Annotated in this window: 97 protein-coding genes and 6 pseudogenes (2 of these 103 running past the window's edge); 53 read left to right on the top strand and 50 right to left on the bottom strand. The window is 65.2% G+C overall.

Annotation, left to right across the window (positions count from 1 at the left end; translation table 11 throughout):
• From QTI04_RS01690 to QTI04_RS01675, 4 genes are all read left to right on the top strand, one after another.
• On the top strand, positions 1–502 hold the 3' portion of the coding sequence (locus QTI04_RS01690; RefSeq protein WP_286613934.1) for a tripartite tricarboxylate transporter substrate binding protein. The gene continues 476 nt to the left of window position 1, outside the view; only the last 502 of its 978 coding nucleotides appear in the window; the start codon falls outside the window, past its left edge; it ends in the stop codon at positions 500–502.
• Between the two features lie 21 nt (positions 503–523).
• The gene (locus tag QTI04_RS01685) at positions 524–1,321 is read left to right on the top strand and encodes an enoyl-CoA hydratase/isomerase family protein (protein ID WP_286613933.1); all 798 of its coding nucleotides are present in this window, start codon (positions 524–526) and stop codon (positions 1,319–1,321) included.
• Between the two features lie 5 nt (positions 1,322–1,326).
• Entirely contained in the window at positions 1,327–3,411 is a 2,085-nt protein-coding gene (locus QTI04_RS01680) for an acetate--CoA ligase family protein (RefSeq protein WP_286613932.1), read from the top strand.
• Between the two features lie 161 nt (positions 3,412–3,572).
• A complete protein-coding gene (locus tag QTI04_RS01675) occupies positions 3,573–4,166 on the top strand; it encodes a CoA pyrophosphatase (protein ID WP_286613931.1) in 594 nt (197 codons plus the stop codon).
• 22 nt (positions 4,167–4,188) lie between these two features.
• Here QTI04_RS01675 and QTI04_RS01670 read toward each other — a convergent pair whose 3' ends face one another.
• Positions 4,189–5,526 (bottom strand): DUF1254 domain-containing protein, encoded by a 1,338-nt coding sequence (locus tag QTI04_RS01670; RefSeq protein WP_286613930.1) that lies wholly within the window; start codon positions 5,524–5,526, stop codon positions 4,189–4,191.
• Positions 5,527–5,611: 85 nt separating this feature from the next.
• On the opposite strand from QTI04_RS01670, the gene QTI04_RS01665 reads away from it, so the two are divergent.
• Positions 5,612–6,292, top strand: coding sequence for a GNAT family N-acetyltransferase (locus QTI04_RS01665; protein WP_336621864.1), 681 nt, complete (start codon positions 5,612–5,614; stop codon positions 6,290–6,292).
• A 78-nt stretch (positions 6,293–6,370) separates the two neighbouring features.
• Here the strand turns inward: QTI04_RS01665 and QTI04_RS01660 are convergent, their stop codons facing one another.
• Both QTI04_RS01660 and QTI04_RS01655 read right to left on the bottom strand, forming a co-directional pair.
• Complete coding sequence (locus tag QTI04_RS01660) at positions 6,371–6,862, bottom strand: GNAT family N-acetyltransferase (protein ID WP_286613929.1); 492 nt, start codon at positions 6,860–6,862, stop codon at positions 6,371–6,373.
• A gap of 87 nt (positions 6,863–6,949) precedes the next feature.
• Positions 6,950–8,137, bottom strand: coding sequence for an acyl-CoA dehydrogenase family protein (locus tag QTI04_RS01655; RefSeq protein ID WP_286613928.1), 1,188 nt, complete (start codon positions 8,135–8,137; stop codon positions 6,950–6,952).
• Between the two features lie 192 nt (positions 8,138–8,329).
• Between QTI04_RS01655 and QTI04_RS01650 the strand changes: the two genes are divergently transcribed.
• The 7 genes from QTI04_RS01650 to QTI04_RS01620 all read left to right on the top strand — a co-directional run bounded on the left by QTI04_RS01650 (position 8,330) and on the right by QTI04_RS01620 (position 15,103).
• Positions 8,330–9,949: an FAD-binding protein gene (locus QTI04_RS01650; protein ID WP_286613927.1), complete on the top strand. Its 1,620-nt coding sequence runs from the start codon at positions 8,330–8,332 to the stop codon at positions 9,947–9,949.
• Positions 9,946–10,275, top strand: a complete 330-nt coding sequence (locus QTI04_RS01645; RefSeq protein ID WP_286613926.1) for a ferredoxin family protein — start codon at positions 9,946–9,948, stop codon at positions 10,273–10,275. Before QTI04_RS01650 ends, QTI04_RS01645 begins: the two co-directional genes overlap by 4 nt.
• 31 nt (positions 10,276–10,306) lie before the next feature.
• The gene (locus QTI04_RS01640) at positions 10,307–11,290 is read left to right on the top strand and encodes an ABC transporter substrate-binding protein (protein WP_286613925.1); all 984 of its coding nucleotides are present in this window, start codon (positions 10,307–10,309) and stop codon (positions 11,288–11,290) included.
• Positions 11,291–11,408: 118 nt separating this feature from the next.
• Complete coding sequence (locus QTI04_RS01635) at positions 11,409–12,485, top strand: ABC transporter substrate-binding protein (RefSeq protein WP_286613924.1); 1,077 nt, start codon at positions 11,409–11,411, stop codon at positions 12,483–12,485.
• Between the two features lie 14 nt (positions 12,486–12,499).
• On the top strand, positions 12,500–13,342 hold the full coding sequence (locus tag QTI04_RS01630) for an ABC transporter ATP-binding protein (protein WP_286613922.1): 843 nt from the start codon (positions 12,500–12,502) through the stop codon (positions 13,340–13,342).
• A 77-nt stretch (positions 13,343–13,419) separates the two neighbouring features.
• On the top strand, positions 13,420–14,211 hold the full coding sequence (locus QTI04_RS01625; RefSeq protein WP_286614145.1) for an ABC transporter permease: 792 nt from the start codon (positions 13,420–13,422) through the stop codon (positions 14,209–14,211).
• A complete protein-coding gene (locus QTI04_RS01620; protein WP_286613921.1) occupies positions 14,204–15,103 on the top strand; it encodes a transporter substrate-binding domain-containing protein in 900 nt (299 codons plus the stop codon). Before QTI04_RS01625 ends, QTI04_RS01620 begins: the two co-directional genes overlap by 8 nt.
• Before the next feature lie 9 nt (positions 15,104–15,112).
• Here QTI04_RS01620 and QTI04_RS01615 read toward each other — a convergent pair whose 3' ends face one another.
• From QTI04_RS01615 to QTI04_RS01595, 5 genes are all read right to left on the bottom strand, one after another.
• A complete protein-coding gene (locus QTI04_RS01615) occupies positions 15,113–15,775 on the bottom strand; it encodes a hypothetical protein (protein WP_286613920.1) in 663 nt (220 codons plus the stop codon).
• 52 nt (positions 15,776–15,827) lie between these two features.
• A complete protein-coding gene (locus QTI04_RS01610) occupies positions 15,828–16,346 on the bottom strand; it encodes a CinA family protein (RefSeq protein WP_286613919.1) in 519 nt (172 codons plus the stop codon).
• A 20-nt stretch (positions 16,347–16,366) separates the two neighbouring features.
• Complete coding sequence (locus QTI04_RS01605; protein WP_286613918.1) at positions 16,367–16,657, bottom strand: YciI family protein; 291 nt, start codon at positions 16,655–16,657, stop codon at positions 16,367–16,369.
• Between the two features lie 485 nt (positions 16,658–17,142).
• Positions 17,143–18,015 carry a hypothetical protein gene (locus QTI04_RS01600; protein WP_286613917.1) on the bottom strand — a complete coding sequence of 291 codons (873 nt, stop codon included), beginning with the start codon at positions 18,013–18,015 and terminating at the stop codon, positions 17,143–17,145.
• Positions 18,016–18,147: 132 nt separating this feature from the next.
• Entirely contained in the window at positions 18,148–18,639 is a 492-nt protein-coding gene (locus QTI04_RS01595) for an Lrp/AsnC family transcriptional regulator (protein WP_286604090.1), read from the bottom strand.
• 139 nt (positions 18,640–18,778) lie between these two features.
• On the opposite strand from QTI04_RS01595, the gene QTI04_RS01590 reads away from it, so the two are divergent.
• A complete protein-coding gene (locus tag QTI04_RS01590; protein ID WP_286604091.1) occupies positions 18,779–19,795 on the top strand; it encodes a 1-aminocyclopropane-1-carboxylate deaminase in 1,017 nt (338 codons plus the stop codon).
• Between the two features lie 2 nt (positions 19,796–19,797).
• On the opposite strand, the gene QTI04_RS01585 is transcribed toward QTI04_RS01590, so the two are convergent.
• Entirely contained in the window at positions 19,798–20,568 is a 771-nt protein-coding gene (locus tag QTI04_RS01585) for a TOBE domain-containing protein (protein WP_286613916.1), read from the bottom strand.
• A 113-nt stretch (positions 20,569–20,681) separates the two neighbouring features.
• On the opposite strand from QTI04_RS01585, the gene modA reads away from it, so the two are divergent.
• From modA to QTI04_RS01570, 3 genes are read left to right on the top strand one after another with little or no spacing between them, the layout of a single operon-like run.
• A complete protein-coding gene (gene modA, locus QTI04_RS01580; RefSeq protein ID WP_286613915.1) occupies positions 20,682–21,437 on the top strand; it encodes a molybdate ABC transporter substrate-binding protein in 756 nt (251 codons plus the stop codon).
• Positions 21,438–21,453: 16 nt separating this feature from the next.
• Entirely contained in the window at positions 21,454–22,119 is a 666-nt protein-coding gene (modB, locus tag QTI04_RS01575) for a molybdate ABC transporter permease subunit (RefSeq protein ID WP_286604095.1), read from the top strand.
• Between the two features lies 1 nt (position 22,120).
• Positions 22,121–22,816 (top strand): ATP-binding cassette domain-containing protein, encoded by a 696-nt coding sequence (locus tag QTI04_RS01570; protein ID WP_286613914.1) that lies wholly within the window; start codon positions 22,121–22,123, stop codon positions 22,814–22,816.
• A gap of 38 nt (positions 22,817–22,854) precedes the next feature.
• On the opposite strand, the gene QTI04_RS01565 is transcribed toward QTI04_RS01570, so the two are convergent.
• From QTI04_RS01565 to QTI04_RS01550, 4 genes are all read right to left on the bottom strand, one after another.
• The gene (locus QTI04_RS01565; protein WP_286613913.1) at positions 22,855–24,210 is read right to left on the bottom strand and encodes an LLM class flavin-dependent oxidoreductase; all 1,356 of its coding nucleotides are present in this window, start codon (positions 24,208–24,210) and stop codon (positions 22,855–22,857) included.
• Between the two features lie 52 nt (positions 24,211–24,262).
• Positions 24,263–25,261, bottom strand: coding sequence for a sulfonate ABC transporter substrate-binding protein (locus tag QTI04_RS01560; protein ID WP_286613912.1), 999 nt, complete (start codon positions 25,259–25,261; stop codon positions 24,263–24,265).
• Positions 25,262–25,477: 216 nt separating this feature from the next.
• The gene (locus tag QTI04_RS01555) at positions 25,478–26,437 is read right to left on the bottom strand and encodes a TauD/TfdA family dioxygenase (RefSeq protein ID WP_286613911.1); all 960 of its coding nucleotides are present in this window, start codon (positions 26,435–26,437) and stop codon (positions 25,478–25,480) included.
• A 24-nt stretch (positions 26,438–26,461) separates the two neighbouring features.
• A complete protein-coding gene (locus QTI04_RS01550; protein ID WP_286613910.1) occupies positions 26,462–27,355 on the bottom strand; it encodes an ABC transporter substrate-binding protein in 894 nt (297 codons plus the stop codon).
• Between the two features lie 680 nt (positions 27,356–28,035).
• Here QTI04_RS01550 and QTI04_RS01545 point away from each other — a divergent pair.
• The 3 genes from QTI04_RS01545 to QTI04_RS01535 all read left to right on the top strand — a co-directional run bounded on the left by QTI04_RS01545 (position 28,036) and on the right by QTI04_RS01535 (position 37,198).
• On the top strand, positions 28,036–28,305 hold the full coding sequence (locus QTI04_RS01545) for a hypothetical protein (RefSeq protein ID WP_286604100.1): 270 nt from the start codon (positions 28,036–28,038) through the stop codon (positions 28,303–28,305).
• Between the two features lie 186 nt (positions 28,306–28,491).
• The gene (locus tag QTI04_RS01540) at positions 28,492–30,633 is read left to right on the top strand and encodes a non-ribosomal peptide synthetase (protein ID WP_286613909.1); all 2,142 of its coding nucleotides are present in this window, start codon (positions 28,492–28,494) and stop codon (positions 30,631–30,633) included.
• Between the two features lie 49 nt (positions 30,634–30,682).
• Complete coding sequence (locus QTI04_RS01535) at positions 30,683–37,198, top strand: non-ribosomal peptide synthetase (protein ID WP_286613908.1); 6,516 nt, start codon at positions 30,683–30,685, stop codon at positions 37,196–37,198.
• A gap of 308 nt (positions 37,199–37,506) precedes the next feature.
• On the opposite strand, the gene QTI04_RS01530 is transcribed toward QTI04_RS01535, so the two are convergent.
• The 4 genes from QTI04_RS01530 to QTI04_RS01515 are packed head-to-tail and all read right to left on the bottom strand — an operon-like array spanning position 37,507 to position 41,022.
• The gene (locus tag QTI04_RS01530) at positions 37,507–37,926 is read right to left on the bottom strand and encodes a hypothetical protein (protein ID WP_286604103.1); all 420 of its coding nucleotides are present in this window, start codon (positions 37,924–37,926) and stop codon (positions 37,507–37,509) included.
• Between the two features lie 25 nt (positions 37,927–37,951).
• On the bottom strand, positions 37,952–38,758 hold the full coding sequence (locus QTI04_RS01525) for a LytTR family DNA-binding domain-containing protein (RefSeq protein ID WP_286613907.1): 807 nt from the start codon (positions 38,756–38,758) through the stop codon (positions 37,952–37,954).
• Positions 38,745–39,830 carry a sensor histidine kinase gene (locus QTI04_RS01520; protein ID WP_286613906.1) on the bottom strand — a complete coding sequence of 362 codons (1,086 nt, stop codon included), beginning with the start codon at positions 39,828–39,830 and terminating at the stop codon, positions 38,745–38,747. The genes QTI04_RS01525 and QTI04_RS01520 overlap by 14 nt, the downstream gene beginning before the upstream one ends.
• Positions 39,831–39,840: 10 nt before the next feature.
• Positions 39,841–41,022 carry a sensor histidine kinase gene (locus QTI04_RS01515; protein ID WP_286613905.1) on the bottom strand — a complete coding sequence of 394 codons (1,182 nt, stop codon included), beginning with the start codon at positions 41,020–41,022 and terminating at the stop codon, positions 39,841–39,843.
• Positions 41,023–41,274: 252 nt separating this feature from the next.
• On the opposite strand from QTI04_RS01515, the gene QTI04_RS01510 reads away from it, so the two are divergent.
• The 3 genes from QTI04_RS01510 (at position 41,275) to QTI04_RS01500 (ending at position 45,245) form a co-directional block, all read left to right on the top strand.
• On the top strand, positions 41,275–41,805 hold the full coding sequence (locus QTI04_RS01510) for a hypothetical protein (RefSeq protein WP_286613904.1): 531 nt from the start codon (positions 41,275–41,277) through the stop codon (positions 41,803–41,805).
• A 228-nt stretch (positions 41,806–42,033) separates the two neighbouring features.
• On the top strand, positions 42,034–44,436 hold the full coding sequence (locus QTI04_RS01505) for an arylsulfatase (RefSeq protein ID WP_286604108.1): 2,403 nt from the start codon (positions 42,034–42,036) through the stop codon (positions 44,434–44,436).
• 242 nt (positions 44,437–44,678) lie between these two features.
• Entirely contained in the window at positions 44,679–45,245 is a 567-nt protein-coding gene (locus QTI04_RS01500; protein ID WP_286613903.1) for an isoprenylcysteine carboxylmethyltransferase family protein, read from the top strand.
• Between the two features lie 274 nt (positions 45,246–45,519).
• Here the strand turns inward: QTI04_RS01500 and QTI04_RS01495 are convergent, their stop codons facing one another.
• The gene (locus QTI04_RS01495) at positions 45,520–46,230 is read right to left on the bottom strand and encodes a YebC/PmpR family DNA-binding transcriptional regulator (RefSeq protein WP_286613902.1); all 711 of its coding nucleotides are present in this window, start codon (positions 46,228–46,230) and stop codon (positions 45,520–45,522) included.
• Between the two features lie 228 nt (positions 46,231–46,458).
• Here QTI04_RS01495 and QTI04_RS34245 point away from each other — a divergent pair, with 228 nt between their 5' ends.
• Both QTI04_RS34245 and QTI04_RS01485 read left to right on the top strand, forming a co-directional pair.
• Positions 46,459–46,791, top strand: a complete 333-nt coding sequence (locus tag QTI04_RS34245; RefSeq protein ID WP_369292792.1) for an ATP-binding protein — start codon at positions 46,459–46,461, stop codon at positions 46,789–46,791.
• A gap of 988 nt (positions 46,792–47,779) precedes the next feature.
• On the top strand, positions 47,780–50,245 hold the full coding sequence (locus tag QTI04_RS01485; RefSeq protein ID WP_286613901.1) for a DUF6351 family protein: 2,466 nt from the start codon (positions 47,780–47,782) through the stop codon (positions 50,243–50,245).
• Between the two features lie 232 nt (positions 50,246–50,477).
• On the opposite strand, the pseudogene QTI04_RS34240 reads toward QTI04_RS01485, so the two are convergent.
• A pseudogene (locus QTI04_RS34240) lies at positions 50,478–50,684 on the bottom strand (DUF4287 domain-containing protein); the annotation flags it as partial.
• A gap of 62 nt (positions 50,685–50,746) precedes the next feature.
• Entirely contained in the window at positions 50,747–51,196 is a 450-nt protein-coding gene (locus tag QTI04_RS01480) for a VOC family protein (RefSeq protein ID WP_286613900.1), read from the bottom strand.
• Positions 51,197–51,402: 206 nt separating this feature from the next.
• Here QTI04_RS01480 and QTI04_RS01475 point away from each other — a divergent pair, with 206 nt between their 5' ends.
• The gene (locus QTI04_RS01475) at positions 51,403–52,845 is read left to right on the top strand and encodes a PLP-dependent aminotransferase family protein (RefSeq protein WP_286604115.1); all 1,443 of its coding nucleotides are present in this window, start codon (positions 51,403–51,405) and stop codon (positions 52,843–52,845) included.
• 220 nt (positions 52,846–53,065) lie between these two features.
• Here the strand turns inward: QTI04_RS01475 and QTI04_RS01470 are convergent, their stop codons facing one another.
• The gene (locus QTI04_RS01470; RefSeq protein WP_286613898.1) at positions 53,066–53,341 is read right to left on the bottom strand and encodes a hypothetical protein; all 276 of its coding nucleotides are present in this window, start codon (positions 53,339–53,341) and stop codon (positions 53,066–53,068) included.
• A gap of 407 nt (positions 53,342–53,748) precedes the next feature.
• Entirely contained in the window at positions 53,749–54,621 is an 873-nt protein-coding gene (locus QTI04_RS01465; RefSeq protein WP_286604117.1) for a LysR substrate-binding domain-containing protein, read from the bottom strand.
• 127 nt (positions 54,622–54,748) lie between these two features.
• Here QTI04_RS01465 and QTI04_RS01460 point away from each other — a divergent pair, with 127 nt between their 5' ends.
• Both QTI04_RS01460 and QTI04_RS01455 read left to right on the top strand, forming a co-directional pair.
• The gene (locus tag QTI04_RS01460) at positions 54,749–56,710 is read left to right on the top strand and encodes an aconitase family protein (protein WP_286613897.1); all 1,962 of its coding nucleotides are present in this window, start codon (positions 54,749–54,751) and stop codon (positions 56,708–56,710) included.
• A gap of 8 nt (positions 56,711–56,718) precedes the next feature.
• Complete coding sequence (locus QTI04_RS01455) at positions 56,719–57,735, top strand: tripartite tricarboxylate transporter substrate binding protein (protein ID WP_286613896.1); 1,017 nt, start codon at positions 56,719–56,721, stop codon at positions 57,733–57,735.
• A gap of 34 nt (positions 57,736–57,769) precedes the next feature.
• Here QTI04_RS01455 and QTI04_RS01450 read toward each other — a convergent pair.
• Positions 57,770–57,896: pseudogene (locus tag QTI04_RS01450) on the bottom strand (2-hydroxy-6-oxo-6-phenylhexa-2,4-dienoate hydrolase); the annotation flags it as partial.
• A 374-nt stretch (positions 57,897–58,270) separates the two neighbouring features.
• Positions 58,271–58,540 (bottom strand): hypothetical protein, encoded by a 270-nt coding sequence (locus tag QTI04_RS01445; RefSeq protein ID WP_286604120.1) that lies wholly within the window; start codon positions 58,538–58,540, stop codon positions 58,271–58,273.
• A gap of 222 nt (positions 58,541–58,762) precedes the next feature.
• Here QTI04_RS01445 and QTI04_RS01440 point away from each other — a divergent pair, with 222 nt between their 5' ends.
• Positions 58,763–59,272, top strand: coding sequence for an isoprenylcysteine carboxylmethyltransferase family protein (locus tag QTI04_RS01440; protein ID WP_286604121.1), 510 nt, complete (start codon positions 58,763–58,765; stop codon positions 59,270–59,272).
• A 170-nt stretch (positions 59,273–59,442) separates the two neighbouring features.
• Here QTI04_RS01440 and QTI04_RS01435 read toward each other — a convergent pair whose 3' ends face one another.
• The 5 genes from QTI04_RS01435 to QTI04_RS01415 all read right to left on the bottom strand — a co-directional run bounded on the left by QTI04_RS01435 (position 59,443) and on the right by QTI04_RS01415 (position 64,775).
• The gene (locus QTI04_RS01435; RefSeq protein ID WP_286604122.1) at positions 59,443–59,838 is read right to left on the bottom strand and encodes a tautomerase; all 396 of its coding nucleotides are present in this window, start codon (positions 59,836–59,838) and stop codon (positions 59,443–59,445) included.
• Between the two features lie 173 nt (positions 59,839–60,011).
• The gene (locus QTI04_RS01430; protein ID WP_286604123.1) at positions 60,012–60,656 is read right to left on the bottom strand and encodes a DUF938 domain-containing protein; all 645 of its coding nucleotides are present in this window, start codon (positions 60,654–60,656) and stop codon (positions 60,012–60,014) included.
• 533 nt (positions 60,657–61,189) lie between these two features.
• Positions 61,190–61,957, bottom strand: a complete 768-nt coding sequence (locus QTI04_RS01425; RefSeq protein ID WP_286538381.1) for an SDR family NAD(P)-dependent oxidoreductase — start codon at positions 61,955–61,957, stop codon at positions 61,190–61,192.
• The gene (locus QTI04_RS01420) at positions 61,954–63,231 is read right to left on the bottom strand and encodes a sugar MFS transporter (RefSeq protein WP_286613895.1); all 1,278 of its coding nucleotides are present in this window, start codon (positions 63,229–63,231) and stop codon (positions 61,954–61,956) included. Before QTI04_RS01420 ends, QTI04_RS01425 begins: the two co-directional genes overlap by 4 nt.
• Positions 63,228–64,775 carry a GMC oxidoreductase gene (locus QTI04_RS01415; RefSeq protein ID WP_286613894.1) on the bottom strand — a complete coding sequence of 516 codons (1,548 nt, stop codon included), beginning with the start codon at positions 64,773–64,775 and terminating at the stop codon, positions 63,228–63,230. The genes QTI04_RS01420 and QTI04_RS01415 overlap by 4 nt, the downstream gene beginning before the upstream one ends.
• 238 nt (positions 64,776–65,013) lie before the next feature.
• Between QTI04_RS01415 and QTI04_RS01410 the strand changes: the two genes are divergently transcribed.
• Together QTI04_RS01410 and QTI04_RS01405 are read left to right on the top strand one after the other, a co-directional pair.
• Positions 65,014–66,810 (top strand): glycoside hydrolase family 15 protein, encoded by a 1,797-nt coding sequence (locus QTI04_RS01410; RefSeq protein WP_286613893.1) that lies wholly within the window; start codon positions 65,014–65,016, stop codon positions 66,808–66,810.
• The gene (locus QTI04_RS01405; RefSeq protein WP_286613892.1) at positions 66,807–67,763 is read left to right on the top strand and encodes an aldose 1-epimerase family protein; all 957 of its coding nucleotides are present in this window, start codon (positions 66,807–66,809) and stop codon (positions 67,761–67,763) included. The genes QTI04_RS01410 and QTI04_RS01405 overlap by 4 nt, the downstream gene beginning before the upstream one ends.
• Before the next feature lie 438 nt (positions 67,764–68,201).
• Here QTI04_RS01405 and QTI04_RS01400 read toward each other — a convergent pair whose 3' ends face one another.
• The 6 genes from QTI04_RS01400 to QTI04_RS01375 form a co-directional block, all read right to left on the bottom strand.
• Positions 68,202–69,227 (bottom strand): YeiH family protein, encoded by a 1,026-nt coding sequence (locus tag QTI04_RS01400; RefSeq protein ID WP_286604130.1) that lies wholly within the window; start codon positions 69,225–69,227, stop codon positions 68,202–68,204.
• 33 nt (positions 69,228–69,260) lie between these two features.
• Positions 69,261–70,487: a porin gene (locus QTI04_RS01395; RefSeq protein ID WP_286613891.1), complete on the bottom strand. Its 1,227-nt coding sequence runs from the start codon at positions 70,485–70,487 to the stop codon at positions 69,261–69,263.
• A gap of 54 nt (positions 70,488–70,541) precedes the next feature.
• Positions 70,542–71,288: an SDR family NAD(P)-dependent oxidoreductase gene (locus QTI04_RS01390; protein ID WP_286613890.1), complete on the bottom strand. Its 747-nt coding sequence runs from the start codon at positions 71,286–71,288 to the stop codon at positions 70,542–70,544.
• Positions 71,289–71,291: 3 nt separating this feature from the next.
• Positions 71,292–72,227 carry a 3-keto-5-aminohexanoate cleavage protein gene (locus tag QTI04_RS01385; RefSeq protein ID WP_286613889.1) on the bottom strand — a complete coding sequence of 312 codons (936 nt, stop codon included), beginning with the start codon at positions 72,225–72,227 and terminating at the stop codon, positions 71,292–71,294.
• Positions 72,228–72,416: 189 nt separating this feature from the next.
• Positions 72,417–73,400: an AraC family transcriptional regulator gene (locus tag QTI04_RS01380; protein ID WP_336621868.1), complete on the bottom strand. Its 984-nt coding sequence runs from the start codon at positions 73,398–73,400 to the stop codon at positions 72,417–72,419.
• Positions 73,401–73,508: 108 nt separating this feature from the next.
• Positions 73,509–74,480 carry a quinone oxidoreductase gene (locus tag QTI04_RS01375; RefSeq protein WP_286613888.1) on the bottom strand — a complete coding sequence of 324 codons (972 nt, stop codon included), beginning with the start codon at positions 74,478–74,480 and terminating at the stop codon, positions 73,509–73,511.
• A 195-nt stretch (positions 74,481–74,675) separates the two neighbouring features.
• Here QTI04_RS01375 and QTI04_RS01370 point away from each other — a divergent pair, with 195 nt between their 5' ends.
• From QTI04_RS01370 to QTI04_RS01345, 6 genes are all read left to right on the top strand, one after another.
• The gene (locus QTI04_RS01370; protein WP_286613887.1) at positions 74,676–75,647 is read left to right on the top strand and encodes a tripartite tricarboxylate transporter substrate binding protein; all 972 of its coding nucleotides are present in this window, start codon (positions 74,676–74,678) and stop codon (positions 75,645–75,647) included.
• A gap of 32 nt (positions 75,648–75,679) precedes the next feature.
• Positions 75,680–76,522 (top strand): TauD/TfdA family dioxygenase, encoded by an 843-nt coding sequence (locus tag QTI04_RS01365; RefSeq protein ID WP_286613886.1) that lies wholly within the window; start codon positions 75,680–75,682, stop codon positions 76,520–76,522.
• Positions 76,523–76,590: 68 nt separating this feature from the next.
• Entirely contained in the window at positions 76,591–77,664 is a 1,074-nt protein-coding gene (locus QTI04_RS01360; RefSeq protein WP_286604140.1) for a 3-keto-5-aminohexanoate cleavage protein, read from the top strand.
• 3 nt (positions 77,665–77,667) lie between these two features.
• Positions 77,668–78,636 (top strand): tripartite tricarboxylate transporter substrate binding protein, encoded by a 969-nt coding sequence (locus QTI04_RS01355; protein WP_286604141.1) that lies wholly within the window; start codon positions 77,668–77,670, stop codon positions 78,634–78,636.
• Between the two features lie 51 nt (positions 78,637–78,687).
• On the top strand, positions 78,688–79,746 hold the full coding sequence (locus QTI04_RS01350; protein WP_286613885.1) for a 3-keto-5-aminohexanoate cleavage protein: 1,059 nt from the start codon (positions 78,688–78,690) through the stop codon (positions 79,744–79,746).
• A gap of 238 nt (positions 79,747–79,984) precedes the next feature.
• Positions 79,985–81,052 (top strand): TetR/AcrR family transcriptional regulator, encoded by a 1,068-nt coding sequence (locus QTI04_RS01345; protein WP_286613884.1) that lies wholly within the window; start codon positions 79,985–79,987, stop codon positions 81,050–81,052.
• 30 nt (positions 81,053–81,082) lie between these two features.
• Here QTI04_RS01345 and QTI04_RS01340 read toward each other — a convergent pair whose 3' ends face one another.
• From QTI04_RS01340 to QTI04_RS01330, 3 genes are all read right to left on the bottom strand, one after another.
• Entirely contained in the window at positions 81,083–82,483 is a 1,401-nt protein-coding gene (locus QTI04_RS01340; protein WP_286613883.1) for a carotenoid oxygenase family protein, read from the bottom strand.
• A gap of 260 nt (positions 82,484–82,743) precedes the next feature.
• Positions 82,744–83,049: a DUF1330 domain-containing protein gene (locus QTI04_RS01335; protein WP_286613882.1), complete on the bottom strand. Its 306-nt coding sequence runs from the start codon at positions 83,047–83,049 to the stop codon at positions 82,744–82,746.
• A 782-nt stretch (positions 83,050–83,831) separates the two neighbouring features.
• Positions 83,832–84,773 carry a LysR family transcriptional regulator gene (locus tag QTI04_RS01330; protein WP_286604148.1) on the bottom strand — a complete coding sequence of 314 codons (942 nt, stop codon included), beginning with the start codon at positions 84,771–84,773 and terminating at the stop codon, positions 83,832–83,834.
• A 138-nt stretch (positions 84,774–84,911) separates the two neighbouring features.
• Here QTI04_RS01330 and QTI04_RS01325 point away from each other — a divergent pair, with 138 nt between their 5' ends.
• The 3 genes from QTI04_RS01325 to QTI04_RS01315 all read left to right on the top strand — a co-directional run bounded on the left by QTI04_RS01325 (position 84,912) and on the right by QTI04_RS01315 (position 88,294).
• A complete protein-coding gene (locus QTI04_RS01325) occupies positions 84,912–85,694 on the top strand; it encodes a gamma-glutamyl-gamma-aminobutyrate hydrolase family protein (protein ID WP_286613881.1) in 783 nt (260 codons plus the stop codon).
• A gap of 45 nt (positions 85,695–85,739) precedes the next feature.
• Positions 85,740–86,900, top strand: a complete 1,161-nt coding sequence (locus tag QTI04_RS01320; RefSeq protein ID WP_286613880.1) for a M14 family metallopeptidase — start codon at positions 85,740–85,742, stop codon at positions 86,898–86,900.
• A gap of 62 nt (positions 86,901–86,962) precedes the next feature.
• Positions 86,963–88,294, top strand: a complete 1,332-nt coding sequence (locus tag QTI04_RS01315; RefSeq protein WP_286613879.1) for an MFS transporter — start codon at positions 86,963–86,965, stop codon at positions 88,292–88,294.
• Positions 88,295–88,398: 104 nt separating this feature from the next.
• Here QTI04_RS01315 and QTI04_RS01310 read toward each other — a convergent pair.
• Positions 88,399–88,515 (bottom strand): annotated as a pseudogene (locus QTI04_RS01310) (DNA-3-methyladenine glycosylase I); the annotation flags it as partial.
• 228 nt (positions 88,516–88,743) lie between these two features.
• On the opposite strand from QTI04_RS01310, the gene QTI04_RS01305 reads away from it, so the two are divergent.
• Positions 88,744–89,076: a DUF1161 domain-containing protein gene (locus tag QTI04_RS01305; RefSeq protein WP_336621863.1), complete on the top strand. Its 333-nt coding sequence runs from the start codon at positions 88,744–88,746 to the stop codon at positions 89,074–89,076.
• A gap of 529 nt (positions 89,077–89,605) precedes the next feature.
• Here QTI04_RS01305 and QTI04_RS01300 read toward each other — a convergent pair.
• Positions 89,606–94,435, bottom strand: a complete 4,830-nt coding sequence (locus QTI04_RS01300; protein ID WP_286613878.1) for an NAD-glutamate dehydrogenase — start codon at positions 94,433–94,435, stop codon at positions 89,606–89,608.
• 610 nt (positions 94,436–95,045) lie between these two features.
• On the opposite strand from QTI04_RS01300, the gene QTI04_RS01295 reads away from it, so the two are divergent.
• The 3 genes from QTI04_RS01295 to QTI04_RS01285 all read left to right on the top strand — a co-directional run bounded on the left by QTI04_RS01295 (position 95,046) and on the right by QTI04_RS01285 (position 96,513).
• Positions 95,046–95,345, top strand: coding sequence for a hypothetical protein (locus QTI04_RS01295; protein WP_286613877.1), 300 nt, complete (start codon positions 95,046–95,048; stop codon positions 95,343–95,345).
• Positions 95,346–95,390: 45 nt separating this feature from the next.
• Positions 95,391–96,158, top strand: a complete 768-nt coding sequence (locus QTI04_RS01290) for a hypothetical protein (RefSeq protein WP_286613876.1) — start codon at positions 95,391–95,393, stop codon at positions 96,156–96,158.
• 109 nt (positions 96,159–96,267) lie between these two features.
• Positions 96,268–96,513: a hypothetical protein gene (locus QTI04_RS01285; RefSeq protein ID WP_286613875.1), complete on the top strand. Its 246-nt coding sequence runs from the start codon at positions 96,268–96,270 to the stop codon at positions 96,511–96,513.
• Positions 96,514–96,784: 271 nt separating this feature from the next.
• On the opposite strand, the gene QTI04_RS01280 is transcribed toward QTI04_RS01285, so the two are convergent.
• On the bottom strand, positions 96,785–97,432 hold the full coding sequence (locus QTI04_RS01280) for a LysR substrate-binding domain-containing protein (protein ID WP_286613874.1): 648 nt from the start codon (positions 97,430–97,432) through the stop codon (positions 96,785–96,787).
• A gap of 108 nt (positions 97,433–97,540) precedes the next feature.
• Positions 97,541–97,681 (bottom strand): annotated as a pseudogene (locus QTI04_RS34235) (LysR family transcriptional regulator); the annotation flags it as partial.
• A gap of 226 nt (positions 97,682–97,907) precedes the next feature.
• On the opposite strand from QTI04_RS34235, the gene QTI04_RS01270 reads away from it, so the two are divergent.
• From QTI04_RS01270 to QTI04_RS01260, 3 genes are all read left to right on the top strand, one after another.
• Positions 97,908–98,180 carry a DUF4242 domain-containing protein gene (locus QTI04_RS01270; RefSeq protein ID WP_286604161.1) on the top strand — a complete coding sequence of 91 codons (273 nt, stop codon included), beginning with the start codon at positions 97,908–97,910 and terminating at the stop codon, positions 98,178–98,180.
• A gap of 298 nt (positions 98,181–98,478) precedes the next feature.
• Positions 98,479–99,735 (top strand): MFS transporter, encoded by a 1,257-nt coding sequence (locus QTI04_RS01265; RefSeq protein WP_286613872.1) that lies wholly within the window; start codon positions 98,479–98,481, stop codon positions 99,733–99,735.
• Between the two features lie 774 nt (positions 99,736–100,509).
• Positions 100,510–101,046 (top strand): hypothetical protein, encoded by a 537-nt coding sequence (locus tag QTI04_RS01260; RefSeq protein WP_286613870.1) that lies wholly within the window; start codon positions 100,510–100,512, stop codon positions 101,044–101,046.
• Between the two features lie 944 nt (positions 101,047–101,990).
• Here the strand turns inward: QTI04_RS01260 and QTI04_RS01255 are convergent.
• Positions 101,991–102,890, bottom strand: a complete 900-nt coding sequence (locus tag QTI04_RS01255) for a sugar transferase (protein WP_286613869.1) — start codon at positions 102,888–102,890, stop codon at positions 101,991–101,993.
• 728 nt (positions 102,891–103,618) lie between these two features.
• Here QTI04_RS01255 and QTI04_RS01250 point away from each other — a divergent pair.
• Positions 103,619–104,134 (top strand): hypothetical protein, encoded by a 516-nt coding sequence (locus QTI04_RS01250; RefSeq protein WP_286604168.1) that lies wholly within the window; start codon positions 103,619–103,621, stop codon positions 104,132–104,134.
• On the opposite strand, the gene QTI04_RS01245 is transcribed toward QTI04_RS01250, so the two are convergent.
• A complete protein-coding gene (locus QTI04_RS01245) occupies positions 104,109–104,447 on the bottom strand; it encodes a hypothetical protein (RefSeq protein WP_286604169.1) in 339 nt (112 codons plus the stop codon). The genes QTI04_RS01250 and QTI04_RS01245 overlap by 26 nt on opposite strands.
• 575 nt (positions 104,448–105,022) lie before the next feature.
• Between QTI04_RS01245 and QTI04_RS01240 the strand changes: the two genes are divergently transcribed.
• Positions 105,023–105,949: a DUF6502 family protein gene (locus QTI04_RS01240; protein WP_286613868.1), complete on the top strand. Its 927-nt coding sequence runs from the start codon at positions 105,023–105,025 to the stop codon at positions 105,947–105,949.
• Positions 105,946–106,200: a DUF3606 domain-containing protein gene (locus QTI04_RS01235; protein ID WP_286613867.1), complete on the top strand. Its 255-nt coding sequence runs from the start codon at positions 105,946–105,948 to the stop codon at positions 106,198–106,200. The genes QTI04_RS01240 and QTI04_RS01235 overlap by 4 nt, the downstream gene beginning before the upstream one ends.
• 146 nt (positions 106,201–106,346) lie before the next feature.
• On the opposite strand, the gene QTI04_RS01230 is transcribed toward QTI04_RS01235, so the two are convergent.
• Complete coding sequence (locus QTI04_RS01230) at positions 106,347–107,756, bottom strand: DUF5666 domain-containing protein (RefSeq protein WP_286613866.1); 1,410 nt, start codon at positions 107,754–107,756, stop codon at positions 106,347–106,349.
• Positions 107,757–108,073: 317 nt separating this feature from the next.
• On the opposite strand from QTI04_RS01230, the gene QTI04_RS01225 reads away from it, so the two are divergent.
• A complete protein-coding gene (locus QTI04_RS01225) occupies positions 108,074–108,421 on the top strand; it encodes a hypothetical protein (RefSeq protein WP_286613865.1) in 348 nt (115 codons plus the stop codon).
• Between the two features lie 113 nt (positions 108,422–108,534).
• Here QTI04_RS01225 and QTI04_RS01220 read toward each other — a convergent pair whose 3' ends face one another.
• Both QTI04_RS01220 and QTI04_RS01215 read right to left on the bottom strand, forming a co-directional pair.
• Complete coding sequence (locus tag QTI04_RS01220; RefSeq protein ID WP_286605131.1) at positions 108,535–108,894, bottom strand: hypothetical protein; 360 nt, start codon at positions 108,892–108,894, stop codon at positions 108,535–108,537.
• A 303-nt stretch (positions 108,895–109,197) separates the two neighbouring features.
• The gene (locus tag QTI04_RS01215) at positions 109,198–109,692 is read right to left on the bottom strand and encodes an H-NS family nucleoid-associated regulatory protein (RefSeq protein ID WP_286613864.1); all 495 of its coding nucleotides are present in this window, start codon (positions 109,690–109,692) and stop codon (positions 109,198–109,200) included.
• Positions 109,693–110,189: 497 nt separating this feature from the next.
• Between QTI04_RS01215 and QTI04_RS01210 the strand changes: the two are divergent.
• Positions 110,190–110,474: pseudogene (locus tag QTI04_RS01210) on the top strand (transposase); the annotation flags it as partial.
• 43 nt (positions 110,475–110,517) lie between these two features.
• On the opposite strand, the gene QTI04_RS01205 reads toward QTI04_RS01210, so the two are convergent.
• On the bottom strand, positions 110,518–111,147 hold the full coding sequence (locus QTI04_RS01205) for a DUF2652 domain-containing protein (protein ID WP_286613863.1): 630 nt from the start codon (positions 111,145–111,147) through the stop codon (positions 110,518–110,520).
• A 385-nt stretch (positions 111,148–111,532) separates the two neighbouring features.
• Positions 111,533–112,564 carry an aldo/keto reductase gene (locus QTI04_RS01200; RefSeq protein WP_286613862.1) on the bottom strand — a complete coding sequence of 344 codons (1,032 nt, stop codon included), beginning with the start codon at positions 112,562–112,564 and terminating at the stop codon, positions 111,533–111,535.
• A 344-nt stretch (positions 112,565–112,908) separates the two neighbouring features.
• Between QTI04_RS01200 and QTI04_RS01195 the strand changes: the two genes are divergently transcribed.
• Both QTI04_RS01195 and QTI04_RS01190 read left to right on the top strand, forming a co-directional pair.
• Positions 112,909–113,754: a PA4780 family RIO1-like protein kinase gene (locus QTI04_RS01195; RefSeq protein ID WP_286613861.1), complete on the top strand. Its 846-nt coding sequence runs from the start codon at positions 112,909–112,911 to the stop codon at positions 113,752–113,754.
• A gap of 19 nt (positions 113,755–113,773) precedes the next feature.
• Positions 113,774–114,094, top strand: a pseudogene (locus tag QTI04_RS01190) (transposase); the annotation flags it as partial.
• A 382-nt stretch (positions 114,095–114,476) separates the two neighbouring features.
• Here QTI04_RS01190 and QTI04_RS01185 read toward each other — a convergent pair.
• Positions 114,477–114,493, bottom strand: partial view of a sugar transferase gene (locus tag QTI04_RS01185; protein WP_286613860.1) — the end only. Its footprint extends 703 nt past the window's final position; 17 of the gene's 720 nt are visible here — the last part of the coding sequence; its start codon lies off the right edge, out of view — the gene reads right to left on this strand; the stop codon is at positions 114,477–114,479.

Here is a 114,493-nt window from a genome sequence, read left to right as displayed (position 1 = left end):
CTCTCAGGGCAACGGGACTTCGGCGCATCTTGCGGGTGAGATGTTCACGAACCTGGCCAAGGTGCAGATGACGCACATCCCCTACAAGGGCGCCGGCCCGGCCCTGACCGATCTGCTCGGCGGCCAGGTCGACATGATGTTCGCCACGGCGGCGGCGGCCTCGTCCCAGGTCGCCGGCGGCAAGCTGCGCGCCATGGGGGTCACGACGCCACGCCGCGCGCCGGCCCTGAAGGAGGTGCCTGCCATCGCGGAGACCGTTCCCGGCTACGCCGTGGAGAGCTGGTATGGCCTGTTCGTCCCGGCGGCCACGCCGGCCGACGTGATCGGCAAGCTGAACGCAGCGGCGAAGAAGGCGTCCGAGAGTGCCGAGTTTCGCAAGTTGCTCGAACCGGAAGGACTCACCGTCAGTGCCGGCACCCCGGCCGAACTCGGTGAGTTCGTCGCCTCCGAGACCGCCCGCTGGTCGCGGATCGTCAAGGAAAACAACGTCAAGGTCGACTGAGACCGAAGAAGGATGAATCCCATGGACTACGCACTGATCCAACTGCAGGTCGAACACGGCATCGCCACGATCACCTTCAACCGCCCCGAGAAGCGCAACGCGATGAGCGATGCGCTGCGCACCGAGTTCATCCATGCCCTGGAACGCGTTGCCGGCGACAAGGGCATTCGAGCCCTGGTGCTCACTGGTGCCGGCAAAGGCTTCTGCGCCGGCGGCGACATCGCGGGCATGGAGCGCCGCATGAACGCGCCGGCGGGCGAGATCGCATTCAATGGCTGGCACCGGCAGCAACGTGTGCACCACACGCAGGCGCTCCTGCACACGATGCCCAAGCCGGTGATCGCAGCCGTGAACGGCGCCGCCTCCGGCCTTGGCGCGGACACCGCCCTCGCATGCGACTTCATCATCGCCAGCGAGTGGGCCAGCTTCAGCTGGTCCTACATCCACCGCGGCATCATCCCTGACGGCGGCGGCATGTACTTTCTCCCGCGCCGCGTCGGCTTGCCAAAAGCCAAGGAGCTGATCTTCACCGGGCGCAAGGTGGATGCGGACGAGGCGCTCGCCTTGGGCATCGTGGACCGCAAGACCACGGCGGACCGGCTCGTGGCCGAAGCCCAGGCCTGGGCTTGCGAATTGAGCAAGGGCTCCGCGACAGCGCTTGCGCTCTCCAAGACGATCCTGAACCAGACCTTCGAGCTGCCGGCCCAGCAGGTCTTCGCGCAGGGCAGTCAGGCGCAGGGCATCTGCTACACGAGCTCCGAACACCGCGAGTCGGTCCAGGCCTTCCTGGCCAAGACCAACGCCAATACCAAGGAATGATGGACATGGAAGCCCTCTCCCGATTGCTCCAGCCCCGAATCGTCGCCGTGATCGGCGCCTCGGGCGACCCGGCCAAGACCGCCGGCCGGCCGGTGTCGTACCTGCTGAAGCATGGCTTCGCCGGCGCGATCTACCCCGTGAACCCGAAGCTCGATCGCATCGGCGAGCTGCCCTGCTACCGCAGTGTGGCCTCGCTGCCGGAAGTCCCCGATGTGGGCATCGTCCTGCTGGGAGCGGAGCGGGCCCATATCGCCGTTCAAGAGCTTGCCGAGCGCGGCGCTTCCGCGGCCATCGTGCTGGCGAGCGGCTACACCGAAACCGGCGAGGAAGGCGCCCGGCGCCAGCAGCAATTGCTGGAAGCGGCCGGAAACATGCGCATCCTGGGCCCCAACACCATTGGCCTGGTGAATCTGACCGACAACATCGTGCTCTCGGCCAGCGGCGCGCTGGAGATGGATCATTTCCACGCAGGTGCCATCGGCGTGGTGTCGCAGAGTGGCGGCATCCTCGGAGCGCTCCTGTCGCGTGCCGCCGCGCGTGGCATCGGCCTGTCGAAGCTGGTGTCGACCAGCAACGAAGTCGACCTCGAGCTGGCCGATTTCGTCGACGCGCTGGTCGACGATCCGGCAACGCGAGTCATCGCGCTGTACATCGAAGCGATCCGGCACCCGGAGAAATTCCGCGCTGCCGCGCTCAGAGCCGCGCGTGCCGGCAAGCCCATCGTCGCCTTCAAGATCGGGCGCTCCGAGGCGGGAGCCAAGGCGGCGGTGTCGCACACGGGTGCGCTGGCCGGCGCCGACCGCATGTACGACGCCTTGTTTCGGCAAACCGGCGTGATCCGGGCACAGACCTTCGGCGATCTGCTCGACGTCCCGGCCGCCCTCGCGACAGGACGCGTGCTGCGCGGCAAACGGGTTGCCATCCTGACTTCGACCGGCGGCGCCGGCACGCTCGTGTCGGACAGCCTCGGTGTTTGCGGCTTCGAGACCCCCGCGCCGGATGACCAGACGGCAGCGGCCCTGCGCGCCCTGCAGACCGGCGACCACGCGGCACTGGACCGCAATCCGATCGACGTCACGCTGGCCGGCCTGCAACCGGATCTGCTGCGCGGTGCGATCCAGGCCCTCCTGGCCAGTCCCAGCTACGACGCCTTGGCCGTCATCGTCGGCTCGTCGGGCGTCGGCAGGCCCGAGCTGATGGCCGGCGCGATCGAGGACTGCCTGGCGCTGTCCGACAAGCCGGTGCTGGCCTATGTCAGCCCGCATGCACCCGAGGCCGCCGCCCTGCTCACGCAACGCGGCGTGCCCGCGTTCGTTGCCGCGGAGAGTTGCACGGCGGCGCTCGTGGGCATGCTGCAGGCGGGCCAGTGGCAACCGCCGGCAGGGGAAGCCGGTAGCGCTGCTCGTGTGCCGATGCACGACTTGCCCACGGGCTCGCTGGACGAGGCGCAGGCCAAGCAGTTGTTCGCGCGGTTCGGCGTGCCCTGTGCACGCGAGTGGGTCGTCCAGAGTGGCGAGCAGGCGGAGCGCGCAGCGCGCGAGCTGGGGGGACAGGTCGTCCTGAAGATCCTGTCCAGCGAGATCACGCACAAGAGCGACGTCGGCGGCGTGGCCGTGAATGTCTCGCCTGAACAGGTCGCGGCTCGGCTCGGCGCGATGACGACCGAGGTAGAGCGGAATACCGGTGTGCGCCCCGGGCGCTTTCTGGTGCAGGAGATGGTGAGCGGCGGAACCGAGCTGATCCTCGGCATGCACCGCGATGCTCTCGGTACGGCCATCCTTCTCGGCATGGGTGGCGTCACCGCCGAACTGTTCAAGGACACGACGATGCGCCTGCTGCCGGCAGAAGGCGGCCTCGGCAGGGACGAGGCCTGGGCCATGGCGCGCGAGCTCAAGACCTGGCCGCTGCTCGACGGCTTTCGAGGACGGCCCAAGGCCGACGTGGAGGCGCTGGTCGATGCCATCGTCGCCTTCTCGCGCATGGCCGCGCAACTGGGGGACCGGCTGGTCGAGGCCGAGATCAATCCTGTCTTCGTGCTGCCCCAAGGCGCGGGCGTGCGCGCCGCCGATGGCGTTGTGGTGCTCCGCTGAGGTGAGCGAACGCCGCGAGCGGACGGCCGCTAAGATCATCGTCTCGGACCGCGGCGGTTCCGAATTCACTTCAGGGTCGTGACCCCAGCCACCAGATGCCATTGGACGAGAACCTGAGACGACGTATCTGCTCGGGCCTCGAACGCCAGGAGCGTCTCGCGATGGACTCGCAAGCGTTGCGGCCCGCTGCAGTCGCCCTCGTGGTTCTCGAAGAGGGGCTGGGCGCCAATCTTCCGGGCATCGACCGTCCACCGGTCTGGAGCGACAGTCCGGCGATCCTCCTGACCCGCCGGTCCGCGACGCTTCGCGCGCACGCGGGTCAGTGGGCACTTCCCGGAGGGACGATCGACCCCGGAGAATCTGCCGAAGTGGCTGCGTTGCGCGAACTTCGCGAGGAGGTCGGACTGGAACTCGGCATGGCACAAGTGCTCGGCAAGCTGGACGACTTCACGACGCGATCAGGATTTGTCATCACGCCTGTCGTCATGTGGGCGGGGATCGCGCAAAGCCTGGTGATCAACGACGCCGAGGTCGCGAGCATCCACCGCATCCCCGTGAGCGAGTTCATGCGACCGGATGCACCGCTGCTCGATGCGATCGAGGACAGCGTGCACCCCGTCTTGCGCATGCCCGTGGGGGACACCTGGATCGCCGCGCCGACCGCCGCCTTCCTCTACCAGTTCCGTGAGCTGTGCATCGCGGGCCGCGCCATCCGCGTGGGTCACTACGAGCAACCGATGTTTGCAAGAAAGTGATCCGTCCGCCGGCGCGGACGCACTACTGCAGCTTCTTGACTGCCGGCGGATCCCATTTACCCGTCAAGGCATCCGACTTCGGCGAATACAGGCGCATGGTCAGGTTGAAGGATCCTTTCGGCGCGGGGAGCCAGTTGGCTTCCTTGTCCTTGCCCGGGCTGTCGTTCTGGAAATACAGGTCGAGCGACCCATCCGCGTTGGGCTTGAAAGGCATCCAACTGCTGAGCGCGAAGCGATCCAGCGCATTGGCCACCTGGAAGCCTTCCTCATCGTAGAGCGTGATGGACCAGAAGGCGTTGACGGGCGGCGTAGCGCCTTTGTCGAAGTGAACCGCGTACTTGTTGGTGCCGACCAGCGGTTTGCCGGTATCGTCTGCCAGGTTGAGCGGATAGATGGCGTCCTCGGGCAGATTGGCGCCCAGGCCCAGTTGGGCGACGATGGCGCGCTTCAGGTAGTAGTTCCCGTAGACGCCCATGGTGTCGGTGTTCATGGACCATCCGTTGGCGACCCGGGCGATGGTCGCCACCTTCCAGGCCATCAATTGCTGTGCGCGCGCGGACGCGCCGGCAAGTGCTTTCTGCACCACCGGATCGAGCTTGTCGATGTCGAAGGTCTTGCCGGGCTCGAGGCCGATCCGCTTCATCCGGGCGACGATCGGCTGGTCGGTCAGGTGCGGCGGGTGCAGCTTGAGCAGTTCACCCGCGTAGGCGAAGTACTTGGCGGCCGGCATGGTGTCGACCTGCGTCTTCGGTGGCGTCTTCATGTCCACGGCGGGGTCGATCTTCACCGCCGTCGGCGCTGCTTGCTTGCCCCGGCTCGATAGCGGCGTGACCAGGTAGCCCGCCTGGATGGCCCTGACCGCTTCATAGTCTGCCGGCCCGTCGGTCCTGGTGCGGCCGATGATCCAGACATAGGAGGTCGGCGCCGGGATGTGCGTTAGGCCCTCCGGCAGTCGACCGGTCCAGCCCGGCGGCGTGACCAGAAAATCGCCAGCTTGCGTGCCGGTCGTTCGCCAGCCGGGCGAAGCGAAAACGTCGGACCACATGTCCAGCATCGGCAGAAGAAAGAAGCGCCCGGCGGTGTCCGGCGCGGAGACGACCTGTGGCTCCTCGGTGAGGTCCAGCCAGGCAATGGAGTAGAGCGTGTCGAAGTTGACCCGCACCACCACTTTGAGGTCTGCCGGCGGGTAGGCCGGAATGTTCACAAACATGTTCATCGGACCCTTGCCGAATTGCTTGCCGGGCTCGATGTTGGTCGATTGCAATCGCGTGAGGTCCATCGTCACGAGGGGGTAACAGTAGATGTAGGCATCGACTGAAATCTCCTGGGCTTCCTTCTCCGAAATTGTTTCGAGGGTCACGGTCACTTCCTTTCTTGTGATGTGGCGCCCGAGTATTGCGCCGCGGTGGGCACGCCGACCGACGATTTGTCAGCCGATGCAACAGGTGCGCATCGCGGCGCTTCTCCTGATCCGACGCAACCGCGCTCGCCCGCGCCGCAACCGGCTACAGTCGCCAACCCAGTCCTTCTCAGCACACCTGACGACCATGGCGACGCCGAGCCCGATCATCACTGAGCGCTTGCACCTGCGTGAGTGGAAAGAAGCGGATCGCGAGCCGTACGCCGAGATGAACGCGGATCCCATGGTCATGCGCTTCTTCGCCGGCGTGATGCCGCGCGAGGCCAGCGATCGCGAGCTTGACGGTTGGCAGGCCGGATTCGACGCCCGAGGATGGAGCAATTGGGCCGTGGAGACGCGCGAGACCGCGCGCTTCATCGGCTTCGTCGGCCTGTCCATTCCCAAGAGAGCCCTTCCGTTCATGCCCTGCGTGGAACTCGGCTATCGCCTTGCCAGGGCGCACTGGGGCAAGGGTTACGCCACCGAGGCAGCCAAGGCGGCGCTGCAGGTGGGGTTCGAGCACCTGGGCCTTGAAGAAATCGTCTCGTTCACGCCGCTCGTCAACCTGCCCTCGCGCGCGGTGATGGAACGCGTCGGAATGACCAACGCCAACGAAGACTTCGATCACCCCCATCCCGGGTTGCCGCAAGGCAGCGCGCTGAAGAGGATGTGCCTGTACCGACTCAGCCGGGACACGTGGCTGCGCCATTGCGACGCCTGCGCCTAAGTCCGGGCCTCGAAGGACGGCCAACTCGGCCGCGACGTCGAAAATGCGCACGGGTCGGGACCGAGCGAAGGCCCCCGCTCAAAGGTCCATGATCATCTCGTGCCACGACATTCCGCCGTGATCCGAGGGGGAAGGCTGCACGTACCGATAGCCCAGGCGGGCATACAGATCGACGTGCCGCTGCTTGCACATGAGGTGGATGGTCTTCTTGCCCGCTTGTCGCATCTGCCCGACGAAGGTCCGCATCAGGGTGGTCGCGTAGCCGCGGCCTTGATAGGCCGAATCGATCACAACCGACATGATCACGACGTTCGGAGCAGCAGCGTCATGTCCCACGAGTTCCTTGAACGACTCGTCCGACATCACGACGCTGTCGGCGCAGCCGCTGTTGATGAAGCCGATGACTCGTCCGTCCAGCTCCATGATCAGGAAGCCTTGCGGGTACTCGGCGATCCGCTTGGAGATCCTGGCCAGCGTGGCGGCTTCATCGCCCTCGTACGCCGTGCTTTCGATCTCGAAGCAGCGTGCGTCGTCCAGTGAAACCGCTTGGCGAAACGTGGGGGTGCGCATGACTCGATGGCCGCGGACGGCGGCGGAAGAATGCATCGCGCAATGGTACGGCGGCACGCACGCCGTTCGGGCGCACTCCCGAGACCCTCAGTTGTACAGCGACGGCGGCGGCGCTTCGTCCTTGAGCGCCCAGCGCCCCAGCATGTTGAGCTTGTAGTCGAGCGGATCATGGAGCGTGTGCGTGCGCACGTTGCGCCAGAAGCGATCGAAGCCCAGCACCGATCGGGTGCCGCGCGCGCCCACCACCTCGAAGAGCTCCTGGCTCGCGTAGAGCCCCGCGCGATGGGCCACCACCTTCGCTTCCGCCGTGGCCACGGAGACTTCGGCGCGCTCCAATGCGCTCAGCGAATGTCCTTGCGCGAAGGCGGCGTCCAGCGCGTGCGCAGCGCGATCGGCCAGGGCATTCGATGCCGCGACCTGCACCCGCAATTCGCCGAACCGGTTGAGCATGAAAGGGTCGTCCGTCGCATGCGCCACGCCCGAACTCACCCAGGGCCGCGCACTGGTGCGCGCATGGTGGCGTGCCTCCCGCTGCGCACCGATGGCGATGCCGAGATACAGATTGACCAGCACCAACTGGCCGATGCAGGTGCGCAGCGTGTGAAAGGGTGTGGGCACCGCATCGGCGGCGCGGATGACGTCCCGCGCCGGCAGCGCGACGTCGGAGAAGGCCACCGAGTTGCTGTCGGTCTGACGCTGGCCGATCGGGTCCCAATCGTCGAGCACGACGATGCCGGCCTGCTGCGTGGGCACGATGCCGAGCAGCATCGCGCCGCCCGTCCCGGCCTGCTCGGCAGAGAACGTCATGTAGCTGGAGCCGCTGGTGCCGGAACAGAAGCTCTTGGTGCCGTCGAGCACGAACCCGTCCTCCACCGCGCGCGCCTGCAGCCGTTTATCAAGCGGGTTCATGCCATTGCCCCACCAGCCCTGCTCGCGCACCGTGGCCGTGAGCCAGCGTGCCTGCTGCTCTTCGCTGCCGTAGATGAGCACCGTGGCGACCTGCAAGTGATGGAAGGCCAGCACGTGGGCGAGCGCGCTGTCGACGGCGGCGATGCGTCGCACCGTGGCGAACACATCGCTCCAAGAGCGGCCACGGCCACCGAAAGCGCGCGGCACGGCGTCGAGCAGCAGGCCGTGCGTCCGGATCAGCGCCTTCTCCTGGGCCGCGTGTCCGCCCTTTCGGTCGCGCTCCGGCGCGCTGGCGTGCAAGGTCTCGATCAGGCCGGCGAGGTCGTCGACGGAAGAAGCAGGTGGAATGGGAATGCGGGCGTTCATGCGTGGAATCGGAACCAGCCAGGATTCTTCGATGCCCCGTTGCCCTGGGCAACGAAGAAATCGGCGCGACCTTCATCGGAATACGCATAAGGCCATGCACCGCAGAACGCATATGGTTGAACGGAATCCTTCTTTGCATCCTGCCCCCTGCTGGTTAGGGTTCCAGCCTCACGGACACACGGCGGAACAGACATGGGCGCAAGAGATTTCGAAGGTCAGGCACTGTCAGGTGCCGATGGCGGTCATCGCCACGACGCGGACGTTCTCGTCATTGGCGGCGGGCCCGCGGGCACCTGGGCCGCCATCAGCGCGGCGGCGCAAGGCGCGCGCGTGGTGCTCGCCGACAAGGGCTTCTGCGGCACGTCCGGCGCGACAGCGCCCTCCGGCACCGGCCTGTGGCACGTCTCGCCCGAGGGCAGCGCGCGTGCCGAGGCCAAGGCCAGCCGCCTCGCGATGGGCGGTCATCTCGCCGAACACGCCTGGATGGACCGCGTCCTGGCGCAGACCTGGGACAACGTCGAGCGCCTCAAGGACTGGGGCTATCCCTTTCCGAGCGACGACGAAGGACAGCTGCGCTGCACCTCGCTGCAAGGCCCGGAGTACATGCGGCTGATGCGCAAGCGGGTGAAGGCATCGGGCGCACGCATCCTCGACCACAGCCCCGCGCTCGAGTTGCTTGTCGATGCGCAAGGCACGGTCGGCGGCGCCACCGGCGTGAACCGCCAGACCGGCGAGACCTGGGTGGTGCGCGCGGGCGCGGTGGTCATCGCGACCGGCGGCTGCGCGTTCCTCAGCAAGGCACTGGGCTGCAACGTGCTGACCGGCGACGGCCAGCTGATGGCGGCCGAGGTCGGCGCGGCGATGTCGGGCATGGAGTTCTCCAACGCCTATGGACTCGGACCGGCCTTTTCGTCGGTCACCAAGTCGCTGTTCTACAACTGGGCCACCTTCTACGACCGCGATGGCAAGGCGATCGAAGGCGCCGGCTCCTCGCGCGGGCGCAGCGTGATCGCCCAGAATCTGCAGACGCAGCCGGTCTATGCCTGCATCGACCGCGCCGACCCGCAGATCCGGGCTTGGATGCGCACGGCACAGCCCAACTTCTTCGTCTCGTTCGATCGCCAGGGCATCGACCCCTTCACCCAGCATTTCCCTGTCACCCTGCGCCTTGAGGGCACGGTGCGCGGCACCGGCGGGCTGAACCTGATCGACGCCAGTTGCGCCACTTCGGTCGCCGGCCTGTATGCCGCGGGCGACGCCGCGACGCGCGAGCTGATCTGCGGCGGCTTCACGGGCGGCGGCAGCCACAACGCGGCGTGGGCCCTGTCCTCCGGCTTCTGGGCCGGCGCCGGCGCGGCGGCCTTCGGCCAGGATGCGCGCACCCGCGCGCCGCGCACGCTGCGACGCGCTGGCGGCGTGGCGCTCGCCACCCGTGGCGCCGAGGGCTACGACAGCCGGGCGGTGGTGAGCGCGGTCCAGGCCGAGGTCTTTCCGTACGAGCGCAACTGGTTCCGCGAAGGCCACGTGCTGGCGGCATCGCTGGGCCGACTCGACGCACTCTGGAGTCGGCTTCGCCACAGCGCACCAGCGGCCACCGCCAGCGAAGCCGTGCGCGCCCGCGAGGCGGCTGCCATGCTCGCGACCGCACGCTGGATGTACCGCAGCGCGCTGCAGCGCACCGAAACCCGCGGCATGCACCGACGCCGCGAACACGAGGCGCTGGATCCGACGCAGCGACACCGACTCCTCAGCGGCGGGCTCGACGAGGTCTGGGTCCGCGCACAGCCCCTCACGGAAGCCCCCACCGCATGATCGAACTCATCAGCCCCGAACGCTGCACCGCCTGCAACATCTGCGTCAACGCCTGCCCGACCAATGTGTTCGAGGCCATCGCCGGCGGTCCACCGCGCATCGCGCGGCAGGACGACTGCCAGACCTGCTTCATGTGCGAGCTGTACTGCCCCGAGGACGCGCTCTATGTCGCGCCCATCGCGGACCGCCGCGCCAGCGCCGATGAACGCGAGCCCGCCACGAAAGAGCTGGTGGGCAGCTACCGCCGCGCCATCGGCTGGGGCCGGGGGCGTCAGTCCACGGCATCGGCCGATGCCAGCTTTGAACTGCTGCGGCGCGCGCACTGACGCACCGGTTGCTCTCCATCCTTCGTATCCGATGACCCCTTCGACTTCAGCCCTTGCTTCCCGCCGGCGCGTGCTTCGCGGCGCCGTCGGCGCTGCCATCGCGAGCGCCCTGCCCGCCTTCACCAACGCCCAGGGCACCGACGCCGTGCTGCGCCTCGGCTACATCGGCCCCGGCAAGAAGCCGGCTGCCGCCACCGGCTGGGCCCTGCGGCAGGGCCTGCTGCAGCGCGAGCTCGCGTCACTCGGCATCCAGGAGATCTCCACGCGCAATTTCCCCAACGGCCCCGACCTCAACGAAGCCTTCGCAGGCGGCGTCCTGGACGTGGGCATCTACGGCGACACGCCAGCCATCGTCGCGCACTCGCGTGGGCTCGAGAATCGACTGATCGGTTTCGATGCCGTCGGCATGAACGTGTGGCTGCTGACCCCGCGCGGCGGCGTGCGCAGCGTCAAGGAACTCGAGGGCCAGTCGATCGGCGTGGCGCGCGGCTCCTACATGCACCGCTATGTGCTGGGCCTGCTCAAGGCGCACGGCCTGCAGAAATCGGTCAAGGTGATTCACATGTTCCCGCGCGATGGCGAGGCCGCACTCGACCGCGGCTCCATCGCCGCGTTCGCAGCCCAGATCGATGTCGGCCCGCTGCTGGCCTCGCGCGGCTATCCGGTCATCGACCAGGCCGATCAGCACCCGTCGCTGCGCGGGACTTCGGTGATCGTCGCTTCGGACAAGGTGCTGCAAGCCAGGCCGGGACTGGCCGCAGCGTGGACACGCGCGCGGCGTTCGGCGCTCGCGGACATCCACCGCGACCCGCAGGCCTACTACGCCTTCCATGCCGAGGTCAGCGGCTTTCCGCTCGACGTGGTCAAGGTCTCGCACCCGCTCTCGCAATTTCCCGAGGCCGCCTATCCGGCCGAGGGGACGGCGCTGCTTGCCGAAGTCAAGAACTTCCTGCTGGCCGAGAAGCTCATCGATCGCGATTTCAACCTGGACCGCTGGCGCGTGAACGATGCGTGACGAGGCGGCGCAGCGATTTGCCACATATCGTTGTTCGGAATCCTTCGTTGTCGATGCCCGGGGGGATTCCTACGATCGCCGACTTCGTCATTGGCGTCGTCGCCCCCAAGGATTTCTCATGGCTTCACACATCACGAACCCCTCCTCGTCGGCCGAGTTGCCATCGCGCCGCCGCGCGCTGAGATCGCTGGCCTCGCTGGTCGCGGTCGGCGCCGGCGGCCTCGCGCTCGCCGCCTGCTCGCGCCGCGACAGCGCGAGCGCTTCCGCCGCGGGCGGTCCTGCCGTCGTCGGCAAGACCGGCGACAAGGTGGCATTCAAGTACCCCAACAACCCGTCCTTCGACCTCATCTACCTGGCCGACGAGCTCGGCTACTTCGAAGGCACGAACACGCGGCCCGAGTACGTGGGCAAGATCGCCGCGCCGCAGATCATTCCGCTCGTGGGCACGGGCGAGATCGACTTCGGCTCGCGCATGGTGCCGCTGGTGATCTCCGCGATCGCCTCGGGCGCCGACCTGAAGGTCGTCGCGGCCGGCGGCAAGACGCTGGAGGAAGCGCCGCACATGAAGTACTTCGTGCGCAAGGACTCCGGCATCCGCACGCCGAAGGATCTCGAGGGCAAGACGATCGGCTTCAACAGCTTCGGGGCCTGCGCGGAGTTCGTGACCAAGAAGTACCTGCGCGAGAAAGGCGTGGACGTCAACAAGATCAACTTTCTCGTCATTCCCGACGAGCAGGCCGAGCAGACGCTGGTCACGGGCAACACGGACTTGGCGATCATCCACGCACCCTTCTCGGGCCGCGCCGATCATGCCGACCAGCTGGTGCGACTGTGGAGCGACTGGGACCTCGACGGCGGCCTGGGTGGCATGGCGCCGTACAGTGCCCATGGCAGGTTCATTCGCGAGCATCCCGAGGCGGTGCGCGACGTGGTCGTGGCCCTGGCCAAGGCCGGCAACTGGGTCAATGCCAACCCGGAGGAAGCGCGCAAGCTGGTGTCCAAGCGCATCAACATGGCGATCGAGAACGTCGACCGCTATGCCTATGTGGAGGATCTGGTCGTGACGGAGCCGCCGATCCAGTACTACATCGACATCCTGCAGTCCGAGGGCAAGATCGCCGCGGGCAAGGTGGCGATCAAGGACGTCTACACCAACGAGTTCAACCCCTTCGCCGCCAAGCCGGCGAAGACCTGAGGCGAGGCCCGGCGATGACGGTCAAGATCTCGGCGCGCGACGTGCGCATGGAGTTTCCCGCGCGCGGCTCGCAGGAGCGCGTGTCGGTGCTGCACGGCTTCGACCTCGACGTGCGAGAAGGCGAGTTCCTGTCGGTGCTCGGGCCCTCGGGTTGCGGCAAGTCGACCTTCCTGAGCATCCTGGCCGGACTGACGGCGCGCACCGGCGGACGCATCAGCATCGGCGGCCAGAAGCTTGCAGGCATCAACCGCAGCCAGGGCGTGGTGTTTCAGGGCTATGCGCTGTTCCCGTGGCGCACCGTGCTCGACAACATCGCCGTCGGGCTGGAGATCCGCGGCGTGAGCCGCGAGCAGCGGCGCCGCACCGCGCAGGACTACCTGGAGCGCGTCGGCCTGCACGGCTTCGGCAACAGCTATCCGCACGAGCTCTCGGGCGGCATGAAGCAGCGCGTCGCGATCGCGCGGTCGCTGGCCTACCAGCCGGACGTGCTGCTGATGGACGAACCCTTCGCCGCACTCGACGCGCAAACCCGCGAGATCCTGCAGACCGAACTGCTGCGCATCTGGGAACAGGATCGCAAGACCATCGTCTTCATCACGCACAGCCTCGACGAGGCCATCTATCTCTCGGACCGGGTCGCCGTGATGACGCAGCGCCCCGGCAGGATCAAGGACATCATCGACATCCCGCTCGCGCGGCCCCGCTCGAACGAGATCCGCAACTCGGCCGAATTCGTCGCGCTGCGCCAGCGCGCCTGGGACGTGCTCAAGGACGAGGTTCAGTTCGGCGTGCATCCCGCCGCCGCCGCGCGCTCGACATCGCCGGGCGCTCTGCGCCAACTGCAGGAGGTTGCGTGAGCGCGGTCGATCCCCTCCATGACCAGGGTGCTCTCGAGGCGATTGCACAGCCCCGGGATCTCGCCGCACCGCGGCCGATCGCCTCGCTCGTCCGTCGGCAGCGCGGTTTCGGCCGCATCGTCGAGCGAGGCCTCGGCATCCTCCTCTTCCTCGCATTGTGGGAAGCGCTGCCTCGCCTCGGCATCGTGAGTGACGCCTACCTGAGCCCGCCCTCCGCAGTGCTCGGCACCATCGTCCAGCTCGGCCTCGACGGGCAGCTCTGGAAGCACCTCGCCGCCAGCCTGCAACGCTCCCTCTGGGGCCTGCTGCTCGCGATCGCGGCCGGGGTGTCGCTCGGGCTGCTGATGGGTGGATGGCGAAGGCTCGAGAACATCGTCGACCCGGTCCTCCAGTTGTTCCGCCAGACCTCGGCCTTCGCGCTGTTCCCGGTCTTCATCCTGTTCCTGGGCATCGGCGAGCTGTCCAAGGTCGCGATCATCTTCTGGGCCTCCTTCTGGCCGGTGCTGCTGAGCACGATCGGCGGCGTCAAGCAGGTCGACCGGCTGCTGGTCGATTCGGCGCTCTCGATGGGCGCCTCGCAGCGCTTCATCTTCTTCCAGGTGGTGCTGCCCGCGGCGCTGCCGTCGATCTTCACCGGCGTGCGGCTCGCCGGTGCCTACTGCATCACCGCGCTCGTTGCGGCCGAGATGATCGGGGCGCATTCGGGCCTGGGCTTCCTGACCCTGAACTCGCAGGAGACCTTCCAGATCCCGACCATGTACAGCGGCATCCTGCTGCTGGCGGTCACGGGCCTGTTGCTCAACTACCTGCTGGCCCTGCTGGAAGGCCGGCTGCTGCGCTGGCGCAAGGGACTGAGCCTCGATGATTGAGGCCGCACCGCAGCGTGCAACGCCCGGACTCCGCAAGAGACGCTGGCCCGCCCCGCGCATCGGCCTCGCGGTCGCGGCGCTGGTTGCCGCCGCTGCCGGGGCTGCAGCCTGGCGGAGCGAGACACCGCTGTCGGCCCTGCCGCACGGCCCCGTCCTGGATCGCGCGGTCGCGCGGGGTGTGCTGCGCGTGGGCGTCCGCAGCTATCCACGGCCCGCACCGCCGGAAGCGCCGACACCCCCCGAGCCCGACAGCTTCGATGCGACCCTGGCTGCCCGGCTGGCAGCATCGCTGGGGGTACGGCTGGAGCTCGTGGGCCTGGCGTCCGAGGCACAGACAGCCGCCCTGCGCCAGGGCGAGGTCGACGTGCTCTTCGCGGGCGTCCCGGAGTCCGGTGCGCCCGAGGGTGTGGCCATCGCACCGGGCAACTACAGCCCGGGTCGCGGCATGGTCGTGGCGCTCCGCAAGGGCCGCATCCAGGACACGACGGCGCTACGGGGCGCCACGGTGTGCGCTGGCGAGGGGTCGAGCTACGCCCGCACGGTGAGCTCGCGCTACGGTGCGGTTCCGAAGCGCTATCCGTCCGGCGTGCATGCGGTCTCGGCCTTCATGGCGGGGGAATGCGCCGCACTGGTGGAAGACGCAGAGGTCCTGGACCGCCTGCTGCAGGACGGGCAATGGCGGTTCTACCGGCCGCTCGTGAGCGCTCTCGATGCCGCCGACGGCGCCGGCGTGCGGCTGCCAGAGGGTGACGCCGCTTCTCGCGACTACCTCTCGGCCGCGCTCAGACGCTGGGAATCCGACGGCACGCTGGACCGGGCGCGCATCGCGCGCGGAGGCAACCTGCGCCTGGAGATCGCACAGCTGCGCGACGGGCTGGTGTGCCACTCCTGAGCGAGCAGATCAGCCCTCTTCCCGCAGGCGCTCCGCCTTCTGGGCGAGCTCCGCGGCCTCGACGACCTCCCGAAGCGACAACGGTCCGGTCAGCTCGACTTCACCGGCAAGCACACTCTCCAGCGCGTCCCGCCCTGCCTGGCCCGCCAGCCAGGCGAACGTCGACGTGATCGAACCGCCGCCGAACTTGGTGCGCAGCGCCTTCGCCGCGGCACGACTGACCTCGGCGAACGCCTCCTGGTCCGCGGCGGTCGAAGCGGCGCGGACGATGAGCGAAAAGGCGGCGAGTTTGTCAGCCTCGTTGCGCAAGCGCCTCGACCTGGCTTCGCTCCGGGCGGCGGATCCAAGGAGAGCCGATTCGAATGCATCGGTGAACACCTGGATCTGGCGCCCTTCCAGCCAGGTGGCATCCCCTCGCGACACCACCTCGACCGGGCAGTTGCGAGCCCGGGACGCCCGCTCGCCTGCCGCATGCGCGGCGCTTGCTTGCGTCGCATGCCACACGAGGAGCGGGGTGTGCGTGGTGCCATGGACCGCCCATCGGCCCGCGACATTGAGGCAGCGCACGTAGGCGCCCGGCGCCCCATCGTGCCGATGCGCCTCTTGCGACGCCAACGGGTGATCCGCCAGGGAGAGGAGGAGGTACTGTGCGGGAGGCATCGGTGAGTTCATTGCAGGGAACTGCAGATTGTCGCCGCCGCGACCGCGCCACTCTGCGACAGAATCAGTCCACGCTGCCGCCAAGCAGCGCCTGCTCGAACAGCTGAAGAAGGTGGCGTGCGAACAGGTCCATGTTCGCCGCGCGATCACCGCTGCCGGTCTCGATGGTTCTGCTCAGCGCGGTCGCGCCGACGATGGCGATGCACACGTGACCCGGCGCGTCCCCATAGGGACTGCCCGAGGGGCCAGCCGCACCGCTCTCGCTGATGCCCCACGACGCGCGATGACTGTCGCGGATCCTGCCTGCGACCATGACGGCGTAGGGCTCGGTTTCTGCGCGCATGCCTGCGACGTCGACCGCCGTCAGACCGAGCAGCGCCTTGCCTGCTCGCCTCGAATAGACGACCGCACCCCCCAGGAAGAAACTCGACGCGCCCGGTACGGCAAGCAGCGCGGCCGAAACAAGCCCGCCGGAAGACGATTCCACCACCGCAATCGTCTCCTTGCGCTCTTTCAATGCGGCTCCCACGCGCTGCGCGAGACTCGCGAGCGACGGGAGGCTGGAGCCTCTCGATGGGGTCATTTCCAGTTTCCTCGCCCGGCCTAGAGTTCCTTGAGCACTTCCGCACCGGGCGCCGTCATGCTCGGCGTGAACTCCACGACATCCGCACGAGCGCAACCGCTTTTCACAAAAGGATCTTGCGCGAGGAGGGTCTCGAGTTCTTCGCGGCTGCCCGAACGGGCAAGGATCACGCCGCCCTGGCGCGGAACCTGCCGGCCGGACGCAATGAAGAGGCCGCTTTGGTAGTGTTTTTTCAACCACGCGACATGCTGAGACATGAGCGCGTCCAATTCGTCCAGCGGCCGCAAGTAGGTCAGCGTGATCACAAACATGGGTCGCCCTGTTGATGCGGGATTTCATCCTATCGCAGAGCGTTTGGAAGACTGCGTCCGATCCCACGCGGTTCCTGCCCGATCCGTTCTGTGACTTAATTCGCACTCCAAGTCATCAGGTAGGGACCAACTTGTCAAATTACATACCTAAGTATTACCAGAATCCGAGAATCGACTGATCGGCGGCCTCACGATCCCTGGGCTGCCCCACACGCTCCAGATGCAAGACGGACATGGCGAAGAAAATCCAACTCAACGATGCGCAGTGGAACAGGTTGCAGAGGCTGGCAAACGACAATGGCAAGAGCGCTCTCGATGAATCGCCTGGCGTCTCGCATCGCCTGAGGTCCAACGGCCTGGTGGCAGCGGACCGAAAGGGCTGGGAATACCTGACTGACCAGGGGGCGCGCCGGTTGAGTCAGGGTCGGTAGCAGATGGACGGCAGATCCCGTGGAGATCGCCGGGGTCAGGTCAAGCCCGTGTCTTCAGGGGCGTGCCGCGCTCTGGCGCTGCCGGTCCGAGTGCTTCAGCTTGAGGTACTCGGCTTCGCTGAGGTCATCCAATTGGCGTGGGTACTTTTGCGTCCCTGAGTACCAAAGCGTCAGTCGCCTCTCGAAGGCGTCCGGCGCCTCCGAGTAGGCATCCACCGCCAGGAAGTAGCGCATCGCGTTGCGCTCGATCAGGCCCAGCATCCCTCCGACCAGTTCGGGCTCGCCGGAGGACTGCCGGCCCACGACCGTGAAGCCCACCTTGCCGCGTCCGAAGGTGGCCAAGTAGCTCCTGGACGCCACCGCGGTCGCGGCACTCTGGTCGTAGGCATAGCTGAAGTGGACGAATGACTTGCCGTTCTCCAGCGGGATGCCCTCGAGTGCAATGCGATAGTTGCTGGTGCCGAACGGTCCCTTGCCGGAGTTCAACCTTGCTTCGAAATAGTCGGGGGTGGCACTGACGAGACGACCGCGAAAGCTCAACTCGACCGCCTTGTCGACGGGGATGTCGTACTTGCGCACCACGCTCAGTGTCAGGGTCTTGTTGGCCGCGTCGAGACGGCAGGCACGATTGTTGAGATGCAGCATCATCATCTCGCACCAATGCGCCGGCTTGTCCAAGGCGGCACTGACCTTGGCCAACGGGCGGTCCAGCACGCCGTACACCTCGCCTTTCAGGCTGCGTTCTGTCTCGGCGGAAGTCAGAACCATCGGCCGCCCGAGGGGGCTGGTCGCCAAGCCTGGAGCGAGCTTTTCGTAGGAGGCACGCAAGGCCGTGGCGCCCGACTGCGCGGCGGCCGAGGGCGTCCATGCGCAGCAGGCGGCTGCAAGGACTGCCATGAGGGTGGACACAAGACTTCGCATGGACATGGCGAAAACCTCCAAATCACGGCGAGAGCCGGCCCCGCGCCATGAGTCGCGACCGTACACCCGACAGCGAGTCGCTCGAGCGCTCGCGTTGCTGCACGGCACTGCTCCGATCGCGTTCATCGCCGAGGCGGTTCATGCCGGCAGTGGCAACTGCGTCGTCGACATCACCTGCTTGAGCACCATGAAGGTCCGTATCTGCCGCACACCCGGCAGGTACAGCAGCTGCTCGGCGTGCAGGCGGTTGTAGCTCTCGTTGTCGCGCGTGCGCACCAGCATGAAGTAGTCGAACTCGCCGGTGACCACGTGGCACTCCAGGCAACCCGATACCTTCTGCACGGCTTTTTCGAAACTGGCGAACGACTCGGGCGTGGAGCGGTCGAGCACCACGCCGATCATCACCAGCGTGCCGAAATCCAACGCCGCCGGATCGAGCAGCGCCACCACCTTCTTGATCAGCCCCATCGACTTGAGTCGCTCGACCCGCCGCAGACAAGCCGGCGCGCTCAGGTTGACCTTGGCAGCAAGCGCCACGTTCGACACCGAGGCATCGCGTTGCAGCGCACGCAGGATGGCGCGATCGGTTCGATCCAGTCCATCCTTGCCTGGCAATTTTGTTGTGCTCATGGTGCCTTGGACAAAACTAATCCCGCCTTTTCAGTCACGGCGTAACGCTTAGTGTCGCGAATCGCCCTGATTTTGCAACCCTCGAACAGGCGATTCTTCCTACGATTCACTTCATCCCACTTGAACAAGGAATCGCGTCATGAACCTGCAAAAATTCCCGCGCTACCCGCTCACTTTCGGGCCTACGCCCATCCAGCCGTTGCGTCGGCTCAGCGCGCATCTGGGCGGCAAGGTCGAGCTCTATGCCAAGCGCGAGGACTGCAACAGTGGCCTGGCTTTCGGCGGCAACAAGACGCGCAAGCTCGAGTACCTGATTCCCGAAGCCATCGAAGGCGGCTACGACACGCTCGTGTCCATCGGCGGCATCCAGTCGAACCAGACGCGGCAGGTCGCGGCGGTGGCCGCCCACCTCGGCATGAAGTGCGTGCTGGTGCAGGAGAACTGGGTCAACTATTCCGATGCGGTGTACGACCGCGTGGGCAACATCGAGATGTCACGCATCATGGGCGCGGACGTGCGGCTGGATGCCGCCGGCTTCGACATCGGCATCCGCAAGAGTTGGGAAGACGCGATGGACAGCGTGCGGCGGGCCGGCGGCAAGCCGTTCCCGATTCCCGCGGGATGCTCCGAGCATCCGAAGGGCGGGCTTGGCTTCGTGGGCTTTGCGCAAGAAGTGCGACAGCAAGAGGCCGAGCTCGGCTTCAAGTTCGACTACATCGTCACCTGCTCCGTCACCGGCAGCACGCAGGCCGGCATGGTGGTGGGCTTTGCGGCCGACGGGCGCGCCGACCGCGTGATCGGCATCGACGCATCGGCCAAGCCACAACAGACCTTCGATCAGATTCTGCGCATCTCGAGGCAGACGGCCGAGCTGGTCGAACTCGGCCGCGAGATCACGGACCAGGACGTGGTGCTCGATACGCGCTTCGGTGGGCCGGAGTACGGACTGCCGAACGAAGGAACGCTCGAAGCGATTCGCTTGAGCGCCCGCATGGAGGCCATGCTCACCGACCCGGTGTACGAGGGCAAATCGATGCACGGGATGATCGAGAAGGTAAGGCTCGGCGAATTTCCCGCAGGCTCGAAGGTGCTGTACGCGCATCTCGGCGGCGTGCCGGCACTCAACGCCTACAGCTTCCTCTTTCGCAACGGGTGAGGTCAACCGGCCAATGCGACCACGACCGCTGATTCATCGACTTCGGCAACGACCTGCTGCCGGGCACGCAGGCCGCTGCTGGCGTCCGCGAAGCCGACGAGGCGACCGCCCGCTGGCAATTCGAGCGTTACTTCGTCGCCCTGTGGGCCACGCTGGAGCCCAGCGACCTTGCCGCCGAGCCGATTGATCTGCATCTCGGCGGCTGCTCGTGCAGATGCCATGCGCGTGACGCGCACCGAGGTCGCCTTGCACAGCGCAATCACCCGCAGGCCGCTGCACAGTCCGAGCAATTCCACGCTCTCGCGCGTCAGGCGCGCGCAAAGGACCGCACCTTCGCCGATCCGAAGCTGCACGCGTGACAACGGCCCCACCGTTTCCACACCGACCACGGCAGCCAGCAACTGATTGCGCATGCTGGTTCGCAATGCAAAAGGCGTTGCACCGGCTCCGGCCGCCGCGCCGGCAGCGGCCAGCCAACGTTGCTGGATCAACGCTTTCGCCGCATCCAACTCCCCGGCGAGTTCCAGCAACTCGAAGCCATGCGCCGACAACGTTGCGCCTCCGCCCCCCGCGCCTCCGACGGCGCGATGGACCAGTGAGACGCCAGCCAGGTTGGTGAGCGTGTCGATGGCTTGCCAAGCCGCCTTGTAGCTGACGCCAGCCTCGCGCGCCGCCTGAGAGATGCTGCCGCTTCGCCCGATACCGCGCAGGATGTCGATGCGCTTGTCGCTCAAGCCGTGGCCGAGCGCATCGGTGAATCGAGGGTTCTTCATCGCGCGGATTGTGCAACCAATCGAGCCTGCGCTATTCCACCATTGCATAGCGCGGGCCAGGTCGTTGCTATCATCGCTATTCCCATCTTGAATAGCGCACGAAAGAACGAACGATGACCCTCTCGACCCGGCTTCGCGGCGCGGTGCTGGCGGCCACGCTGGTCTTCGCCGGCGCAGCCGTCCAGGCACAGGAATTGGTCGTATCGGCCGCCGCCAGCCTGACCAATGCCTTCCAGGCCGTCGGCCGGGCCTTCGAGCAGTCCAAGCCAGGCGCCAAGGTGACCTTCAACTTCGCCGCTTCGGGCCCGTTGCTGGCCCAGATCCAGCAGGGCGCGCCGGTCGACGTCTTTGCCTCGGCCGACCAGGAGACGATGGACAAGGCGGCCGCCCTCGTCGCCGCGCCGACGCGCGCCGACTTCGCCGCCAACACCCTGGTGCTGATCCTGCCGTCGGCTTCCTCCCAGGCACCCAACGCGCTGGGCGACCTGGCGAATGCGTCCTTCCAGCGGATATCGACCGGCACGCCTGCCACCGTCCCGGTCGGCCGCTACACGATGGAGGCGGTCGAAAGGGCCGGCCTCACGGCCGCATTGCAGCCCAAGTGGATCTTCGGCGAAAGCGTGCGCCAGGTCCTGAACTACGTGGCGCGCGGCGAGGTCGATGCCGGTTTCGTCTACCGTACCGACGCCCTGATCGAGCGCGACAAGACGCGCATCGCGTTCACGGTGCCCACCACCACGCCCGTGACCTATCCGATCGCGCAGGTTGCGGCGAGCAAGCATCCCGCGCTGGCCAACGAGTTCATCGCCTTCGTGCGGGGCGCGTCCGGCCAGGAGATCCTGCAGCGCTTCGGGTTCTCCAAGCCCTGACGCGTCCCTTTGCTGCGTGAGTGTCCTGGTGCTGATTCCTCTCTGGCTCACGCTCAAGGTCGCTCTGCTGGCGACGTTGATCGCGGGCCTGGCCGGGATTGGCCTTGCCTGGTGGCTTTCGCGCAGCCAGTTCCCCGGAAAGGGCCTCCTCGACTCGATCCTGGTGCTGCCCATGGTGCTGCCGCCCACCGTGATCGGCTACTACCTGATCGTGCTCATCGGGCGCAATGGCGTGCTGGGCCGCTATCTGAACGACTGGCTGGGCATCAACCTCATGTTCACCTGGCAAGGCGCCGTCATCGCGGCGTCGGTCGTCTCCTTGCCGCTGGTCTACAAGGGTGCACGCGCGGCGTTCGAAGAGGTCGATGCGCGCTTCGCCAACGCGGCGCGCACCCTGGGTGCCGGCGAGTTCGAGGTGTTCCTCCGCATCGCGCTGCCCTTGGCCATTCGCGGCATCACCGCCGGGCTGATGCTGTCCTTCGCTCGCGCCATGGGGGAGTTCGGCGCCACGCTGATGATCGCCGGCAACTTGCCCGGCAGGACACAGACCCTCTCGATTGCCGTGTACGAGGCGGTGCAGGCCGGCGACGACACGCGGGCCCTGTGGCTCACGCTGATCATTTCGCTCGTCTGCATGGTCGTGCTCGTGGTGTCCGGCAGGTTGCTCCAGGCGAAGCACTGAAATGGCCGCGACCGCAATCGACGTTCGCCTGCAGCTCACCTTGCGCTCATCCGATCGCACCTTCGACCTGGACGTGACTTTTGACGCCCGCTCGCACCGTTGTGCGCTGATGGGTCCATCCGGCTCCGGCAAGTCGACCGTCCTGATGGCCATCGCCGGGCTGGCGCACGCGGCGCACGGCCATGTGCGCACCGGCGGCCAGACCCTGCTCGACACGGCGCGCGGCATCGACCTGCCAGCGCGAAAGCGGCGAGTCGGGGTGGTGTTCCAGGACTACGCGCTGTTCCCGCACATGACGGTGGAGCACAACCTGCAGTTCGGCATTCGCCGGCTCGGCCGGCCCGTCGATCCGCGCGACATGGAGCGGGTCGAGGCCCTGATCCGGCAATTCGACCTGCAGGCGTTGCGCAGCAGCCTCCCGCGTAACCTCTCGGGCGGCCAGCGCCAGCGCGTCGCCCTGGCGCGTGCCCTGGCCAACGAGCCGCTGCTGCTCCTGCTCGACGAGCCGCTGTCCGCGCTGGACGCGCCGCTGCGTGCGCGGCTTCGGCTCGAACTGGCCGAGATGCTCGAGCGGGTGCAGGTTCCGACCTTGCTCGTGACGCACGATCCACAGGACGTGGAAGCGCTGGCGCGCGAGGTGATCCAGCTCGACAACGGGCGCGTCGTGGATCACGTCAGAACTCCCAAGGCGCTCTGACATGCGCCTGCGTCACCCCATGGCTTGGTGGTGACTGCCTACGAGCCAGTCGTCCGAGGCGATGCCGCGCGATGCGAAGGACGCGCAAGCCCCAGGTGCTCGCGCAGCGTCGTGCCTTCGTACTCGGTGCGGAACAGTCCCCGCCGCCGGAGTTCGGGAATCACGAGCTCGGCGAAATCCCTCAGGCCGTGCGGCAGCGTGGGCGCCAGCACGTTGAAGCCATCCGCAGCGCCGGTGGTGAACCATTGCTCCAGCTCGTCGGCGATCGACTCCGCGGTGCCGACGAGGGTCCAATGACCGCGCGCCCCCGCGACCTTCTCGTAGAGCTGGCGGATCGACAGGTGGTCGCGCTTCGCCATTCCCGCGAAGAGTTCCTGCCGGCTCTTCCAGCCTTCGGTGACCGGCAGGTCCTGCGGGAACGGACCGTCGATGTCATAGCCAGTGAGGTCGACATTGCCGAGGAAGGTGGACAGCAGGCCGACGCCCAGCACCGGGTCGATCAGCCCCTGGAGCTGGTCGAACTTGTCCTGCGCCTCCTGCTGGCTGCGCCCCACGAAGGGCGAGATGCCCGGCAGAATCTTGAGCTGCCCGGGCGTGCGGCCGTGGGCGGCGAGGCGTCCCTTGAGGCCGCTGTAGAAGGCCCTCGCCTCCTGCGCGCTCTGCTGGGCGGTGAACACCACCTCGGCGGTCGCGGCAGCCAGATCCTGTCCGTCGCCGGAGGAGCCCGCCTGCACCAGCACCGGGTGGCCCTGAGGCGCACGCGGCGTCTGCAAGGCGCCATGCACCTTGTAGTGCTCGCCTTCGTGCGCGACGCGATGCAGCTTGGCCGTGTCGAAGAAGCGGTTGGCCGCCTTGTCATGGACGAAGGCATCGTCGTCCCAGCTGTCCCACAGCCCCTTGACGATCCTCACGTACTCGTGGGCGCGCGCATAACGGTGCGCATGGCCGAGCTGCTGGTCGAGACCGAAGCTGCGAGCCTCGAAGTCGCTGCCCGAGGTCACCAGGTTCCAGCCGCTGCGGCCATGGCTGACCTGGTCGAGCGACGCATACTTGCGCGCCAGGTGATAGGGCGGCAGGTAGGTCGACGACACGGTCGCCACCAGCCCGATGTGCGTGGTGGCCTGCGACAGCGCGGCCAGCGTGATCAGCGGATCGAGCGGATACCAGAGCGCATTCTTCGCGACCACCGCATCGGGCGGCCCGGGCAGGCCCACGTTGTCGGCGAAGAAGATCGCGTCGAAGTTGGCCTCTTCCGCGATGCGCGTCCACTCCTTCAGCGACTCGATGCGGCTGGCCGCGCCCGGATCCACATCCGGGTGACGCCACGCAGCGAGGTGATGACCGACGCCGAAAAAGAAGGCGCCGAGGTGCATGTGCCTGCGGGGTGTGCTCATCGATCGAGAAACACGCAGGTCGGACCAGGCTCCTTGATGGGGGATGACACGCTCACGGCTTGTCCACCACCACGGCGTCGCTGATCCTGATGGCCTTCGGGATCAGCTTCAGGTCGAAGAAGGTGTCGGCGATCTTCTGCTGGTCGGTTGCCACCTGCGACGTGATCGGCTTCACGTTGAATTCGTAGCGGCGCAGCGCAAGCTCGACCACGTCGACCGGCAGCCCCTGCAGCGGTGCGATGAGTTCGGCCGCCTGCCGCAGGTTCTTCTTGAGCCAGATGCCCTGCGCGACGGAGTCCTCGAACAGCGCATCGATGACCTTCGGGTTCTTCGTCACGAAGCCGCGCTCGCCCAGGTAGAACTGGTAATTGTTGACCACGTCGGGTGCGCCGTCGGCGAGCACGCGGGCGCCGGTGGCCTTTTCGGCGGCCGCCTGGAACGGATCCCAGATGACCCAGGCATCGACGTTCTTGCTCTCGAAGGCGGCACGGCCGTCGGCCGGGGCCAGGTACACGGGCTGGATGTCGCTGAGCTTCAAGCCGTTCTTCTCGAGCTGCTTCACCAGCAGGTAGTGCACGTTGCTGCCCTTGTTGAGGGCCACCTTCTTGCCCTTGAGGTCCGCGACCGACTTGATCGGCGAGTCCTTCGTGACGAGGATCGCCTCGGCGCGCGGCGCCGCCGGGTCGTAGCCGAAGTAGACGAAGCGCGCGCCCGCGGCCTGCGCGAAGATGGGTGGCGCCTCACCCACGTAACCGACGTCGACCGCGCCGACGTTGAGGCCTTCGAGCAATTGCGGGCCGGCCGGGAATTCCACCCACTTCACGCCGAAGCCCAGCGGTGCGAGCTTCTTCTCCAGCGTGCCTTGCGCCTTCTGCAGCACAAACAGGCTGGCCGACTTCTGATAGCCGATGCGAAGCTCGCCCTTGCCAGCTTGGGCATGCGCGGAGGCCGAGGCGAGCATGCCCGCCAGCAGCATGGCAGCGGCAACGAGCAAGGCACTGAGCGCGAGGTCGCGCAACGATCGGCGGATGGTGTTCGACACAGAAAACATGGGAGATCCTGAAAGCGTCAACGGAGACGGCCGCGATTGTCGGCAGCGCCGCGTGGAAGTGGAACGACCGTTATGTCAGGTGCATATAGCCAAATCAACCGACAAGCGCGCCGCGCCTGACCGAACGCGGTGGCGCCGACAGTCGACGACTTCAGCCTGCTGCAACTCGCGTCCACGCCAGTCGGCCGTCAGCCACGCGCCGGGTGGCTTGAGCCTCTACTCGTAGGCCTCCAGCGGCTCGCCTTCGATCGCGCTGGAGCGAGAACCGTCTACACCGAATGGAATCTCACCCTTGAGCGTCACGCGGTAAAGCTGGCGGTCGAACTCCAGGTCGTCAATGTCGCGGGGCGCCAAGTGGGCCGTGCTGTTGTTGTCCCAGAATGCGATGCTGCCCTCCTGCCAGCGAAATCGCACCGTGTACTCGGGCCGCACCACATGCTCGAACAGCAGGTCGAGCAGTTGGCGGCTTTCGCGCGGCGTCAAGCCGGTGACGGTTTGCAAGAACAGCGGACTCACGTACAGCGCCCGCTCACCACTCTCCGGATGCACGCGCACCAGGGGATGTTCGCTGACCAAGGGGCGGGACCGGTTCTTGCGCAAGAACTCGTCGGTCGCATTCTGGCCTTCAGGTGGTGCAAAGCGGTGAATGCCGCGCAAACCGTCGACAAAGGCGCGCAGGGTGGGCGACAAGCCGGCGTAGGCCTGCACAAGGTTGGTCCATTGCGTGTCTCCACCATAGGGCGGAATCACCACTCCGCGCAGGATCGACGCGGCGGGTGGGTTCACGGCGGCCGTGACGTCCGTGTGCCAGCCCGTCCACGGCCGGATCAGCTGCTCGCCTTCGTGGCGCGACTGGAAGCGGTTGCGGCCGACTGAATACACCTGCGGGTGACCCTCGACATAGCCGTACACCGGATGGCCGATGGTGGGCTCGCCGAACTGCCGCGCGAAGGCCACATGCTCGGCATGCGTCAGCACCTGATCACGAAAGAACACCACCTTCCACTGGCGCAGCGCGGCGCGGATGGCGGCAACGGCAGGCGCACCCAGCGCGCGGCGCAGATCCAGCCCGTGGATCTCAGCGCCGATGTGGCCGGTGAGCGGGCGCAGATCGATGTCGTCCTGCAGTGGTTGGGAGGGCGACACCGCAGGGCGCGCCGAGAGGATTGCGTTCATGACTCGTCTTTCAACTTGCCGGCTTCAACCGCCAGGCACCTGGTGCACGTCATCGAAGAAGTAGCTCTTCCATGTCGTCGGATCGTTCTTCAGCACCTTGGCCTTGTGCAGGAAGCGCGCGAGCCGCTCGGTGTTCTGGGGCACGACGTCGTAGCCGATTTCGGGATCTTCCAGGAAGGCCAGGATGTCGGCCAGTGGCACTTTGGAATCCTCCGCCTCGAGGTAGATCTCAGCTGCACGGCGCTTGTTCACGCGCACGAACTGGGCCGCGTCGGCCAGCGCGGCCTTCACCGCGGCGTAGGTCTTGGGGTTGTCACGCCGGAACTTCTCCGACGTCACTGCCAACACCGACGACGATGGTCCCCCCATCACGTCGTAGGAACTCAGGATCACGTGTACGCCCGGGGTCTTGCGCTGTTGATACTGGAAGGGTGCGTTCGAGAAATGTGCGGTCACGCCGCCCTTACCGGAGGCCAGCACTGCCATGGCTTCGGTGTGCGGCAGCGTCACCAGCGAGTTATCGAAGCGCGCAAACTGCTCGAAGCCAAAGGTCTGTGCGGCAGCCATCTGCAGCGTGCGCGCCTGCTGCGAAGAAGTGGACACCACGGCGATGCGGTCCTTTTCGCCGAGATCGCGGATGCTCCTGACATCGGCACGGTTGCTCAGCAAGTACTGCGGCATCGTGCCGACCGCGGCGAAGGCCTTGAAGTTCTGCTTGCCCAGCGTACGGTCCCAAAGCAGCAGGGTGGGGCCGACGCCGATGTGCGCCACGTCGACCGCGCCCGACAACAATGCCTCGTTGACCGCACTGCCACCCGACAGCCGCGACCATTCGACGGCGATCTCCAGCCCCTGCGCGCGGCCCTGTTTCTGAATGAAGCCCTCGGCACGCGCCACATGCCATAGCAGCGATGTCAAACCGAACTGGTCGACGATGCGTACGTTGCCTTCTGCGGCGCAGGATTGGCCGCCAGCAGTGGCACCAAGGCCGCAGCCCAAAGCGTCAAGCCACGACGCAGCAAGCGCAGCACCGGACCGGCGGGACTTTCAACACGAGAAGGAGATGCGCAGGCCGTGACCATGGGGGGAGCCAACAGTGGATCAACCCGCAATCGTAGGAGCGACGCGCGACCACGCCAAAGAAGAAGTGCGCATGTGAATCCTCGGTTTCCGAGGATCTGCCCTGGGCTCGGCAAGGGTTGCGACGCAGGCCCGTGGGAGGCGTGAAGCTCCCGCTGACGTTGGGCGGAGCGGGGATTGATCGACGGGTACGAGTTGGTGGTGCAGCCCAGGCTGGTTGGCCACGGGCCGACGTTGTTCGCGGGGCTATCGAAGCGTGTCTACTTGAAGCTCGTGAGCCGGCAGGAGTTCGGCTCGGGGGCGGCGACGATGCGGTATGGGCCGAGAAGGTAGCCATCGGAACTGCAGTCTGCGCCCCTCCCAAATCGTCTCTCCTGAAGGAGAGCGCCCACTGCCGCCATCGGGTCCGATGGACGACACCACGTGAGCCGCCGCGCCTCCGGGCTGACGCGGTGCGGTCTTACAGGCCGCCCTCCCCTGCCTTCGAAAATGGCTCGAACAATTCACAAGGACATTCCATGAAAGCCATCGCAGCCATCGCTATCGCCGTCAGTAGCATCGTCACGCTTGCGGCGTGCGACGTGAAGAAGACGGCCGAAGGAAATATCACGGTGCCCAAGTACGAGAAGACGAAGGAAGGGGACGTGACACTTCCGAAGTACGACGTGACCCCGCCTGACGTGAAGGTCACGAAGGAAGAGAAAACCATCACGGTCCCGACGGTGAAGAGCGAGGAAAAGGTGATCGAAGTACCGAAGGTTTCGGTCACTCCGGCCAAGGATAAGTAACCGAGGCCCTCGGGCTCTGGACTTGCCGGATCACATCGTGGGCTTGACCTTCTCGGTACTCCACGACGCCGCGCGCATCGGGTGTCGGCAACGCATCGGTACTGCACATCCATCGCTGCTGCGATCGAAACGCCGCCGGCTCCTGTCAGGAACGAAACGCCGTCGCACACCAGCCCTGAACCCGCGATGGCTGCACTGCAGTGGAAGCGATCTGAAGGCACACCGGATGGGTTTTCCAGGATGCACCGCGTGCACCTTGAATTGCCACGCCCTGCATTGCGGAAAGCCCTCGCAATGTCACGTCAACGGTACTTAACAGCAATCCTCGAACGCTACACTTCGCGCGAAATCCTGGCGGCGCGCGATCCACAAGCATTGATAACAAATCGAACAAGCCCTGTCATCACACCACTGACGGCATCGGCTTCGCACCCGTGCAGAAAAGGGAATGTCTTGTCCGACTTCGAAGCCTCGACCCTCGCGCAACTGCTCGCACGCCACGCGGGTCTGCGGCCTGCGGCGATCGCCCTGCTGGCGCCGGGAGCGCAGCCGGTCAGCTACGCGCAATTGTTCGCAATGGCGCAGAGCGCGCGACCTTGGCTGGCCTCCCGCGGGCTTGCGCCCGCCGCTCGCGTTGCCGTGCTCATGCCATCAGGCCTGGGACTGGCCATCTCCTGCGTGGTGATCGCGTGCGGGGCCGTGTGTATTCCCCTGCACGCAGGGCTTGCCGAGCTTGAACTGCTGAACCTGCTCGGGGACGCCCGGGCCGATGCCGTCATGGGCCTGGCGGGCGACCCCCTTCCCGTGACGCTCGCGCAGAAGCTTGGACTGGCCACTCTGGCTTTCGACATGCAACAGTGGCTCGAAGGCCCCTCCAGAGGCGCGCCGGATGTCGATGCGCCCTGGCCCGACTCCACCGATACGGCTTTCGTCCTGTTCACGTCGGGCACGACCGGAAAGCCCAAGCGCGTGCCGCTCGGCCAGCGGCAGGTCGTGTGTTCCGCGCACCACATCGCGCAACACCTCGACCTGAGTCCCGAAGACCGTGCGCTGTGTGTGATGCCTGCCTATCACAGCCATGGCTTGATCGGCGGACTGCTGGCGCCCCTCGCCGCCGGCTCGTCAGTGGTGTGCGCGCCGGCGTTCGATGCCGCAGAGTTCCCGCGTTGGGTCCGCGATTTTCGCCCCACCTGGTACACCGCCTCTCCCACCATCCATCATGCCGTTGTCGAGCAGCTGACCCACGACCACGCGGCGCCGCCGGCACACGGCTTTCGGCTGATTCGCACGGCCTCGTCGATGCTGCCCGCGGAGCTGCAGCGCCGCATGGAGGATCTGTGGGGCGTGCCCGTCATCCAGTCCTATGGCATGACCGAAACGGCCACCCAACTGGCGAGCAATCCATTGCCGCCAGGTGTGCGAAAGGCTGGTTCCGTCGGCCGCCCCGTCGGAGCCGAACTGCGCGTGATCGATGACGAAGGCCATGCGCTGTCAGTCGGACAGACCGGTTCGGTCATCGCGCGCGGACCCGCCGTGTTCGCCGGTTACGAAGACGCGCCCGAAACCAACGCAGAGGCATTCCTTCACGGCTGGTTTCTCACCGGCGACCTGGGCTGGTTCGACCATGAAGGCTACTTGTTCCTGGCCGGGCGCAGCAGGGAGATGATCAATCGAGGCGGCGAGAAGATTTCGCCGTTCGAAGTCGAGCAGGCGCTCATGCGCCTGCCAGGCGTCGCGCAAGCGGTGGCCTATCCGGTGGCGCATCCGACGCTGGGCGAGAACGTGCACGCCGCCATCGTGCGCTCGCCGGACAGCGCAGCGGATGGGCCGTTCCTTCGCTCCAGCCTTTTCGGCGTCATTGCGGACTTCAAGATACCGGCGTGCATCCACGTCATCGACCGCATCCCCCAAGGCGCCGGTGGCAAGGTCCAGCGCCGAAACCTGGAGCATCAGGTGGCGGCGCTTCTCGCCGCCGTGCCCAGCGATGTGCCATTGACGCCGCTGCAGTCGCAGATCGCCGCCCTGTTCGCGCGCGTCCTGGATCAACCGCGCGTCGCCTTCGACGCCAACTTCCTCGCGATCGGGGGTGACTCCCTGTCGGCGGCGCGGCTGGTGCTCGAGGTCAATGAAACCTGGGGCGTCGATCTGCCCGCATCGGCCCTCCTGGCGCATCCGACAGTCACGACTTTTACGGCTGAATTGCAAGCCGCCATCGAAGAAGCCGATGCACTCAGTACATCGTTCGAGTCCGAACTGGGTGCCCTCAGCGACGACGAGGTCGCGCACCTGCTCGGAGGCGACACATTTGGCGGCCGAAACGGCGCTTGAACTGGCCGTCTGCACCCCAAGAGACATAGCGAACAGAACGACACCAACGATGGACGCAGCCCCGAACGTGACCTCTCCAGAGCCCTCCATTCCGACCAGCCCCGAAGCACGACGACGCATTCTGGCTCGCAAGCTCCAACAACGCGCGCAAGCGGGCTCGCCCACGACCCTCGACGCCGCCGAGGGCGCGCCTCTGTCCTTTCCACAGGAGGGACTGTGGTTCCTGGACCAGATGGCCGCAGGGGGCGCCGCGTACAACATCCATTCGGCGACGCGCTATCGCGGCGCGTTGAACGTCGAACTGCTGGAGCGCAGCCTGCAGCGGTTGCTTGCGCGCCACGACAGCCTGCGTACCGAGTTTCACGCTGCGGAGCAGGCGCCCGTGCAGAAGGTCATTCCGGTGCCGGTGGCACTGCAACGGTTCCAGTTGCAGCGCATGCAACTCGAGGCGGCCACGGAAAGTGCACTTCGAGAGCGCATCGGACACAGCATTGCCCGCCCTTTCGATCTGTCGAGCGCTCCATTGCTGCGTGCCGAGCTGTTTTGCATCGCGCCGGACGATCACGTGCTGGTGCTGGTGGTGCATCACATCGTGGCCGATGGCTGGTCGATGAGTGTCATCAGGCGCGAACTTGCCCAGTGCTATGCGCGAGGCGCCGAAGACGCCGACATGGCCGCACCACCGTTGGCCTTCGCCGACTACGTCGGCTGGCAACGTCAGCGCTTCGAACGCGACGGTCTTCAGACACAGGCCGCCTACTGGCGCGAGAACCTGCGCGAACTGCAGACCCTGCACCTCCCGACGGATCGGCCCCGGCCGTCGCAGACGGCCCATGCCGGACGCACGCTGGAGCTGCGCATCGAGCCGGCACTAGTGGCTGCACTGAGGACACTGGTGGCGCGGCACGATGCCACGCCTTTCATGGGCCTTCTCGCGGCCTTCAACGTGCTCTTGATGCGCTACACGGGCCAGACCGACATCGCTGTCGGCGTCCCCCTGGCGGCACGCCACGACGTCCGCCTGCGCGACATGGTGGGTTACTTCGCCAACACGGTGGTCATGCGCAACCATCTGGAAGGCCAGTCGGGATTCATCGCGTTGCTCAACGGTGTGCGCCAGACCACGCTTGCGGCGCTGGCCCACCAGGACATGCCCTTCGATCGTCTGGTGGCCGAGCTGAATCCGGAACGCGACGCCAGCCGCAATCCGCTCTACCAGGTGTCATTCGCGCTGGAGAACTTTCCTCATCGCAACCTCGAGCTGGCTGGCCTGGCCAGCGAGCAGTTGGCGATTCGTGCCGAGACTTCCAAGTTCGACCTCTCCCTGGTCATCGTCGAGTCCGACGGCGGATTCGAGGCACTGTTCGAATACCGCACCGACCTGTTCGAGGTTCGGACGATCGCGCAGATGGCCGCGCACTTCATCGCGCTCCTCAGGGAGATCGTTGACGATCCCGGCAAGGCACTGGATCGCCTGCCGCTGATGAATGCGAAGGAGCGACACCGGGTGCTGGTCGAGTGGAACCAGCAAGTCCCCGCCGTTGCGCGCGAGTTGCCGGTGCATGCCCTCTTTCGCGCACAGGCGCAAGCGACACCCGAAGCGATTGCGCTGCGATTCGGGCCTCACAACACGAGCTATCGCGAACTCGACCTCTTGTCGGATCGCCTCGCGCACGAGTTGCGCACCTTGGGCGTCGAGCCCGAGGTGGTCGTCGGCCTCTGCATGAAGCGCTGCACAGGCCTGGCGGTCGCGCTGCTGGGCATCTTCAAGGCGGGAGGAGTCTTGCTCCCGCTGGACCCCGGGCACCCGGCGGAGCGGCTGCACGCGATGCTGGAAGACTCGAGGCCGGCCGTGGTCCTCGCTCAGTCGACGCTTGTGGATCGCTTGAGGGAGATCGGTACTTCACCGGCGACGAAGCACCACGTGCTTGCGGATGACGGCGGACCTGTCCCGGTCGACCCCATGGCCGATCTGCCAGACCCGGTACGCCAGGACCATCTGGCCTACCTGATCTACACCTCGGGCTCGACCGGCACGCCCAAGGCCGCGCAACTGATGCACCGCGGCCTGAGCAATCACGTGCTGTGGATGAACGATGCACTGGGGCTGAGCGCCAGCGATCGCGTGCTGCAGAAGACGTCGATCAGCTTCGATGCGTCGCTCTGGGAGTTTCTTTCGCCGCTGTGTCGTGGCGCGACGCTCGTCATCGCGCAGCCCGATGTGCATGAGGACATGCACCTGCTGGCCGCTGCAGTTCGCGACAACGACATCAGCGTCGTCCAGTTCGTCCCTTCCGAGTTGCGCGTGATGCTCGACGGGTTGGCTTCGCCGGACTGCCCGAGCCTTCGCTACGTGTTGAGTGGTGGCGAAGCAATGGACCGAGCGCTCGCACTGTCTTTCCGGCAAAGGCTGCCGGGCGTCAGGCTCGGCAACTTCTACGGGCCCACGGAAGCGACCGTGGACAGCGCGTGGTACGAAATCGGCACACAGCTGCCCGATCGCCCCATCGTGCCCATCGGCCGTCCGATCGCCAACACGCAGCTCTACGTGCTCGACGCGCGGCTGGAGCCACAGCCCGTCAACGTCGCCGGCGAGCTTTACGTCGGCGGGATCGGCGTGGCCCGCGGCTACCAGAACCGACCGGCGCTCAGCGCCGAACGCTTCCTGCCCAATCCTTTCCGTCCCGGCGAGACCCTGTATCGCACAGGCGACTCGGCGCGCTGGCTGCACGACGGGGTGGTGGAGTTCATCGGGCGCAACGACGACCAGGTCAAGCTGCGAGGCTTTCGCATCGAGCTCGGGGAAATCGAGTCCGCACTCGCCGCCTGCGACCCGGTGCAGATGAGTGCGGTGCTGTTGCGCGACCTCGGTCCGGACCACAAGGAACTGGTCGCGTACGTGGTCCTGAAGAGGCCGGCCGATGCCGCATTCCTGCGCTCGGCCCTGAAGAAGCGACTGCCCGACTACATGATCCCGGGTGCCTTCGTGTTCCTGCCGGAACTGCCGCGACTGGCCAACGGAAAACTCGATCGCGGGCGGCTCCCGGGCCCGGACAGCGACGCATCGGCGCCCCTTCAGCTCGCTCCGCGCTCGCCGATCGAATCGACGCTGCTGGACATCTGGAGCGCGGTGCTGGGCAAGTCGGGCTTCGGCGTGCGCGCGAACTTCTTTGACCTTGGCGGCCATTCACTGCTGGCCACGCAGATCGTGTCGCGCATCCGCTCGACCGTCCGGGTCGAGCTGCCCTTGCGACAGATCTTCGAGCACCCGACGATCGAGGAACTGGCCCAGCAGGTCGGTGCCCTGGGGTCGGATCCGGACGGCGATGCAGCGGCGCAGATGGCACGCATCGAGGCGGTACCGCGAACAGGGCCGTTGCCGGTGTCGTTCTCGCAGCGGCGCATGTGGGTGCTGAACCAGATGGACCCCAAGGGCGCCGCCTACAACATGCGCGACACGATGCGTCTGCGCGGGCCGCTGGACACGGCCGCGCTGCGCGGCGCGCTGGACCACCTGGTTGCAAGGCACGAGGCGTTTCGCTCGACCTTCGAGTTCGGAGACACCGAGCCCCGAGTCCTCATCGGTGAGGTCCATGGGGCGAATCTGGTCGAGATCGACCTGTCACGTACACCTGCGGCCGAGCGAGAGAGTGAATTCCACCGGCAGGCGGCGCACATCGCAGCGGAACCCTTCGACCTGGCCGCCGGCCCCCTGCATCGCTTCATCCTGCTGCGGCTCGATGCGCAGGACCATGTCCTCGCGCTCGTGATGCATCACATCATCGGCGACGACTGGTCGTGGGGCATCCTCCTGCGCGAGCTGCAGGATCTGTACGCGGCACTGCTGCGAGGACACGCAGCACCGACGCCGCCTCGGGCGCTCGATTTCGCCGACTATGCAAGCTGGCAACGACAGCACATCGACGACCAGATGCTCGCGCGCCAGACGCACTACTGGCTCGGGCAACTCGCCGGCATGAGCCCCCTGAACCTGAGCTCGGACACCGCGGTGGCGCAGCGGCTCAGCAGCCGGGGCGACCGCATCCGACGGCAGTTCCCCGAGGGATGGCTCGCCGGCATCCAGCGCTTCAGCGGCGGTCTCGGCCTGACCCCCTTCATGACCTTGCTGGCTGCATTCCAGGCCCTGCTGGCACGCTATTGCGGCCAGGAGGACATCGTGGTCGGGACGCCCATCGCAGGGCGCATGCGCATCGAGTCCGAGGAGGTGGTCGGTTCGCTGGTCAACACGCTGGCGTTGCGCAGCCAGGTCCGGCCGGCGCAGAGCTTCACCGAGTTGACGCAGCAGGTGCGTGAAACCTGCCTGTCGGCCTTCACCCATCAGGACATCCCGTTCGACTATCTGATGGACCGGCTGCGCCAGCAGGAATCAGGTGCCAGGGCACCTGAAGTGCGCGTGATGTTCAATGTGGTGAACACGCCCCGGAAGCTCCCGCAGTTCGACGGCCTCGACGTGGACTTCGTGCCCTTGAACCTGCACGCCACGCAGTTCGACCTCTCGTTGACGATCGACACCGAAGTCGAGCATGCAATGTCGCTGGGCTATTCGACCGAGCTCTTCGCGCCCGCGACCGCGCAGGCGATGCTGGACAACTTCATGCATCTGCTCGAGCGCTTCATCCAGCAGCCGGAACGGCCCCTGCATGAACATGCGGCCGCCAGTCCGGAAGAGCTCGCACGCTTAGCCACCTGGAACCAGACCGACATCGGGTATCCACGCGATCTCACTGTCCATGGTCTTCTGGATGCGCAGCGCGGGGCGTCGGGTACGGCCCTCGTGCAGGTGCCGGGCGAAACGCTGGACTACCGCGAACTCTGGTCGCGCGTGGACCGGCTGGCCCATCTGCTGCGCGGCGCCGGAGTGCGGCGAGGGTGCCTGGTCGGCCTCTGCGTGCAGCGCACGCCGGCGATGGTGGTTGCGCAACTGGCCATCCTGCGTGCAGGCGGCGCCTACGTGCCCCTGGATCCGGCTTACCCGCTGCAACGTCTGCACGACATGGCACTCGACGCGGCGCTGACGCTGATGGTGACCGAGCAAGGGCTTGCAAGCCTGTGGCAGGACCTCGCCATGCCGACCCTGCTGCTGGATCAGGCCCAGGCGGAGCTGATGGCCCAGCCCGCGACCGCCCTGCCGCCGGATGCCGAATGCGATGCACGGCCCGCCGACCCGGCCTACGTCATCTACACCTCGGGCTCCACCGGCAAGCCCAAGGGCGTTGTGGTGCCGCATCAGGCGGTGGTGAACTTCCTGCTCTCGATGCAGCGCGAACCCGGGCTCGGACCGGGGGATGTGCTGGTGGCAGTGACCACGCTGAGCTTCGACATCGCGGTGCTCGAACTGCTGCTGCCGTTGCTGGCCGGCGCGACCGTGGTGCTCGCGACTCGCGAGCAGACGGTCGATGGCGAGGCACTCCGGTCGCTGATCGACCAGGCGGGCGCGACGGTCATGCAGGCAACGCCTGCAACGTGGCGCATGCTGATCGACGCCGGCTGGACGGGTTCTGCGTCCTTCAAGGCGTTGGTCGGCGGCGAGAGTCTCAGCCCGGCCATGGCCCAGCAGCTTTCGGCGCGAACCGGTGAAGTATGGAACCTCTACGGCCCCACGGAAACGACCGTCTGGTCGACCTGCTGGAAGGTCCCGCCGGAACCGCAGACCATCTCGATCGGCCGCCCGATCGCGAACACCCGCATCTACGTGCTCGATGCCCAGGGGAGACGTTGCCCCGCAGGCGTGTCCGGCGAGATCTTCATCGGCGGTGACGGCGTCACATCGGGCTATCTGAACCGCGCAGAACTGACCGCTGAGCGCTTCATCCCCGATCCGTTCAGCGCCGACCCGCATGCGCGGCTCTACCGGACGGGAGACCGCGGGCGTTGGCGCCACGATGGCCTGCTCGAGCATCAGGGGCGGCTCGACTTCCAGGTGAAGGTGCGTGGCCATCGCATCGAACTGGGTGAAATCGAATCGTCGCTGCAGGCGCACCCCGATGTGTCCCAGAGCCTGGTCGTCGCGCGCGAGGATCGCCCCGGCGATGTCCGCCTGGTGGCCTACCTGGTGCTGCGCGAAGGCGCAGCCGGCGGGGCCGAGTTCAAGGACCACCTGCGCGTCAGCCTGCCCGACTACATGCTGCCCCAGCACTACGTGGTGCTGGATGCGCTGCCGCTGCTGCCCAACGGAAAGATCAACCGGCACGCGTTGCCTGCACCGCGCATCGAATCCCGCGCAAGCCTGAGCGCCGGCGACGCCCCGTCCACACCCGCAGAGATGGCCCTGGCCGGGATCTGGGGCGAGATTCTCGGCATGGACAGCGGCACGATCGCACGTCGCGACAACTTCTTCGACCTGGGCGGCGACTCGCTTCAGGTCAGCCGCGTCGTCATAGCATTCCATCGCACCGGCGGCGTCCGGCTGGAAGCCCGACGGATGATCTTCGAAACGCTGGGCCAGCTTGCCGGCGGCGTCGAGTTGCGCGCGCACGACGTGGCTCCGGAGGAAGAACCGACAAAGCAGTCCAAGGGATGGTTCAGGCGCCTGTTCAGGTCGTGATGCCCGGCGGCGCTTTCGCCGGCAGATCGCCATCGCTTGGCCGGGCGCAGTGGAGCTCTACCCTGCCTTGCGCCAGCGCACCCCGTCCAGTACGCAGTGTCCGGTCGGTCGAGCTCGACCTCCGAACTCACGGCCGCGGCCCTTTCCGGTCACTCGGCGGCGCAGGCTTGATCAACCCCGACGACATGTAGATCCGCAGACGAACTGTTGAAGCATGCCTTCAGAACACTGAAGCACAGGATGGGCTCGACGCACTTCCTGATGAAGATGCTCACCCCCTGCAAGGGGCAAGAGCAGCCCCCGCGGACTCAACCGGTGCTCGGCTTCCAGTCCTTGCCCTTCATCTCGACCAGGTAGATGCGGGTGCCGGCGCCGCCGACGTTCTCCGCCGAATGAACTTCAGCCTCGAAGTACATCACTTTGCCCTGCGGGAGGTCGCCAAATGTCGTCTTGCCGTCCTGAACCACCCGGACTTTGGCTGGGGTGAGCGTGATCGCCAGGTGGGCCGGGTGGGAGTGGATGCCCTCACCGCACACGCCGAGGCCTGGCCGGCTCTTGTATTCGATCACGCGCACCGAGTCGTTCTCCAGCAGCACGCGGTAAGAGCGCGGGTTGACCGTCGGTGCGTCCTGCGCAAGTGCGTCACCCGTGACACCGAAGGCCGCGAGCAATGCGAAAGCCTGGCGCCGGCTCATCGGACCCCTGCAATTGCAGTCGAGCGTCTTCATGGGGACTCTCCTTCATCAAACTGTTTCACATCTGGCGGAACAGGTGGTTGTAGGCTTCGCTAACCGTCAGGGTTTCTTGGCGCTGCTTGAGCCGCAGCGTGAGGCTGCCGCGATCGTCGCGAATGACGCTGTCGATCGCGTGCACATTGACCACCGTCGAGCGATGCACCTGCCAGAACATGGTCGGGTCGAGTTCGTCGGTGAGTTCCTTGATCGTTTTCCTGATCACCGCTTCGGCGTCGTGCGTGATCACGAGCGTGTACTTCTGGTCGGACTTGAAGTACACGATCTCCTCGACGGTGATCAATCGCACGGCGGCACCGCGCGAGGCGTTGATCCATTGCAGATAGCGTGGCGCGGCGGGCGGGGCAGCGCCGACGCCCTTCAGCGCGCGGCGCAGGTCGGCCGGCGATTGCTGCAAGCGCGCCTTCAAGCGCTGCACGGTCGTCACCAGGCGCGCGGTGGTCGGCGGCTTCAGCACGTAGTCGATCGCACCGGCCTCGAAGGCCTCGAGCGCATGCTCGTCGTGCGAAGTGATGAACGCGACGTGGCAGCGCCCGGCGATCTGGCGTGCGACCTCGATGCCGGTGAGCAGCGGCATGTGGATGTCGAGCAACGCCAGGTCCGGCGCATGCGTCTCGATGGCGTTCAGCGCCTCGACTCCGTCGCCCGCGCGCGCAACGATCCGCAGTTGTGGCCACAACAGATGCAAGCGCTCGGCCAGTTCGTCGGCGAGCAGCGGTTCATCTTCGGCGAGGATCGCAGTCGGCCCCAGCAGGACCTCCGGGTTGCCCAGCATCGAGTCACCCGCACTCGAGTCACGCATGTTCATACGGCACCTCGATCGTTGCGCGGCTCACGCCGCCGGTGTCGGCCAGCGCCAGTTCGGCGGCCGTTCCGTAGAGATCGTTCAGCAGACCGCGCACCCGCCGGGCGGTGGCATCCGACGGCCGTGCCGGCAGCGTCAGCACCAGCCGGCACGCGCCTGCACGCCGCGCCGCGCTCAACTCGCAGGCGCCTGCACGCACTTGCAGCGCATCGTTGAGCAGCGGCAGCAGCACGCCGGGCGGGAAGCGAGCGTCCATCACCTCGGCCGAGACGGCGAGGGCCATGCTGGCACCGGGCGGGGCTGCCAGCGCGTGCAGACGCGCGCACGTGCACGCCATCTCGGCCTCGCGCGGCACGCTCGACGAAGCGTGCTGCAGCCGCGGGAGCGCCGCGCGAAGGAAGGCGACCAGTTCGTCGAGCAGTTGCTCGGCGCGCGGCGGCTCGCTCTCGTAGGCTCGCCGCACGGCATCGAGCATGTCGAACAACAGTTGCGGGTCGATCCGCGCTTGCACCGCCTGCAAACGCCCTTGAGCCAACCGGCGCCGCGCTTCGCGCTGAGCCCGCTGCGCAGCAGCAAGACGCTTGGCAGCTTCCTCGTGCACGTGGCTGCGCTGAAGGTGGGCGAAAAAGAGCAGCGCCGACATGAACCCGTTCAAGGCGGAGGTGACTGCGAAGCCCCAACCGGATGTCGTCGCCTCCAACATGTCCCCCCATGCGGACAGGTAGGGCAGCGACGCGTAGGCGATTGCCACGCACGCGGCCAGGCCGCACGTGGCAACGCCCGCCCGCCAGCCGGTCAGGCTCAGCCGCTGAAACACATAGCCCGTCAACAAAAGCGCGGGCCAGTCCACGATACCGAGCGTGACCGTTTTGAAGGTCCCCGTGAGCGCGAGAGGGAGCGTCACCTGCGGCAACACGCTGAGCGCGCCGACGAGTGAAATCAGCGAATGTGCGAACGCAAGTAGACCTGCCAGCACAACCGCGCCGCGATGCGTTCGCAGCCAGTGCGCGAAGTCGACGGCATGGGAGGCCGTCGATTGCAGATCCAGATGCGCACGGAGAACGGCAACGGCCATCATTCACTCCTCAGGCGCTGGCCGTCTCAAGTCGCCCTGGGCCGACATCCGGCAAGGTGCGCAGAGGGATCACGATCGTCGCGCAGGCGCCCCGCGGCGAGCGCGATTCGAGAGCCAATCGCGCCTGGCTGCCATAACGCGCTGCAAGCTGGCGGCGTACGTTGGCGAGCCCCACGCCGGTACCGTCGCTCGCCGCGGAAGCGAATCCGAGGCCATCGTCGAGAACGGCAACTTCGAGCAACTGCCCCGTGCGCTTCGCACGCACGAGTACCTCGCCACCGCGGCCGTTCGGCTCCAGTCCGTGCTTGATGGCGTTTTCGACCAGCGTGATGAGCAGCATCGGCGGGAACTCGATGCCGTGCAAAGCCTGGTCTGTTTGAATCGAAAAGCTCAAGCGCGCGCCCATGCGGACCTGAAACAGGCCGAGGTACGCACGCACCAACTCGAGTTCGTCGCCGAGTCGCGCGTGCTCGCTGCGCAGTTGCGGCAACGCTGCACGCAGGTAGCACATCAGGTTGGCGATCGCGCTTGCACCGGCCTGCGGCTGCGTGCGATACAGACGCCGCACGTTGCCCAGCACGTTGAACAGGAAGTGCGGCTCGATCTGGGCCTGCAACAGCGCCAGTTGCTGTTCGGTCTCGTCCCGCCCCAATTGTTCGTGCGATCGCTCCACCGCGTGCGCGGCAGCATCGGTCTGCAACGCGCGATGGTGCATATCGGCGATCACCGCCAGGACGATGGCCGGCAGACCCCAGCGTAGCGAGTCGGCCACCAGGCGCAGCGGCGGCGGCAAGTGGTCGAAGCCGTCCGCGTAGTGGGCGTACAGCAGGACCGTCATCACGATGGACAGACCCAGCAGCATTGCGCACACGATGACCAACCGCAGTGGCATGCGAGGTGGCAGGGCTTCGTCGAGCAAGGTATAGCCGAGCGCCAGCACGGCAGCGATCAGCGCCATCTCGGCGAAAAGCTCGATCCACAGGATCGCGATCTCGACCGAAGTGAAGAACCCGACGACGTCGGCTTCGAGCAACGGCCGTGTCGACACAAGGATCGTCACCAGCGTAACGACCGCAAGCCGTTGCCAACCGAGAGCACGCACCACACGCGCGACATAGCTGTCGCCGCTGTGCAAGGGTGCAAGGCGACTGAACCCGAACATCGCGGCCTCCGAGGGGAAGAACGCGATCATTGTGCGCCTCACGCCGCCTGCGAAACAGGTGCGAACCGACGAAACCGCCGTTTCCCGGGATGAGTCCGGCCGGGCGCGGATGAGCCCGCAGGGCGGTGACCGGCGCATTCGTCGGCCACCACGTCGATGCTCGCGGGTTGCGACGCGTCCGGCGCCTTTGACCCGGCACTTCCTCGTCTTCGTCGCATGCCCTTTGTCGGCTGAGTGCGCAGCGCCGATTCTTCGCCTGTGCCCTCCACCAAGGAATCGATCATGAACAAGTCACTCGCCGGCTGCGCGCTGCGCACCGAGATGGCCTCCCACTCCGAGGTGTTCTCGATCGCGACCTCTGCCCTGACGCTCGGGTCTGCGTGCATTGCAGCGTTCGTCCTGGTGGCGTTGGGAGCGGGCGCTGAAGCAATCGAATACTGCCACCTGGACGAGATCGCAACCCGGCCTCTCGAGGCGTTGCGCAGTCTGCGGCCCCGGTGGCTCGACGATCTCGACGGTTTGGAGGGCCTCGGGCTGATGCGCCACCAGATGACCCGAACCCGCGCCGATCTCGAGCACCTTGTGGCCGGGTTCGGCTCGGCCCAGATCGGTCACCGCCTCATGCGCACGGCTGAAGCATCAGCAAGTTCGCCGTATGCGAAACCTGAACTTTCGCGCTCTCAGAGCATGGCTGTCATCTTCTCAACAACGGGCGAAAGGCTGGTCCTGAGTGGAGCCGACCTGCTCTCAATGTCCGGTCTCGGCCACCGCGGTCATTCGGCCGTCGAACTTGGACGACGGCAGCCAGTCTGAAGCCCACGCGTTCGAGCTCGGATCTCGAACTGGGCCTGTCGGCCACTTGCAGGCGTTGATCCCGATGCCCCGACGCCCGCTTTCGATGCGAGCTGACTTTGTAACTTCCGGTGGCCGGCAAGACGTGTTGCGGGTACGCTCGCTGCCTCCACCTGAAAGCGGACGCTCCAAAGGGGCGGGCGCGTCCGTTGTGTGAATCGCTCCATCGAGTCCACCGAGGAGAAAGTCGTGAGCAATCCAGCCAAGCCGAACAGCCAGGATTCGGAGCACGGGAAGATTCGTACGCATCTCCCGATGCGCAACACGTCGAGGCCCGGCCTCATCACCTACGACGCGCGGGACCCCGACACCCACTTTCCACCGATCGACCAATTGCGTCCACCCAAGGGAGCGCCCAACGTGTTGATCGTCCTCATCGACGATGCCGGCTTCGGATCGTCCAGTGCCTTCGGCGGCCCCTGCCAGACGCCGAACGCGGAGAAGCTGGCGGCTGGTGGGCTGAAGTTCAATCGCTTCCATACCACCGCGCTGTGCTCGCCGACGCGCCAGGCCCTGTTGACCGGCCGCAACCACCACTCCTGCGGCATGGGCGGCATCACCGAGATCGCCACGGGGGCCCCGGGCTACAGCTCGGTGCTGCCCAACTCCATGTCCCCCTTGGCCCGCACGCTGAAGCTCAACGGCTACTCCACCGCGCAATTCGGCAAGTGCCACGAGGTGCCGGTGTGGGAGACGAGTTCGGTCGGACCTTTCGACGCGTGGCCGACGGGCGGCGGCGGCTTCGAGTATTTCTACGGTTTCATCGGCGGCGAAGCCAACCAGTGGTATCCGAGCCTCTATGAAGGCACCAACCCGGTCGAACCGAAGAAGACGCCCGAGGAGGGCTATCACCTGATGGAGGACATGACCGACAAGGCCATGTCATGGATCGGGCAGCAGAAGGTCCTCGCACCCGACAAGCCGTTCTTCGCCTACTTCGCGCCCGGTGCCACCCACGCGCCCCATCACGTCCCCAAGGAGTGGGCCGACAAGTACAAGGGCAAGTTCGACCAGGGATGGGACAAGCTGCGCGAGGAGACCATTGCCCGGCAGAAGGCGCTGGGCGTGATCCCGGCCGATTGCGAACTGACCGCGCGCCACGAGGAAATCCCCGCATGGGACGCGATGCCGGAAGCGCTCAAGCCGATCCTGCGTCGGCAGATGGAGGTCTACGCCGGCTTTATGGAATTCACCGACCATCATGTGGGCCGCCTGCTCGACAGCCTGGAGAAGCTCGGCATTCTCGACGACACGCTCGTCTACTACATCGTCGGCGACAACGGGGCCTCTGCGGAGGGCACGCTGAACGGTGCCTACAACGAGATGGCGAATTTCAACGGACTTGCTGCACTTGAAACGCCCGAGTTCCTGATGGCACGCTACGACAAGCTTGGCGGCCCGGAGTCGTACAACCACTACGCCGTGGGTTGGGCCCACGCAATGAATACGCCCTACCAATGGACCAAGCAGGTGGCTTCCCACTGGGGCGGCACACGCAACGGGACGATCGTCCATTGGCCGAAGGGGATCCAGGCCAAGGGCGAGATGCGTTCGCAGTTCCATCACGTGATCGACATCGCGCCGACGATTCTCGAGGCGGCGGGCTTGCCCGAGCCGGTCGAAGTCAACGGCGTGGCGCAAGACCCGCTCGAGGGCGTCAGCATGCTGTACACGTTCAACGACGCGAATGCGGCAGAGCGGCACGAGACGCAGTACTTCGAGATGTTCGGCAACCGTGGCATCTATCACAAGGGCTGGACCGCTGTCACCAAGCATGGAACACCGTGGGTCCTCGTGGGTCGCAAGACCGTGCCGCTCGACGACGACGTCTGGGAGCTCTACGACACGACCAAGGACTGGAGCCAGGCCCGTGACCTGTCGAAGCAGATGCCCGAGAAGCTGCACGATTTGCAGCGCCTGTGGCTGATCGAGGCCACGCGCTACAAGGTGCTGCCCATTGACGACCGGGTGGTCGAAAAGATGAACCCCGACACCGCAGGCCGGCCCGTGCTGATCAGGGGAAAGACGCAGTTGCTGTTCGGCGGCATGAGCCGGCTGTCGGAGAACTGCGTGCTCAACCTCAAGAACAAGTCGCACTCCGTCACTGCCCAGATCGAGGTCCCGGGCGCCGGCGCGCGGGGCGTCATCATCGCGCAGGGGGCGAACATCGGCGGTTGGACCCTCTACGCGCACCAGGGCAAGCTCAAGTACTGCTACAACGTGGCAGGCGTGAACCACTATTACGTCGAATCAGCGGATCCGCTGCCGACCGGCGAGCACCAGGTGCGTATGGAGTTCGCCTATGCGGGCGGCGGGCTCGGCAAGGGCGGCCAAGTGACGTTGTTCATCGACGGCAAGAAGGCCGGCGAGGGTTCTGTTCCGATGACCCAGGCCATGGTCTTCTCCGCGGACGACGGCTGCGATGTGGGCGAAGACACCGGCGCGCCGGTTTCCCCGGACTACGGAGCCAAGGACAACGTGTTCAACGGGCGCGTCAAAGGCGTGCAACTTGCCATATCCGACGCTGCAGAGAGCGTCGATCATCTGGTCTTGCCGGAAGATGCCATGCGCATTGCGATGGCGCGGCAGTAGACGAATACATCCCTAAACCTATGGCGGGGCCGACCAACGGTCTGGCTGCTGGAGAGGCTGCTTGTATCCGCACCCGCAATGCGGTCGTACTCGAGCGGGAAGAGGGAGACCGCATTGGGCCTCTCCCTGGCTCCCCACCAGCGCCCATCGTGCGGCTTTGCAGCGAAAGCGGCCCTTGCGCCATCCGATTTCGATGGCGCTTGACCTTTTCCACCACAGCGCACTGCATGTAAATTTCGCAAATGCTTCTGCCCCTGCAGGCCTACCCCGCAACTTTCGTCATCGTCAGTTCGGTCTTGCTGTACATCTCGCGGGGAGCGATCACGCGGCCGCGCTCGCACGGCTTCTATCGCTTCTTCGCGATGGAGTGCATCCTCGGCCTGATCTGGATCAATCTGCCGGTTTGGGGCGACGATCCTCTGCTGTCACCGAGCCAGTTGCTGGCGCAGCTGTTCCTCGCCACGTCGGCCTGGCTGCCGCTGCATGCGGCACGCCGCTTGAGACGGCTGGGCCAGCCGAGCAGCGCCCGCAAGGACGCGGCACTGATCGGATTCGAGAAGACCACTCGACTGGTGACGACGGGAGCATTCAAATACATCCGCCATCCGATGTACACGGCGCTGATCTGCCTTGCCTGGGGGGTCTTCCTGCAGCGCTTCACCTGGCTGGGCTTGGTACTGGTGTTGGCATCGACAGCGCTGATCTTCGTCACCGCCAAGCGCGAGGAGAAAGAGTGCATCGAGCATTTCGGCGATGCCTACCGTGACTACATGCGCCGCACACAACGCTTCGTACCCTACCTGCTCTAGTGGCTATGGAGCCTCTGATCCAGTCCATCGCTGCTTGGTTTGGTTCGTTGTCGTCTCAGGCAACGGGAAAGGGCGGATGAAGCAGATCGCTCGCGGCGGGCTCGATCAGTAGGGCAAGACGACCAAGCGTGCGGCCTTTCTGGTCGAGATGGCGCGTGGTGCCGTGGGCGCAGTTGTGCGCGCTGATCGAGCCGCACCACCCCAAGGAGTCCTTGGCTCAGGCCGCGGATGACCCAGCGCGCAGGTGCAGCAGGCCCGATGGAAACGTGGGCAGTTACCCCGCGAGTCCCACGAACACGTTCTGCACGTCGTCGTTCGCATCGATGGCGGCCAGGAAGGTCTCGACCTCCTCCAATGCCTCGGCGCTCAGGCTGGCCGGATCGATTGGGTTCTTGGCCTTGTAGCCGAGCTTCGCCGACAGCACAGAAAAACCCTGCGCCGGCAGCGCCCGGCTGACCAAGTCGAGATCGACGGGGTCGGTCAGGAATACCGTGATCCCCTCCTCGCCGTGCTCGAAGTCCTGCGCGCCGGCCTCGATGGCGGCCAGTTCGGGATCGGCTCCAACCTGCTGCGGTTCGGCCTCGATCATGCCGAGGTGGTCGAAATCCCAGGCGACCGACCCTGAGGCGCCCAGTTGGCCCTTGCGGAACAGCACCCGCATCTCCGGCGCGGTGCGGTTCACGTTGTCGGTCAGGCATTCGACCATCACCGGCACCCGGTGCGGCGCAAAGCCCTCGTAGATCACGCGGTCGAAATGCACCGACTCACCGGTCAGGCCGGCGCCCTTCTTGATGGCCCGCTCCAGCGTGTCCTTGGGCATCGAGACCTTGCGCGCCTGCTCCACCACCAGTCGCAGGCGCGCATTCGATGCCGGATCGGCCCCGCTGCGGGCGGCGATCATGATTTCCTTCGCGAGCTTGCCGAACAAGCGGCCCTTGGCGTTGGCCGCCAGGTCCTTGTGCTTGGCTTTCCATTGCGCGCCCATCTGTGATGTTCCTTGAGTCTCGGCTTTGCCGCGGGTAAAGGATTCTGCCGCAGGCCCGAAGGACCGCGGTGAGAGAAACCATGCTGCGCAGCAATTCCGCCAGGGGAGCGGGGACACATCGACGCGCCTGGCTCCGTTAGGATCGCACCCGAACCCGCTCCAGGAGCAGGACATGTCCAAAGGCTATTGGATTGCCCACGTCGGGCAACCTGGAAATCATCGAAGGCTATGAAGGCCAGCCACCTGACTGAAGCGGCGACGATGGCCGGCCGGTCGGCCCGACCCGGTTGGCAGCCTGACGTCGACGCCGCGCGTTGCACCGGCTGCGGCTGGTGCGTCGCCGCGTGCGACCTTCACCTGCTCTGCCTCGAAGTGGTCGATTGGAAGAAGTATTCGACCTTGGCCGCTGCGGATCTGTGCACGGGCTGCAGCGACTGCGCCGTGAAGTGCCCCTTTCATGCCATCTCGATGCGCAGGGTTGAGCCACCAGGCATTGGATTGGGATGTGACGTCTCACCCGCCAGCGCAGCTGCCACGAGCACGTTCAAGACCGCCACATGAACGCCCGGAAGACCTTGACCGTGCTGGCTGCACGGGTCGCTTTGCCGAGAGGCCTATCTGATCACCTTCGAGTACTTCCGCGCCGATGGCCGCTACGTGTTCATGGACACGCGAGGCCGTCGAGACCCCGAAGAAAGCCCGGACGACCGCTGGCGCGTTGAAGCTCGGGGGGCTGTGCATCAACACCACCTCGCCAGACGCAAGAGCGCTGCTACACGCTGAGGGAGGAAAGCGGCGGTCATCAGTACTGGATCCACAAGCCCGGAGACGCATCGAACGGGCCGATTAGCTCGAAAGTGAAGATCGTTCGCAGCGGACTGCAAACGCCACTGGCTCTGGCGCCGTAGTGCGAACCAGATGCGTGTGGCCAATCACACGCAATCGAAGACCGCCCCGGCCGCATTAGACCGCATGGACCGCTCGCTACGCAGCGGCTTCGGTCCTTCGCTGCCGCTTGGCGAGCGCCTTTGATGAGGTCGATTCCGGTCATTCAAACGCCACGCGGCCCTCGAGGTCTACATCGGTCACAAGGAGGTGCAGACATAGTCCGTCACCGACGCGGACGACGAAAGGACGACAACGGCAACCGAGTCGCAGCTGGCGCACTCGGGCTGGTTAGGTCCTGTCCGCCATCCCGCGCATTACGCGTTCAAATGCGTCGTTCGAACGCTGAGCGGATCGCCTTCTTACATTCCGTTTCACCTGAAAGCGACAGCCACGAACCGAAGTCTCGCGCCGCGATCTCAACGTCGCGCGCAGGAGCAGTTCGCTGGAAGCGGTGTTCGAGCGGGCCTGCATCGCGCGCGATGACGCGCACGGCTGACGGAGCTGCCTCGGTTGCGCATCAGATTCGGAACCTATGTTCAGGTGACGCAAAAACGTCTAGCCTTCGCGCGGCCGCGTCCTGTACGCGAGCAATCCGCAGCCAACGGCCGGGCACCCGGAGCTGGCAACGACAACAAAGGGCCTGCGTGCCCGAGGAGACACGATGACATCCAAAGGTCTGACGGCCGCATCGGCCGTGTGTGTAGTGCTGCTGGCTTCCTGCGGCGGAGGCAGCAGTGGCGGAGGCTCCGGATTAGGCGGCGGCACCGGCACAAGTAGTTCGAAGAGCAGCGCCGACGTCGACGCCGCGCAGCAGGCGAAAGCGCAGAACGACAAGGAGAACGGCAATAGCGTGCGTCTGCGCGTGTTGTCGAGCGCGCCCGAGTTTGTCTCGGGCGGCGATGCGCGCATCGAGGTCCGCGCCGCGCCGGGCCTGCGCGACAAGCTGGAGCTGTGGCTCAACGGCACGCGCCTGGATGTGAAGCTCGCCGAAACCGCGGTCGGCCTCGAAGGCTTGATCAGCGGCCTGAAGCTGGGGGCGAACACGCTGGAGGTCCGCCATCGAAACGGCAATGGGCAGGGGCGCGACCAGCTCACGCTGACCAACTACCCGATCACGGGCCCGATGTTCACCGGGCCGCAACAGACGCCCTTCGTCTGCACCACGATCCAGGGGGCCGTGGGCAAGCAGCCGCGGGTGGACAGCGCTGTGCCGCCGGGCTACCCGGTGCGCGATGCGCAGGGCACCTTGCTGGGCTACAGCCAGGACTGCTCGATCGACACCTTCGTCAGCTACCAGTACCGCAGCACGGCAGGCGCGCTCAAGCCGCTGCCGGCCGACGGCACGCGGCCCGCCGACATGGGCCAGGCAACCCTGGCAGACGGCCGGACGGTGGACTTCGTCGTGCGGCGCGAGATCGGCAGCATCAACCGCTTCCTCTACAGCATCGCGATGCTCGCGCCCATGCCGGCGGCGGACAACGTCGCGCAGGCCGACACTTCGCTGTGGAACGGCAAGCTGCTTTACTGGTTCCAGGGCGGCGTGGCGATCGGCCACAGCCAGGGGACGGTGCATGGCGGCTCGATGAACCTCGACGTGCTCGGCCGCGGCTGGGCCATCGTCCATTCGAGCGGCAACAACACCGGCACGCACTACAACATGAACCTCGCCGGCGAAACCGCGATGATGACCAAGGAGCGCTTCATTGAGCGCTATGGCGCGCCCGTCTACACCGTCGGCCTGGGCGGCTCGGGCGGCGCGATCCAGCAGTACATGATCGCGCAGAACAACCCCGGCGTGCTCGACGGCCTGCTGCCCGTTCAGAGCTACCCCGACATGGTCACGCAGACCATCCACGTTGGCGACTGCGAATTGCTGGAGCACTACATGGACGCGACCGACCGTGCCAACGGCAAGTGGGGCGTGACCAAGAACCGCACGTGGCTGGTGGGCATGAATGCGGAGGAGAACCCCGACGGCGGGCCGAACGCGCGCGTGAACGATGCGCTCGCGCCGCTGAAGATCGCGCTGGGCTACAGCACCGCAAAGGGCAGCACCGAATGCGTGCCGGCGTGGCGCGGCCTCACGCCGTTGTCGATGAACCCCTGGTACGGCCAGGCGCCCAACCAGCAGTTGTACGAGCCGCAAAGCGACATTGCGGCCATCCGCTGGACCCACTACGACGACCTGCGCAATGTCTACGGCGTGGACGCCAGCGGCGCGGCCCGCACGACCTGGGACAACGTGGGCGTGCAATACGGCCTCAAGTCCCTGCGAGCGGGCCACATCACGATGGACGAGTTCGTGCACCTGAACTGGCACGTGGGCGGCTGGAAGCATCCGAGTGACATGGTGCAGGAAGGCTTTCCCTTCTTCGGCACGACGCAGTCGGAGATCAACAAAGCGCTGTCGCAACCCGGTTACTTCGACCCCTGGAGTCGTCGCAACATGCGGTTGACCGCGGCCGATGCGCCGGCGCCGCGCACAGCGGGTGATCCGCTCGCGATGCGGGCGGCCTACACCTCGGGGCATGTGTTCACCGGGCGTCTGGACGTACCGGCCATCGATCATCGCCAGTACATGGAACGCGAACTGGACATGCACAACAGCCACCAGTCCTTCGCCGTGCGGCAGCGCGTGCTGCAGAAGATGGGTCACAGCGACAACCTGGTCGTGTGGTTCACCGACACCACGCCCGGCACGCCCAAGGCAAGCCAGTCGATGCAGGCGCTCGACGTCATGGACCAGTGGCTCGCGAACATGCGCACGAATCCTGCGGGTGGCATCGTGGGCAACAAGCCGACCGATGCCGTGGACGCCTGTTTCAACCTGCAAGGCCAGCGCATGAGCGCGGGCGGCGGCGTCTGGACCGGCATCTTGGACAGTCAGCCCGCAGGCGCATGCACGCAAAGCTTCCCGCTTTACGGCACGTCGCGCACGGTGGCCGGTGCGCCGATCGAGGGCGGCATCTACCGCTGCGCGCTCAAGCCGGTGGACAAGGCTCTGACTGACGGCACCTATGGCAATTCGGCGCCCAGTGCCCAGCAGGTGGAGCAACTCAAGCGCATCTTCCCGGAGGGGGTGTGCGACTACACGCAACCAGACCGGGCGCGGCCGGCTGCCGGGTGAGGAGGCGGCGCTCAACAGAGCGCCGCTTCAGGGCATCTCGGCGGGCTCTGACGCAATGCGATGCTCCAGCACCGTGTCCCGCCTGGCGGGCAGCGGTGCGCCCGGTCAGCCACTTGGAGATGCCCGGTGCGTTGTGCGCCGTGCCATCGCTGGGGCTTCCCTGGACCACCGCATGAAGCTCCGGATCTGTGGGAAGGCGCCAGGTGCGCCCGTCATTTCGGATTCGCTACGATCATGAGGTGCGCTTCCTGCTGGGGGCTCGGGGCGCCGGCGTTGCTCTTTGCGCGAGCGGAACCCAGCCGTTGCGCTGACAGGCTTCCCAGACCGCCATCGCGTGCCCATGACCGAGCCCCGACGTGGATTTCAGCCACGCGATGAACTGCATCGTCTTCGTCTCGGGATGCAAAACGCCGCTGCGCACGGCCTCGTCGAAGAAGTCCTTGGGGGTCCTTGCCGGTCTTGGCCCGGATGTTGGTGATGTACCCCTCGAGCGTCATGTGCTCATCCGAACGCAATGGACTCCCCATTGACACCCCAGCACACGCCGAAGCGATCAGTGAGCATGCCGAAGGTTTTGGCCCAGAACGCCGGCGCCAGCGGCATCGTCACCTGACCGCCCTGCGACAGCGCGTGGAAGGCGCCGTGCGCCTGGTCGACGGTGTCGTACTGGATGGCCAGCATTGCGCCCTTCACGCCCTCGTACGGCATGCCTGGTGGCACATCGCCGGCGAACAGCTTCGCGCCACCGGGCAGCGCCAAGCACGCATGCATGATGCTGTTGCCGGTGGGGCGCGGGCCGTCGCCGCAACCGTCGGCGCCCGCGGGTGATGCGGGCATGTCGTCGTAACTCATCATCGTTTCGATCTTGGCGCCGAGCGCCTTCTCGTAGAAGGCGAAGACCTCGCGGGTGTTGCCTCCAAAGCTCAAGTAGGGGGTCAGGGTCGTGGACATGGTGTGCTCCCGGGATGGGCCGACATGGCCCGTCGAGTGGCACCAAGATTACGCATTCAGGCCGATGAATAAAGTACCAATCCACGCCGACACTCCGGTGCCAATTGGTGGGCCCGAACGGCCGGGCCCGACTTGCGCTGAAGTGGCCCCATTGGCCTGCCACATCGGTATGCTGGTCGGCACCAGTTCGGACAGCGTCTCGGACCATGTTCTTGCAGTTTGATGGAAATGGCGTGCTCTACGCGCAGCTGGCGCGGGCACTCAAGCGTGCAATCCTTCATGGCCAGCTGAAGGCTGGTGCAGCCCTGCCTGCGACGCGCGTGCTGGCCGCGGAGTTGGGGCTGTCGCGCAATACCGTGATCACAGCCTACGAGATGCTGTGTGCTGAGCAGTTGGCGGTGGCCAGAGTCGGCTCCGGCACCTTTGTGGCGACCTCAGCGGTTTTGGGTGACAGGCCGTCGATCAAGGCGCAGGTTCCGGCCCAGACACGCTACGCCGCCCGCTTACGGGGCTTGCCGGCACTGACGCTTCGCCGCGTCGCTCAGCGCCTGCGTTACGACCTGCACTACGGCGAGCCCTTGGTCGACCCGCCACTGGTCAACGCATGGCGGCGCGAGCTGTCACAGGCGGTGGGCGCAAGGGATTGGGGTTACCCGCCAAGCGTTGGCCTGCGTGTGCTGCGTCAGGCCATCAGCGAGTATCTCGCACGGCGGCGCGGCGTCGTGTGCGACGCCGATGACGTGGTGGTCGTCAGCGGGACGCAGCAGGCAGTCTCTCTGCTCGCTCGGGTGTTGATCGACGAAGGGTCGCTCGTCGCGATTGAGGATCCCGGGTACGAATTCGCATCGCGCGCGTTGCAGGCTCATGGCGCGCGCCTGCTGCCGGTAAAGGTCGACGCCGAGGGTTTGCGGGTTGAGGTCCTACCACGCGGAAGCGGCGTCCGCATGGTCCTGGTTACGCCGTCGCACCAATTCCCATCCGGCGCCGTGATGTCACTGGCGCGGCGAACAACCTTGCTCGAATACGCTGCTCTACGCGGCTGCTGGGTGGTCGAAGACGACTACGACGGCGAGTTCCGCTACGACGGTGTCGCCATCCCGGCACTTCGATCGCTCGATGTCCACGACCGGGTGATCTACGTCGGCAGCTTCTCGAAGGTGCTTTTCCCGGGGCTGCGCCTTGGCTATGTGGTCTGCCCAAGGGGCGTGCGCGACGATCTCATCGCCGCTAAGCTGCACGACGACCTGGGTTGCGGCAGCATCGAGCAGACAGCACTGGCCGAGCTGATGCAAAGCGGCGCGTTCGATCGTCATTTGCGCCATGCTTCAGCGGAATTGCGCCGCCGCCGCGCGACGTTGCTGGACGGTCTGCGCGAGCATTGCAGCACGCATCTGGTGGTCAACGACTCACGCGCCGGCATGCATGTGGTTGGTTGGCTGCCGGGCTGGACTTCGCGCCAGGTCGAAGCGCTGGCCGCGCACGCAGCGGAGCGCGGTTTGGGGCTGCATCCGATCGCACCACACTACCGGCGTCAGCCCGCACCGCAGGGCCTGCTCCTGGGGTACGCCGCACTGTCCGCCAAACAGTTGCGTGCAGCGACGGCACTGCTGGGGGAGTGCCTGGGCAAGATTGCCGACCAAACAGCATAGCGGCACTCACGTTGCTTGAGCCCTTGGACATGATCAGGGCGACAAGACGGCGAAGTGGGTAAGGCTCAAAACTTGCCACCGGCCGCAAATCTTCATCTTGACGACTCCAATGTCCACACCCCCGCGATGCAGACGAGCGGCGGCCAGCGCGACCTGACCAAGTTCGCTCGCTTGATCCTGGCGGCGTCGATGATGGCCCGGTCGGGGACCTGACCGGAGCCTACGCGTTCTTGGCGCGCACGATGGTGTGCGTGACGGTCCACTTGCCCTCACCGTTCTCGTTCGCCATTATCGAGAGCATGTCGCGGTGCCACCCCTCTTCGCTGACATGTGAGAACTTGCCCCAGGCGCTGGACCGGCCGTCCCTGGACGCGGTGCCCCGGTCGAAGCTCCAGGCGCCGTCCTTGATCTCAGGGTCGGTTGCGCGGTGCCGAAGGACGGCGGTAGCCGCGGGACCGGCAGCGGCGAACTTGTCTTGCGAAGCGAACGCGAACATGGGCGAGAAGTGTATGGGATGGCGGTCCGCTAGTCTCAGTTGCCGACCATGACACTCGACCGCCGCTGGCGAGCCACTGCGCCGTCTTCTGCAAAGCGGAGGCAGTCATTGGCGCTTCGGAAGGGCGCGCCTCCTTGACCTTCATGGCCGGCGACGAAGGGTACCCTTCCCTTTCCTTAACGAGCACCATGTCGTGCTGCGGCGACGCAGCGGTTGCTGCCCTTCCCTGCCACCGAGGGAAATCACGCTGCGTCACCCGGTTCGAAGCCTGATCGAGAGGCGCCCCTTCACGTCGCCGGAGTGGTAGTCCGGGCCCCCTGCTGCCTTACGAGACGTCGTGATGGATGTCAGGAATGCGCACGGCAGCGGACATTGAGCTTGACGGCACAACCTGCGCTGAAAAGTCCTCAATGCTCCTGGGTTGCTCGCTGCGCCTTGGCACCTGACTGCACCCAGGAGAAAAACCGCGCGACTGCAGGGTCGTGCCGGCCCCGGGCCGGACAAACGAGGAAGTGTTTCCTTCCGGTCGACACGACCTGCTTGAAAGGCGCGACAAGACGGCCTGATGCCAGGTCTTCTTCCACGAACTCAGGCTGCGCGATGCCGACACCCAGCCCCTCGATCGCAGCCTGGTACATCAGCAGAGAAAAACTGAACTCAATTTGATTGGCCGGCTTGAGTTGGGGCGCGCCCATGAGGCGGAACCACAGGGGCCAATCGTCGGGACGATTGGCGCTGTGAAGCAAGGTCATTGTGGCCAGTTCGGAAACCCGCGACTTTCGCCTGCCCCACAGGCGCGGTGAACACACAAGGATCCCGGCTTCGTCCATGACGGAAATGCCATGCAATCCTGGATCCGGCTCGGATGCTCGTTGCATGCCGACATCGACATCCTCCGATTCGAAGTCCACGGCCTGCACGCTGGTGTTGATGTGCAGTTCCAACTGCGGATGCAGGACCTGAAAGCCCGGCAGCCGCGGCATCAACCACTTCATGGCGAAGGTTGGCGGCAGCTTGAATTGCAGCGCCTGCCCGTCCCCGCCGCGTGAGACCCGCTGCAGCGTGCGCTCCAACGCGCCGAAGCTCCGCTGGCAAGCGGCAGCCAGCAATTCACCGTGCCCTGTGAGGCGCAGCGACCGTCCGCTGCGCTCGACCAGACGCTTGCCCACGCGCTCCTCCAACTGGGCCACCTGCTGGCTCACCGCGCTCTGAGTGACATGGAGCGCCTCCGCGGCTCGGGTGTAGCTGAGTTGCTCAGCGACCTTCTCGAACGCGCGCAACGCCGTGAGCGGTAGATTTGACATTAGTTCAGCTTATATGAACTCAGGAAGTCTAACTTGTCCTTCGGTGGCAACTGAGCAGAATTCAGGTTGACGCAGCAATTGAACTTATACAAGGAGACTATTCTTGTCCACCGCCTCCGCAACAGCGCCAAGTCTTCGGTTCGACGGGCGCATCCTGTTTCTGTCCCAGGACCCGCAGATCATCGATCGCCAGCTCGCTGGCGAGGACCTGTCGCTCGACATGGCGTTGCCGTTGCGCACGGACGTTTCGACCGATGAGATCACGCCCGCGAACATTTGCTACTACTACGACGAGAAGCTCGGCGAGTTCCCCTACCTCGGGCTCAAGTGCGGCGACCGGACGCCCGTGAAGGCCGGCAGCGTCAAGGCGGGAGGGTTCCGAGTAACCGTCGCGGGCCGCCGCTATGGCAAGGGTTCGTCGCGCGAGGCCAGCCCGTTTGCGGAGTTGTGCGCAGGCGTCCGTCTGGTCATCGCGGACAGCTTCGAGCGGATCTACCGGCAGAACTGCCGCAATCTCGGCCTCCTGACCTCCACCGATTTCGGGCTCATCGAGCGCATCCGCTGCGGCGAAAGCATTCCGATCGAGGAGTTCACGCGAGGGGAGGACGAACTCACGGCCGAGCTGATTCGGCGTGGCGGGCTCTTCAAGCTTTCGCAGGCGCGACGCGAAGGCTGGGCTCCGCAGCCGCGCTCCGTTGCGCCTCGGGCGATGACCTACGCGGAAAAGATCATCGCCCGCGCGCGTGGGGGCGAGCAGCCTGTGCGGCCCGGCGAATCGCTGTTCGTCAGGGCGGATTGGCGCTATTCCCACGAGTACGTAACCCCCATGTCGGTCACGGTCCTGGAACGCGCCACCGGTGGCGACTTTCACCTGAAGGATCCACAGGGCATCCTCTGCTTCTCCGACCATCTCACCTTCGTGCACCACAGCATGCCCGCGGAGCGCAAGGCCATCGGGCTTCTCGATGCCGCGCAGAACCTGCAGCGCGTGCAGCAGCTGTTCTGCGAGAAGTACGGCATCCGGTTGCATGGGTTGCTGCGCGATCGCGAAGGCTCAGAAGGCATCAGCCACTCGATCATGGCGGAGCGGTACGTGCTTCCTGGTCAGGTGGCCGCGGGCACCGATTCGCACACGACGCATTGCGGCGCGCTCGGCGCACTGGCTTTCGGTGTGGGCGCGACGGAGATCGCCAATTCATGGGTCACTGGCGAGGTGCGCCTCGAAGTGCCCCGCGTCTGCAAGGTGCTGCTCCAGGGCCGCCTGCGCCCGGGCGTGGAGGCCAAGGATATCGCGCTGCACATCTTGCGCACCCCCTATGTGCGCGAGGGCCACGCCATCGGGCAAGTATTCGAGTACACGGGTGAAGCACTGGCCGTATTGCCTACCGACGAGCGGGCCACCTTGACCAACATGGTCGCTGAAATGGGCGGCTTCACCGGGATCGTCGCGCCCGACGAGGAGACGCGCCGCTTCTTGCGCGAGCGCCGCGGCATTGATTTTCGCATCGAGCCCTGGATGTGCAGCGACGACGGCGCCGCGGTCGCGCACACGATCGAGATCGATTGCTCACGGCTGGAGCCGATGCTGGCAAGGCCCGGCGACCCGGGCAGTGGCGTGAGCGTCTCCGAATTGAAGGAACAAGTTCCCATTGACATCGCATATGGCGGTTCGTGCACAGGCGGCAAGCGCGAAGACCTGCGCCACTGCCATGAGGTCCTGGAGTGGGCAGTGGGACACAACTTGAAGGTGCATTCAGGGACCCGCTTCATCGTCCAGTTCGGTAGCCAGGACGTCCGCGATTTCAGCTTGCGCGAGGGCATGTTCGAGGTGTTCAGCCGCGCCGGCGTCGAGCTGATCGAACCGGGCTGCGGCGCCTGCGTCAACGCCGGCCCCGGCGTATCAGACCGGACGGACCAAGTGACAGTCAGCTCCATCAACAGGAACTTCCCGGGCCGGTCCGGTCCGGGGAGGCTCTGGCTGGCGAGCCCCAGCACGGTGGCAGCGAGCGCCATCGCCGGCCGCATCGTGAGCTTCGATCAATTGCGTGCCCTGTTTGGCGAATGACGCCTTCCATGGCACCCGAAACCCTAAAACCCAAGGAGACAAGCATGCAATCTACGAATCGTCGCGCATTCATCGGTGGACTCACTGCCACTGCGATCCTGATCACGCACCCCATCATGGTCACCGCTCAGGGGGCCAACAGTCCCTTGCGGATCATCGTTCCCGCGAGCGCCGGCTCCGGCCAGGATGTCATGGTTCGGTCCGCTCAGAACGCAATGAGCAAGGCGCTGGACCGCCCTGTCATCGTGGAGAACCTGCCCGGCTCCGGTGGGATCATCGGCACGCAGCAGCTCGTCAAGGCCGCGCCGGACGGCAACACGATTGCGTTCGTCTCGAACAACCACACCGTCAACCCGGCCGTCTACAAGAAGATGCCGTACGACAGCCTGAAAGACATCACGCCGATCACGATCGTCGGGGAGACGCCGTTCTTGCTCGTGGTCAATCCGCAAAGGCTGCCGGTCAATAGCGCCAAGGAGATGGTGGCGCTGCTCAAGGGCAAGCCGGACCAATACAACTTCGGTTCATCCGGCAACGGCACCATTCTTCACCTTGCCGCCGAGATGTTCGTCGACGGGGCGGGGGTGAAGGCTCGCCACATCCCTTACAAGGGCGCCGGACAGATGATCACCGACTTGATAGGTGGCCAGGTCGATTTCGGGGTGCTCGCGGTTCCTGCTGTACAGGCGCACCTCAAGGCCGGGACCTTGCGGGCGGTGGCGGCGACTGGCGCAATAAGGGTGCCTTCCCTCGCGAATATTCCGACGCTACAGGAGCAAGGAATCAACGTCACCGTGGGCGGCTGGCTCGCCGCAATCGGACCGGCCAAGCTCGCTCCGACAGATGTGAAACGCCTGAACGAGGCCATCGTAACCGCGTGGACTTCGCCCGAGGTGAAGAAGGCGATGGCAGAACAGGAGAACATCATCAATCCCACCACGCCAGAAGCCGCAGTGTCGACCTTCAGCCGCGAACAAGCGCGTTATGCGGACGTAGTCCGCAAGGCCGGCGTGACGCTGGATTAACGCTTCCAACCACGAATTCGCATGCCCACGCGGCCGGGATGGCGAGCGCAAACGCCATGGCGATGTATGTGCCTACCCATCGAGTTGCCGATGATGTGCACCTTGTCGAGGCTGACTGCGTCCATCAGGCCTTTGAGGGAGTGTGCGTTGAGGGCGGAACGCCTGGCGCAGCATAGAGCGCCAAGCCGGCGACAACGTTGCTCGTTCTCGTCGGGGCCAAGAGGTTGCTGTGCAATACGGCTCGCTGCTCCGCCTCTCGATGCAGCTGCAGGCCCTGAGCTGCCACTTGGCGCACGCGGAAGACCGGTGATGGCAGGCAGGCGTCACGCGGCCGCCCTATGGCGTTGCCATCTAGTCAGCTCTCACGCCTGGCGGGGCGCTGACTGGTGCCCATTTGCGCAAAATCGGTCCGCAGTGTTTCTGAGAGCACATCAACGGCGCCGAAAGCTGGGCGCCGCCCAAGCCGGTGGGTCTGGGTGGGTCGAGCAGTACGCCTCGCACATCTCCTCCCGGCGCGCCTACCGGCGAGCGCTGCTCAAAATTGCGCCTGCCCATCGCCGGTGCGGTCATGAACCCAACGCATCGCCTGTTGCTCTGCGTGACGGATCGCTTCCGCCTCCGTGCCATACACAATTTCCTCGGTGTCGTTGGGCAGTTGCGTCTCTTCCTCATCCGCAGGAGTTCGAACAAGAACGACGATGGGTTGATATGCGCCGCGCGCCGGCTCTGCGCGTAGCTCAAAGCGGAAACCGCGATATTCGAGCGAGTGGCCATCGGAAATCGGAGTACTGGTGTCTGTTGGCATGGTTCTGGCCTCTTAAGGACGTCCTCGATGGTGCGCAAAGTTGGCGGCAGGGTTGTGCAGGCGCGCACAGGCCCTTGTTGAAGGACAGTGCGCCGTGGCGGTAAACATCGTGCTGGGGATCACGCTCATGGGACGCTGGACGGGCACCCAGGCGAAAGCGGTTAGAGCTTGCGGCGTCGACGTGACGCCAGCGCTCGCCCATCCGCACGATTCGCGGCGGCGTTGTATGCTCCTATCGTGCAGCGCGCCGCCGCGATCATCGGTTCCGCGATCTTCCTGGTCATTGCTCCGGGCACGCTCGCCGTGTACGTCCCTTGGTACCTCACGCACTGGCACTTTGCGCCTCCGCTATTCCCGATCGCGCGCGTGCTCGGCGCCGCCCTGATCGTCGCCGGGTTGCCCATCTTGCTCGATTCGTTCGCTCGCTTCGCGTTGCAGGGCCTCGGCACACCGGCGCCCGTGATGCCTCCCAAGCGCCTCGTCGTCACCGGGCTCTATCGCTACGTCCGCAATCCGATGTACGTGGCAGTCACGGCGTTGATCGCCGGCCAGGGCCTCCTGTTCGGGAGCGTCGCGGCGCTGGGGTACGGCGCGATCGTGTGGGCCGGATTCTTCTTGTTCGTTGTCGCCTACGAAGAGCCTGCGCTGGGCGAGCAGTTCGGCGACGAGTACAAGCGCTATCGGGCGAACGTGAGGCGATGGTTACCGCGCATCACCCCATGGCGCGGGTAGGTGGTAAGAACGCCGCGTCGCGAAGAAGTGCATGACCGTTCTCCGCAACGGTCACCGTCTTTCGGCGCAGAAATTCGATCGGCGGCTCACAGACAGAACCGGTAGTAGCCCCTGCGCTGCCCGATAAGCAGGACTTGGGCCAGGAGCAGCCATCCGAACTGCTGTCGGAATTAGGCTTCTCCCTGCTTCCAGTCTGGGCTGAAGCCACCCAGCGTGGGATGGTACATCTCGTCGCCATCATGCTGAGTGAATTCGACATTCAAGCGGTCCCCAGTGAGACCGAGCAGTTCGATGCAGTGAGCGCACAACGCTCTGGCCACCTCCATCCGAAGTTCGGCCGGCCGGCCCCGGCGGATGTCCAACATCAGCAAGGAGACTGGAACGGGAACCTCGCCCACCTCGGCGATGCGCCAAATTCCGCCCGCACCCAATTCTCGAATCGCTACGGATATTCGCCGAATGTCAACGCTCATCATCGAGGAGTAGGTCTCGCACATCCGAGCCGCGAGGCGCTGCTTCAAGTCCTTGGGATAGCTGTCATTTACGTCGAGTTGCAGGTAGGGCACGGAACCTCCTTGAAGAATCTAACGCTCGCATTCCGCCATAGGACCAGCAGAGATGGAGCCCTCGCATTCGATGCTGTGACCGGACCGAGGCGTCTGCAGAAAGCCTCGAGTGCCGGGTGCCGACGGGCTAAAGTCGGCCAGTTCCCGCCATTCGTGGCCGACAGCTTTGGTGCTCAAGCAAACCCGTCGATGAGGGCCCGCGCGCCGGGGGGTGCGTCGTTTGATTTCCGCCAGACCAGAGTGAAGTTGTTTGCCGGCATTGGTACGGCCTCCTCCAGCGCAAGGCCTTCATTGCCCGCCACTTCCACCACCTTGTCGATGTCGCGCACGCCCCAGAGAGGATTCCTTGCGCGCAGGCTCGCGTCGAACGCTTCATTGCTCTGCGACGTATGCGCGCCGCCGCGCATGTACGGGCCGTAGGTCACAAGCACGCCACCGGCGGGCAGGATCCTGCCGACGCCCGCCATCAACGCGAGCGTGGCCTCCCACGGGGAGATGTGAATCACGTTGATGCACACGACCGCATCGGCCGCGGATACGGGCCAGGGATGCTTCGTGATATCGATGGCGAGGGGCGGCTTTACGTTCGACAGGTTGCCTTCGCTCACCCACGCCTCGATAGAAGCATGACGCTCCACGTCCATCTCGCTGGGCTGGAAAGTGAGGGCGGGCAAAGCCCTGGCGAAGTGCGCCACGTGCTGCCCGGTGCCGCTGCCGATCTCGAGCACGAGGCCGCGTGGCGGCAATACGCGCGCAAGTACCTCGAGGATCGGCTGCTTGTTGCGCTCGGGGGAGGGGGCGGTCTCGCGTGAGTCCATGCAGCGATGGTAAGCCTCAAGTCGTGCCCGGCGCCTCAACCGCTCCGTCTGCTGCCTGCCGATGTGTGCCCTCCGCTGCGGGGACTTCCTTGAGGTCCCTGTGGACGGGCTCGGCCGGCAGCTTTGCGGCAACGAGATCAGGAAAGTGAATGTCGCTTCAGCCCTCCCTGCCTTCCACCAGCGCCCGATGTCCGACCGGTGTGCAGTGCGGTCCTCCCCTGCTGCTGGGCGAACTCACGCTGTGATGCCGATTTCGGTCATCCAGTTGCCAAGGAGATCCCGGTATCAACGACCGGTCCCACGGTGTGCAGACATAGCCGCTCGCCGACGTCACGCGGCCAGCGCGATTCCGATGTCGAAGGCAACCGAGTGGCCGCTATCCAAACAGTCGGAGTGTCAGTCCGGGCCCGAAGCCAGCCTCCGGGCCCGTTGGATTCGAGGCCTGAAAGCTGCCGTTGGCGAACGAGACTACGTTGGGTGCAAATCGGGCCAGGCCTTTCCCGGCGTCATCTGGAGTTCTACGGAGCGACTCATCACAGTCCAGGACTGCTTTGCATGATCCCGCCGTCCACGAAGATCGTGGTGGCCGTCAGATAGCTCGCACCGTCGCTCGCGAGGAACGCCACGACGCTCGCGATTTCCTCCGAACGAGCCATGCGGCCCAACGGAATGGCCGAGTTGAGTTTCTTCAGCAGCACCGGATCGTTCATGGTCGACAGGTTGATCGGCGTGGCCACGGCGCCAGGACCGACGCCGACGACGAGGATGTTGTGCGGCGCCAGCTCGACGCCCGCCGTGCGCGTGAGCATGCGTATGCCGCCCTTCGAAAGGCAGTAGGCGGCGTTGCCCGGCATCGGCCAGTCCTCATGCACGGAACTGACGTTGATGATGCGCCCGCCACCGCCCTGCTTGATCATCTGCTGTGCGGCGAACTGGGTGCCGAAGAACGCGCTCTTGAGATTGATGGCGAGCACCTTGTCGTAGTCCGCCTCGCTCGTGTCGAGCACGGAGGTGCGAGTCTCGACCCCTGCGTTGTTGACCATGACGTCGACTCGGCGGAACCTCTTGACGGCAGTAGCGATCAGCCTTTGCAGGTCGGCGACCTTGCTCACGTCGGCTTGCACTCCGATCGCTTGGTCTCCCAAGGCGAGGACTTGCCTCTCCGTCGCTTCGGTCGCTTCGGGATGCACGACGTAGTCGATGACTACGTTGGCCCCTTGCTTGGCGAGCTCCAGCACGATGGCGAGACCGATGCCGCTGTTGCCGCCGGTGACGATGGCGACTTTGTCTTTCAGGTTCATGGTTGATCTCCTGGATGAGTGATGGTTGAGGGCTGGGTCGGACTTTGAATCGGCGCACGCGCTACTTCCGTGACCAGTCGCGCTGGGTGGCGGGCGATGAGCGCGGCAAGCACGACGAGCGCCAGCGCGACGCCGGTGGTCGCTCCATAGATCGTGCCCAGACTCAATCCCAACCGTGACTCCAGAGGGCCGACGCCAAAGGCCGCGATCCCGTACCCGATCTGGTAGGACGCGATCAATCCCCCGGCCATCGATGCGGCGATGGGCTTGAGTTCCGCCTGCCCGAAGCTGATGACCAGCGGCAGCAACGCCGAACAACCGAAGCCTGCGAGCGCAAAGGCCGGGATGCCGAAGAGCGGCTGGCTCGGCTGCAGGAAGGCAAGGACGACAAAGCCAGCGGCCACGAGCAACGGCAGGACCTGGAAGACGGCGCGCTCGGGCAACCATTTCCCGACGAGGGCAAAGAGGACGCGCCCTGCCGTCACCATGCCCCAGAACACGGTGAGGGCGAGCGAGGCCTGCGTCGCATTTGCGCCCAGTTCCTTCGTCATGTAGAGCGAAGCCCAGTTGCCGTTCATCGTTTCGCAGACACCGTACAAGAGCGCGAATCCGGCGAACACCCAGAACCGAAAAGGAAGCTTCGTCCGCCCGCCCATGACCCCGGCGCCGTCCGCCTGCGCATCCGGACTGAGCGGCAAGCGCGCACTGAACAGGAGCAACCCCAGGATCAGCGCGCCAGCCAGCACCGGCAGTCCCCACCAGATGCCCAGACCGACGAACACCGCGACAAGCATCGGCGCCAGCGCAGTGCCTGACCCCAGCAGGGCGTTCAGCGCCAACACGGCCTTGTCCACCTTCGTTGGAAAGAAGGCGGCGGCGAGCGTGTTGAGCGTCGGCACCGTGAAACCGAAACCGACGCCGAGGCAGCCGGTGGCGACGAGCAGGACCACGTAAGCAACCGCGTGCTCGCTCATCGCGAACCGGCTCAGAACGAGCAGCGCCATCGACGCCAGATTCGCAACGAGTCCGATCAAGAAGATGCGCTTGGCGCCGAGGCGGCGTGCCAAGCCGGCGCCCAGCAAGGAGGATCCGATGGCCGTCACCGCCTGGGGCACGAACATGCCGCCGTATTCCGTTCTCGACAAACCGTAGCCCGTGGCGCTGGTGAAGACGACGCTCGCCGCCGGAAACGTGACCAATGCCACGCCCTGAATCAAGCCGGCACCGTACACGGCCGCGATTTCTCTGCGCCGTGCGAGCGGGTAATTTGTCATTGGATGCGGTGCAGCAGATGCTCGCCGACGCGCAAGGCGTTCGCGATGGCGGTCAACGACGGATTCACCGCCCCGATGCTTGGGAAAAAGCTCGTGTCCACGACGTACAGGTTGTCGAGCTCGTGCGCCTTGCAGTTGACGTCGAGGACGGAAGTTGCCGGGTCGATGCCGAACCGGCAGGTGCCGGCCTGGTGAGCGACGCCGGCGATGGGAATGTGCTTTCCCATGTAGAGGTTGTTCGGGATGAGGTGAGGATGCATGTCCATGTGCTCGAGCATTGACTGCAATTTCCTTTGTAGGCGATTGATCGGCTCCACGTTTGTGAACTCGTAGTGGAGTTGGATTTCACCTCCAGAATTCACGGACACGCGATTCTGCGGAAGCGGCAAGTCTTCGCTCGTGAGCCAGAAATCCACCGCGTGTCGGGCCATCTGATCCAACGTGAAGCCGGGCGCGAACCGTGGCGCGTCTTCCTTGAACATCGGTCCCTGGGACTTGCCGAGCATCTGGATATTGCCGAGCGGAAATTCGTAGTCCGTCGCACCGAAATAGAAATCGTTGATCGTGAGCGTCTTCTGGAACTCGGTCGGATTCTCGCGCCGGGAAAGGGCGACCAGCGCGACCGCGTTGTGAAACATGAAGTGGCGACCCACCATGTCCGAACCGTTCGCCAGCCCGCGCGGATGTTTTTGATTCGCCGACATGAGCAACAGCCGTGCGGAATTGGCCGCACCGCAGGACACGACAATGAGGCTTCCGGTGTACTCCTCGCGCTGCCCATCGCGATGCACGATCACCTTGGTAACCGTGCGTCCGCTGGCGTCCGTTTCGAGGCGCTGGACGTGAGCGTCTCTCTTCAGCGTCACGTTCGGGTACTGCAACGCGGGCCGCACGGCGATGACTTCAGCGTCCGCCTTCGCGTGGACGAGGCAGGGGTAGCCGTCGCAGTAATTGCAGCGTATGCACTGGCTGTGGGGACGGTCCGCCTCGTCGAGCAGGATGCCCGTCGGCGCGTACGCCGGCCGATAACCGGCACGCTTCAAGCCATCGGCGATCTCCTGCACACGCGGCTCGTGGCTCACGGGGGGAAATGCGTAGGGTGCGCTGGCCGGTGGATCGGTGGGGTCATCGCCGCGCTGACCATGGACGTGGTAGAGCGCTTCTGCCTGCGTGTAGTACGGCTCGAAATCGTCGTACCGAATCGGCCAGTCGGGCGTCGAGCCGTCGGCAGTGCGGTGCGCCGTGAAATCCCTCTCGCGTAAGCGAAACATCGCAGCGCCGAACATCTTGGTCGCGCCGCCGACGAAGTAATGGACGCCCGGCTGAAACGGCTTGCCGTCCGAGTCGTACCACGTGTCCTTCGACACGTAGCGGTTCTTCACGAAGACTTCGGTCGGATCCCAGTTCTGCTTTTCGCGCGGCAGATAGTCGCCGCGTTCGAGGATGAGAATTCGCTTGCCGGAAGGGGCCAGCTTGAGGGCGAGCGTGCCGCCGCCGGCCCCGCTGCCGATGATGATGAAATCGTAGTGATCATCGCTGCGCATGAGGTTTCCCGTGGGTAAGGCCTTGACTGCAGGAGTGGGCACCTCTTCCGCGGCCGATATGGTCGGAAATCGTTACGTTGGTAACGGGACAATGTCAACGCAGCACAGGCGCGGGCAATCGCCTCCAAAATCAGGACCAGCTCCAGCTCGCTGCTCACCCGGCTAGACGGACCCAGTAACGCCACCGCAGTTTCAAGTCTGAATCCGCCTCGGCGCCGACTGCCCCACGGGAGGTCGAATGGCTCTTCGCATCGAGGACTACGGACTCATCGGCGACATGCACACTGCAGCATTGGTCGGGATCGATGGGTCGATCGACTGGTTGTGCCTGCCGCGCTTCGACTCTTCCGCATGTTTCGCGAACCTGCTCGGCACCGAGGAAAACGGTCGATGGCGCATCGCTCCGACCGGAAACGCCGTCGCCACGACGCGACGGTATCGGCCTTCGACGCTCGTTCTCGAAACCGAGTTCGAGACGGCCGACGGCGTGGTTCGGCTCATCGACTGCATGGCCTTGCGCGCGTCGAACCCACGGATCGTGCGGATCGTCGAGGGCGTGCGCGGCACCGTACCGATGTCCGTTCGGCTCAACCCGCGGTTCGATTACGGCAAGACCGCCCCGTGGATCCTCGCCAAGGATCAGGCGGTGAGTGCCGGCGCGGGACCCGAGGCGGTGGAGTTGCGGGCCGACGTACCGATCACGTCGCAAGACCGTTGTCTCGAAGCCGACTTCTCGGTGAACGCGGGCGAGCGCGTTTGCTTTGTTCTCACAGGGTACCTCTCCTGGGAAGACGCGCCGCCACCGATCGATGCGCTCGATGCCGTGGCCGAGACTGAGGCCTGGTGGCGCGCCTGGTCGGGTCGTTCGACGTACAAAGGTGCGTGGAAGGATGAGGTCGAACGCTCCCTCATCACGCTCAAGGCGCTCACCTACGCACCCACTGGCGGGCTGGTGGCCGCGCCCACCACGTCGCTGCCCGAGTTTCTCGGCGGTGTGCGCAACTGGGACTACCGGTACTGTTGGATCCGAGACGCAGCGCTCGCGCTGGACGCGCTCATGTCTGCAGGCTATGTCGAGGAAGCGACGCAATGGCGCGACTGGGTGATCCGTGCCGTTGCGGGCGACCCCGAAGACCTGCAGATCATGTACGGAATCGCAGGAGAGCGCCGCCTCGACGAGTACGAACTCGGCTGGCTGGCAGGCTACGAGGGGTCCGCCCCTGTGCGGGTCGGAAACGCTGCCTCGGGGCAACTGCAGCTTGACGTCTATGGCGAGTTGGCCGATGCGATCTATCGCGCGCGGCGGCTCGGCATGACTGCCGTCGCCGCAGCGCTGGATCCCACCCAAAGCTTCGTTCTGTGGCTTGAGCGCCATTGGCGCGAACCCGACGATGGCATTTGGGAGGTTCGGGGGCCCCGACGTCAGTTCGTCCACTCGAAGGTGATGGCCTGGGTCGCCGCCGATCGCGTCGTGAAGATGTTGCAAGGGTCGGGCTACAAGGGCGCGATGGACGAACTGCTACGGATGCGGGACGACATCCACGAGGAGGTGTGCCGCAACGGCTTCGACGCCGAGAGGAACACGTTCACCCAGTACTACGGATCCACGCAGCTCGATGCGGCGCTACTGCTGATCCCGCAGGTTGGATTTCTGCCGGCGACCGATCCGCGCGTGGCCGGCACGGTCGAGGCGATCCAACGTGAGCTTGTGCATGACGGGTTCGTGATGCGGTACATCCCGGACAAGGACGCGGCCGACGGATTGCCCCCGGGCGAAGGCGCGTTCCTCGCCTGCAGCTTCTGGCTCGTCAACGACTTGGCCATGCTCGGGAGACTCGAGGAGGCCCAGGCGCTTTTCGACCGGCTGCTCTCGCTGCGAAACGATCTCGGACTCTTCGCCGAGGAATACGACCAAGCGCACCAGCGACTGATCGGCAACTTCCCTCAGGCGTTCACTCACCTGACGTTCATCGCCAGCGCCATGGCTCTCTCGGAAGCTGCCGATGCGCGGGGGTCCACCGCCCGGGATCGATGAGCTCGGTCAACGCGGTTTCGCCACTCTCGGGCGCGCAATACGAGATCCGTCACGGCTCGCAGCGCGCCATCGTGACCGAGGTGGGCGCGACGCTGCGCCACTACTCGGTGGAAGACGCGGACATCATCGATGGATTCGGGGTGGAGGAGTGGTCGCCCAGCGGCCGCGGTCAGGTGCTGGCTCCCTGGCCGAACCGCCTCGACCGCGGGCAGTACCGGTTCGAAGATCGGGCCGGCCAAGCGGCGCTCGACGAGCCCGAGTTGCAGAACGCGATCCATGGGCTGGTGCGATGGCTCCCGTGGAAGACTGCATCGAAGTCAGCCGATGAAGTTGCGTTGACCTGCGCGCTCCATCCGCAGCCGGGGTATCCGTGGCGGCTCGACCTGGAAGTCCGGTATCGACTCGATGTGACAGGCCTGACGGTCTCCTTCCGGGCGCGAAATGCCTCGAACGTCCCCGCGCCCTTCGGGATCGGTTTCCATCCCTACCTGACGGTGGGCGCCGCCATCGACGACGCGGTGCTGCAGGTCCCGGCGAACCGATGCCTGGTGATGGACGACCGCGGGCTTCCGGTCGGACACGAGCCGGTCGCCGGATCGGACCGGGATTTCACCGAGCCGAGGTCGGTCGGCTCGGTGCGGCTGGATACTGGCTACACGGACCTCGTGCGAGGGGCCGACGGCCTCGCGCGTGCATCCGTGGCGCGGCCCGACAAGGGCCGACGTGTCAGCCTCTGGGCCGATTCGTCGTTCCGATACCTCATGGTGTACACGGGCGACACAATCGAGAATGTGTCGCGTCGACGACGCGCCATTGCGATCGAGCCAATGACGTGCCCGCCGAATGCTCTTCGTTCAGGGATCGGCCTCTTGAAGTTGGAGCCCGGGCAACACGTCGAGGGCCGCTGGGGGGTGGTGCCGGATTGGGCCGAAATTGGCACATTGACGCCGTAGTATGGGCACCACCAGGCAGGAGGTCGACGAGCCAAGGGCCGCCCGATAGCAGACCCTGGCGAAGGACTGCAAATGGCGCGAGCACCAATTCGCGGCCGTGCCTGACAGCTGACCTTCGGCGTGATCGCCCGGTTGGCCAACGACCGCTATAAGCGAGTTTGGTGAACAGGCAGTCCCGGCCATGAGTAGTCGGTCGTCGAGCCGAACGCTACGACCGGTTCGACGAGGTTGCGGACATCCAGTAGTTGCACTCGACGATCCGACTGGCGCGCAAGGAGACGGCGGACATTTTCATGGACCCCCGACCCTCCGGCCCGTTCGCGATCCGATCGAGAGCGGGCTTGAATGCGGCCACAAACAGGATGCATGCATGCATGCTTGACGTTGAGGTGTGAGATGCGAACCGCCTCACTCAGAGTGGGCCCACGCCTGAATTGCTCAGCCGAGTGCCGCGCCGCCCCAGTGCAGCCACGCTACCACGAACCCGGCGAGGAATATTGTCTCGCCGACCATCAGAGCGATTGGCCTCCATCCCACCGTTGCAAGTTCTTTCAGCTGGGTCTTCATGCCGATCGCGGCGATTGCGGCGACCAGGCACCATTGCGAAAGATCGACACCCGCTTGAGTGACAGCCTTGGGCACCCAACTCGTGCTGTTGATCGCGACCAGTGCCGCAAAGGCAATCGCGAACAGGGGCAATAGCGGCGGACGCTTGCCATCGGCGGCCTTGCCTTGATCGGCTCGCGTCAGGAATCCCGCGAACGCAATCACAGGCAGGAGCATCGCGACGCGCAGCAGCTTCACAAAGGTGGCGGCATCACCGGTGGCGATCGATATGCCATAGCCGGCACCGACGACCTGCGCCACGTCATGGATGGTGCCGCCGAGGAAGATGCCGGCCTGTACCGGATCGAGGCCCAGCGCGCGCACGATCATCGGATAGATGATCATCGCCAACGTCGACAGCGCGCTGACGCTGATCACGGTGAACAGCGTGGCGCGCTCCCGCATGGGGTGGTTCGGCATGGCCGCAGAAAGCGCCATGGCTGCCGACGCTCCGCAGATCGCGACTGCGCCGCCCGTGAGCAAGCCGAAGAAGCTTCGATACCCCATCAGCCTGGCCAACGCGATACCCAGGCTGATGGTGAGCGCTACCGACGCCATCACCATCAACACCGGATGCCAGCCCATGGCGGCGATCTGGCCCGTGGTGATGCGCAAGCCCAGCAGCGCCACGCCCAGGCGCAGTACCTGGCGTGCTGTCCACTCGATGCCGGCGGTGCAGGGGCCGTCGGTGGACAGGAAGTTCATTGCCATGCCGAGGAGCAGCGCGAAGAGCATGACAGGCGCACCATAGTGCTGCGCCAGAAACGTGGCCGCTGCAGCCACGACGGCACTGGCGAGGACGCCTGGGAACAATTGGCGTCCGAGCGTGGGCCAACCAGTCAAGGTCAATGCGGTCATTGTGATGCGCTTGCAATTGGGCGAAGGGTTCAATCAGAAGACGTGTCGAATGCCGACGTCGTAGCCAGTCGAAGACTGTGGCGTCGGCACTGCGCCGTTGATTGCCTTCGTGAAGTAGGCGGGCCCGCCAACGGTCAGGTCGGCACCATTCTTGTTGTCGATCCGTGCAGCCGTCGCGTAGACAGCCGTACGCTTCGACAGGTTGTAAACGTAGCCGAGGGCGAACTTCTCGGACTTCGGGTCCGGAGCCAGGCCAGGAGCGATCTGATTCGTAGCAGTGATGTTGTTGTACTTCACCTGGGTATAGACGGCACGAATCAACCCGGGTCCGATCGGTGCGTTCAGGCCGATCAGCGCGCCGTTGGCTCCCGGGTTCGTGAAACCAAAAGCGTTCGCGACCGGCGGGATACCGGAGAAGTCCGTCTTCAGCTTGTTGTTCGAGTACTCGCCGAACAGCTTGATGACGCCGAAGTCGTACGTGGCGGCGACGTTCCAGATGTCGAGGTTGGTCGTCGTGCCCAGGAAAAACTGGTCTCCAATCGTGCTTCGGCCGAGTGCCACTGCGACATCCAAGGGGCCCTTCGTGTAGCCGAAGCGGCCACCTGCGTAGCGTCCGGCTCGCTGGCTGTTCGGTGTGTTCGGTGTCAAACCGCCCGGGTCGACCTTGTTCGCCTCGTTGAAGGCGTACATGACTTGGCCGTAGAAACCTCCCAGATTCGGTGGCAGGAAGTAGCCCACCGAGTTGGAGGCACGAATGTAGTTGGGGTTGGCCTGGAACCCGTTGGCCGCTTGTCCGGGCGTGTTGAAGCCGCTCGCGGTGGCGATCAGGTTGATGCCCACGCCGTTGGAGGTGAACGGATCGGCGATGGCGTCGTTCCAGAACGTGGGCGTGTAGTCCCTGCCGAGGCGGATTTCGCCCAGGACCCCTGACAGGCTGACAGTCGATCGACGGTTGAAGGCAAGACCCCCGCCAGGCGCGAAGCCGGCGCCGGTGTCGTTGAGTATTCCGGCTTCGAGCCAAAAGCTGGCAGCCGCACCGCCGCCGAGATCCTCCGTGCCGCGGAAGCCCAGGCGACTGCTAGCGTAACCTCCGCTGTTCTGTACGGTGCTGCTGGTCGTGACGCCGATGCCGAACGGAGTCTCGGCCTTGTTCGAATAGCCGCTGACCGTGGCGTCGACGACGCCGAACATCGTGATGGAGGACTGGGCCGCAGCGCCACCGGCGGCGAGTACGGTCAAGGCGATCAGGGGTTTTCTCATGGGCTCTCTTCGTTATTGAAAGATGACTGACGCACGGGCGGCTCTCGCCCCGACCTACATGGCGGTCTTGCCGCCATTGACTGCGAGGATCTGTCCCGAGATGTACCTGGAGCGATCGGACGCCAGGAAGACGATGGCATCGGCGACCTCCTCCGGGGTGCCGATGCGGCCGGCGGGAATCGTTGCGGCGACCGCCGCGATCTTTTCGACCCCTCCCGCGATGCGTTCCAGCATCCCGGTATCGATGGGACCAGGAGCCACCGCGTTGACACGCACGTTCGACCGGCCTGCCTCCAATGCCGCAGACTTGGTCAGGCCCTCGATCGCGTGCTTGCTCGCCACGTACATCGGGTTCTGTGCGTTACCGCGGCTTCCCATCGTGGAGGAAAGGTTGACCACGACGCCCTGCTTCTGCTGGAGCATCACGCGCAGCTCGTGCTTCATGCTGAGAAAGGTCCCCAGAACATTCGCGTCGAAGGTCGCCGAATAGGATTCGACGGTCTGGTCGACGATCGACCCGGGCGTTCCCTCGGTCCCTGCACTGTTCACGGCGACATCGAGCCGGCCATAGCTCGCCACGGTGCGTTCGACGAGTTGGCGCACATCCTCCTCACGGCTGACGTCGGCAGCCACGAACTCCGCCTCGGCGCCCAGTTCGCGGAGTTCGGCAACGAGCGCGGCTCCGGCCGTGGCATTGCGGCCGGAACACATCAACCGGGCGCCTTCGAGCGCGAATGCGCGAGCGGTCGCGCGGCCAATCCCGGCCGTGGCGCCGGTCACAAGAACAACAGTTTCAGTCATGGATCAGAACGCCACCGCGTGTTTGCCTTTGAGTTGCAGCATCTCGCGCGCTTGCGCAGGGGTTGCAACTTCCAGGTTCATCGATTTCAGCATCGAGACGATGCGCTGCACTTGCTGGGCGTTGCTCCTCGCGAGCCGCCCCGGCCCATCCCACAGCGAGTCCTCGAGCCCCACGCGAACGTTCCCTCCCAGCGAAGCCGCCATGGAGGCCAGCGGGAACTGGCTGCGGCCGGCTCCGAGGACCGACCAGTAGTAGTCCTGGCCGAACAGGCGCTCGGCAGTCTTGCGCATGTGCATGACGTCGTCGGGGTGTGTGCCGATTCCGCCCAGCAGTCCGAAGACGGACTGAATGAAGAATGGCGGCTTGAGGATGCCGCGGTCGATGAAACGCGCCGCCGTGTAAAGGTGGCTGGTGTCGTAGCACTCGATCTCGAACCGGGTGCCACTCTCGGCGCAGGATTCGAGGATGTAGCGGATCTCCTTGAAGGTATTGCGGAACACCCGGTCCTCCGAGCCTTCGAGGTAGGGCCGTTCCCACTCGTACTTGAATTCCTTGTGCCGGCCCAGCATGGGATAGAGGCCGAAGTTCATCGATCCCATGTTCAGCGACGCCACCTCGGGCTTGAACTGCAATGCAGGCTGCAGGCGCTCCTCCACCAGCATGTTCGGAGCGCCGCCTGTCGTGAGATTGATCACCACGTCCGAGTGCTGCGCGATGGCCGGAAGAAAGGCCCGGAACAGTGCCGGGTCCTGCGAGGGCTGGCCGTTCTCGGGGTTGCGCGCATGCAGATGGACGATGGCCGCGCCTGCTTCCGCGGCCACAACCGCCTCGCAGGCGATCTCGTGCGCGGTGATTGGCAGGTGGGGCGACATGGTCGGCGTGTGGATCGCTCCGGTCACCGCACACGTCACGATGACCTTGCTTTGGGGTGCTGCCATGGCAGATGTCTCCGTTCGATGTCTTGATTCAATTGGAATGAATCAGGCGATGGCAGTGCCTGATTTCCTGGATCCAGTATCTGGCGACGCGACCCATGCAGCTTGCTCTTTTGGGACGCGAACTTGCCGATCTGAGACAGCTCTGAATCGATGCAGGCAAGACGCCGCGGGCCGATAAGCGCCGATCGATCAGGACGTCACGTACTCTTTTGCTGCTGCCATGTCCGTCGCTTGCTTGATCCATTGCGAGGCGCTGCAGCCGAACTGACCCTGGAACCAATGACTGAAGCTGCTAGGCGTTGCGAAGCCCAGTAGCTCGGCCACCTCGCTCAGCGGCAGGTCGCTCTCGCGCAGATGACGTTTGACCAGGTCCGAGCGCACCTGATCGAGCAAGCTACTGAAGGTGAGACCCTCCGCAGCGAGCCGGCGGTGCAGCGTGCGGCGATCGACGCGCAGGTGCCGAGCAACCTCCTGTGCGCTGCAGGCGCCACCCGGCAGCAGCGCGAGGATGAGCTGGCGACAGCTGTCATGCACGCTTTCACTGCGATCCCTGAGGGCCGCTTCCAGATATTTGCGCGCGTAGCCCGCCGCCACCTGGTCTCCCGGCTCGCGCGGCTTGGACAGGTCGATCGCAAGACAGACCAGGCCGTTGAATTCCTGGTTGAACTTGACGCGCCGTCCGAAGAAAGCGCGATGGGTGGAGACGTCACTGGGTGGGCGATGCGTGAAGCAGACTTCGAGCGGTCGCCAATGCGGGCCGATCAAATCGCTCAACATGCGAAACACGGTGCCCACGGCGAGTTCCACCGACTGTCGCATGGGCAGCCCGGGGCTTGGCATCAGGTCTTCCCGGATAACCACCACACTGTCGGTGTCTTCGACATGGATGGTGAGCGAGGCATTGACCAGCTTCAGGTAGCGGCACAGCGTGTCGAGGGCGTCCCTCGGCGTGGCCTCCTCCCTCAGCACGAGGCTGATGGGCCCGAGGGCGGAGAGTTTGCGCTGGGCCGCAAGACGCAGCGCAAGATCTTCGGTCCGCGTGGCACGCGCGGTGATCTCCAGCAATTCGCGCACGGCATCTCTCGGGATCAGCGTCTCGGGATCCTCGAGGACCTTCGGCTGCAGCCCCACGGTTCGCATGAAGGTATGCGGGTCGCGACCGAGCGACTTCACCAACTCGACGTAACCGCTCAAGCTGGCGCTACGCATGAGTCGTGCAATGTGTCTCATGGGTCGGTGCTGGAGCGCCATTATGGTACCGACCTCGCGTCCGAACGTCGCTCAGGGAACGAGGACGGTGGAGCCGATCGTCTTGCGTCCTTCGAGCGCGCGGTGCGCTTCTGCCGCGTCGGCCAGGGCGAAGCTTTGCTTCGGCTCGCTGACGATGTGCCCGGCGAGCACATGGTCGAACAGCTCCCGCGCCATGTCGAGCATGTGCGCACGCGGCTCGATGTAATGCCTCATCGCCGGCCGGGTGAGCCAGATGGAACCCTTGGTCGCCAGCAGCCTGGTGTCGAGGATCACCGGGCCCGACGAAGTGCCATTGCTTACCAGCGTTCCGCGAGGCTGCAGGCAGTCGAGCGAAGCTTCCAGCGTGTCCTTGCCTACCGAGTCGTAGACGACGGGAACGCCCTTCCCTTCGGTGATCTCCTTCACACGCTCGGCGATGTTCTCGCGCGAGGTCACGATGGTGTGCGCGCAGCCGTTGGCCTTCGCGATGGCGGCCTTTTCGTCGGTGCTGACGGTGCCGATCATGGTCACGCCCATGGCGCGCGCCCACTGGCAGGCGATCAGTCCGACGCCGCCCGCCGCCGCGTGGTAGAGGATGGTCTCGCCTCCCTTCAGCGGATAGACCTGGCGAAACAGATATTGCGTGGTCATGCCCTTCATGATGAGCGACGCGGCAGTGCGATCCGTGATGCCGTCGGGCAGGGGAATCAGCACTTCGGCAGGCATCACGCGCGCTTGCGCGTAGGCGCCCGGTGGTCCGACCAGGTAGCCCACCCTGTCGCCCACGCGGATATCCGTCACGCCGGGCCCGACGGCTTCGACCACGCCCACCGCATCGGTACCGAGGCCGTTGGGCAGAGCCATGGGATAGAGGCCGGTGCGAAAGTAGACGTCGGCGAAATTGACGGCGATGAAGCTGTGGCGCACGCGGGCCTCGCCTGCGCCCGGTTCGCCGACCTCGAGGTTTTCGAATCTGAGGACGTCTGCGCCTCCGGTTTCATGAAGGCGGATGGCTTTGGTCATGGTTCATGTCCTTGTCTGTGAATGCATGTGGAGATGCAATTCTTGAGGGACGGATACAGGACTGGAAGCTCGCCGTCGGTTATGCCCCATTTCGACAAATCCATGTCCCCGATAAGCAAGTACCGGTTGCCGGTGCGCCAGATACTGGACCCGCTGACAGGTCTGTCCGAAACGAACGGGAAATGGAGACTGGAAATGAAACTGCATCAGTTTGCTCGCCCTGCGATGGCGTTGATCACATGTTCGCTGGCGCTCAACGTCTGGGCCGCATCCGGCGACAAGCCCCTGAGGGTCATCGTTCCGGCACCGGCGGGCGGAACGATGGACACCGCCGCACGCGTCGTCGGGCAACAGATTTCCGCGGACACCGGCCGACCGGTGATCGTCGAGAACCGCCCCGGCGCAACGGGCTCGATCGGGCTCAGCGCCATGCTGCAGGCGGCCCCGGACGGCAACACGATCCTGCTGGGCGCGAGCAACCTGCTGGTGGAAGCGCCGCAGGTGATGAAGGTACCGTACGACCCACTGAAGGACATCGTCACCATCGCCAGGGTGGCGTCCTCGAGCTACGTCCTCGTGACCGGTGCCAGCTACCCGGCCAAGGACTTCCAGGGCCTTGTCGCGCAGTTGAAAACGCGCAAGGGCAAATCCAGCTTCGCCAGCTACGGCATGGGGACGGTGTCGCAATACTCGGGACTGATTCTCAGCAGCCAGGCTGACCTGGACATGCAGCACGTCGGCTACGCCGGCTCGCCGCCCGCGCTTCAGGACCTGATCGGCGGCCAGGTCGACATCATGTTCGATGGCGTGGTCACGTCGTTGCCCCTGATCAAGAGCGGCATGCTGCGCCCCTATGCGGTCTCGGGGAAAAGCCGGTCCAGGTACTTCCCGGACGTGCCGACCATGACCGAACTCGGCTACCGGGACATCCAGTTCCAGGGACAGGTCTGCTTCTACGGCTCCAGCAAGCTGCCGGCCGACGTCCTGGCGAAGCTCCAGGCTCTCATCAAGAGGGCCGCCGATGCGCCCGCGGTGCAACAGAAGCTGATCGACGTGGGCGTGGAGCCCGATGTGAGCATCGATACGGCTGCGCTGCTGGCCGAGAACAAGTTGCTGTCCCAGCGCAACGCCGCCATCGTCAAGAAGTTCAACATCCAGGCGAACTGACCCAGCGCCGCCATTCCTCCAGAGAGCAAGAAATGAAGATCAAGCAAGTCACGCCGGCCATTGGCGCCGAAGTCAGCGAAGTCCATCTCGGCGAAGCAGCGCGCAACCCCGAACTCTTCGCACAGGTCAGATCCGCGCTGCTCAAGCACAAAGTGCTTTTCTTTCGCAACCAGGACATCACGCGCGCCGACCACGTGGCCTTCGCAAGTTGCTTCGGCAAGCTGGAAGACCACCCCGTGGTCAACAGTGATCCCAAGCACCCCGGCCTGGTGCTCATCTATCGCAGCGACTCCAGGCACAGCTACGAGAACTCCTATCACTCCGACGGCCTGTGGCGCCAGAGCCCTGCCATGGGTGCCGTCCTGCGCTGCATCGAATGCCCGGAGATCGGCGGCGACACCATCTGGGTCAACATGGTTCAGGCGTACGAGGAACTGCCGGAGGAGATCAAGCAGAAGATCCTGAAGCTTCGCGCCAAGGCCAGCATCGAGCCTTCTTTCGGCGCCGTCATGCCGGAGGAAGCGCGCAGGAAGCTGGACCGGGACAACCCGCCGGTCGAGCATCCCGTCGTGCGCACGCATCCCGAAACCGGCGAGAAGATCCTGTACGTAGGTGGCTTCACCACGCACTTCGTCAACTACAACACGCCGGAGAACATCCGCCACGGCATCGACAAGCTGCCCGGCGCATCACTGCTGCTGAACTACCTGACGAGCCGGGCCACCATTCCCGAGTACCAGGTGCGCTGGTCCTGGCAGCCCGGGGACGTGGCCGTCTGGGACAACCGCAGCACGCAGCACTACGCGGTCAACGACTACTGGCCCGCACCTCGCAAGATGGAGCGCGCCGGCATCGTGGGCGACGTGCCGTACTGAGTACCCGAAGTCTTGTCATCCTCGTTCAATATTCCCGACGTCACATTTCAACTCGGAGACCCATCCTCATGAACTTCCTCGACGGCCACCTGTACCCTGAGAACCAGCAGCCCCTGATCATCACGGCCGCGCCCTATGCGCCGGGTTGGATCCCCTCGGACTTTCCGGAAGACATCCCAGTCACGATGGAGGAGCAGATCCAGAAGGCTGTGGACTGCTACGAAGCCGGTGCCACCGTGCTGCATCTGCATGTGCGTGAAGCCAATGGCAAGGGTAGCAAGCGCCTGTCCATGTTCAATGAGCTGATCGCCGGCGTGCGCGCCCGCGTGCCGGAAATGATCATCCAGGTGGGAGGCTCCATCAGCTTCGCGCCGGAAGATGATGGCTCGGCCGCCAAGTGGTTGAGCGATGACACGCGGCACATGCTGGCCGAACTCACTCCGAAGCCCGACCAGGTGACTGTCACCGTCAACACGACGCAGATGAATGTGACGGAGCATGCAGGTATAGATGACTTCAAGGGAGTTTCGCGCGGCTTCCCGCACCTCTATGCAACCTACAAGGACATGATCGTTCCCTCGAATCCCAGCTGGGCCGAGGAGCACATCCGTCGCCTGACAGCCGCCGGAATCCAGAGTGAGTTTCAGTGCTACAACATCAACAGCTTCGAGACGATCGAGCGAATGATTCGCCGCGGCGTCTACAAGGGCCCACTGGTGATGAACTGGGTGGCCATCAGCGGCGGCATGGATCAGGCGAACATCTACAACCTCGCCAACTTCCTGCGTGCTGCACCCGACGGCGCGGTGATCACGGTGGAGAGTTCGGTACTGAACGTGCTGCCCGTGAACATGATCGGCATTGCCTTGGGCCTGCATGTGCGGTGCGGCATCGAGGATGTGCTTTGGAACCAGACCCGCACGGGAAAGATGAGCTCCGTCGAGCAGATCAAGCAGTTGGTTCGTATCTCTGGCGAATTTGGCCGTCCCATCGCGACAGCGAAACAGGCACGAGAGATCATGAAGATCGGGGTCTTCTACGAGACGACGGAAGAGACGCTTCAGGCCAATGGCTTCGCGCCCAATCGCAACGGGGGCAACCAGGGGTTCCTGCGCAAGCCGGACAGCGAACTGGTGGCTTGAAATATGAAACTTCTGCAACTTGCACGCGCCTCCATGGCGCTGGTCGGATGCTCGCTGGCGCTCGGCGCCTGGGCCTTGGGCGATCGGCCGGTGCGGCTCATCGTCCCGGCGCCCCCGGGCGGAACGATGGACATCGTCGCCCGCGTGCTCGGGCAGCAGATGGCTGTCGACATCGGTCGACCGGTGATCGTTGAGAACCGCCCCGGAGCAGGCGGCTCGATCGGCCTCCAGGCCATGCTGCAGGCCGCGCCGGACGGCACCACGATCGTGGTGGCGGCAAGCAACGTGCTGGCCGAGACGCCGCAGGTGATGAAGATGCCCTTCGACCCGCTCAAGGACGTGGTCCCGATCGCGTCGGTAGCCAGGTCGGGCGTCGTGCTCGTGACCACGTCAGGCTACCCCGCCAAGGACTTCCAGGGTCTGGTCGCGCAATTGAAGACGCGCCAAGGCAAGGCCAGCTTCGCCAGCTACAGCCCGGGCACCGTGTCGCAGTACGCGGGACTGATCCTCAGCGATCGGGCCGGGCTGGACATGCAGCACGTGGGCTATCCCGGATCGCCGCTCGCGCTCCAGGACCTGCTCGGCGGCCAGGTCGACATCATGTTCGACGGCATGGTGACCTCCATGCCGCTGATCAAAGGCGGCAAGCTGCGCCCCTACGCCTTCTCCGGCAAACGCCGCTCCAGATTCCTCCCTGATGTGCCAACCACCGCCGAACTCGGCTATCCGGAACTGCAGTTCCAGGGATGGGTCGGTTTCATAGGCTCCAGCAAGCTGCCGGCCGACGTGCTGGCGAAGCTTCACGCAACCATCGAAAAGGCAGCGCAGGCACCCGCCGTGCAGCAAAAGCTGATGGACGTGGGCCTCGAACCCGAACTGAGCGTCGACACGCCGGCGCTGCTCGGCGAGACCAGGGCGCTGTCCGAACGCAACGCCGCCATCGTCAAGAAGTTCGGCATTCAGGCGAACTGACCCGAGCCGGCATCCTTCCGACATCCGCATTGCAACCCGAGACGAAACGACATGAACTTCCTAGATGGCCACCTGTTTCCCGAAAACCAGCAGCCGCTGATCATCACGGCCGCTCCTTATGCACCGGGCTGGCTTCCGTCCGACTTCCCGGAAGAAATCCCTGTCACGATGGAGGCTCAGATCCAGAAGGCGGTGGATTGCTACAACGCCGGCGCAACGGTTTTGCACCTTCATGTTCGCGAACTCGATGGCAGGGGCAGCAAGCGCCTGTCCAAGTTCAACGAACTCATCGCCGGCGTGCGTGCGCGCGTGCCCGAGATGATCATCCAGGTGGGCGGCTCGATCAGCTTCGCGCCAGAGTCCGAAGGCGCGGCGGCCAAGTGGCTGTCCGACGACACGCGCCACATGCTGGCCGAACTCGATCCGAAGCCGGACCAGGTGACCGTGACCGTCAACACCTCGCAGATGAACGTCACGGAGCACGCCGAACTGGCAGACTTCAAGGGCACTTCGCGGGAAATCCCCGCCATCTTCGAGGCCTACAAGGAGATGACGGTGCCGGCCCAGCCCGGCTGGGTGGAGGAACACATCCGCCGCCTCACGGCCGCCGGCATCCAGAGCGCCTTCCAGTGCTACAACATCAACAGCTTCGAGTCGGTCGAGCGACTGATGCGCCGCGGCGTCTACAAGGGCCCGCTGGTGATGAACTGGGTGGCGATCAGCGGTGGCATGGACGCACCGAACATCTACAACCTCGCCAACTTCCTGCGTGCCGTTCCCGATGGCGCGGTGCTCACGGTGGAAAGTTCAGTCCGCAACGTGCTGCCTGTGAACATGATGGGTATCGCCATGGGCCTGCACGTGCGCTGCGGTACCGAGGACGTGCTTTGGAACCAGACGCGCACGGCCAAGATCGGCACCGTGGCACAGATCGAGCAACTGGTGCAGATCTCGCGCCAGTTCGGTCGCCCCATCGCGACCGCCCAACAGGCGCGCGAAATCTCGAAGATCGGTGTCTTCTACCACACGGCGGAGGAATCGCTTCTGGCGAATGGCTTCGCGCCCAATCGCAACGGGGCCAACCAGGGATTCCTGCGCAAGGCCGCATGACTCCTCATCGAGGGCATGTCGCGTGCCCTGCGTTTCGAAGTACTCGGCCTGTCCTGCCCGGCTCAGGACACCCCGCCATCTCCATGATCCTCCGCGGCGGCGGCCTGCGTGTTCCGCTGCGAGGCACAGCAGCCGAAACTGGCTGGGAGACCAGTGGCTGAAACTGCTCGGGCGCGCGAAGCCCAGCAATCCGTCCACACCATGCGGCAGGTTGCTGTCGCGCAGATAGCGTTTGCTCATGTCTGAGCACACCTGCTCGAGCACGCTGCGGAACGTTCGGCCATCACATCTCGGCGGAGCCACTGACCGCCATTTCGCGACATTCAGAAGCAGTCGCTCACGCGCGACTTCGTCGTCGTCGTCCGTTGCCGCCCGCGATCCGAACTGGCGACATCGGCGACGGTCAAGTTCCAGAGTAGACCGGCCGTTCGTCAAGAAAAGTGCCAATGTCTGGTCTCGGCGACCGCTGTCATTCGGCAGCCAAATTCGAAGGACAGCAGACAGTCTCAATCCGAATTCACAAGGCTATTGGCATCGCCAAGATGCACGCCGTGCCAGCGGTCCGGCAACGAGAATCGTCGGCACGGTGATCGCTGACCAGGTACGGATCTCTCAATCTTGTCGATGCCTATATCTATGGCCTTTCGGCGCTACCATCGACCCCATGAAGAAGGATTCCCCCGACACCCGCGCCTACCACCACGGAGACTTGCGCCGCGCCCTGATCGACTCGGCGCTGTCGATCGTCACTGAAGAGCAGGACTGGAGCTTTTCGCTTCGGGAGCTCGCACGCCGCGCAGGTGTCTCCCACGCCGCGCCGCACAGTCATTTCGCGGAGAAGCGCGATCTGCTGATTGCGGTCGCGGAAGTCGGGTTCGCGAGACTGCGCGATTGCATGCTTGATGCCGTCTCGAGGCTCAAGAAAGCGGACAAGGCACTGACCGCCGCCGCGCAGGCCTACATTGCATTCGCCGCGGAGAACCCGGCGTTGTATCGATTGATGTTCGGCCCCGCGCTTGCGGATGGCGCAGCGACAAGTCCTGCCGCCTCCGAGATCGGCGCAGAGGCCAAGGCTGTTCTTGAGGACCTTGTTCTGAGGGGCGCGAGATCCGGCATCTTCACGCCGAGGCCCGACGATGCGGTCGCACTTGGCGTTGCCACGCTCTCATGCTGGTCGACCGTCCACGGCCTGGCGAATCTGATCATCGACTCGAAGGTCAATGCTGCCCTCCCCGTTCACAAGCTCGTGGATGGCGTGATGCAACTCCTTCTGGATGGCGTTCGAGCGCGACGGCCGACATCGTGAAGATGCACAGCAGCCGCGCCGCGCGACCGCTTACGTGCGGTCCGGGATCCAATCGCCGTGGAAGCCAAAGGGCACACGCACGGGAAGTTCGACGACCGCCAATGGCGGACCGGTGAAGTCCCGGGCCGACAGGATCACAACATCGCTGGCATTGCGCTCGGCGTTGAAGACGTAGCACATGAGATAACCATCGTCTTCATCGGTTGCCCCGCTGCGCGGTACGAACACCGGCTCCAGCGACGCATGCCCGGGGCCAAAATCGTGCACCTCGGTGTGTCCGCTGCGCACATCGTGCTTGTACACAGGCCCAGAACTCACCTGGTCTCCCCACCAGTGGGCCGTGTACGCAAATTGATAGTCCTGCCCACCAAGTCGATCGTCGATGCGCGGAAATTCGCCGCCGTGATCGTCGAGAACGCGCTCCGACAGCCGGCCGCCGGCGCGATCCAGGGTCCACCGCGCCAAGACAGGCGTGCCCTCGTTCGGTCCCTGCGTGTCACGTTCGAACATGCGCGGATGGCGCACCACGTCCACCACCACGTCGCCGGATTCGGCCTCGAAGGCGTTCACGATATGGAAAACATAGCAGGACGGCGCGTCGAACCAGATCATGCCGGCGACATTGCCGTCGCGCGGAAGGAGGCCCACGCGCGGTGCCTGCCGATCGTTCCAGAAATAGGGAAAGAGATGCGTCGGCGCCGATTGGGGCTGAAAGGTGACAGGCAGGTCGAGAACGACGATGAAGTTATGCGTGAAGCCCACGTCATGCACCATCGGTTCGTGCGGCGTAACGATCTCGGCACGGGTCTGGGCGCGCCCTTCCGCGTCGACCACCACATAGCGCAGTGACGGACGACCCGGCTCATAGGTGATGGCGACGAGTTCTCCCGTGATCGGGTCACGCTTCGGATGGGCGGTGAACCCGCCTTCCAGCGTGCCACCGAAGTCCGAGTGCGCGACGCTCTCCAGATCGGCGTCCAGTTCGATCGGCAACGCACCGGCTTCCACGATGGCATGGACGCGGCCGCCGATGAGCGTCACATTGGTGTTCACCGGACGTTGGCCGTCACCCGGGCCCGGAATCGGAGCCTTGCCCAAAGCCGCGGCCGCGTCGGCGCTCAGTGCGAAGCGACTGCGATACCACTCCGCGCGGCCGCCGCGCAGGCGCAGGCTGTGCACAAGACCGGTCCCCGTGAACCAATGGTAGCCAGCCGGATCAACCGGGCCGACCGGGCTTGGTCCGATGCGCAGGAGGCGGCCATCCAACTCCTCCGGAATGCGACCGCGGACCGGGAGGTCGAAGGCGGTGGTCTCCCGCGTCATCGGGGCGAAGTTGCCACTGAGGTAGGCGACCTCGGTCGTCGCTTGGGTCGAAGCTGGCGACTCGGCTGACGCTTTCTTGGACTGAGTCACGGTGACATCGGTGTTCATGGGAATCTCCAGGATGTGGTGGATAGGCTCGCAAGTGGCATCCGTTGCCAACTTGACGGTGCCAATATTACGACGACATCTTGTCATTGACAAGATTGAGAATCGAAAGACCACAATGTCCGCGGGATCGCGAGATGAGTCGCCTGGTGCAGTCGATCTGGAGGTGAAGTCGGATCGAGTGGTTGCTCGAACTCCGGTCCTGCTCGCCCGTACGGCAGGTACGCAAGCAGTTGCTGACGTTGGCAGGGCCGCTGCTTGGATCAGCCCGGCTGCGGTGCGTCGTAGCCTTCGATGATCAGCAGGTCGGCCGTCGAGATCGAGGTCCGCAGCTTGATGGCCGCCTGGTATTCAGGCGACTTCAAGCATTCGAGCGCCGCCTCGTAGCTCGGGAACTCGATCACCACGTTCCGAGAGCGGCTGATGCCTTCGGGGCTCTCCGAGCGTCCGGCGCGAACCAGGAAATGTGCGCCGTACTTCCTGAGCGGTTCGGCGTTGGCCGCCACGTACCTCTTGTATTGCTCGGGGTCGCTGACGTCCACGCGGGCGATCCAATAGCCTTTGGGCATCTGCCGCTCCTAAGGTGGGGTGGAGAGTGATCCTAACTATGCGAGATGGCCGCCGGCAGATCGTTTATGCGAGGGCAGGAATCGATTGCGGGCGGCGCGTTCGATTCGAGTCTGGAATTTGTCGGGTCGAGAGCTTTGGCCTGGGCCGATGGCCGCTCGACGGTTGCAGTCCGCTTCAACTGATCGCGGCCGATCACGCATCGAGCGCGATCGGCAAGGATGGGCCCCTCCCCTGCCTGTCGTCGGCGACCTTCGTACGGCTGCTGCGCAGCGCTTGCCGTCCTTCCCGGCCGCGGGGTGAATTCGCGCTGCGAGGGCGACTCCGTTCGCTCAACAGCGAAGCACACTGGTATCAACTGCCGGTCCCAAGGCACTGCGGTCATCGCTCCTGCTTGCCCACCGGCGACCGTGCCCTCGAAGTATCGAACGTTGCTCTGCTAGCCATCGATATGGGGGCTCGGGCCGGCCCGTCGCAGCCAAACTGGTTGCCGTCGATCGAATTTGGGCGAACGTCGGCGACCGCTCAAAGCTGACGCTCGTGCTTTTCCTGACGACAGGCTGCTCCACCTCGGAACCTGGCCTTCGCCGACATCGTTAGGAAATCTGGGACACGCGCAGTGGCCGGATCGCTGTTGGCAACGGGGGCTAGGACGGTGCCGCGTGTCAACGGCGCCTCCGAATGCCGCGAAAAGGCGGTCAGGGCATTCCTGACGTTGACCGTCATCGCCTCAATCCGCTGCAACCTGGTCGGGCCCTTCATGGCCGGGCGCGGCCACGCTTGTTCAGCGGGCAGCCCCGTCAGCCGGCGTCGCCTCGGCCTCCAGCCCGACCAGATATTGCCGCACGAAATCGAACGCCCGCGCCGCCGCTGGCGCCAGCGTTCGGCCGGCGCGCTGCACGATGCCCAGCATCAGTTCAGCATCCAGCGCCGGCTGCACATCCAGCGCAATCACGCTGCCGGCGCGCAGTTCCTCCAGCATCGTCAGCTCGATCGCCGGCATCACGGCGTCGGTCGCCAACATGACCTGGCTCACCGTGCTGCCATCGGCGCACTGCAGCGTGAAGCGGTCGAGCATCGAGCCGGTCAAGCCGTAGCGGCGCAGGAAGCGGCGCTCGTCCTCCGGCCCGATGAAGCCGGGTGCGATCAACGGATGGCGCAGCACGTCGGCAATCGCCAGTGCGCGCCGCCCCTGCAGCGGATGGCCCTGGCGAGCGAACCAGCCGAAGCGGCAGGCGTACAGCGGCTCGACCTGCAGCTCGCTGTCGGTGTCAGCGGCACGCACGTCGCCGACGAAGAAGTCCAGTGTCTCGTTGCGTAGCGCGTCGAGCAGGCGGTCGGTGGTCTCGATCAGCGTGCGCAGCCTCAGCCCCGGCGCACCCGCCATCAGCTCGACCAGCAGCCGTCCGAGCAGGCCACGCGCCAGCGCCGAACCCATGCCCAGCGCCAGCGAGCCGGCGCGGCCGGAGTGCATCAGTGACAGTTCGCGCGCGCCCTCGGCCTCCTCGAACACGATGCGGCGCGCGCGGGCGAGGTAGGCCTGCGCGAACGGCGTGGGCACCAGGCGGCGCTCGAGGCGGTCGAACAGCGGCGCGCGCAACTCGTCCTCCAATGCCCGCAGGCTGCGCGACAGCGCCGGCTGGCTCAGGTGGACCCGGTCCGCGGCCGCGCTGACCGAGCCCGTCTCGATGACTGCGAGCAAATGGCGCAACTGGCGGGTGTTCATCGAATATGCCTGAAGGTCCGACATCATGCATTAACTGCAGGATCTAGACAACTTAAATGCACTTTACGCATTTAATCCCGCTCCCTACATTGGCGGCAGTGGCATCACGGAGATGCCGGAACCCAACAAGGCCGTTCGATGAACTTGCACGTACCCACCGCCGTCCGCCCCGTCGTCGCGATCACTTCCGACCGGGGTGAATTCCACGGCCACGCGATCCACCAGGCGTTCGACAGCTACCTGCGCGCGGTGCACCAGGCCGCCGGCGCCCTGCCGCTGCTGCTGCCGGCCGCCGGCGCGGCGATCGACGCCGCCTCGCTGATCGCCGCGGTCGACGGCGTGGTGCTGACAGGCGGACCGACCAACGTGCAGGCCGAGCGCTACGGCGCCGAACCGCTGCCGCCGGCCACGCTGACCGACCCCGACCGAGACGACACCGTGCTGCCGCTGTTGCCGGCGCTGGTGGCCGCCGGCGTGCCGGTGCTCGCGGTGTGCCGCGGCTTCCAGGAATTCAACGTCGCGTTCGGCGGCACGCTGGAGCGCGCGGTCCACGCGCAAGAAGGCCGGCTGGACCATCGCGAAGGCGACCACGATCGCCCGGTCGAGCGCTGGTACGACGATGCGCACGAGGTCGCGCTCACGCCCGGCGGCCTGCTGGCGAACCTGGCCGGTGCGACGCGCGCGACGGTGAACTCGCTGCATCACCAGGGCGTGGGCCGGCTGGCACCGGGCCTGCGCATCGAGGCGGTGGCGCCGGACGGCTTGGTCGAGGCCTTCACGGTCGCCGACGCCCCCGGCTTCACGCTCGCGGTGCAGTGGCACCCGGAGATGCGAGTCGGCAACAGCCCGTTGGCGCACGCGATCTTCGCCGCCTTCGGCGAGGCCTGCCACGCGCGCCGTGCGCGGCGGCTGGCCGCCTGATTCCTGCCTCCTGATCTACCGACTCCCAATCCCCTCCTCATCACCATGAACGCATTCGCCACGCTAACGCCCAGCGGCCCGACCCCCGAGTCCGACGCGCCGGCCGACATCGCCGATGCAGCCGCGCTGTTCTCCTCCAGCTACGCGCAGGCACGCCAGCGATTCCGAGATGCCGCCTGCCGGCGCAACCTGGTCGTCGAATCGACCGTGCTGGACCTGGCCGGCGCCGACGGCGAAGAACTCGCGATCGATGTCGTGCGCGACGGCCCTGCCGATGCCGCACGGCTGCTGATCGTGATCAGCGGCGTGCATGGCGTCGAGGGCTACTGCGGCTCCGCAGTGCAGACCGGCCTGCTGGAACTGGGGCCACCTGAGCGCGCCGCCGGCAAGCGGGTGCGCGACACCGCGGTGCTGTACATCCACGCGGTCAACCCCTGGGGCTTCTCGCACTCGCGACGCGTGACCCAGGAGAACGTGGATCTGAACCGCAACTGCATCGACTTCGACGCGCCGCTGCCCGTCAACGCCGCGTACGGCGAGATTCACGACCTGCTGCTGCCCGAGGGCTGGCCGCCGACGCCGGCCGACGCGGCGGCGCTGGCGGCATACGCCGAGCGCGTCGGGCCCAGGGGCATGCAGCGCGCGGTGTCGCTGGGCCAGTACACGTATGCCGACGGCATGTTCTTCGGCGGCCAGGCGCCGACCTGGAGCAACCGCGCGCTGCGCGCGATCCTGCGCCGCCACGGCCGCGAGTGCCGGCAGATCGGCTCGATCGACATCCACACCGGGCTGGGCCCGTACGGCCACGGCGAGCGCATCTTCGCGTCGCCCGATCAGGGCGCGCCCATCCTCGAGCGCGCGCAGCGCTGGTGGGGTGAACTGACCTCGGTGCACACCGGCACTTCGTCCAGCGTGCCGATGACCGGGCCGGTGCAGTTCGCGCAGTTCGACGAATGCCCGCAGGCGCAGCACACCAATATCTGCCTGGAGTTTGGCACCTGGCCAGCCGAGCAGGTGCAGCAGGCGCTGCGCGCCGAGCACTGGACCTGGAGGCGCGGAGCCGACGCCAACCGCACCACCGCCGCGCGCGCCGCGCTGAAGGCCGCGTTCTATCCCGATGGCGCCGACTGGAAGGCAGCCATCTGGCGCCAGGGCCGCGAGGCCTTCGTCCAGGCGCTGGCCGGCCTGCAGCGCGTGCCGGTCTGACGCCACCGCACGGCGTCCCTTTGTTCCCTCGACCCGACCACTCACTTACCGGAGCCCCCGTTATGACCACCTCGACCGCCGGCTCGGCCGGCAGTTTCGTTCCCCCGGCGCCGCCGCGCGCCGACACTACGCCGATGCAGCCCACGATCTCGCGCAAGGCGGTCGCCGCCGCGATCGCCGGCAACGCGCTGGAGTTCTACGACTTCGTGCTGTACGCGTATTTCGCGATCTACATCGGCCAGACCTTCTTCCCGGTCGCCGGCGAGTTCGGCTCGCTGCTGGCATCGGTGGCCACCTTCGGCGTCGGCTTCTTCACCCGCCCGCTGGGCAGCGTGCTGATCGGCGCCTTCGCCGACCGCGTCGGGCGCAAACCGGCGCTGATCCTGACCGTCGTGCTGATCACGCTGGGCACGCTCGGCATCGCGGCAACGCCCGGCTACGCGACGATCGGCATCGCCGCGCCGATCATCGTGGTCGTCTGCCGTCTGCTGCAGGGGCTGGCGCTGGGCGGCGAGGTCGGCCCGGCGACCGCGCTGCTGCTGGAGATGGCGCCACCCGGAAAGCGCGCCTTCTATACCAGCTGGCAACTTGCCAGCCAGGGCCTGGCAGTTGCGGTCGGCGGGCTGTTCGGCGTGATCGTCTCCAGCACGCTGTCGCCGCAGGATCTGGCCTCGTGGGGCTGGCGGCTGCCGTTCCTGTTCAGCCTGGTGCTGGTGCCGATCGCGGTCTACATCCGCCGCAGCCTGCCCGAGACGCTGGGCCATCAGGAAGGCGCGTCCACCGCGCAGATCGTGGGCAAGGTCTTCGGCCAACAGCGGCGCTGGGTCGTGCTGGGCGTGCTGATGATGATGGCCACCGTGGTGTCCAGCCAGTTCGGCAACTTCATGGCCACCTACGCGATCAAGGCGCTGAAGCTGCCGCCAGCGGTCGCGCAGAGCTCGGTGCTGCTGGCCGGCCTGCTGACCTTCGGTGGCTCGCTGCTCGCGGGCTGGCTGTGCGACCGCCACGGCCGCAAGGCGCTGATGCTGTTGCCGCGCGTGGCGCTGGCGGTCGCGATCGTGCCGATGCTCGTCTGGCTGCATAGCGCGCCCACCGCCGGCACGCTGTTCGTCGTCGTCGGCGTTCTGGCCCTGCTGACCGCGATGAGCGGTGCCGCCAGCCTGGTCGTCGTGCCGGAACTGATCCCGATCGCCATCCGCAGCACGACGCTGTCGCTGGTCTACGCGATCGCGGCCACGGTGTTCGGCGGCACGACGCAACTGGTCGTCACCTGGCTGATGGCGGCCACCGGCGACCCGGTTTCGCCGGCCTGGTACATCGTCGCTACCAGCGTGATCAGCCTGATCGCGATGGCGCTGCTGCCCGAGACGCGCGACGTCGACGTAACAAAGTGACGCGGCACGCCGGCCGCCTGCAACCGGCGGTCTTCAGCCTCAGGACGCCGGGCTGTCAACGCCTGGCGCGCCCGCTTGACGCGGGCGGCGATCACGCAGCTCGGCACGTGGTCTTTGACGAGGCCCATCGCCTGCATGAACGGGCTGACGAAGGCCCCGCCGCGCTTCTTCAGGTCCTTCAACAGCGCGATCGATTCGGCGGAGGTGGAGATGGTCTGCGGCGCGGCGTTCGCCTGGTGGGCATCGCAACGTCGCCGGGACTGCCTGTTCGCCAAACTCGCCATTGGCAGCCCGCCCGACTGTGCGATCACGCCGAAGGTCAGCTGCCAAAAGCGGCCGCGAAGAACGACAACATCACGAAATGGAGATCCTCGGCAAAACGTGGCGAAGGGAGTCGCCGCGCTACACTGCCCGTCCTAGCCAAGCAGCTCCTTCGAGGCAAGCATCCGATGCTGAAGCCATCCCTGCTCTCTATCGTCGTATGGGTCTGCACGGGTTCCGCGAACGCCGCCAGCAACTGCGACGACCTCATGGCCCAGATCGACGCGAAGATTCGCGGCGCGGGCGTGATGCGCTTCACGCTCACCACCGTCACGGCCGATGCCACGGTCAGCGGCAAGGTCGTCGGCACCTGCGAACGTGGCAGCAGGAAGGTCGTCTACGAAGCGGAGGCCACTTCCCCCTCGCCCGCCTCATCCCCCGCCCGCCAGCGCAGCAATGACGGCATCTTGACCGAATGCAAGGACGGTTCGGTATCGGTCGGCGGGGACTGCAGGAAGTGAGCGCCCGGGCGCTGCCGAGCGTCGGGGTGTGTGAAGGCCCAGAGCGTCAACTCCGAGTTCCATGCAAGCTACGTCTGATCCATCGCGACCGGATGCACGCATCATTTCGGCACGCGCAGGAGCCAGAGAAGCCATCGAGGATGGGACCAACGCGGTCGCGGGCGTGGCGGGTCTTGAGCTTCAGTGGGCAGCTGAGTATTGGCGGAAACTCGACGACCCAATCAAGCGGTCCGACGAGCACATGCGGCTCGTTGAAAGAACGAGGAAATGTGCATTGGCCCTTCACAGCCACCAACTGCAGGCGCCAGCGCTCCTCTTTCCGTCGTTGAATATTTGAGGTTGAGCATGACCGCTGACGTCAGTCCCTTTCGTATCGCCGTGGCGCCGGCATCGGCTCCGCGGCAGGCGACGCTCTGCGATTGCGGTGCCGGACGGCGAAAGGGAGGTGAGGGCAATGCTCATGGCACGCTCTCAGGGGCGTCTGGCCGCTGTCACCCGCCCATGTGGCGCCTGTGCGGCCATGAGCACACTATGCCAATGCCCGCAGTTCGCGCAATGCAACAGACAACATCGAGGCATCAGGCGCCGGCACCGCACGTAGCTCTCCCATCAACTCTGCCGCGCGTTCGAGCGCCCGGCCATTCGTGGCGTGCCATGCCTCGACGAGTGCCGCCGGCGACTCGATTTCGCCGCCCCCGGCAAGCACCGCGCCAGTGATCGAACGCTGCAGGCTCGACAGGTCGTCGAGCATCGCGCCTTTCGCAAGCATCTGCCAGTGCTGGTCCCCGGGCAGTGCCGCGATGCGCTCGCGCAGCCACGGCATGCCGAGGCGGTTCGCGAGGTCGAAGTAGATCGCCGCCACCAGCGCCACCGGCCACCTGGCGCTGCCGGCGATCTCGGCGATGTCGAGCGTCGCGTACAACGAGTCGAAAGTGACGATGCGCTCGGCCAGTTCGCGCGGCACGCCGCCGGCCACATAGTGCGAGACTGCGGTGTTGACGCGGGCACGCTCATCGGGGGCCAGCAGTTCGGTCAGCCGTGCCGACAGCGCCTCGACGTTCGGCCTGAAGTGCGCGATGGTCGATTCCATGTCCTCGTTCAGGCGCCGCGAGCGCAGGAACCACTTGGTGCCGCGCTCCAGTTGCCGGCTGGTGTCGATCAGCAGGCTCGATTGCACGGCGTCGTCAACGCGGTTGTCGAGCGCCTCGATGGACAGCCACAGCGGCACCATGCCGAAGATCTCGCGGCTCATCAGGTAGGCACGCACGACCTCGAACGCACGGGCGCCAGTGGTCTCGACCAGGCGATGCACGAAGGTGCTGCCGACGCGGTTGATGGTGCTGTTGGTGACGTGCGTGGCAATGATCTCGCGCCGCAACGGATGCCTGGGCATGTAGACCGCGAACTTCTCGCTCAGCAGCTTCGGGAAGTAGCGCTCGAGCGCCGTCGCGACCCAGCGGTCGTCGGGCAGCGGCGAGGCCAGCAGTTCGTCGTAGATCCAGATCTTGCTGTAGGCCAGCAGCACCGCGCGCTCGGGACTGGTCAGACCCTGACTCTGGGCGCGGCGCTCGGCCAGTTCTTCGTCGGACGGCAGGTACTCGATCGCACGATTCAACCGCCCGGCCTTCTCGAGGTACTGCATGAACCGGGTCTGCGCATCGAGCAGTTGTGGCGCGATGCGCCCTGTGACCGACAGCACCTGCGTCTGGAAGATGTTGTCGCGCAGCACCAGCGCGGCCACGTCGTCGGTCATCTCCGGCAGCAGCGCATTGCGTTGCTTCTCGGTGAGCTCGCCTTCGGTGATGGGCAGGCCGACCAGGATCTTGATGTTGACCTCGTGATCCGAAGTGTCCACGCCGGCCGAGTTGTCGATCGCATCGGTGTTGATGCGCCCACCCGCCCGCGCGAATTCGATCCGGCCCAATTGCGTGCAGCCGAGGTTGCCGCCCTCGGCGAGGACCTTGCAGCGCAACTCCCCGCCGTTGACGCGCAGGGCGTCGTTGGCACGGTCGCCCACCTGCGCGTGGCTCTCGCTCGCGGCCTTCACGTAGGTGCCGATGCCGCCGTTGTAGATCAGGTCGACCGGGGCCTTGAGGATGGCGTTGACCAACTCGGTGGGCGTGAGCGCATCGGCGGAGATGTCGAGCGCCTGCTTCACCTGCGGCGTGATCGGGATCGACTTGGCGCTGCGTGCATGGATCCCGCCTCCCTCGGAGATCAGCGACGCGTCGTAGTCGGCCCATGATGAACGCGGCAGCCTGAACAGGCGCTCACGCTCGGCAAAGCTCTTCGGCACGTCGGGATCCGGGTCGAGAAAGATGTGCCGATGGTCGAATGCTGCAAGCAGCCGGATGTGCGGCGATAGCAGCATGCCGTTGCCGAACACGTCGCCCGACATGTCGCCGATGCCGGCGACCGTGAAATCCGTTGTCTGCGTGTTGATGCCCATCTCGCGGAAGTGGCGCTTCACCGATTCCCAGGCGCCGCGTGCCGTGATGCCCATGGCCTTGTGGTCGTAGCCTACCGAGCCGCCGGAGGCAAACGCGTCGCCGAGCCAGAAGCCGTATTCCTTGCTGATGCCGTTGGCGTAGTCGCTGAAGGTGGCAGTGCCCTTGTCGGCCGCGACCACGAGGTAGGGATCGTCGTCATCGTGGCGCTTTACCTGCGGCGGCGGCACGAGCGTGTCGCCGACACGGTTGTCCGTGATGTCGAGCAGGCCGCGCAGGTAGTCCTGGTAGCAGACCACGCCTTCGCGCAGGTAGGCGTCGCGGTCGCTCGCCGCAGGTGCGCGCTTGAGCACGAAGCCACCTTTGGAGCCCACCGGGACGATCACGGTGTTCTTGACCATCTGCGCCTTCACGAGGCCCAGCACCTCGGTGCGGAAGTCTTCCGGCCGGTCCGACCAACGCAGTCCCCCGCGCGCGACGCGGCCGCCGCGCAGATGCACGCCCTCGAAGCGCGTCGAGTACACGAAGATCTCGAACATCGGCTTCGGCGCCGGCAAATCGGGCACCTTCGAGGAATCGAACTTGAACGACAGGAATTCGCGTTGCCGGCCCGCCGCATCGCGACGCCAGTAGTTGGTGCGCGTGGTGGCCAGGATCAGGGCGAGGTATTGGCGCAGCACTCGGTCTTCCGACAGGTTGGCCACGTTCTCGAGCGCGGCTTCGATCTCGCGCACCTTCTCGCTGGCCAGCGTGTCGGCGCCGGCGGCCTGCGCCGGATCGAAGCGCAGCTTGAACAGCTCGACCAGCGCGCGCGCAATGGACGCGTTCGTCACGAGCGTGCTCTCCATGAACGGCTGCGACAACGCGAAGCCGATCTGCCGCATGTACTTCGCGTAAGCGCGAAGCACGACGATCTCGTGCGCGGGCAGGCGTGCTGCGGGCACCAGGCGGTTGAAGTCGTCGTTCTCGACTTGGCCGCCGAGGACAGCGGCGAACGCGTCCTCGAACACCGGGCGCAGCGCGTCGATCTCGATCTCGGCATCGCCCAGAGCGCTGCGCAATCCGAAATCATGGACCCAGACCGGCGACGCGCCTCGTGGTGCGAGCCGGTACGGGTGCTCGTCGAGCACCTTCATGCCGAGGTGTTCCAGCATCGGCAGGCTCGTCGACAGGATGAGCGGTTCGCCGCGCCGCAGCACCTTGAAGCGCAGCGTCCCCGGCGCCGCCTCGAGCGGCCGGTAGAGGTTCATGCCGAGCGGTTTCACGTCGCTCAGCCGCTCCATCAGCTCGATGTCGTGCACGGCGGCGCGCGCCGCGAACTCGTCACGGTAACCGGCCGGGAACGCACCGCCGAGTTGGCGCAGCAGCTCGTTGCCGCGCGCTTCGCCGGTTGCCTCGATCAGCGCCGACTTCAGGTCGTCGTCCCAGCGGCGGGCGGCGGTGACCAGGCGCTGCTCGAGTTCGCGCACGTCGAAGGGCGGAATATTGCCGGGCCGGGTGCGCACAGTGATCTGGATCAAGGCCAGGACCGATTCCGACAGGTGCACGTTGAACTCGGAACTGGTGCCGTTGAACGCCTGCACCAGGATCGCCTGCCACTTTTCGCGCAGTTCGGTCGTGTAGTTCTCGCGGGGCGCGTAGAGCATGCACGCCAGGAAGCGCTCGAACGGATCGCGCCGCACGAACAGGCGGAAGCGCTGGCGCTCTCCCAGGTGGAGGATGCCCATGGAGGTGGACAGCAGCTCGTTGGTGCCGGTCTGGAACAGCTCGTCGCGCGGATAGGTCTCGAGAATGTTGACCAGCGCCTTGCCCGAGTGGCTACCGCTCGCGAGGCCGGCGCGCGCGATCACTTCGGCCACCTTGCGCCGCAGCAGGGGAATGTCGGCCGAGCGGGCGCTGTACGCCGTGGAGGTGAAGAGGCCGAGGAAGCGGTCTTCGCCGCAGACCTGGCCGTCGGCATCGAAGCGCTTGACGGCGATGTAGTCAAGGTAGCCGGGGCGGTGCACGGTGGAGCGCGAGGTCGACTTGGTGACCACGAGCAATTCGGGCCGGCGTGCGTTGGCGCGCACCTCCGGTGGCAGCGCCGCGAAGGCGGCGGTCGGATCCTTGATCATCTCGCGCAGGATGCCGAGGCTCGAATCCGGCACAACCTTGAGCGCGTCGTCGCCGTCGACCTTCACCAGTTCGTGGCTGCGGTGCCCAAGGAATGTGAAGTGATCATCAGCCAGCCAGCGCAGGAAGGCCTGGCCCTCGGCGAGTTCCTGCGGCGGGAGCGGCGGAGCGCGCTCGTCGAGGGCTCGCACGATGTCCAGGACGCGCTCCTTCATCGCCTTCCAGTCGGCCACGGCCAGCCGCACGTCGCCGAGCACGCGTGTCAGGTCGGCGGCCAGCGTCTCGAGCCGAGCTGCTTCGGCCACGCGGTCCACCTCGACATGGATGAACGATTCCCGGCGCGCGTCGGGCGAGGGTGTTTCAGTCGCCAAACCGTGCAGCGTGCCTTGGCCGTCGCGGATCACTGCCACCAGCGGATGGATGATCAGGTGCAAGGTGAGGCCATGGCGATTGACTTCCATCGTCACCGAATCGACAAGGAACGGCATGTCGTCATTGACGATCTCGATGATGGTGTGCGTCGATTGCCAGCCATGCTCCGCGATCGTCGGGTTGAACACGCGCAGCCGAGCGCGTCCTGGCACGCGTTTGCGCGCGAAGCCCCAATGCGACAGCGCGGCGCCATACAGGTCGGCGATCTGGCGGTCGGCCAGGTCTTCGGGGTCCACCTGGCCAAAGTACTGCCGAACGAACGCAGCGAGCAGATCCGCCTGGTCCGTGGTGACCTTGGCGCGAATCAGGTCAACGACCTCGTCCAGGCGTTCGCCTGGGCGTCCAGCCTCGGGTGCATCGGTTTCCATGCTTGCCTCCAGATCGGCGTGTGTCCCGCCACTGTGGAAGCGCCCGGGCGGAAAAGCAAGGGACCTGCTTCACGCGAAGGCTTGAATCCGCACTGCGTCTGGGCGAGGTCCGCTCCCCGGCTTGCGCGCGAATCGACACGAGATCCATCGCCCTGCATCGCACTCCAATGAAGGAAGCTTGCAAGTACGTCGATCCGATAACGGTCGGCGGCTCTCCAGAGCCTAGTTCCTCTGGCATGCAACGTGATTCTTGCCGACGGCGCGCTGCAAGCTCACGGGTGAGATCGACGACGAGCGTGATCAGGATCGGCAAGCGAAGCGGCCATCCTCGATCATGCTTAAGAAGCTCTCGCGCGCCCTCTTGCAGTGCACACCCCCAACTACTGGATGCTCTCCGTTTTCGGTAATCAACCACATCACGACGAACTGGGTGATGTCGCCAAACACCAAGGCGTCGATCGGCGTAGGACTCGCGCGATCGCCCTGCCTCCGCGACCAACCATGTATCCAACTTTGGTTGGATGGTCCAAGCGCTCGCAACTTTCTATGCTGCCGCGGCACAGATGCCGCCGATCCTGTGAATGGCTGCCTCGTGGTTTGAACGAACTCAATGGACCGTGCGTACGGAACGACGATTGAATCCCGCGGACGCCGACGTCGTCTGCATCGACTGGAGCGCGCCGACCCGGTGGGCGAACCGCCGGCCTTGGTCCGCGAGGCCTTGGCGGGGCTGCGCTCGGCCGCCGGCTCGATCGTCCCAAGGTCCAGGACGCCCGCCGCTTCGTGCGCGACCGGCGAGTGCGCCGCCATCGGCGTGCTTTCAGGTCTCGGCCGCATCATCGCCGGCGACGCGAGAACGGCCGCTGCCGCAGACGCCAACGGGATCGCCTATGCCGAATCGCATGGCTGACGACGAGCCCGCGGCCGCGAGGGATCGGATCCCGATGGAGAGCCCATGCTCAGCGTGACGGACTACCCGCTGGCCGTGTTCGGGCTGTCCTTCCTGCTTCTGCTGATCTCGGTTTGGACGGGCGCGCTGCTGTTCAGGAGATGGTGGCCGCCCAAGGACAGCATCCGGGACGACTTCGGCGTCATTCAGACCGCCACTCTGACGCTGCTGGGGCTCATCATCGCGTTCTCGTTCTCGATGGCCGTCAGCCGCTACGACCAGCGCAAGAGCCTCGAGGAGGCCGAGGCCAACGCGATCGCCACCGAATTCCTGCGGGCCGATCTGCTGCCCGGGGCCGATGCCGCCAAGGTTCGGGCCCTGCTGACCGACTACTTCGATCAGCGCTTGCTGTACTACACGACCCGCGACGAGCAGGAACTCAAGAAAATCAACGTCCGCACCGCGCAGTTGCAGGCGGCATTGTGGTCCGCGGTCGCCGCGCCGGCCGCAGCGGCGCCCTCGCCGACAATGGCCCTGGTGGCGATGGGCATGAACGACGTTCTGAACGCGCAGGGCTACACCCAGGCCGCCTGGTGGAACCGGATTCCCAGCGCGGCGTGGATCCTCATGCTGACGATCGGGATCTGCTGCCATGTGCTGGTCGGCTACGGCGTGAAGGATCCGAAGGAGGAGCGCGCCCTGCTGCTCGTACTGCCGCTGGTCATGTCGATCGCGTTCATGCTCATCGCCGACATCGACAGCCCCCGCAGCGGCGCCATTCTCGTGCAGCCGGTCAACCTGCTGAGCATCGCGGAGTTGGTGCGCCCGCGTTGACGAGAGACGGCGCGCCGCTTGGGGAGCAGCGAATGGTGTTTTGCTACCCGCTCAGGGAAACGGCGATGATCGCGAGAAGGAGAACCCGGGTGTCCCGGAAAGGCGTCTCGTGACGTTGGGGCATCTGGCTCGCAAGTGCGGCCACGATCCGGCCCAACGAGCCTTTCCTCGCGAACGGGACGTTGACGCCAAGGCGACGCGCGAGCCGATGCTGAGTCCGGTGGACCGCGTCTCGGAGATGCACTTGGGCCTGTCCATGGCGCTGACCTTCGTCGGCGCCGTGACGGTGGCCGAATCCGGTCGACAGGATCTCCGGAAGATGTTCGCCGCCGCGCTGGGCTGCAACCTGGCTTGAGGCCGCGTCGTTACTGCTGCGGACTCGATCCGTCTGTTCTGACAACAATTCGACCCCATCTCGGCGGTGACCTGCTCGGAGATCCGCTACGGCGTGACCAAGCGGCGCGGTCAAGGCACTGCTCAGCAAGACCCACAAGGCCTACGCCAAGCGCAGCGGAAAGCGCGATCGCGCCGCCGGACCACAGGCTGCGCCCTAAGTAACGCACAGGCGGCGCCTGCAGGGAAAGCGACGGGTCCGCGGTGGCTCGCCAATGCAGTGACTTACGCAGCTATGCGAACGGCGCACGCCTCACCTCGTCCATCAACCAGCGCTGGAACGCGGCAAGCTTGGGGCCGACCGGCTTTCCCTTCGGACGCACAAAGTAGTACGCGCTTCCAGGGTCGACCTTCACATCGAGAATCTGAACGAGTTGCCCTGACTCGAGATCCTCCTGGATCAGACCGCGGAAGAAAAGAGCTACGCCGTGGCACTCCAACGCTGCGCGACGCAACGCGTGAGAATCGTCGAACACGACGACATCAAGCTTTCGTGTGATGACGAGGCCAGCATTGCGGAACCAGAGTTCCCAATGGCGCCGATCGAACTCGCACATCAGCCGTTGCCGGGTCAATGTCCCAATGTCCTTGGCGATTGCGTCCAGGCCCGTCAAGGCGGGGCTGCATACGGCGACGAGTTCACCCGTCAGCACTGGCCTTACTTCAGCTTCGTCCCAGTCGCCGTGGCCCCAGCTGATGCCAGCGTCGACCTTGTCGTGCAGGAAATCTGCTGGCTGGTAGGCGTGACGGAGCTGCAGGTCGATGTTCGGATGCCGTGCCCACCAGCGACCCAGCCTGGGCGTGAGCCACCGAGCCGAAAAATATGGCGCCACGCCGACGGTCAGCGTACTTTCTGCGTCGATGTGCGTGAGTTGCCGCACTGCGCGCTCGAGAGTCTGGAGCCCCGCGGTGCAATCCGCGCACAGCCGCCGACCCTCCTCTGTCATCTCGATGCGTCGGTGCAATCGCAGCAGCAACGCGACGCCAAGGTGTTGCTCGAGATGTCGGACCTGATGGCTCAGGGCCGACTGCGTGACGCTCAGTTCATCCGCTGCGCGCTTGAAGCTGCCGTGCCGCCCGACGGCCTCGAACGCGCGTAGCTGATTGAGCAGAGTGGCCGAGACGGTCATCGCTGCATCTTAGCTTGAGCGTGGCTCAAGTGAACGCAACACAAAACGTTTGAAGCTTGTGTAGCGATCAATGAAGATCACTCAATCGAAACGCCCTTGCCCAAGACGAATTTGACAGCGGCGAAGACGCAGTTCTGCTGGACGTCAACGCATGCCGCCGGTCGCCTCCCCCACGGCGCGACCGCGAGGTCTTTCATTGCCGTGGGTCTTTCTTCAAGGAGTTCTCATGAAGCGCTTTCTGATCGAACGCGACCTGCCCGGTGTGGGGCAGTTGAATGGGCAGCAACTCAAAGAGGCGTCGACAACCTCCAATGCTGCCCTGGCGAAGCTGGCGGGCAAGGTGCAGTGGGTTCAGTCTTACGTCGTCGAAGACAAGACCTTCTGCGTCTACCTTGCCGATCACGAGTCGTCAGTCTACGAACATGCTGAGTTGAGCGGTTTTCCGGCGAGCAAGGTCACCGAGGTGCGGGCCGTCATTGAGCCGATGACCGCCGCGTGAGGCTGCCCAACCGCGAGCACGCAGGCGACACGATTCGAAGCTGGATCGCGGGCGTTCACATGGCGGCAACGCCGGCCGCCGGGTCTGGCTGAGTCACGCGTCAGGCGGCCCGTACATACGCGGACTCGCAAACCAGCCCATGCGCGGCGCCGTCAGCAGCCAGTTGCCGGTGCTATGCCTCGCTTTGCCTGACGCGCGAACGCAGACGCCATGGTCGTGGAAATCGGGATACGCCGACGCACACACAGGGTTCATATACTGGGACGATGTTGCCGATCGACTTGCGCGGGTTGTGGTCATGAAAGTTGCGTTGCAGCACCAGGTCGACTCGCGCTATGCGATGTGGCGCCTGGCAGTCACCATTCTGATCATGACGGTGGGCAGCAGCGGCATGTACGTGGTGTCGGTGGTGCTCTCTGCCGTGCAGGCCGACTTCGGCGTGGCGCGGGCCGAGGCCTCCCTGCCTTACACGCTGCTGATGATCGGCTTCGGCTTGGGCGGCGTGATCATGGGCAAGCTGGCGGACAGATATGGCGTGATGTGGCCGCTGCTGGCCGGCGCCGTGTGCGTGGGGCTCGGCTACATCGCGTCGAGTTTCGCCACCGGCATCCTGACGTTCTCGCTGGTTCAGGGCGCGCTCGTCGGGCTGGGCAGCGGAGCCGTCTTTGCGCCGCTGGTGGCCGATACCTCGCTGTGGTTCGTCAAGCGCCGTGGCATGGCTGTGGCAGTGTGCGCCAGCGGCAATTACGTGGCGGGTGCGGTCTGGCCGCCGATCGTCCAGATGTTCGTGGAACAGGCCGGCTGGCGTGCGACCTATCTGGGCCTGGGCCTTTTCTGTGGCTTGGCGATGGCCGGGCTCGCGCTCTTCATGCGGGCACGACCGCCGGCAGCGGTCATGGCCGCAGCGCCTCATGCCGCGGCAGGCGGTCCGGTTGCGATGTCGACCCTGCGGCCCTTCGGCCTGAACCTCGGCGCCGCACAGGGCATGTTGTGCGTGGCGGGAGTGGCCTGCTGCGTGGCGATGGCGATGCCGCAGGTGCACATCGTCGCGTATTGCACGGACCTTGGTTATGGCGCCGCGCGCGGTGCGCAGATGCTGTCGTTGATGCTGGCCTGCGGGATCCTGAGCCGCCTGGTCTCGGGCGCGATCTGTGACCGCATCGGCGGATTGCGCACGCTGCTGCTCGGATCCGTGCTGCAGTGCGTCGCGCTCTTCCTGTTCCTGCCCTTCGACGGGATGGTGCCGCTGTTCGTGGTGTCGGCGATGTTTGGGCTTTTCCAGGGCGGCATCGTGCCCTCGTACGCCATCATTGTGCGCGAGCATTTCCCGCCGGCCGAGGCCAGCGCCCGCGTGGGCACGATCATCGGCTGCACGCTGCTGGGCATGGCGCTGGGAGGGTGGATGTCCGGCAAGGTCTTCGACCTCACCGGCAGCTATCACGCCGCCTTCGTCAATGGCATTGCGTGGAACCTGCTCAACATGACCATCGCAGCCACGCTGCTGGTGCGGGCACGGCGCAGGGTACGGCAACATGCGCTCCCCCAACGGGCTTAGGCGACCGCCGATCCATTGAGCGGCCCTTCGCCCGAAATGTAGTCGCGCCGTCGCAGCCGGCTTGCTGGCGACCACGAGGCTTTTCCGAGCAGAGCCTCCGCCAAGGAGGCCCCTCTTCCTCGGCGATGCAAGACTGGCAAACAAACCAGACGCCAAGATCCGCCTGCTCAAGGTATGGCCAGATTCCTCTGGCATCTCCTTTCCGCATGGGGCTGCGTTCGACCGTCGGTGGCTAGCGCCATTCAGGGGGGGTGCCGTGCTTTTTCAGGCTGACGTACAGATTCGCGGCACGTGGTACGGCTACTCATCACCGCGGCGAGGTTCAAAGGAAGCCTAAGCATGAAGAACTGGGTAACCATCGAGAGCAGGCGCAACATCCAAGCTCCCATTCAATGGCCGCGAGATGCCGGACGGTCTGATGTGAACTGCCGAGTTTTGCTCGTCGTGCGTTCAGTGCGCGCGCGCTTCGGACGCAGCGTTCTTTGGCCGTACACAGTACTACCGGGCGCCCTGAAATTTCCTATGGGCAACGACGTTCTCACGCAATGGACCGCTTCTCACCTTCACGGCAGGAGCATTCCGGCTGGCGGGCATCTTCTCTGGTGTGAGGATGCGGAGCCCTCCTACGCCTGCGTGAAGCCAGTTGACGGATGTTCTGGAATCCTTGGCTGGTGGCCTCACAGAGTTGCTCTGGTCAAATGGGACAGCCTCGCCAACCAGCGAAGAGCGACTTCCTCTGAGGTCATCCGCGCAAACATCCTATAGGGGGGAAAAATGAAATCGATCGTGCATCTCGCGTTCGGCATCCTGCTGCTTTCTGCTGTCGCGTTGCACGCTGGCGCAACGGGAACGAACAAGCTATGCAACGGAAGACAGACCGACGTCGTCTTTGCCGTAATCCACGAGCATTCGGACGATTCGGATGCGAGATGCGAGCTTCAGCGATCGCAGTGCTACGTGACGCTCCAGGGCTGGTACACCATGAGACCGGGAGCCTGCATGAACGTCGACGTGGGAAATCGATGGGAATCCTATCTGTCGATCTTCGTCAAGGACACGGCGGACGGCCAGTACAGGCCAGAAACCTTCCCAGTCCACAACCGGTTCTACACAGACAGAAACGAGATGAACTCCGGAGTGGTCAACGTCACGGCGTGCATGCCTGTCGGGCCATTCGAGAAGAAGGTGCCAGGAACGCTCGCGCCGGTGTTGAACCCAGTAGTCGCATGCGCTCCAGGCGAGGCGCTGCATCCGGTCAACTACGTCATGCGCGGCGGACCGGAAACTCACGTCATGGTCACGTTGAACTAGTGGGCTTCCTCGCGCACGAAGACCACGATCTAAGAGGGAAGTGTCGTGGGACTATGTGATGCCTGGCCTCTCTCCTTCTGCAAGCCATCGACATCCCAGGCGTTCGCATCGCCGTCGGGACGCACCACGGACAGCCTGCACATGACCGTTCCAGACCGTTTCACCACAGATGTGAACTGGCCACCTTCCAATTGCACCACCATCCTCCAATCCGGCGGTGCGAGCGGTGCCACACTCAAGGCAGCACTGGCCTTGTCGAGATTCACCTCTTCCTCCGATTGCTCGGTACTAGTGCTCGTCGGTCGGTGCCTTGGCCCAGGCCAGACCCGGTCTCGATTTTCTGAACGGCCTCAGCGTCCCGCAACTATGCCGTGCAATCTACGAACCAACAGGGCCGGTGCAGGCGTCAGTGTTTCAAGACTCCAAATACCTATGCATCAGGTTGTCATCGACGTGCGGGCGAAAGTCGGCACCTGAGCCGAGGCGGCATCGGCGTCTGCGACGCGCGTCGTGGCGTCAACGTCATCGCGATGGGATCTCTCTGTTGGTCGAACCTGGCGAAAGCTGCTCTGACCGCCGATGTCGGGCAACGCCGGTCCTTGGGCCTGGCTTATGCCCGTAGTGCGGCTTGGGACGCCCCATGGGACGCGGCAGTATCCTGTAGCGGCTATGAAAAGTCTCGACACAGCAATCTGCGTGTTGTGCTGCCTCGCCGGCCTAGGATGGGCGGCGCTAATTTATTCCTTTGCCTCCATCATCTGATTGGCATCGGCGAAGGGTTCACGGCGCCTGAAGCCCGCGCGCTCTGTTGAATACGCCGACACCAGAAAGCGGTCTCGAAGTCTTGAACAGCGGCTCGAGCCCGGCCTTTCAAGAATCCAGGCGAGCCGCTGAGACTACCTACTGCCCTTTGGAGACGAAAGACGACTCTTTGACTATTTGAGTCAGGACGACCCATCGCCGCTCAGGACCACCCAGAGAGTGCGCGCGAGAATTTCTGCGTCTAATCGCAATGACCACTCCGCCACATAAAGAGTGTCGAGGGCAACGCGATCAGCGTAGGAGAGGCGATTGCGGCCGCTAACCTGCCACAGGCCGGTGATGCCCGGTCGCATGTGGCAGTAGTAGCTCCAACCGCGACCGTAAAGGTTGCGCTGGCGGACCATGCAAGGACGAGGACCGACCAGGCTCATGTCGCCCTTCAGTACGTTGAAGAACTGCGGCAGTTCATCGAGGCTCAATCTTCTGATCACGCGGCCGACACGCGTGATGCGTGGATCGTTGTCCAACTTTTGGAACTTGTCCCACCGAACTCGCGCCGCCGGGTCATTCTCCAAATGACGCTCGAGGACTTGGTCCGCTCCCTTCACCATCGACCGAAACTTGTAGCAACGAAAGGGGCGGCCGCCCTGACCCAGGCGGGTCTGCCAATAGTGCACTGGCCCACCCGTTCCAACGAGCACAGCGGCGCCAACGAGCAGGTAGAGCGGCCCAAGGAACACGAAGAAGCTCAACGCTCCGACGATGTCCACGCAGCGTTTGAACGCGCGTTGTGAAGCTGTCAGACAAAAAGGCTCAGGGAGGGTTTCCGCGTGAAAGCCGAGCAGATACACCCTGCTTGGCCCATCGCCTCGCGTGTCGGGTTGAAGTGGATGCAGCATGATCAGCCCTTGAAGAGATCGCAGAGGAGGCAAAGAAATCGCACCGGCCTCAACGGCCGGGCCCACCGCCAGGCCCACCACCGCCGGGACCACCACCTCCTGGGCCACCACCAGGTCCACCGCCCCCGCCGGCACCACCACCGGCACCGGCACCAGCACCAGCTCCAGCTCCAGCAGCGCCACTAGCACTAGCACCGACTACGCCTGCACCGCCGCTCGACCCGGCGCCGGAGCCGCTACCGCCTGGATCGGCTGCGCTGTTGGCAAATGCGAACGCGCCGACCGGGATCGAGCCCTTGGACGCCGCACTTCCACTCACGGCTCGGCTGGGTGCACTCGAAACTGCAGCGGTAGACGGATTCGCCGCTTGTGGCCCGGCCACCGGAGCACTGACACAGATCGCTTCGCCGAAGGGGTTGTCCCGATCACAGCGCGTCATACTGGCCGCCGTGCGAGTTGCGCCGCGCTGGACCGGCGCGGTCGAGCGCACTACCGGTGCAGAGCTCTCGACGCGCGGCTGTTCCGTCCGGATGGCGGACCGGACATCGGCGACGACGGGCTGCATTGCCTTTTGGCGGCTGAGCGAGATGGCGCGTGGCACGGCGACGGTCCTCGCCGCGATCCTGTCACGCGTCGCGGCGCGAGCCCGATGGGGTTCTGCCATCGCTTGCCGGGTCGGTGCTTGCGGAGGCTGTGCATCCGGAATTCGTGACGCCTCGGCTTGTGGTGCATTCAACAGCTGTTCGGCCTGGGGGGCTTTCGTTTCCGACGCCGCGACCGCCGGATCGGCGGGCGAAGACGCTACGGCCTGCGCTTGAGGCCGCGGCTCCTGCGGCGGAGATGCCGGCTCCACGGGCTGTTTGACGATCGGTGCGACCGCGACTGGCGCGACTGAGGCGACCGGTGGCCGTGTGTCCGGCACCGGCTCCGGACGCGACGCCCCCGGCGAATCAGCCTGTCGCCAATGGATCGCTGCCGCCTCGCGAGTTGGAGCCGGGCTGCGCTCGACCGTGCGGTTCCAGTACCAGAACACGAAGGCGGCAATCGACAGGAAGACGGCCATCAGCAACAGCACGACCGGCACGTCGAGGCCGCCAGGGAAGACCTGCTGCCTGGCGAGCTCCCCCCTCTCGGTGCTGCGCGATACGACGAACAGATTGTTCGCCACCGGCGCCGGCATGTGCGCGGCCGCCGCCAACGCAACGGGCAGCGCAACCCTGGGCACCCTCGCGGCGGCTCTCGGTGCCCTTTCTTCAGAAAAGGACCCCGCGGGGACATTCGCTGCCGTGCGAATTCCACTGAACCTGCCTGCGCAGCCCCGGCAGTACCGTGCTCGGTCCCTGTTGGCTGTGTGGCATGACTCGCAGAACTTCGTCATGGCGATTCCCCGCGGGCGGCAACTCAGTGGATCGGTATGGATGCGGTGATCAGCACCAGCAAATTGATCACCACCGCGAAGGCCACGAAGTCCATCGCGGACGCCCGGTCCGGCTTGACCAGCGAGTGCCAGGGCAGCAGCGTGCCGCGCTCGCCTTTCGTGTTGTCCTTGGTGGGCGCACAGAACGCCGGCAGCTTGTACGAGCAGCACTTGCAAGAGTGCGCCGACCCCATGTTGATGGTGTTGCAGGCATCGCAGATTTGCGCGGAAGGTCTACCCACCTGCAGCCTCGCCAGATCGACGAGGCTTCCGAAAGCGACAGCCCGCTGCGTGCCCCCGGCTTCGCGGATGGCGGCGTTCATAGACGCTCTGCCTGAATGAGCAGAGCCGTACGATTCAACGAAGTCGGCACGCCGATGCAAGGCCACAGGACCCGAGCCCTGCCGACGGCCCGCGTGTTCACACATCTCGCATGCACTGCTGCAACCCAAGCGTTTCGGGCGCTCATTGACCGCGGGGGAAGCGGCACTCGCGGCGCCGTGTACCTCCGCCGGAGTCCGAGAATCCCAAAAGACCTCGCTCGTCGACTAACTGCGTTCGTGCTCTGCAGCGCGGGTATTGCCATCGAAGTCTCCCAAGAGAAGATAAATGTGAAACTTTCACATCGGTAGTACTCTTGTCTTATAGTGATCGCCAACGGGATGTAAGACAGCGTCTGATGTGGCTGTCCCACTGGTAACCGGTGGTTAACATCGCCGCCATCAAGTCAGGAGCTTCGCGGTGAGCAAGGCCTTGCGAGTACTTATCGAGATCCGGTTGCGCCGTTCAGAAATCGTTCATGATTCAACATCGGACGATCGACTCAGCTTGTGGATTCCGGACCTTCCACACAACCGCGCGAAGCTGGCCCAGGCCACAGAGTTCGCCAACAGACTCCATGGCCCCGAAACACACTGGATCGAAGAACGCCAAGCATGATCCGGCCCTCGGCGCAGTGCGACAACGCATGGCGCGGGGCAGAGAAGGGCAGCTCGCGTGGGTCACCGAGGCCTGCGCGCGCGTGCTGCGTCCATTGGTCCGGCTCGCCCTTGCCTTTGGCGTCAAGCATGCGCAGCTGGAGGAAGTGCTCCGCGACATCCTGGTCGACGAAGCACGTCGCGCGTGGGTCGACAAAGGCACCGCGCCCAATATCAGCCAGTTGTCGGTGACCACCGGCCTGAACCGCAAGGCCGTGACGACGATGGTGCGTGAAGAGGTGGCTTCATTGCCCCAAACGGAGATGTCGGCGGAGGCCAAAACCTTGACGTTGTGGCTTCAGATGTTCTCGGACAACCCAGCCCACCGCTCGCTGCCCATCGTGTCCGAGGACGAATCGGTGCCGTCCTTCGAGAGCGTCGCGCGGCGCGCCAGCCGAGGCAACGTGCACCACCGGGTCATTCTTGATGAACTGGTGCGTCTCCACATGGCGACAGAGCGCAATGGCACGACCCAACTCGCCGTCGCCGGCTTCGTGCCCGCGAGCGACCTGAAAGGGATGCTCTCGTTCCTCGGCGACAACTCGCGTGATCACCTGTTGGCGGGCGTGGCGAACACCATTGGCGAGAGGCTTCCCCTGCTCGAGCGATCGGTGTTCGCGGCCGGCATCTCGCTCGAGGAATGCGAGCGCATTCATCAACTCGCTCGCGAACGCTGGGGCGGCCTTCATGACGAGCTCACGCGCGAGATGAGACGCGCGTACGAGGCCGCGGACAAGACGGCTTCGGGGCGCATCCGGGTCGGGATCTACACCTACTTCGAAGACGCCGCGGTCGAGAACGCGGCCCCGCCAGCAGCACCCTCCAAATCATCGGGAAAGAAGGCATGACCAGACGACTGCTTCGAAATGTCCACGGTCGTACCGAGCTTGACGAAGCGGCCCTGTGTCGCGCCGATGTGCCTTATGCGAATCGTCTGCCATGGGTTGAGCATCTTCAGGCCCTGGGCTGGATCAGCCGCGTCAGCCAATCTCTCGTGGCGAGAACGATGGCAGACGTGACCGAACAGCAGTTGAAGGAGGCTGTGGCCGCGGTGGGCGACTCGGCGGAGAAGGTGCGAGAGTACCTTCGAAAGCTATGACACGGCACGCTCCGGGCGCGGCGCAAAACCCGTTCGCCACAAATGAACTGCTAATCGGCGAAGAGTCGTTTCGGACGCCTATGGGCGGCACAGCCTCCTGAATGCGGCAGCGCCCGTCATGGCCGACACCCAAGCGACGATGCCCCTCAATCGAAGACGACGTGCGTCGCCGCCAAGACATCGTTGGCGATTCGAGCGCCTGTGATCGTCACCTTAGTTCCGTTGCGCAGGTTCGCTTCGGTCCCATTGGTGAACTCTGCCTGAGTTGCGTCCACGGCCTGTCCCTTCACCTTGAAGTCCGAAGACGACTTGAATGCGCCAATGGAACCGATCACCTGGAACGCGTCGCTGTTGCCGCCGCTCCCCGGTGCCTTCTTGACCTTGATCTTGGTGACCAGCAGGATTCCGTTGGAAACGGTCCCCGCAACGTCAACCTCCACCCCATTGCCAAGCGAGGACAACGGTCCACCCGAGACCTTGGCCGAAGAAGCATCCACCGGAATGCCGAGGACACGGAAGAAGTTTGCCCCCGCATAGTCCGTCACCACCCCGCCGAGTTGCCGTCGCGCGCCGTTGGTGAGCGACAACGGGTACCAAAGCTCAACCGACTTGGCTTTTAGCAGCCCAGACGAAGGCTGCGCGTCGGCGCGAACTCGCACATTGACACCCGAGGTCAGAGCGCCCGCTTCGGTTGTCGCCGCCCTGGTGTCGATGGTCAGTCCCCCGATCGTGAATCTCCCGGGCGCCACGTTTTGCACCGTGCCGGAAAGGATTGGCGTTTCGAGGGAGTGTTGCTCCACGCGTGTCGCACGCAGCACACCCAGCCCTGCTGGCAGACCCCAGACCTTCACAGCGACACCCGGCGCCAGCGCGGACGGCGCGGAGATGTTGCCCCACACCGTGCTGGTGTCCGTGATGACGTTGGTACCGAGGATCACAAAGCTGCCGCCCGCCGGACCCATGGAGGTGATGACGCCACGCAGATCCACCGCGGATTCCACCTGAGTCGCCACGCCCTCGGTGAAGTCCGGATTCGTCGGCCCGTTCACCTTGGCCGTCATCCCCAGCTGCAAGGACGGCGCATCTCTCAGTTTCAAGATCGCCGTGCTGGTGTCATAGCGCACACCGTTGATGATGATGCTGCCCACACCCCCCACACCGCCAACGCCCGCGTCGGCGCTGTCGCCTGCCGATGCCGTGGCCCCGGTGCCGCCTGAACCAACGCCAGAATTGTCGCCTCCGGACGCAGTGGCCCCAGTGCCGCCAGACCCCACACCGGCACTGTCCCCGGCTGAAGCCGTGCTGGATGCTGTAGGCCCGCCGCTCGAGCCGGCCGCTCCGTCGCCCGCGCCGCCGCCCGCATCGACGCCCTTGAATCCGAACTCGATCGGCGAGCTCGTGTCCGAACTCTGGGCAACGACGGGGTCGCTTGTTCCAACGAATGCCGCGCCACCGTTTCCGCCGCCCCCGCCACCGCAGGAAAGGACCAAGCCAAGGGACAGGGCAAGCAGAGCGCGAGGCACCAGTTTATTCATCGCGTCAATTGTCAGGGTCAATCGCGGCCGCCGGTCCTCTAAGCATGTTCGCTTACCTTTCGATGTGAATACCCCACTCGGACACGTCCCGTTGCGTCCGTTGCACCCTGACTGATTGCGCTTCTCATCGAGCGTCGAAGCGCCCGCGATCGAAGCCCCAGGGACCGGCACAGGCCGGGTCGCTGGACAGATGGTGATAGATCGCAGAAGCGCCAGGGGCGGCGCTGCGGAATCGGTCTTCAGGGGTAAAGGTTTTCCATCATGGGCGCCTTGCCGGTGCAGATGTCCGCACCGCCCGACGGGAACGTGCGCGTCATGCGGGGTGAGTAAGCCATCCTTTGCAATCCCGCTACCATCCCGGCATGGGCACGCCCGATTCCCGATTCGACCGCTACGGACCTTTCGTCATTGCTGGCGTGTTCGTGCTGATCACCGTCATCGCATGCGCCTGGGCGATCGTGCAGGGAATGGAGAACCGCCGCGCCTGGAAAGGCTACGTGGCGGAGAACGACTGCCGGGTCGTGGGCACCCAGCGGGGCGACATCAAGATCGGCATGAGCTACGTGCCCACGGCCAGCGGGTCGAACGCCAGCTTCACCCTGATCCCAACCGTCACGCCTGAACCGGATCGGAAGGTTTGGCAGTGCACCAGTCGCGACGGCGCGACCCTGATTCACATTCGCTGAGCGCAGAGACCCTGTGCCTGAGCCTGACGCGGGAGGGGATTTTTTTCGATTGCCCCGACCCCCGGCCGCATGCCGGTCGGAATGCAACCGCAGCGCCCAACGCGCAGTGAACGCTACTTCGCGCTCACCACGGTCGCCCGCACTGCGCCCTCTCTGAGGGAGACCAGGACCCCCTCGCGCCTGACGACCTTCACGCAGGACTCATTCATGGGGGCCTTGTTCCACGTGGTGCAGTAGCCTCCTGGCCCATCCATACGCCATTTGCCCACGTCGTTGTACGCGCCTGAAACCGTGGCCTTACCGGTCGGTGTGAGTGCGACGTTGACAATCTTTCCGTCGAACATCTTCCATTCGATCGTCTTGCCGACGATCTGAGTCAAGATGTCCTGCTCAGTCAGCGGCACATCCTGACTCAAGGCCTGACCTGCAGCAACCGAGAGTCCCATAGCGACGAGTGCTGATCGATGCGTCATGCTGACTCCTCAAGGTGGTGGCGAGCCAGTTTGAGGTCCAGCCGAAATTGCCTCATCACCCATTTGCGGCTTGACATTGATGCAATTCGGTCAGCACCTGCGGAGCTTCAGGCATCGCTACAACAGGCGCGCTCGGGTTGAGCTCAAATGCGGTCGTCCCCCCAGCGACCCCGGCTACGCATGGATCAGGACGGATAAGGAGTCCTTTCGCCCAACTTGGCGCAGCGAGCACAGCCGACCCGGGCCCCCTCACCTCCGGCGATCGCGCTATCGCAGGTCCAACCGCTTTCGCCTCTCAGCCTCTCAGCCTCTCAGATCCTCGAGAGTCTTTCCGCCTGCGATCGCCTCCTTCATCCAGCGAGGCTGGGGTCCACGGCCAGTCCACGAGTTTCCGGCTCCATCCCGGTAGAGCAGCGTGGAGGGCCGTCGCTTCTTCTGCTTCCCCGGTTGTTTCGCAACCGCCTCCACGACCGTGCCGATTCGGAGTTCCTCCAAGGTCCGCCCGGCATCCAAAGCGTCTCGCAGCCACTGTGGACGCTTGCCCATTCCGCCCCAGGCGTTGCCATTGCCATCGCTGTACTTCGCGGCGCGAGGTCTCTTATCACTCGCCTTTCCGATCGGCGCCCCGGCCTTCGGCGCGGTATGACCGAACCCGAGCTGCTGCGCAGTCAGGCCGTAGTGGACGATCGCCTCCTTGATGCGCGAAACAACGCCCGACACCTCCTTCTCGCGAAGTGCATCAGCAGTCTTCTGAAGCTGTGCGATCTGCTTTTGAATCTGGGCGTAGGTCTGAGTCATGGGAATTGCTGTGAGTGAGATTCGAGAGGAATAGCTTAATACCGTCGCCTTACAAAGAGAGTCAGGTCCTGGTCAGGCCCCCAATGGACGAGTCGCGGGAAGGGCGGCAAGCATTGGTTCTGTCCGAGTTGCAGTTGGCCTTGCCCACTTGACTCCGCGAACAGAGAACCGGTCTGCCATCCTCCGAGAAACGAACGGCGGTGCCTGTTTTGGAGGCATCGCGTCGCGAGGCCACTCTGGAGTGGCTTCCCCAAGCTTCGCGCGCTCTTGTCCACAGGTCTGTCCACGGGCCTCGTGGATAAGCGAAAGACACCTGGTCTGCGAAACCGCAACCAAATTCGTGAAATAGTTCCGCCTGCGCGAACCTTTGGCGGACTTGTGAGTGGCTATGAAGCGAGTAGTCTGAAGGTATGGTTTCTCCCTGGGTAGGCATCAAGGACCAACCCCTTCAGGCCCGCCTTGTGCGGGCCTGCTTTTGACCCGTCGGCACGAACCTCATGACTGTCACCGGCACGGGAAGGGGCGTCCCTCCGGAGACAGCGCCGGTTCTGGCGCTGCCGACCGGCCCCGAGGATCCCGAACTTGCCAGTCGATCCTATGCAACGAAGATCCGCGACAGCTTGGGCGGTTCGTTCTGGCCCCAGGTGCTGGTAGCCAAGTCCCTGGACCACGTGCCGCTGTACCGCCAGGAAGCTTTCTTCAAGCGCGCTGGCCACTTGATCGCCCGTTCAACGCTCGCGCAGTGGGTGGGCGAATGCGGCGCGCAGTTCCAACCGCTGGTGCAGGCCGAGCCCCCTCCCGATCACGCGCGTGGTGAAGCGCTTTTCATGTGAGGGATCCGGTGACCGTAGCATTCGCCTCGGCCAGGTACGGCGCCATCGAATGGTGTCGATACGCGACCTCTCCGATTTCGTCGTAGCTGCAGTTGCCGCACTCGAACGACGAGGCCGTCGCAGTGCCGTCGGCCAGCTGGTTCAGCGTCTCCTCGCTCACCAGCAGGTACTCGGACTCGGGCACCTGATTCTTCAACAGCCGGTGCGCGACGATGATGCTCTTGCCAATGAATTTCAAATGTCCCTTGACCTGCATGGTCCTGGCCGGCCCGAAATGCGCGACGAACTTGAGCGACAGGCAATGGACGTTGGAGCAGGCGCCGCAGGCGCAGGTGCGCAGGATCTCGATCCGCTTGATATGCGAATGGAAGTCCACGAACATCTTCCGTGCCTGCGCCAGAAGCTCGTCCAGCGACGGCGGCGCGCCGGGACGAACAAACAGCACCGCATCGCCTTCAAACTCGGCAACCTCCAGCCCGAGTTGGTTGGCGTCCACGATCAACTCCAGCAACTCCTGGATGATGTGCTGACTATGGCTCACCTCGGTCTCGGTCACGAACTTCGTGAAACCGCTGATGTCCGGGATGAAGAAGAGTATGTTGTCGGGATCTGTTGACGCCACTGCTCGCTCCAAGGATTTGCCTCATCACATTCAACCACGCGCCCACGCAGGTCAGTCACAGCAACCACAAGACCCCGAAGGTAGCCCCGTCTTGTGATAAGCGAGCCGAGCGACAACTCCGCGAGCGCCAAGGTGCTTGAGCCAGGTAGGAGTGCAGATCTATCAGTTCGGCGAATAGATGTTGCATGGTGCTAGGGTCACGACCTTGAGTCGCGGGCGTGCTTCGATCGCCCAACGGTCTCGCGTGAGGGCCTTCACGTCGAGGTGAACTGCCAGCGCCTGTCCCACAGATTGCGATCCCTGCCGACCCTAAAACAATGGATTTCATGGTGCTGGCGCCAGAAAGAATCAGGAAGCGCACATAGTCTTGTCGACCTTGATGAGCTCAGCCGACCGGCGCGGCCGGATTCAGCAGGCCGGCGGACTGGAGGGCGCACCACAGTGCCGCCGGCACGGCATGGTCGGCATCGGCGGAGTTGGCCAGCACCTCCTGTGGCGTCACACCGCCCAGCAGCACGGTCACGACCGCAGGATGCGCCATCGCAAACTGCAACGCGGCGCGGCGCAGCGGCGTGGCATGCGTGGCGCAGATCGCTTCGATCTTGCGCACGCGGTCCATGATGTCTTCGGGCGCAGGCCCGTAGTCGAACTTGGCCCCGGGCACGGCGCCGGTTGCGAGGATGCCGGAATTGAATACACCGGCCAGCATGACGCCGATGTTCTTTTCGAGAGCCAGCGGCAAGAATTCGTCCAACCCGTTCTGGATCAGCAGCGAGTAACGGCCAGCCAGTATCGCCACGTCGAAGTCGCCGGCCTGCGCGAACTTCACCGAAACGTCGGATTCGTTGATGCCGAATCCGATGGCCGCCACGGTCTTCTCGCTGCGCAGCCTGTCAAGCGCCTTGTAGGCGCCCTCCATCGCCTCCTTGAAGCGCACGGGCGCATCGACCGGGCCGTGCGTCCACACGTCGCAATCGTGGATCAACAGGATGTCCAGGCGGTCCAGCCCCGTGCGCAGCAAGGACTGTTCGACCGAGCGCATCGTGCCGTCATAGGAATAGTCAAAGCGCGGCGCATGCGGATGGCCGCCAGCAAAGCCCGGCGAGAAAACATCGGGGTTCTTCGGCGGCGGCTTGGCAAAGACGTCCATGACCCGGCCGATCTTGGTCGATACGATCACATCCTTGCGTGGCAGGTGGCGCAGGCCTGCACCCACGCGCGCTTCGGCCAGCCCGTTGCCGTAGTGCGGCGAGGTGTCGAACACGCGCACGCCACTGGCGTACGCCTGTTCGACGGTGACGATGCAGTTTTTCTCGTCGAGCAATTCGTACAGGTCGCCCATGGGTGCCGTACCCAATCCGAGGGCCGAGAAGACGAGTTCCGTCCCATTGCGGGTCGTGAAGCGGTGTGACTTCATGCATTTCTCCTCGTTGGATGGCGAGTGGAAATCCCGCGCAAAGCATAGCGCGCGCTCCATCTGCGTGGGGCGTCTGGCGACCAAGGAGCACTCGCCCCTGGACCCGAATGGGCGCTATGACGACGCTTCATCGTCCACCTGTAGCATCGGGCGCTACTGCCCTCCCCTGGCGCAATCCCCTGGCAGCTGGTCACACCTGAAGAGCAGCTCCGATTCGGGCCAGCGCCCGAGCGGGTCGGCTGGAATGCCCCTTCTTCCAGACGATCTGCATCTTCTTGCGCTTGCCGCTGCAGTTAGCATCGGCCCCCTTCGCGAGGCCAACCGGCAGACAGGCAGAATGCGCCATGAAAGCACCCCCTCGACTACAGGCACTCATCGACGAAGGACTGATCGACAGCGTGGTTCGCCAGCTCATGAGCGGCAAGGAAGCGATGGTCTACGTGGTGCGCTGCGGGGACGAGACGCGCTGCGCCAAGATCTACAAGGAAGCCACCCAGCGCAGTTTCCGACAAGCCGTCGACTACACCGAAAACCGCAAAGTCAAGAACACGCGTCTTCAGCGCGCGATGGCCAAGGGCACCAAGTTCGGCCGGCAGGCCACCGAAGCGGCCTGGCAAAGCGCCGAGGTCGACGCGCTCTACCGCTTGGCCGCGGCCGGCGTGCGCGTGCCGGTGCCCCACAACTTCTGCGACGGCGTGCTGCTGATGGAGCTGGTCACCGACGCGCAGGGCGATGCCGCACCGCGCCTCAACGACGTTGTGTTCACGCCAGAGGACGCGCGGCTGCACCACGCAACACTGTTGGTGGAAGTTGTTCGCATGCTGTGCGCCGGTGTGGTACACGGCGACCTGTCTGAGTTCAACGTATTGCTCGCCACCGACGGCCCGGTGATCATTGACTTGCCGCAGGCGGTCGATGCCGCGGGCAACAACCACGCGCGGCGGATGCTGCTGCGGGATGTGGCGAACCTCGCGGACTTCTTCGGGCAGGTCGCGCCCGAGTTGCTTTCCACCAGGTACGGCGAGGAAATATGGAACCTCTACGAGCGTGGCGAGCTGCACGCTGGCTCGGCGCTGACCGGCAGCTTCGCGCGTCCGAGTGGGCCGGTGGACGTCCGCGGCGTGCTGCGCGAGGTTGACGACGCGCGCGCCGAAGAGGCGGCCCGGCTTGTGCGTATGGCGACGCGTTGATGCAGCTCAGCGCGCCGGCAAGGAGTTCAAGAACGGCCGACATTTGTCGGCCTGGCTGAGGTTGGTTCCGAGGCAGCATTCGTCGGGTGGCAAGTCACAAGCTCAGGGGCACCAGCAAGCGAGGCGACAAGTACCTTCGAACCCTGTTGATCCACGGCGCTCGGGCGGTGTTGCGCTATGCGGTCGGCAAGACCGACGTGCAGAGTCGATGGCTGCAGGAACTGGTTGCGCGACGCGGCTACAACCGCGCGGCAGTGGCGCTTCCAACAAGAATGCGCGGGTAATCCAGGCACTCTTGAGCAGCGACACGCCTTATCGCCCGAGCGCCGTAACGCGCTGAACTGGTCGACGGCAAGTACTTCATCATTCAGGGAGGGAAAATCACACCCAGCACTGGTTGCGAAGCTTTAGGAAGTGATGAAAGAACTGGTTGGACCAACGCCCACAAGCCTGCATTCCGTGCCGGCTGTACCTCCGGGCTCAAGCCGTCAATCTACTGAGGACAGGGCGTGCGGATCTCATCGAGGCTGCGGACACGTTTCGACGCGCCCACCAGCAAGCCGTATACATGCATGCAGACCGTTTGACGACACTGAAAAGAGCCTTGCAAAAGGCGCAGGGTCCATACAAGTCGGAACGCATTCCGCTGGTAAACGGCAGCTATCAGAGCCGCGCCCGATCCAGGTTCCTCGAGTTGCGACTTTTGGCGACGGACGCAGTCATCACGAGGATCCGTCAC

Origin of the sequence: Variovorax sp. J22R115, assembly GCF_030317005.1 — a bacterium.
Lineage (GTDB): Bacteria > Pseudomonadota > Gammaproteobacteria > Burkholderiales > Burkholderiaceae_C > Variovorax.
This window is presented reverse-complemented; position numbering and strand designations above follow the sequence as displayed.

Excerpts from the sequence above, each read along its gene's own strand:
- QTI04_RS01395 (WP_286613891.1), bottom strand. The coding sequence starts at position 70,487 with ATGAGAAAACCCCTGATCGCCTTGACCGTACTCGCCGCCGGTGGCGCT.
- QTI04_RS01410 (WP_286613893.1), top strand. The coding sequence starts at position 65,014 with ATGGCTCTTCGCATCGAGGACTACGGACTCATCGGCGACATGCACACT.
- QTI04_RS01685 (WP_286613933.1), top strand. The coding sequence starts at position 524 with ATGGACTACGCACTGATCCAACTGCAGGTCGAACACGGCATCGCCACG.
- QTI04_RS01385 (WP_286613889.1), bottom strand. The coding sequence starts at position 72,227 with ATGGCAGCACCCCAAAGCAAGGTCATCGTGACGTGTGCGGTGACCGGA.
- QTI04_RS01340 (WP_286613883.1), bottom strand. The coding sequence starts at position 82,483 with ATGAACACCGATGTCACCGTGACTCAGTCCAAGAAAGCGTCAGCCGAG.
- QTI04_RS01560 (WP_286613912.1), bottom strand. The coding sequence starts at position 25,261 with ATGTTTTCTGTGTCGAACACCATCCGCCGATCGTTGCGCGACCTCGCG.
- QTI04_RS01530 (WP_286604103.1), bottom strand. The coding sequence starts at position 37,926 with ATGAAGACGCTCGACTGCAATTGCAGGGGTCCGATGAGCCGGCGCCAG.
- QTI04_RS01315 (WP_286613879.1), top strand. The coding sequence starts at position 86,963 with ATGACCACCTCGACCGCCGGCTCGGCCGGCAGTTTCGTTCCCCCGGCG.
- QTI04_RS01660 (WP_286613929.1), bottom strand. The coding sequence starts at position 6,862 with ATGCGCACCCCCACGTTTCGCCAAGCGGTTTCACTGGACGACGCACGC.
- QTI04_RS01345 (WP_286613884.1), top strand. The coding sequence starts at position 79,985 with ATGTCTGAGCACACCTGCTCGAGCACGCTGCGGAACGTTCGGCCATCA.
- QTI04_RS01495 (WP_286613902.1), bottom strand. The coding sequence starts at position 46,230 with ATGGGCGCGCAATGGAAAGCCAAGCACAAGGACCTGGCGGCCAACGCC.
- QTI04_RS01650 (WP_286613927.1), top strand. The coding sequence starts at position 8,330 with ATGGGCGCAAGAGATTTCGAAGGTCAGGCACTGTCAGGTGCCGATGGC.
- QTI04_RS01350 (WP_286613885.1), top strand. The coding sequence starts at position 78,688 with ATGAACTTCCTAGATGGCCACCTGTTTCCCGAAAACCAGCAGCCGCTG.
- QTI04_RS01485 (WP_286613901.1), top strand. The coding sequence starts at position 47,780 with ATGACATCCAAAGGTCTGACGGCCGCATCGGCCGTGTGTGTAGTGCTG.
- QTI04_RS01295 (WP_286613877.1), top strand. The coding sequence starts at position 95,046 with ATGGACCGTGCGTACGGAACGACGATTGAATCCCGCGGACGCCGACGT.
- QTI04_RS01260 (WP_286613870.1), top strand. The coding sequence starts at position 100,510 with ATGAAATCGATCGTGCATCTCGCGTTCGGCATCCTGCTGCTTTCTGCT.
- QTI04_RS01640 (WP_286613925.1), top strand. The coding sequence starts at position 10,307 with ATGACCCCTTCGACTTCAGCCCTTGCTTCCCGCCGGCGCGTGCTTCGC.
- QTI04_RS01235 (WP_286613867.1), top strand. The coding sequence starts at position 105,946 with ATGACCAGACGACTGCTTCGAAATGTCCACGGTCGTACCGAGCTTGAC.
- QTI04_RS01375 (WP_286613888.1), bottom strand. The coding sequence starts at position 74,480 with ATGACCAAAGCCATCCGCCTTCATGAAACCGGAGGCGCAGACGTCCTC.
- QTI04_RS01590 (WP_286604091.1), top strand. The coding sequence starts at position 18,779 with ATGAACCTGCAAAAATTCCCGCGCTACCCGCTCACTTTCGGGCCTACG.
- QTI04_RS01390 (WP_286613890.1), bottom strand. The coding sequence starts at position 71,288 with ATGACTGAAACTGTTGTTCTTGTGACCGGCGCCACGGCCGGGATTGGC.
- QTI04_RS01200 (WP_286613862.1), bottom strand. The coding sequence starts at position 112,564 with ATGAAGTCACACCGCTTCACGACCCGCAATGGGACGGAACTCGTCTTC.
- QTI04_RS01300 (WP_286613878.1), bottom strand. The coding sequence starts at position 94,435 with ATGGAAACCGATGCACCCGAGGCTGGACGCCCAGGCGAACGCCTGGAC.
- QTI04_RS01655 (WP_286613928.1), bottom strand. The coding sequence starts at position 8,137 with ATGAACGCCCGCATTCCCATTCCACCTGCTTCTTCCGTCGACGACCTC.
- QTI04_RS01595 (WP_286604090.1), bottom strand. The coding sequence starts at position 18,639 with ATGAGCACAACAAAATTGCCAGGCAAGGATGGACTGGATCGAACCGAT.
- QTI04_RS01545 (WP_286604100.1), top strand. The coding sequence starts at position 28,036 with ATGAAAGCCATCGCAGCCATCGCTATCGCCGTCAGTAGCATCGTCACG.
- QTI04_RS01415 (WP_286613894.1), bottom strand. The coding sequence starts at position 64,775 with ATGCGCAGCGATGATCACTACGATTTCATCATCATCGGCAGCGGGGCC.
- QTI04_RS01320 (WP_286613880.1), top strand. The coding sequence starts at position 85,740 with ATGAACGCATTCGCCACGCTAACGCCCAGCGGCCCGACCCCCGAGTCC.
- QTI04_RS01535 (WP_286613908.1), top strand. The coding sequence starts at position 30,683 with ATGGACGCAGCCCCGAACGTGACCTCTCCAGAGCCCTCCATTCCGACC.
- QTI04_RS01600 (WP_286613917.1), bottom strand. The coding sequence starts at position 18,015 with ATGTCCATGCGAAGTCTTGTGTCCACCCTCATGGCAGTCCTTGCAGCC.
- QTI04_RS01265 (WP_286613872.1), top strand. The coding sequence starts at position 98,479 with ATGAAAGTTGCGTTGCAGCACCAGGTCGACTCGCGCTATGCGATGTGG.
- QTI04_RS34245 (WP_369292792.1), top strand. The coding sequence starts at position 46,459 with ATGAAGGCCAGCCACCTGACTGAAGCGGCGACGATGGCCGGCCGGTCG.
- QTI04_RS01325 (WP_286613881.1), top strand. The coding sequence starts at position 84,912 with ATGAACTTGCACGTACCCACCGCCGTCCGCCCCGTCGTCGCGATCACT.
- QTI04_RS01500 (WP_286613903.1), top strand. The coding sequence starts at position 44,679 with ATGCTTCTGCCCCTGCAGGCCTACCCCGCAACTTTCGTCATCGTCAGT.
- QTI04_RS01525 (WP_286613907.1), bottom strand. The coding sequence starts at position 38,758 with ATGAACATGCGTGACTCGAGTGCGGGTGACTCGATGCTGGGCAACCCG.
- QTI04_RS01425 (WP_286538381.1), bottom strand. The coding sequence starts at position 61,957 with ATGAACCTGAAAGACAAAGTCGCCATCGTCACCGGCGGCAACAGCGGC.
- QTI04_RS01360 (WP_286604140.1), top strand. The coding sequence starts at position 76,591 with ATGAACTTCCTCGACGGCCACCTGTACCCTGAGAACCAGCAGCCCCTG.
- QTI04_RS01680 (WP_286613932.1), top strand. The coding sequence starts at position 1,327 with ATGGAAGCCCTCTCCCGATTGCTCCAGCCCCGAATCGTCGCCGTGATC.
- QTI04_RS01515 (WP_286613905.1), bottom strand. The coding sequence starts at position 41,022 with ATGATCGCGTTCTTCCCCTCGGAGGCCGCGATGTTCGGGTTCAGTCGC.
- QTI04_RS01335 (WP_286613882.1), bottom strand. The coding sequence starts at position 83,049 with ATGCCCAAAGGCTATTGGATCGCCCGCGTGGACGTCAGCGACCCCGAG.
- QTI04_RS01195 (WP_286613861.1), top strand. The coding sequence starts at position 112,909 with ATGAAAGCACCCCCTCGACTACAGGCACTCATCGACGAAGGACTGATC.
- QTI04_RS01240 (WP_286613868.1), top strand. The coding sequence starts at position 105,023 with ATGGCCCCGAAACACACTGGATCGAAGAACGCCAAGCATGATCCGGCC.
- QTI04_RS01215 (WP_286613864.1), bottom strand. The coding sequence starts at position 109,692 with ATGACTCAGACCTACGCCCAGATTCAAAAGCAGATCGCACAGCTTCAG.
- QTI04_RS01420 (WP_286613895.1), bottom strand. The coding sequence starts at position 63,231 with ATGACAAATTACCCGCTCGCACGGCGCAGAGAAATCGCGGCCGTGTAC.
- QTI04_RS01400 (WP_286604130.1), bottom strand. The coding sequence starts at position 69,227 with ATGACCGCATTGACCTTGACTGGTTGGCCCACGCTCGGACGCCAATTG.
- QTI04_RS01290 (WP_286613876.1), top strand. The coding sequence starts at position 95,391 with ATGCTCAGCGTGACGGACTACCCGCTGGCCGTGTTCGGGCTGTCCTTC.
- QTI04_RS01675 (WP_286613931.1), top strand. The coding sequence starts at position 3,573 with ATGGACTCGCAAGCGTTGCGGCCCGCTGCAGTCGCCCTCGTGGTTCTC.
- modA (WP_286613915.1), top strand. The coding sequence starts at position 20,682 with ATGACCCTCTCGACCCGGCTTCGCGGCGCGGTGCTGGCGGCCACGCTG.
- QTI04_RS01630 (WP_286613922.1), top strand. The coding sequence starts at position 12,500 with ATGACGGTCAAGATCTCGGCGCGCGACGTGCGCATGGAGTTTCCCGCG.
- QTI04_RS01330 (WP_286604148.1), bottom strand. The coding sequence starts at position 84,773 with ATGAACACCCGCCAGTTGCGCCATTTGCTCGCAGTCATCGAGACGGGC.
- QTI04_RS01270 (WP_286604161.1), top strand. The coding sequence starts at position 97,908 with ATGAAGCGCTTTCTGATCGAACGCGACCTGCCCGGTGTGGGGCAGTTG.
- QTI04_RS01355 (WP_286604141.1), top strand. The coding sequence starts at position 77,668 with ATGAAACTTCTGCAACTTGCACGCGCCTCCATGGCGCTGGTCGGATGC.
- QTI04_RS01370 (WP_286613887.1), top strand. The coding sequence starts at position 74,676 with ATGAAACTGCATCAGTTTGCTCGCCCTGCGATGGCGTTGATCACATGT.
- QTI04_RS01220 (WP_286605131.1), bottom strand. The coding sequence starts at position 108,894 with ATGACGCATCGATCAGCACTCGTCGCTATGGGACTCTCGGTTGCTGCA.
- QTI04_RS01305 (WP_336621863.1), top strand. The coding sequence starts at position 88,744 with ATGCTGAAGCCATCCCTGCTCTCTATCGTCGTATGGGTCTGCACGGGT.
- QTI04_RS01520 (WP_286613906.1), bottom strand. The coding sequence starts at position 39,830 with ATGGCCGTTGCCGTTCTCCGTGCGCATCTGGATCTGCAATCGACGGCC.
- QTI04_RS01445 (WP_286604120.1), bottom strand. The coding sequence starts at position 58,540 with ATGCCAACAGACACCAGTACTCCGATTTCCGATGGCCACTCGCTCGAA.
- QTI04_RS01455 (WP_286613896.1), top strand. The coding sequence starts at position 56,719 with ATGGCACCCGAAACCCTAAAACCCAAGGAGACAAGCATGCAATCTACG.
- QTI04_RS01585 (WP_286613916.1), bottom strand. The coding sequence starts at position 20,568 with ATGAAGAACCCTCGATTCACCGATGCGCTCGGCCACGGCTTGAGCGAC.
- QTI04_RS01635 (WP_286613924.1), top strand. The coding sequence starts at position 11,409 with ATGGCTTCACACATCACGAACCCCTCCTCGTCGGCCGAGTTGCCATCG.
- QTI04_RS01605 (WP_286613918.1), bottom strand. The coding sequence starts at position 16,657 with ATGTTTGTGATCACGCTGACCTACTTGCGGCCGCTGGACGAATTGGAC.
- QTI04_RS01475 (WP_286604115.1), top strand. The coding sequence starts at position 51,403 with ATGTTCTTGCAGTTTGATGGAAATGGCGTGCTCTACGCGCAGCTGGCG.
- QTI04_RS01365 (WP_286613886.1), top strand. The coding sequence starts at position 75,680 with ATGAAGATCAAGCAAGTCACGCCGGCCATTGGCGCCGAAGTCAGCGAA.
- QTI04_RS01620 (WP_286613921.1), top strand. The coding sequence starts at position 14,204 with ATGATTGAGGCCGCACCGCAGCGTGCAACGCCCGGACTCCGCAAGAGA.
- QTI04_RS01565 (WP_286613913.1), bottom strand. The coding sequence starts at position 24,210 with ATGAGCACACCCCGCAGGCACATGCACCTCGGCGCCTTCTTTTTCGGC.
- QTI04_RS01615 (WP_286613920.1), bottom strand. The coding sequence starts at position 15,775 with ATGAACTCACCGATGCCTCCCGCACAGTACCTCCTCCTCTCCCTGGCG.
- QTI04_RS01245 (WP_286604169.1), bottom strand. The coding sequence starts at position 104,447 with ATGAACGCCGCCATCCGCGAAGCCGGGGGCACGCAGCGGGCTGTCGCT.
- QTI04_RS01645 (WP_286613926.1), top strand. The coding sequence starts at position 9,946 with ATGATCGAACTCATCAGCCCCGAACGCTGCACCGCCTGCAACATCTGC.
- QTI04_RS01480 (WP_286613900.1), bottom strand. The coding sequence starts at position 51,196 with ATGTCCACGACCCTGACCCCCTACTTGAGCTTTGGAGGCAACACCCGC.
- QTI04_RS01610 (WP_286613919.1), bottom strand. The coding sequence starts at position 16,346 with ATGACCCCATCGAGAGGCTCCAGCCTCCCGTCGCTCGCGAGTCTCGCG.
- QTI04_RS01510 (WP_286613904.1), top strand. The coding sequence starts at position 41,275 with ATGAACAAGTCACTCGCCGGCTGCGCGCTGCGCACCGAGATGGCCTCC.
- QTI04_RS01570 (WP_286613914.1), top strand. The coding sequence starts at position 22,121 with ATGGCCGCGACCGCAATCGACGTTCGCCTGCAGCTCACCTTGCGCTCA.
- QTI04_RS01470 (WP_286613898.1), bottom strand. The coding sequence starts at position 53,341 with ATGTTCGCGTTCGCTTCGCAAGACAAGTTCGCCGCTGCCGGTCCCGCG.
- QTI04_RS01555 (WP_286613911.1), bottom strand. The coding sequence starts at position 26,437 with ATGAACGCAATCCTCTCGGCGCGCCCTGCGGTGTCGCCCTCCCAACCA.
- QTI04_RS01540 (WP_286613909.1), top strand. The coding sequence starts at position 28,492 with ATGGCTGCACTGCAGTGGAAGCGATCTGAAGGCACACCGGATGGGTTT.
- QTI04_RS01405 (WP_286613892.1), top strand. The coding sequence starts at position 66,807 with ATGAGCTCGGTCAACGCGGTTTCGCCACTCTCGGGCGCGCAATACGAG.
- QTI04_RS01430 (WP_286604123.1), bottom strand. The coding sequence starts at position 60,656 with ATGGACTCACGCGAGACCGCCCCCTCCCCCGAGCGCAACAAGCAGCCG.